The 115343-nt window shown below is 51.9% G+C and carries 101 protein-coding genes and 1 riboswitch (2 of these 102 running past the window's edge); of the genes, 51 read left to right on the forward strand and 50 right to left on the reverse strand.

What is annotated here, in order from left to right:
* On the reverse strand, positions 1 to 102 hold the 5' end (the start) of the coding sequence (locus BM025_RS01070) for a lytic transglycosylase domain-containing protein (RefSeq protein WP_244515377.1). Its footprint begins 753 nt before the window's first position; only the first 102 of its 855 coding nucleotides appear in the window; its start codon is at positions 100 to 102; the stop codon falls past the left edge of the window.
* A 495-nt stretch (positions 103 to 597) separates the two neighbouring features.
* Between BM025_RS01070 and BM025_RS01075 the strand changes: the two genes are divergently transcribed.
* The 11 genes from BM025_RS01075 (at position 598) to BM025_RS01125 (ending at position 11360) form a co-directional block, all read left to right on the forward strand.
* A complete protein-coding gene (locus BM025_RS01075; protein ID WP_085847324.1) occupies positions 598 to 783 on the forward strand; it encodes a hypothetical protein in 186 nt (61 codons plus the stop codon).
* A 269-nt stretch (positions 784 to 1052) separates the two neighbouring features.
* Positions 1053 to 1901, forward strand: coding sequence for a Flp pilus assembly protein CpaB (gene cpaB, locus BM025_RS01080; RefSeq protein ID WP_085847323.1), 849 nt, complete (start codon positions 1053 to 1055; stop codon positions 1899 to 1901).
* 269 nt (positions 1902 to 2170) lie between these two features.
* Positions 2171 to 3580, forward strand: a complete 1410-nt coding sequence (locus tag BM025_RS01085) for a type II and III secretion system protein family protein (RefSeq protein WP_085847322.1) — start codon at positions 2171 to 2173, stop codon at positions 3578 to 3580.
* Positions 3581 to 3584: 4 nt separating this feature from the next.
* On the forward strand, positions 3585 to 4244 hold the full coding sequence (locus BM025_RS01090) for an OmpA family protein (RefSeq protein ID WP_085847321.1): 660 nt from the start codon (positions 3585 to 3587) through the stop codon (positions 4242 to 4244).
* Positions 4245 to 4439: 195 nt separating this feature from the next.
* Positions 4440 to 5687 carry a CpaE/TadZ family protein gene (locus BM025_RS01095; RefSeq protein ID WP_085847320.1) on the forward strand — a complete coding sequence of 416 codons (1248 nt, stop codon included), beginning with the start codon at positions 4440 to 4442 and terminating at the stop codon, positions 5685 to 5687.
* A 32-nt stretch (positions 5688 to 5719) separates the two neighbouring features.
* Positions 5720 to 7183, forward strand: a complete 1464-nt coding sequence (locus BM025_RS01100; protein WP_085847319.1) for a TadA family conjugal transfer-associated ATPase — start codon at positions 5720 to 5722, stop codon at positions 7181 to 7183.
* 15 nt (positions 7184 to 7198) lie between these two features.
* Positions 7199 to 8167, forward strand: coding sequence for a type II secretion system F family protein (locus tag BM025_RS01105; protein ID WP_170842078.1), 969 nt, complete (start codon positions 7199 to 7201; stop codon positions 8165 to 8167).
* A gap of 18 nt (positions 8168 to 8185) precedes the next feature.
* The gene (locus tag BM025_RS01110; RefSeq protein ID WP_085847318.1) at positions 8186 to 9175 is read left to right on the forward strand and encodes a type II secretion system F family protein; all 990 of its coding nucleotides are present in this window, start codon (positions 8186 to 8188) and stop codon (positions 9173 to 9175) included.
* A 55-nt stretch (positions 9176 to 9230) separates the two neighbouring features.
* Complete coding sequence (locus BM025_RS01115; RefSeq protein WP_244515379.1) at positions 9231 to 9887, forward strand: tetratricopeptide repeat protein; 657 nt, start codon at positions 9231 to 9233, stop codon at positions 9885 to 9887.
* Between the two features lie 121 nt (positions 9888 to 10008).
* Complete coding sequence (locus BM025_RS01120) at positions 10009 to 10866, forward strand: tetratricopeptide repeat protein (RefSeq protein ID WP_085847317.1); 858 nt, start codon at positions 10009 to 10011, stop codon at positions 10864 to 10866.
* Between the two features lie 26 nt (positions 10867 to 10892).
* Positions 10893 to 11360 carry an A24 family peptidase gene (locus BM025_RS01125; RefSeq protein WP_085847565.1) on the forward strand — a complete coding sequence of 156 codons (468 nt, stop codon included), beginning with the start codon at positions 10893 to 10895 and terminating at the stop codon, positions 11358 to 11360.
* 17 nt (positions 11361 to 11377) lie between these two features.
* Here BM025_RS01125 and BM025_RS01130 read toward each other — a convergent pair whose 3' ends face one another.
* Positions 11378 to 13003 carry a YfhO family protein gene (locus BM025_RS01130; protein WP_139204522.1) on the reverse strand — a complete coding sequence of 542 codons (1626 nt, stop codon included), beginning with the start codon at positions 13001 to 13003 and terminating at the stop codon, positions 11378 to 11380.
* A gap of 158 nt (positions 13004 to 13161) precedes the next feature.
* On the opposite strand from BM025_RS01130, the gene BM025_RS01135 reads away from it, so the two are divergent.
* Both BM025_RS01135 and BM025_RS01140 read left to right on the forward strand, forming a co-directional pair.
* Positions 13162 to 14475, forward strand: a complete 1314-nt coding sequence (locus tag BM025_RS01135; RefSeq protein ID WP_085847315.1) for an ATP-binding protein — start codon at positions 13162 to 13164, stop codon at positions 14473 to 14475.
* 85 nt (positions 14476 to 14560) lie between these two features.
* A complete protein-coding gene (locus tag BM025_RS01140) occupies positions 14561 to 15364 on the forward strand; it encodes an NAD(P)-dependent oxidoreductase (protein WP_085847314.1) in 804 nt (267 codons plus the stop codon).
* A gap of 147 nt (positions 15365 to 15511) precedes the next feature.
* On the opposite strand, the gene folD is transcribed toward BM025_RS01140, so the two are convergent.
* The 18 genes from folD to BM025_RS01230 all read right to left on the reverse strand — a co-directional run bounded on the left by folD (position 15512) and on the right by BM025_RS01230 (position 32368).
* The gene (gene folD / locus BM025_RS01145; protein ID WP_085847313.1) at positions 15512 to 16414 is read right to left on the reverse strand and encodes a bifunctional methylenetetrahydrofolate dehydrogenase/methenyltetrahydrofolate cyclohydrolase FolD; all 903 of its coding nucleotides are present in this window, start codon (positions 16412 to 16414) and stop codon (positions 15512 to 15514) included.
* The gene (locus BM025_RS01150; protein WP_244515383.1) at positions 16411 to 16725 is read right to left on the reverse strand and encodes a chorismate mutase; all 315 of its coding nucleotides are present in this window, start codon (positions 16723 to 16725) and stop codon (positions 16411 to 16413) included. The genes folD and BM025_RS01150 overlap by 4 nt, the downstream gene beginning before the upstream one ends.
* 147 nt (positions 16726 to 16872) lie before the next feature.
* Complete coding sequence (ftsH, locus tag BM025_RS01155; protein ID WP_085847312.1) at positions 16873 to 18795, reverse strand: ATP-dependent zinc metalloprotease FtsH; 1923 nt, start codon at positions 18793 to 18795, stop codon at positions 16873 to 16875.
* 79 nt (positions 18796 to 18874) lie between these two features.
* Positions 18875 to 20158 (reverse strand): tRNA lysidine(34) synthetase TilS, encoded by a 1284-nt coding sequence (gene tilS, locus BM025_RS01160; protein ID WP_085847311.1) that lies wholly within the window; start codon positions 20156 to 20158, stop codon positions 18875 to 18877.
* Positions 20159 to 20230: 72 nt separating this feature from the next.
* Positions 20231 to 21073 carry a tol-pal system protein YbgF gene (gene ybgF / locus BM025_RS01165; RefSeq protein WP_244515385.1) on the reverse strand — a complete coding sequence of 281 codons (843 nt, stop codon included), beginning with the start codon at positions 21071 to 21073 and terminating at the stop codon, positions 20231 to 20233.
* A gap of 29 nt (positions 21074 to 21102) precedes the next feature.
* Positions 21103 to 21651: a peptidoglycan-associated lipoprotein Pal gene (pal, locus tag BM025_RS01170; RefSeq protein WP_085847309.1), complete on the reverse strand. Its 549-nt coding sequence runs from the start codon at positions 21649 to 21651 to the stop codon at positions 21103 to 21105.
* Between the two features lie 84 nt (positions 21652 to 21735).
* Positions 21736 to 23088 carry a Tol-Pal system beta propeller repeat protein TolB gene (tolB, locus tag BM025_RS01175; protein WP_085847308.1) on the reverse strand — a complete coding sequence of 451 codons (1353 nt, stop codon included), beginning with the start codon at positions 23086 to 23088 and terminating at the stop codon, positions 21736 to 21738.
* Entirely contained in the window at positions 23085 to 24257 is a 1173-nt protein-coding gene (locus tag BM025_RS01180) for a hypothetical protein (RefSeq protein WP_085847307.1), read from the reverse strand. Before BM025_RS01180 ends, tolB begins: the two co-directional genes overlap by 4 nt.
* 10 nt (positions 24258 to 24267) lie before the next feature.
* The gene (tolR, locus tag BM025_RS01185) at positions 24268 to 24753 is read right to left on the reverse strand and encodes a protein TolR (protein ID WP_085847306.1); all 486 of its coding nucleotides are present in this window, start codon (positions 24751 to 24753) and stop codon (positions 24268 to 24270) included.
* A gap of 3 nt (positions 24754 to 24756) precedes the next feature.
* Positions 24757 to 25452: a protein TolQ gene (gene tolQ, locus BM025_RS01190; protein WP_085847305.1), complete on the reverse strand. Its 696-nt coding sequence runs from the start codon at positions 25450 to 25452 to the stop codon at positions 24757 to 24759.
* 149 nt (positions 25453 to 25601) lie between these two features.
* Positions 25602 to 25991 carry a tol-pal system-associated acyl-CoA thioesterase gene (ybgC, locus tag BM025_RS01195; protein ID WP_085847304.1) on the reverse strand — a complete coding sequence of 130 codons (390 nt, stop codon included), beginning with the start codon at positions 25989 to 25991 and terminating at the stop codon, positions 25602 to 25604.
* A 62-nt stretch (positions 25992 to 26053) separates the two neighbouring features.
* A complete protein-coding gene (locus BM025_RS01200) occupies positions 26054 to 26704 on the reverse strand; it encodes a hypothetical protein (protein WP_085847303.1) in 651 nt (216 codons plus the stop codon).
* A gap of 56 nt (positions 26705 to 26760) precedes the next feature.
* On the reverse strand, positions 26761 to 27804 hold the full coding sequence (gene ruvB / locus BM025_RS01205) for a Holliday junction branch migration DNA helicase RuvB (protein ID WP_085847302.1): 1044 nt from the start codon (positions 27802 to 27804) through the stop codon (positions 26761 to 26763).
* Between the two features lie 3 nt (positions 27805 to 27807).
* The gene (ruvA, locus tag BM025_RS01210; RefSeq protein ID WP_085847301.1) at positions 27808 to 28494 is read right to left on the reverse strand and encodes a Holliday junction branch migration protein RuvA; all 687 of its coding nucleotides are present in this window, start codon (positions 28492 to 28494) and stop codon (positions 27808 to 27810) included.
* Positions 28491 to 29060, reverse strand: a complete 570-nt coding sequence (gene ruvC, locus BM025_RS01215; RefSeq protein ID WP_085847300.1) for a crossover junction endodeoxyribonuclease RuvC — start codon at positions 29058 to 29060, stop codon at positions 28491 to 28493. Before ruvC ends, ruvA begins: the two co-directional genes overlap by 4 nt.
* Before the next feature lie 355 nt (positions 29061 to 29415).
* Positions 29416 to 30294 (reverse strand): 50S ribosomal protein L11 methyltransferase, encoded by an 879-nt coding sequence (locus BM025_RS01220; protein ID WP_085847299.1) that lies wholly within the window; start codon positions 30292 to 30294, stop codon positions 29416 to 29418.
* A 76-nt stretch (positions 30295 to 30370) separates the two neighbouring features.
* Positions 30371 to 31030: a peptide-methionine (S)-S-oxide reductase MsrA gene (gene msrA, locus BM025_RS01225; RefSeq protein WP_085847563.1), complete on the reverse strand. Its 660-nt coding sequence runs from the start codon at positions 31028 to 31030 to the stop codon at positions 30371 to 30373.
* Between the two features lie 96 nt (positions 31031 to 31126).
* Positions 31127 to 32368: an MFS transporter gene (locus tag BM025_RS01230; protein WP_085847562.1), complete on the reverse strand. Its 1242-nt coding sequence runs from the start codon at positions 32366 to 32368 to the stop codon at positions 31127 to 31129.
* Positions 32369 to 32573: 205 nt separating this feature from the next.
* On the opposite strand from BM025_RS01230, the gene BM025_RS01235 reads away from it, so the two are divergent.
* On the forward strand, positions 32574 to 33623 hold the full coding sequence (locus BM025_RS01235) for a YeeE/YedE family protein (RefSeq protein ID WP_085847298.1): 1050 nt from the start codon (positions 32574 to 32576) through the stop codon (positions 33621 to 33623).
* A gap of 7 nt (positions 33624 to 33630) precedes the next feature.
* Here BM025_RS01235 and BM025_RS01240 read toward each other — a convergent pair whose 3' ends face one another.
* Complete coding sequence (locus BM025_RS01240) at positions 33631 to 35826, reverse strand: primosomal protein N' (protein ID WP_085847561.1); 2196 nt, start codon at positions 35824 to 35826, stop codon at positions 33631 to 33633.
* Positions 35827 to 35954: 128 nt separating this feature from the next.
* Here BM025_RS01240 and fsa point away from each other — a divergent pair, with 128 nt between their 5' ends.
* The 5 genes from fsa to BM025_RS01265 all read left to right on the forward strand — a co-directional run bounded on the left by fsa (position 35955) and on the right by BM025_RS01265 (position 40081).
* A complete protein-coding gene (gene fsa, locus BM025_RS01245; RefSeq protein ID WP_085847297.1) occupies positions 35955 to 36608 on the forward strand; it encodes a fructose-6-phosphate aldolase in 654 nt (217 codons plus the stop codon).
* 214 nt (positions 36609 to 36822) lie between these two features.
* On the forward strand, positions 36823 to 37560 hold the full coding sequence (locus BM025_RS01250; protein WP_085847296.1) for a DUF484 family protein: 738 nt from the start codon (positions 36823 to 36825) through the stop codon (positions 37558 to 37560).
* A complete protein-coding gene (locus tag BM025_RS01255) occupies positions 37557 to 38504 on the forward strand; it encodes a tyrosine recombinase XerC (protein WP_085847295.1) in 948 nt (315 codons plus the stop codon). The genes BM025_RS01250 and BM025_RS01255 overlap by 4 nt, the downstream gene beginning before the upstream one ends.
* 303 nt (positions 38505 to 38807) lie before the next feature.
* Positions 38808 to 39152, forward strand: coding sequence for a hypothetical protein (locus tag BM025_RS19300; protein ID WP_085847294.1), 345 nt, complete (start codon positions 38808 to 38810; stop codon positions 39150 to 39152).
* Positions 39153 to 39382: 230 nt separating this feature from the next.
* On the forward strand, positions 39383 to 40081 hold the full coding sequence (locus tag BM025_RS01265; RefSeq protein WP_085847293.1) for a CDP-alcohol phosphatidyltransferase family protein: 699 nt from the start codon (positions 39383 to 39385) through the stop codon (positions 40079 to 40081).
* Positions 40082 to 40213: 132 nt separating this feature from the next.
* On the opposite strand, the gene ileS is transcribed toward BM025_RS01265, so the two are convergent.
* Together ileS and BM025_RS01275 are read right to left on the reverse strand one after the other, a co-directional pair.
* Entirely contained in the window at positions 40214 to 43243 is a 3030-nt protein-coding gene (gene ileS / locus BM025_RS01270) for an isoleucine--tRNA ligase (RefSeq protein WP_085847292.1), read from the reverse strand.
* Between the two features lie 251 nt (positions 43244 to 43494).
* A complete protein-coding gene (locus BM025_RS01275; RefSeq protein ID WP_085847291.1) occupies positions 43495 to 43680 on the reverse strand; it encodes a hypothetical protein in 186 nt (61 codons plus the stop codon).
* Between the two features lie 287 nt (positions 43681 to 43967).
* Between BM025_RS01275 and BM025_RS01280 the strand changes: the two genes are divergently transcribed.
* Together BM025_RS01280 and BM025_RS01285 are read left to right on the forward strand one after the other, a co-directional pair.
* On the forward strand, positions 43968 to 44375 hold the full coding sequence (locus tag BM025_RS01280) for a group III truncated hemoglobin (RefSeq protein ID WP_085847290.1): 408 nt from the start codon (positions 43968 to 43970) through the stop codon (positions 44373 to 44375).
* A 48-nt stretch (positions 44376 to 44423) separates the two neighbouring features.
* Positions 44424 to 45620 carry an FAD-dependent oxidoreductase gene (locus BM025_RS01285; protein ID WP_085847289.1) on the forward strand — a complete coding sequence of 399 codons (1197 nt, stop codon included), beginning with the start codon at positions 44424 to 44426 and terminating at the stop codon, positions 45618 to 45620.
* Here the strand turns inward: BM025_RS01285 and BM025_RS01290 are convergent.
* Both BM025_RS01290 and BM025_RS01295 read right to left on the reverse strand, forming a co-directional pair.
* Positions 45617 to 46630 (reverse strand): YcjF family protein, encoded by a 1014-nt coding sequence (locus BM025_RS01290; protein ID WP_085847288.1) that lies wholly within the window; start codon positions 46628 to 46630, stop codon positions 45617 to 45619. The genes BM025_RS01285 and BM025_RS01290 overlap by 4 nt on opposite strands.
* Positions 46627 to 48030, reverse strand: a complete 1404-nt coding sequence (locus BM025_RS01295) for a YcjX family GTP-binding protein (protein WP_085847287.1) — start codon at positions 48028 to 48030, stop codon at positions 46627 to 46629. Before BM025_RS01295 ends, BM025_RS01290 begins: the two co-directional genes overlap by 4 nt.
* Before the next feature lie 124 nt (positions 48031 to 48154).
* Here BM025_RS01295 and truA point away from each other — a divergent pair, with 124 nt between their 5' ends.
* Both truA and BM025_RS01305 read left to right on the forward strand, forming a co-directional pair.
* Positions 48155 to 48925, forward strand: coding sequence for a tRNA pseudouridine(38-40) synthase TruA (gene truA / locus BM025_RS01300; RefSeq protein ID WP_085847560.1), 771 nt, complete (start codon positions 48155 to 48157; stop codon positions 48923 to 48925).
* A gap of 179 nt (positions 48926 to 49104) precedes the next feature.
* Positions 49105 to 50853: a sugar phosphorylase gene (locus BM025_RS01305; protein ID WP_085847286.1), complete on the forward strand. Its 1749-nt coding sequence runs from the start codon at positions 49105 to 49107 to the stop codon at positions 50851 to 50853.
* Positions 50854 to 51024: 171 nt separating this feature from the next.
* Here BM025_RS01305 and BM025_RS01310 read toward each other — a convergent pair whose 3' ends face one another.
* Complete coding sequence (locus BM025_RS01310) at positions 51025 to 51225, reverse strand: hypothetical protein (protein WP_085847285.1); 201 nt, start codon at positions 51223 to 51225, stop codon at positions 51025 to 51027.
* 240 nt (positions 51226 to 51465) lie between these two features.
* On the opposite strand from BM025_RS01310, the gene BM025_RS01315 reads away from it, so the two are divergent.
* Both BM025_RS01315 and BM025_RS01320 read left to right on the forward strand, forming a co-directional pair.
* Positions 51466 to 51810: a hypothetical protein gene (locus tag BM025_RS01315; RefSeq protein WP_085847284.1), complete on the forward strand. Its 345-nt coding sequence runs from the start codon at positions 51466 to 51468 to the stop codon at positions 51808 to 51810.
* 77 nt (positions 51811 to 51887) lie between these two features.
* Positions 51888 to 53600: a sensor histidine kinase gene (locus BM025_RS01320; protein ID WP_085847283.1), complete on the forward strand. Its 1713-nt coding sequence runs from the start codon at positions 51888 to 51890 to the stop codon at positions 53598 to 53600.
* Between the two features lie 92 nt (positions 53601 to 53692).
* Here BM025_RS01320 and BM025_RS01325 read toward each other — a convergent pair whose 3' ends face one another.
* From BM025_RS01325 to BM025_RS01335, 3 genes are all read right to left on the reverse strand, one after another.
* Entirely contained in the window at positions 53693 to 53866 is a 174-nt protein-coding gene (locus BM025_RS01325; protein ID WP_085847282.1) for a DUF1328 domain-containing protein, read from the reverse strand.
* A gap of 94 nt (positions 53867 to 53960) precedes the next feature.
* The gene (locus BM025_RS01330) at positions 53961 to 55544 is read right to left on the reverse strand and encodes a phospholipase D family protein (protein WP_170842079.1); all 1584 of its coding nucleotides are present in this window, start codon (positions 55542 to 55544) and stop codon (positions 53961 to 53963) included.
* Positions 55528 to 56112: an RNA polymerase sigma factor gene (locus tag BM025_RS01335; RefSeq protein ID WP_244515386.1), complete on the reverse strand. Its 585-nt coding sequence runs from the start codon at positions 56110 to 56112 to the stop codon at positions 55528 to 55530. The genes BM025_RS01330 and BM025_RS01335 overlap by 17 nt, the downstream gene beginning before the upstream one ends.
* Positions 56113 to 56365: 253 nt before the next feature.
* Here BM025_RS01335 and BM025_RS01340 point away from each other — a divergent pair, with 253 nt between their 5' ends.
* From BM025_RS01340 to BM025_RS01350, 3 genes are all read left to right on the forward strand, one after another.
* Complete coding sequence (locus BM025_RS01340; RefSeq protein WP_085847280.1) at positions 56366 to 57181, forward strand: response regulator; 816 nt, start codon at positions 56366 to 56368, stop codon at positions 57179 to 57181.
* Between the two features lie 66 nt (positions 57182 to 57247).
* Positions 57248 to 57571: an ElaB/YgaM/YqjD family protein gene (locus tag BM025_RS01345; protein WP_085847279.1), complete on the forward strand. Its 324-nt coding sequence runs from the start codon at positions 57248 to 57250 to the stop codon at positions 57569 to 57571.
* Positions 57571 to 57912: a phage holin family protein gene (locus BM025_RS01350; protein WP_085847278.1), complete on the forward strand. Its 342-nt coding sequence runs from the start codon at positions 57571 to 57573 to the stop codon at positions 57910 to 57912. Before BM025_RS01345 ends, BM025_RS01350 begins: the two co-directional genes overlap by 1 nt.
* A 77-nt stretch (positions 57913 to 57989) precedes the next feature.
* Here the strand turns inward: BM025_RS01350 and BM025_RS01355 are convergent, their stop codons facing one another.
* Both BM025_RS01355 and BM025_RS01360 read right to left on the reverse strand, forming a co-directional pair.
* Positions 57990 to 59210: a DUF2254 domain-containing protein gene (locus BM025_RS01355; protein ID WP_085847277.1), complete on the reverse strand. Its 1221-nt coding sequence runs from the start codon at positions 59208 to 59210 to the stop codon at positions 57990 to 57992.
* 30 nt (positions 59211 to 59240) lie between these two features.
* Positions 59241 to 59738 carry a Dps family protein gene (locus tag BM025_RS01360; protein ID WP_085847276.1) on the reverse strand — a complete coding sequence of 166 codons (498 nt, stop codon included), beginning with the start codon at positions 59736 to 59738 and terminating at the stop codon, positions 59241 to 59243.
* Between the two features lie 144 nt (positions 59739 to 59882).
* On the opposite strand from BM025_RS01360, the gene BM025_RS01365 reads away from it, so the two are divergent.
* The 4 genes from BM025_RS01365 to BM025_RS01380 all read left to right on the forward strand — a co-directional run bounded on the left by BM025_RS01365 (position 59883) and on the right by BM025_RS01380 (position 62138).
* The gene (locus BM025_RS01365; protein ID WP_085847275.1) at positions 59883 to 60083 is read left to right on the forward strand and encodes a CsbD family protein; all 201 of its coding nucleotides are present in this window, start codon (positions 59883 to 59885) and stop codon (positions 60081 to 60083) included.
* 1 nt (position 60084) lies between these two features.
* Positions 60085 to 60627 (forward strand): pyridoxamine 5'-phosphate oxidase family protein, encoded by a 543-nt coding sequence (locus BM025_RS01370; protein WP_170842080.1) that lies wholly within the window; start codon positions 60085 to 60087, stop codon positions 60625 to 60627.
* Positions 60628 to 60695: 68 nt separating this feature from the next.
* The gene (locus BM025_RS01375; RefSeq protein WP_085847273.1) at positions 60696 to 61130 is read left to right on the forward strand and encodes a DUF2383 domain-containing protein; all 435 of its coding nucleotides are present in this window, start codon (positions 60696 to 60698) and stop codon (positions 61128 to 61130) included.
* A 180-nt stretch (positions 61131 to 61310) separates the two neighbouring features.
* Positions 61311 to 62138 carry a PRC-barrel domain-containing protein gene (locus BM025_RS01380; RefSeq protein ID WP_085847272.1) on the forward strand — a complete coding sequence of 276 codons (828 nt, stop codon included), beginning with the start codon at positions 61311 to 61313 and terminating at the stop codon, positions 62136 to 62138.
* Between the two features lie 98 nt (positions 62139 to 62236).
* On the opposite strand, the gene BM025_RS01385 is transcribed toward BM025_RS01380, so the two are convergent.
* The 7 genes from BM025_RS01385 to BM025_RS19595 all read right to left on the reverse strand — a co-directional run bounded on the left by BM025_RS01385 (position 62237) and on the right by BM025_RS19595 (position 68846).
* Positions 62237 to 63142: an AraC family transcriptional regulator gene (locus BM025_RS01385; RefSeq protein WP_085847271.1), complete on the reverse strand. Its 906-nt coding sequence runs from the start codon at positions 63140 to 63142 to the stop codon at positions 62237 to 62239.
* A gap of 22 nt (positions 63143 to 63164) precedes the next feature.
* Positions 63165 to 64241 carry an ABC transporter ATP-binding protein gene (locus tag BM025_RS01390; protein WP_085847270.1) on the reverse strand — a complete coding sequence of 359 codons (1077 nt, stop codon included), beginning with the start codon at positions 64239 to 64241 and terminating at the stop codon, positions 63165 to 63167.
* On the reverse strand, positions 64238 to 65317 hold the full coding sequence (locus BM025_RS01395) for an NAD(P)-dependent alcohol dehydrogenase (RefSeq protein WP_085847269.1): 1080 nt from the start codon (positions 65315 to 65317) through the stop codon (positions 64238 to 64240). Before BM025_RS01395 ends, BM025_RS01390 begins: the two co-directional genes overlap by 4 nt.
* 7 nt (positions 65318 to 65324) lie before the next feature.
* Positions 65325 to 66140, reverse strand: a complete 816-nt coding sequence (locus BM025_RS01400) for a carbohydrate ABC transporter permease (RefSeq protein ID WP_211753538.1) — start codon at positions 66138 to 66140, stop codon at positions 65325 to 65327.
* The gene (locus BM025_RS01405; protein ID WP_085847267.1) at positions 66125 to 67000 is read right to left on the reverse strand and encodes a carbohydrate ABC transporter permease; all 876 of its coding nucleotides are present in this window, start codon (positions 66998 to 67000) and stop codon (positions 66125 to 66127) included. The genes BM025_RS01400 and BM025_RS01405 overlap by 16 nt, the downstream gene beginning before the upstream one ends.
* Positions 67001 to 67121: 121 nt before the next feature.
* Positions 67122 to 68384: an ABC transporter substrate-binding protein gene (locus tag BM025_RS01410; protein ID WP_085847266.1), complete on the reverse strand. Its 1263-nt coding sequence runs from the start codon at positions 68382 to 68384 to the stop codon at positions 67122 to 67124.
* A 330-nt stretch (positions 68385 to 68714) separates the two neighbouring features.
* Complete coding sequence (locus BM025_RS19595) at positions 68715 to 68846, reverse strand: hypothetical protein (RefSeq protein ID WP_280139307.1); 132 nt, start codon at positions 68844 to 68846, stop codon at positions 68715 to 68717.
* 28 nt (positions 68847 to 68874) lie between these two features.
* Between BM025_RS19595 and BM025_RS01415 the strand changes: the two genes are divergently transcribed.
* Positions 68875 to 69237, forward strand: coding sequence for a hypothetical protein (locus BM025_RS01415; RefSeq protein ID WP_139204523.1), 363 nt, complete (start codon positions 68875 to 68877; stop codon positions 69235 to 69237).
* 51 nt (positions 69238 to 69288) lie between these two features.
* On the forward strand, positions 69289 to 69984 hold the full coding sequence (locus tag BM025_RS01420; RefSeq protein ID WP_085847264.1) for a L,D-transpeptidase: 696 nt from the start codon (positions 69289 to 69291) through the stop codon (positions 69982 to 69984).
* A 91-nt stretch (positions 69985 to 70075) separates the two neighbouring features.
* Here the strand turns inward: BM025_RS01420 and BM025_RS01425 are convergent, their stop codons facing one another.
* The gene (locus tag BM025_RS01425; RefSeq protein WP_085847263.1) at positions 70076 to 73183 is read right to left on the reverse strand and encodes an efflux RND transporter permease subunit; all 3108 of its coding nucleotides are present in this window, start codon (positions 73181 to 73183) and stop codon (positions 70076 to 70078) included.
* A 21-nt stretch (positions 73184 to 73204) separates the two neighbouring features.
* The gene (locus tag BM025_RS01430; RefSeq protein ID WP_085847262.1) at positions 73205 to 74359 is read right to left on the reverse strand and encodes an efflux RND transporter periplasmic adaptor subunit; all 1155 of its coding nucleotides are present in this window, start codon (positions 74357 to 74359) and stop codon (positions 73205 to 73207) included.
* A gap of 197 nt (positions 74360 to 74556) precedes the next feature.
* On the opposite strand from BM025_RS01430, the gene BM025_RS01435 reads away from it, so the two are divergent.
* Together BM025_RS01435 and BM025_RS01440 are read left to right on the forward strand one after the other, a co-directional pair.
* Positions 74557 to 75228 (forward strand): TetR/AcrR family transcriptional regulator, encoded by a 672-nt coding sequence (locus BM025_RS01435; protein WP_085847261.1) that lies wholly within the window; start codon positions 74557 to 74559, stop codon positions 75226 to 75228.
* A 71-nt stretch (positions 75229 to 75299) separates the two neighbouring features.
* Positions 75300 to 75445, forward strand: a riboswitch (FMN riboswitch).
* A gap of 80 nt (positions 75446 to 75525) precedes the next feature.
* A complete protein-coding gene (locus BM025_RS01440) occupies positions 75526 to 76413 on the forward strand; it encodes a DMT family transporter (protein ID WP_085847260.1) in 888 nt (295 codons plus the stop codon).
* 84 nt (positions 76414 to 76497) lie between these two features.
* On the opposite strand, the gene BM025_RS01445 is transcribed toward BM025_RS01440, so the two are convergent.
* The 5 genes from BM025_RS01445 to BM025_RS01465 are packed head-to-tail and all read right to left on the reverse strand — an operon-like array spanning position 76498 to position 80532.
* Positions 76498 to 76992 carry a GAF domain-containing protein gene (locus tag BM025_RS01445; protein WP_085847259.1) on the reverse strand — a complete coding sequence of 165 codons (495 nt, stop codon included), beginning with the start codon at positions 76990 to 76992 and terminating at the stop codon, positions 76498 to 76500.
* Positions 76989 to 77744, reverse strand: a complete 756-nt coding sequence (locus BM025_RS01450; protein ID WP_085847258.1) for an ABC transporter ATP-binding protein — start codon at positions 77742 to 77744, stop codon at positions 76989 to 76991. Before BM025_RS01450 ends, BM025_RS01445 begins: the two co-directional genes overlap by 4 nt.
* Positions 77741 to 78580, reverse strand: coding sequence for an ABC transporter ATP-binding protein (locus BM025_RS01455; protein ID WP_211753548.1), 840 nt, complete (start codon positions 78578 to 78580; stop codon positions 77741 to 77743). Before BM025_RS01455 ends, BM025_RS01450 begins: the two co-directional genes overlap by 4 nt.
* Complete coding sequence (locus tag BM025_RS01460; protein ID WP_085847256.1) at positions 78574 to 79479, reverse strand: ABC transporter permease; 906 nt, start codon at positions 79477 to 79479, stop codon at positions 78574 to 78576. Before BM025_RS01460 ends, BM025_RS01455 begins: the two co-directional genes overlap by 7 nt.
* Positions 79480 to 79488: 9 nt before the next feature.
* Positions 79489 to 80532, reverse strand: a complete 1044-nt coding sequence (locus tag BM025_RS01465; RefSeq protein WP_085847255.1) for an ABC transporter permease — start codon at positions 80530 to 80532, stop codon at positions 79489 to 79491.
* 298 nt (positions 80533 to 80830) lie between these two features.
* Here BM025_RS01465 and BM025_RS01470 point away from each other — a divergent pair, with 298 nt between their 5' ends.
* From BM025_RS01470 to BM025_RS01485, 4 genes are all read left to right on the forward strand, one after another.
* Entirely contained in the window at positions 80831 to 81442 is a 612-nt protein-coding gene (locus BM025_RS01470) for a helix-turn-helix domain-containing protein (protein ID WP_085847254.1), read from the forward strand.
* A gap of 52 nt (positions 81443 to 81494) precedes the next feature.
* On the forward strand, positions 81495 to 83084 hold the full coding sequence (locus BM025_RS01475) for an ABC transporter substrate-binding protein (protein ID WP_085847253.1): 1590 nt from the start codon (positions 81495 to 81497) through the stop codon (positions 83082 to 83084).
* A gap of 81 nt (positions 83085 to 83165) precedes the next feature.
* A complete protein-coding gene (locus BM025_RS01480; RefSeq protein ID WP_085847252.1) occupies positions 83166 to 84272 on the forward strand; it encodes a M24 family metallopeptidase in 1107 nt (368 codons plus the stop codon).
* A 327-nt stretch (positions 84273 to 84599) separates the two neighbouring features.
* Positions 84600 to 90479: a DUF11 domain-containing protein gene (locus tag BM025_RS01485; RefSeq protein WP_244515387.1), complete on the forward strand. Its 5880-nt coding sequence runs from the start codon at positions 84600 to 84602 to the stop codon at positions 90477 to 90479.
* 402 nt (positions 90480 to 90881) lie between these two features.
* Here the strand turns inward: BM025_RS01485 and BM025_RS01490 are convergent, their stop codons facing one another.
* Both BM025_RS01490 and BM025_RS01495 read right to left on the reverse strand, forming a co-directional pair.
* On the reverse strand, positions 90882 to 93434 hold the full coding sequence (locus BM025_RS01490; RefSeq protein ID WP_170842081.1) for an ATP-binding protein: 2553 nt from the start codon (positions 93432 to 93434) through the stop codon (positions 90882 to 90884).
* 46 nt (positions 93435 to 93480) lie between these two features.
* The gene (locus BM025_RS01495; RefSeq protein WP_090875124.1) at positions 93481 to 93996 is read right to left on the reverse strand and encodes a putative pterin-binding protein; all 516 of its coding nucleotides are present in this window, start codon (positions 93994 to 93996) and stop codon (positions 93481 to 93483) included.
* A 216-nt stretch (positions 93997 to 94212) separates the two neighbouring features.
* On the opposite strand from BM025_RS01495, the gene BM025_RS01500 reads away from it, so the two are divergent.
* The 9 genes from BM025_RS01500 (at position 94213) to BM025_RS01535 (ending at position 111767) form a co-directional block, all read left to right on the forward strand.
* A complete protein-coding gene (locus BM025_RS01500) occupies positions 94213 to 94833 on the forward strand; it encodes a response regulator (protein ID WP_085847249.1) in 621 nt (206 codons plus the stop codon).
* A 303-nt stretch (positions 94834 to 95136) separates the two neighbouring features.
* Positions 95137 to 95646, forward strand: coding sequence for a hypothetical protein (locus BM025_RS01505; protein WP_085847248.1), 510 nt, complete (start codon positions 95137 to 95139; stop codon positions 95644 to 95646).
* A 51-nt stretch (positions 95647 to 95697) separates the two neighbouring features.
* Positions 95698 to 98307 carry a beta strand repeat-containing protein gene (locus BM025_RS01510; protein WP_244515388.1) on the forward strand — a complete coding sequence of 870 codons (2610 nt, stop codon included), beginning with the start codon at positions 95698 to 95700 and terminating at the stop codon, positions 98305 to 98307.
* A gap of 87 nt (positions 98308 to 98394) precedes the next feature.
* A complete protein-coding gene (locus BM025_RS01515; RefSeq protein ID WP_090875126.1) occupies positions 98395 to 104151 on the forward strand; it encodes a DUF7925 domain-containing protein in 5757 nt (1918 codons plus the stop codon).
* A 241-nt stretch (positions 104152 to 104392) separates the two neighbouring features.
* Positions 104393 to 105133, forward strand: coding sequence for a lysozyme family protein (locus tag BM025_RS01520; RefSeq protein ID WP_085847246.1), 741 nt, complete (start codon positions 104393 to 104395; stop codon positions 105131 to 105133).
* 335 nt (positions 105134 to 105468) lie between these two features.
* The gene (locus BM025_RS19060) at positions 105469 to 105636 is read left to right on the forward strand and encodes a hypothetical protein (protein WP_170842082.1); all 168 of its coding nucleotides are present in this window, start codon (positions 105469 to 105471) and stop codon (positions 105634 to 105636) included.
* A gap of 146 nt (positions 105637 to 105782) precedes the next feature.
* Positions 105783 to 107300, forward strand: coding sequence for a calcium-binding protein (locus BM025_RS01525; protein WP_085847245.1), 1518 nt, complete (start codon positions 105783 to 105785; stop codon positions 107298 to 107300).
* Between the two features lie 276 nt (positions 107301 to 107576).
* Entirely contained in the window at positions 107577 to 110429 is a 2853-nt protein-coding gene (locus BM025_RS01530) for a sensor histidine kinase (protein WP_085847244.1), read from the forward strand.
* Between the two features lie 303 nt (positions 110430 to 110732).
* Complete coding sequence (locus tag BM025_RS01535; protein ID WP_170842083.1) at positions 110733 to 111767, forward strand: sensor histidine kinase; 1035 nt, start codon at positions 110733 to 110735, stop codon at positions 111765 to 111767.
* 106 nt (positions 111768 to 111873) lie between these two features.
* On the opposite strand, the gene BM025_RS01540 is transcribed toward BM025_RS01535, so the two are convergent.
* Positions 111874 to 112230 carry an Hpt domain-containing protein gene (locus BM025_RS01540; RefSeq protein ID WP_085847242.1) on the reverse strand — a complete coding sequence of 119 codons (357 nt, stop codon included), beginning with the start codon at positions 112228 to 112230 and terminating at the stop codon, positions 111874 to 111876.
* A gap of 53 nt (positions 112231 to 112283) precedes the next feature.
* Complete coding sequence (locus tag BM025_RS01545; RefSeq protein WP_085847241.1) at positions 112284 to 113258, reverse strand: response regulator; 975 nt, start codon at positions 113256 to 113258, stop codon at positions 112284 to 112286.
* A gap of 270 nt (positions 113259 to 113528) precedes the next feature.
* Between BM025_RS01545 and BM025_RS01550 the strand changes: the two genes are divergently transcribed.
* Positions 113529 to 113912, forward strand: a complete 384-nt coding sequence (locus tag BM025_RS01550; RefSeq protein ID WP_085847240.1) for a response regulator — start codon at positions 113529 to 113531, stop codon at positions 113910 to 113912.
* A 158-nt stretch (positions 113913 to 114070) separates the two neighbouring features.
* Here BM025_RS01550 and BM025_RS01555 read toward each other — a convergent pair whose 3' ends face one another.
* Positions 114071 to 115015 carry an AraC family transcriptional regulator gene (locus tag BM025_RS01555; RefSeq protein WP_085847239.1) on the reverse strand — a complete coding sequence of 315 codons (945 nt, stop codon included), beginning with the start codon at positions 115013 to 115015 and terminating at the stop codon, positions 114071 to 114073.
* 99 nt (positions 115016 to 115114) lie between these two features.
* On the opposite strand from BM025_RS01555, the gene BM025_RS01560 reads away from it, so the two are divergent.
* Positions 115115 to 115343: the beginning of an SDR family oxidoreductase gene (locus tag BM025_RS01560; RefSeq protein ID WP_085847238.1), read on the forward strand. The gene runs 530 nt beyond the window's last position; the window shows 229 of its 759 coding nt (coding positions 1-229); it begins with the start codon at positions 115115 to 115117; the stop codon falls past the right edge of the window.

Consider the following 115343-nt stretch of genomic DNA (forward strand, 5'->3'; position numbering starts at 1 on the left):
TTTGGGCCAAGGCTTGGGGGTGTTTGTGCTGGATTTGCCAACCGTCGATCCTGTTGGGCTGCCTGTTGAAAGACCCGTAGAAAGGTCCGTTGAGTTACTCACAGACAATCCTTGCGCCATGGCGCGCTCCGGCGCGGTGCTGTTGGCAATGCACAAAACAGTCACACAAAGAGACGTGTTCACAAATTGGCGCACGCATCGCACGAAAGTTTTCCCATAACCATTCATTCAGATGTTCGACCTATAACTGGAATCATCTTTAATATTCGTTCCTGTTTCGCAAAAATACGGGCGTTCGACCAGTGTTTCGCTTGGAATTAGCATCGAATCTGTGCCTCGTGTCACATGGTTTACGGTACCAAGCAAATTAATGAAAAAAGGTTAATTTTAAATATCCTTTGATATCAATGTATTAAAGATTTTAATCGTTCAAATTTTATGAGTGCCAAAATTGTACTATTCTTGCCCAATTCTTGCCCCACTTCTAAGGCCATATAGCCACATCGAAAGCGTCAAGGCACACAACGCGGTACGGGAAACACCGCTAGCTGAACACGCTAAAACGTGGACAATAAATATACCCTGGAGGGTCACACTATGAAATTCTTTAAACTTTACAAAAACTTCAACGAAGACGAAGCTGGCGCAGTGACTGTTGACTGGGTTGTTTTGACCGCAGCAATCGTTGGCCTCGCAGTTGCAGTTCTCGCAACAGTATCAACTGGTACAAAAAACTTGGGAAATCAAATCTCAACAGCTTTGGACGGCCAACTTGACGACTAATCATTAGCCTTGTGTGGTCACAAAGCTTTTAAGAAATATAAAAAACCGCGTCATCTTGGCGCGGTTCTTTATTTGTGTATCTCTAGCTAATGGATGAAACACTCAATTGGCGTGAAAATATGTCATTGTATCACGGTGCGTTTTGCCGCAGGTGTCTATACAATCCCTGATTGTGCCGCCACAACACCACCAAAACGCCACATTTTTCTATCATTTTGTAACAACTGATAGGATGCCCGCGGTAAGACTCGAGTTAAAAGGACGTAAAAATGCGTATAATTTTTGGACTGGTACTTTTGGTCGGAATGGCACTCGCGGGCTTTGCTGTACAAATGACACGCGGATACCTTTCGACATACCAATCAGAATTAAATCATGAAAAATCATTGCGCCAAGATGTCATCAAAACAGAAGACATTTACGTCATGACCCAAAGAGTTTCGTATGGCGATGCGATTGAACCTGACTTTGTCAAACTCACACAGTGGCCCGTAAACAGCATGCCAAAAGGTGTATATCGCACCGAAGAAGAGCTGTTCCCTGACGGTCTAGACCAACCGCGCATCGCGTTACGCACGATAGAAGCGATGGAACCATTGCTCGCGGTCAAAGTCACCGAGCCGGGCGAAGACGCTGGCGTGTCATCACGCCTTGGCAAGGGCATGCGGGCCTTTGCAATTCGCGTTGATGTTTCAACGGGCGTCTCTGGGTTCTTGCGCCCAGGGGACAAAGTCGATGTGTACTGGACGGGCAGCTTGCCGGGTCGGTCTTCGGGCGAAGTGACCAAATTGATCGAAAAGTCTGTGCCTTTGGTCGCTGTCGATCAAATATCCGATGGCGAACGCGCCTCTCCAACGATTGCGCGCACTGTCACCGTAGAAATTTCACCAACGCAGGTGGCCTCTTTGGCGCAAGCGCAATCTTCTGGTCGTTTGTCATTGTCTCTTGTTGGGCGCAATGATGACGCGGTGATTGGCGGCGTCGAAATCGATCAACAGACCTTGCTTGGGATTGCTGACGTCGAACAAGTGATCGCGCCCGCCGCGAGACGCATATGTACAGTGCGCACCCGCAAAGGGGCTGAACTTGTCGAAACACCAATCCCCTGCAGCGACTGAGGGCCAAAAACGACACTCCCCCGGCGTAAAGCCACGATCACACAAAGTTTTAAAGGCGCCTCACAATCAAAGTGGCGCCTTTTGTTATGCCAATCTTATAGTCAAGACACACAACCTAGACGTGAAAAGGTATGAATTTGTGACTTGTCCACATCATCCAGAGCTGCCAACCGATTGATTCTTGCAAAAAAACTGGTTCTGACGCATGGTAGCGCCAAGAGGGTCGCTAGAACCCACATGTCGAGGCGTGATCATCAAAGGCAGGTCACATGAAAATGTTGAATATTATTAAAGCAGCTCTGCTTGGCTGCGCTGTTGTAAATATGGTGCCGAACGCGGCATTTGCGGACAAACTGCGCGTTATGACCGGATCGCCATCAGGCGCGTTGAATGTCCCAATGAACCGCGCGGTCGTTGTTGAAAGTGATGAGCCCTTTGCGGAAATTTCGGTGGCTAACGCCGAAATCGCAGATATCTCTACGCTGTCAGATCGGTCTATCTACGTGCTCGGGCGCTCCCCTGGTCTCACGACCATGACGCTTTTGGCCCCGAACGGATCTTTGATCACCAACGTTCAAATCCAAGTCACGCCAGATATTTCCGAATTCAAAGAACGCTTGCGTCAAATCATGCCCAACGAACCCATTGAGGTGCGTACAGCAAACGACGGCATCGTTCTATCTGGGGTTATTTCTTCGATCACCAACATGGAACGCGCTGTTGAACTGGCCAATCGCTATGCGCCTGACCGCGTGTCCAATCTAATGAACATCGGCGGTACCCAGCAGGTGATGCTAAAAGTGCGCTTTGCAGAAATGTCGCGCGCTGTGTCGAAAAACCTGTCGTCGTCACTGAATATCTCAAGTACGAATTTTGGATCGTCAACTGGCACGTATTTGAGTTCAGACAACAGCGCAGCGGCAATGGCAACCAATGGCGGAGTCACCACTAAGTCAGGCACAAACGGGGCATTCCGATTTGGCGGCTCTTTGGGCGGCACAGAAATCTCAGTCCTGCTTGAAGCCTTGGAAAGCAAAGGCATCGTGCGCACCCTCGCCGAGCCAAACCTGACAGCTTTGTCAGGTCAACAAGCGAAATTCCTTGCGGGCGGTGAATATCCCATTCCTGTGGCCAGCGACACAGGCATCACGATTGAATACAAACCATTTGGCGTTGAATTGGAATTTATTCCACGCGTTGTGAATGGCGACCAAATCAATCTGGAACTGAAAGCCGCTGTATCAGGCGTCGATTCAACCATCAGTTACAATCTTGACGGATTTTCCGTAAACTCCTTTAAGCGTCGTGAAACATCGACAACCGTCGAAATGCGGGATGGCGAAAGCTTTGCGATCGCCGGCCTTTTGCAAGATGATTTCGAAGACCTCGCAGGCCAAGTGCCTTGGCTTGGCGACATTCCTGTTTTGGGTGCCTTGTTCCGCTCTGCCGATTACTCTCGCAAGCAGTCAGAACTGGTCATCATTGTCACCCCGCATCTGGTCACACCAACGAGTGGTCAGGCCTTGGCTTTGCCAACGGATCGCGTGAAAATCCCAACAGAATCTGAATTGTTCCTCTTTGGCAAAACTTATGGTGGCAACGATCGCCCCAAAAGCGGTGCCGCTGCAGAAGTTGCCAAACAAGACTTTTCCGGTTCTTACGGCTACGTGATGGAGTAAAATCATGCGCGCACATATCAAACTCACATTAGCTGTAACCAGTCTTATCGCGATCACCGCCTGTTCAGATTCAAAAGTCTTTTCGTCTTGGACCCAAGAAGCTGGCGGATACATGGATAATGGCACGTTTGGCAACGCGACACTGCACAACACTTTGGTTCAAAATGGTGAAATGTCTTACGCCATCAACCTCAACGAACGATTCGCAGCCGAAGTCGACACCACAGTGAACTTTGAATTCAACTCCGCCATTCTTGACGGACCAGCCCGCGCCACGATCAAAAAACAAGCCGCCTATATGGCGCAATTCCCCGAAGTGCGCTTTCGCGTCTTTGGCCACACCGACCTTGTGGGATCAGAAGGCTATAACAAATCACTCGGCCTGCGCCGCGCTCGTGTTGTCGTAAACGAAATTGTCCGCAACGGTATTTCAAAATCCCGCGTCGAAGCGGTGATTTCAGAAGGCGAAACACAGCCTTTGGTCGCCACACAAGCCCCAGAACGCCGCAATCGTCGCACCGTGACCGAAGTTTCTGGCTTTGTCCAAAGCAACCCGTTGATCATGGATGGCAATTATGCCGACATCATTCACCGCGAATATGTAGCCAGCGCGACCGCGCCTTCAGAGCTTATTAACTTTGGCGCTTCAGAGATTTCAGAGTAGTCACCGTTCTTAAATAGCGAATTGTTATGCTATTTTGGCCCTATTGTTGCCCATATTGCCCGTCACCTTATACCTAATAGGAGCAATTCGTCCGACAGTGAGTCGGGTGACATGCGCCATAGGTCACAGGGCGGGCATTGTGTTAACAGTATTCCCTCTAAATCTTTGGCGCTCCAAGGTAAAAAGGACGCAGCAATGACGAGTGAAACTGCATTGCATACTGAACAAGATCAATTAATCGCGTGTACAATCTCGCGAGATGTTCAGAATTTCGATCTTTTGATCGAAGATATGGAGACCGAACTGGGTGAATCCTGGGGCGATCTTAGCTTTGAAGATGCACGACAATTTTTCCGCCAACCCGAATCTGGGATGCTGAAATTTGTCGCTGTGGCGATTGATCATCAAGATGAAAGCATGCTTGCCGTCATCGCAGACTTGATCAAATCCGCCAAAGCGCAAGATGTTAAGGTCATTCTCATTGCAGATGAAGTCAGCCCAATGGCGCTACATCAATTACTGCAACTTGGGGCCGAAGATTTCATTCCCTACCCTTTGCCTGAAAATGCATTGCAAGATGCCATCGCACGTTTGGATGCGCCACAAAAGGTCGTGGCCTCAGATTTCGTCGACACCGGAACCCCGTCGACACGCGCAGCAAATGGGATTGTCTTACCTGTTTTTGGCATGTCAGGCGGTGCAGGCGCGACCACGCTGGCGGTCAACTTGGCTTGGGAATTGGCAAATGTCGAAAAGTCAGGGCAGCAACCACGTGTTTTGCTGATGGATTTGAACCTACAATTTGGGTCAGTGTCCACCTATTTGGATTTGCCGCGCCGCGAAGCTGTTTACGAACTTTTGTCCGCGACAGAGCATATGGATGATGAAGCGTTCAAACAGGCTTTGACCAATTTCAACGACAAAATGTCGGTCCTCACCGCCCCGGCCGATCTGTTGCCACTCGATTTCATCGAGAACCAAGATTTAGAACGTCTCATGGAAATGGCTCGCCATCACTTTGATTATATTGTCATTGATATGCCCTCCACGCTGGTCAACTGGTCCGAAATCATCTTGAGCCAAGCCGATATCATGTTCTCACCATTTGAGCTTGATATGCGGTCCGCACAGAACATTTTACGTCTTAAATCAGCTTTGAAAGCCGAAGAGCTGCCCTTTGAAAAGTTCCGATTTTTGCTCAATCGTGCCCCAAAAGGCATGGACCTGTCTGCAAAATCCCGGATCAAGCGCATGTCGGAAAGCTTAGATATCGCGGTCGAAGTTCAGCTGCCTGATGGTGGCAAAGCCGTCCTACAATCAAATGATCAAGGCCTGCCTTTGGCGATAGAGGCCCCGAAAAATCTATTGCGTAAAGAAATTCAAAAGCTCGCGGCATCCTTACATGCACGTCAAAGCGAAGATCTGCGCGCAGCGGCACAATAGGCCCGATAAACGGGTGAGGTTAGGGTAACACAATGTTTTCGAGATACAAAAAAACTGATGGAACACAAGAGCGGCCTATCGCAAAGCCGCAACAAACCAGTGCGCCTGCCCCACAAGCCACACCTGCGCCGACCCAAACGCCCACAGCGCCGCAAGCCAAAGTGCACCGCCGCGACATTCCGCGCGCGGCTCAAGCGATGCCCGAAGAAAAAGACCGCAAGCGCAAAGAACGCATCTCGGACATCAAAGTATCGATGCACCAACGCCTGCTTGAAGATCTCAATCTTGCCGCTCTCGACAGCGCGCCAGAAAAAGAGCTGAAACAAGAGATTTCAGACATCACCACCGAATTTTTGGCCGAACAAGGCATGGTGTTGAATCGCGATGAACGCATGATTTTGAACCAAGATTTGTTCGACGAAGTCAAAGGTCTGGGCCCCCTCGAAACCCTGCTCAAAGATGACACTGTGAACGATATTCTCGTGAACGGGCCGAACCAAATCTTTGTTGAGCGTGACGGTAAATTGCAACTGTCCGACGTCGTGTTCAAAAACGAAAAACACCTGCTCAGGATCATTGATAAAATCGTGTCCGCTGTGGGCCGTCGTGTTGATGAATCAAACCCTTACGTGGATGCGCGCCTCGCTGATGGATCGCGGTTTAACGCCATGGTGTCCCCCATCGCGGTGGATGGATCGCTCGTTTCCATTCGTAAGTTCAAAAAAGAAAAGCTTGCGATTGATGATTTGATTAAATTTGGTGCCTTTTCCGAAGAAATGGCCGCCTATTTACAAGCTGCCGTGTCCACACGTCTCAACGTGATCGTGTCCGGCGGGACGGGCTCGGGTAAAACCACAACGCTCAATGCGCTGTCCGGGTTCATTGCCGACGACGAACGCATTCTCACGATCGAAGACACCGCCGAATTGCAATTGCAACAAACCCACGTGGGCCGGATGGAAAGCCGTCCTGCCAACGTCGAGGGCAAAGGTGCAGTCACCCAACGCGATTGTTTGCGCAACGCTTTGCGGATGCGCCCTGACCGGATCATCGTTGGGGAAACCCGCGGCGAAGAAGTGATCGACATGCTGCAAGCCATGAACACGGGTCACGATGGGTCGATGACCACAATCCACGCCAACTCGGCGCGCGATGGTGTGTCGCGGCTTGAAAACATGATCGCCATGGCTGGCATTGAAATGCCGCTCAAGGCAGTTCGATCACAAATCTCATCCGCTGTGAATTTGATCGTACAGGCGTCGCGCTTGCAAGACGGGTCACGCCGCATGGTGTCGATCACGGAAATCACCGGCATGGAAGGCGATGTCATTTCGATGCAAGAAGTGTTCCGCTTTCAGCGCACAGGCCTGACTCCAGATAATAAAATCTTGGGTCACTACACTGCTACAGGTGTGCGCAGCCACTTTTCAGAACGGTTCAAAATGTGGGGCTATGACTTGCCGCCCTCTTTGTTTGAACCCACGAAACCACAGTAGAGTACGAGAACAGCAATGGTTATTTCAGCAGAACCCATCATCTATGGCATCGTTTTCATCGCCGTGCTTTTGCTTGTCGAAGGTATTTATCTTACGGTATTCGGCAAATCCATCTCGCTGAACAGCAAGGTGAACCGCCGCTTTGAGATGCTCGAAAAGGGCGGCAATCGCGAAGAGGTGCTCAACCAACTGCGCAAGGAAATGGGCCAGCATCTTAAATCTCGCCAAATTCCGCTCTATTCAATTCTCGCTGAAAAAGCTCAGAAAGCGAATATCGCCTTCACGCCCGTGCAATTGATCATGATCATGGGGCTTTTAGCGATGCTTTCCTTTATAGGTCTGACAATTGGCACATCCACATCCGTGCCTGTCCGTATTGGCGTGTCTTTGGGCATGGGTATCGCTGCTGTGTTTATCTGGATTTCGAACAAAGCCAAAAAACGGCTTGCTTTGATCGAAGAACAATTGCCAGAAGCCGTTGAATTAATGGTCAGATCTTTGCGTGTGGGACACCCGTTTTCCAGTGCTTTGACCATCGTGGCCAGAGAAGTCCCTGATCCTCTGGGCACCGAAATGGGTGTGATCGCCGACGAAGCTGCTTACGGGCGTGACGTCGGCGAGGCACTCAAAGACATGGCAGAACGGCTTGATATGCAAGACATGCGCTTTTTGGCCGTGGCTGTGTCGATCCAACAGCAATCCGGCGGTAACTTGGCCGAGGTGCTGGACGGCTTGTCCAAGGTGATCCGTTCACGGTTCAAACTGTTTCGCCGCGTCAAAGCGATCACAGCCGAGGCAAAATGGTCCGGCATGTTCCTATCCCTATTTCCCTTGGGGTGTCTTCTCATGATCGCGGTGACCAAACCAGATTACTACGACAGCGTTAAAGAAAGCTCAGTGTTTATTCCTGCCTGCCTTGTGGTTGCTGGTTTTTTGGTCGCCAATATTTTCATCATGCGCTCCCTCGTGGACATCAAAGTCTAACAGAGGAAAGGACACATCATGCTCGATTTTTTCACAGCTATCTTTGGCGAACAGCTTGGTCCTTTTGGTCCGCTTATCTTGATGGGCGTGCTGGGGGTGGTGTTGATTTTATTCGCCGCGCCAGCCTTGCTCAAAAAAAGGGATGATCCACTGGATCGCCTGCGCGCTCAGGTGCGTGGCGAAGCCAAAGCAAACGTCAGTAAAGAGACCAAAACTGCCAATTTGCGCCAAGGCAACAAGACCGACAAACTTGAAAAATACGCAGGATTTCTTGAGCCACAAGACGAAGAAGAATACTCTGCCGTTCATTTGAAATTGATCCAAGCGGGCTATCGATCCAAAAATGCTGTGCGCATGTATCACTTTGCGCAATTCGCCTTGGGCCTTGGGCTTTTGGCATTTGGTGTTTTGCTGGCCGTGCTCAAAAGCGGCAATGCTGACGTCACCACTCAGTCGATGATACTCACCGTTTTGCTGCCCGCTGGCATCGGGTATATGGCGCCAAAATACTGGATCACCCGCCGCGTTGAGACACGCAGAGAAGAGATCACCAACGGCTTCCCCGATGCGCTTGATCTGATGCTGGTCTGTGTCGAAGCAGGGCAATCTTTGGATCAATCGATCATTCGCGTGGCCCGTGAAATTCGGTCGGGATTTCCCGCTTTGGCCGATGAATTTGATATCGTCAGCTTCGAAGTCAAAGCCGGTAAAGACAAAATCAACGTGTTGCGCGATATGGCAGAGCGCGCGGGCGTGCCGGATGTCACGTCTTTTGTGACCGTGCTTATTCAGTCGCAGGCCTTTGGGACATCCATCGCCGATGCTTTGCGGATTTACGCCTCTGAGATGCGTGACAAACGGGTGATGCGTGCGGAAGAAAAGGCCAACACTTTGCCAACAAAAATGACTTTGGCCACGATGATGTTGACCGTTCCACCGCTTTTGATCATTTTGATCGGCCCGTCTATATACGACATTTCCGTCTTGCTCTCGACGTCGACCTTCTGAGCCTTTACAGATTGTGTAGCGCGCACCGCGTGCCCACACGAAAAGGCAAGCGACGATGCACCTGACGACACACCCGACAACATCCCCCATGGCACGCGATCTCTCATTTCATTCTCCAAAACCCGCCCCTTTGTCCGCCCTCTTGCCCGCCCGTGCGATCCTAATAGCGGGGCTGGCTTTGGCTATTTTGGCGGGGTGCGGCGACCAGAACCGATTATCACCTTTGAAAAAGGGCGGGGTCTATGCCCCCACAGGTGTGAAATTTAACGGCCAGTCCGTAGATGGTTTGACAGTCGGGCACAGGCTTATGGCGTCGGGCGAATATGAATTGGCACTGCGGGCCTATTTGCGCGCGGCCGGCACCCGTGGGCTGGATGTCGATGTGATGTCAGCTATTGGCTCTGCCAATCTCAAACTCGGGCGCTTGGGGCAGGCCGAAAAAATCTTGCGCCGTGCAGTCAAACTTGACGAAACCTTTGTTCCTGCGTGGAACAATTTGGGCGTCGTCTTGATGGAACAACGCAATTACGGCGAAGCAGAGCGCGTGTTCCGTATGGCCTTTGCGCTGGATAGTGGCCAATCTGCCGAAATTCGTGACAATTTACGCTTGGCGCTCGCAAAACTGAAAAATCCTGATACAATTCTTCAAAATGAGAGTGATTTTACCTTGGTGCGTCGAGGAACAGGCGACTACCTGATCTTAGCGCGCTGATCGAACCTCGGGATCAACCCGGTGGCGATTGCCCCCCCAATGCGGTTTGCGCAAAGGGATGACAATCGGATACAAAAAGGCCGATATCAGGTAAAACGAGCATAAAAGGGTGGCAGGCACCATGCGCAAAGTGATTATGATTTCGCTGACCCTTACGGGTGCGGTGTTTTTGGCTGGATGTGATAAATCCGCCTTTGGTGACGTCAAACGGTCCCAAACCTCTGTCAACGTCATTGATGAGAGCAATCTCAACGACGTGATGTTGTCAGCCGCGGACCCCAATGAATCCGTATCCTACTTCACGCGCGCGCTTTCAACGAATCCAGATCGCATCGAATTCAAACGCGGCCTTGCCAAATCTTTGGTGCGGGCAGGCAACATTTCTACCGCAGTATCGGCGTGGAAAGATGTTGTCAGCCACCCTGATGCGACCAGCACAGACCACGTTGATTTGGCGGATGCTTTGATCCGCTCAGGTGACTGGAAGGGCGCAGAAGCGCAGCTCAACCAAGTGCCCCCCACCCATGAAACCTACAAACGCTACCGCTTAGAAGCGATGATCGCAGACAGCAATCAAAACTGGCAAAAAGCCGATAGCTTTTACGAGACAGCCGTGGGGCTAACGACAAAACCGTCGTCAGTGCTCAACAACTGGGGTTATTCCAAAATGACCCGCGGTGAATTTACAGCTGCGGAACGCCTGTTCGCAGAAGCGATCACCTATGACCCCAAACTGTTCACCGCCAAAAATAATCTGGTTTTGTCACGCGGTGCACAGGGCAAATACGATTTGCCAGTGGTGACCATGACGCAAACTGAGCGCGCACAATTGTTGTACACGATGGGACTGTCTGCTGTGAAATCCGGCGATGTGACCATCGGTAAAGGTCTGATCAAAGAAGCCATCGACACGCACCCGCAGCATTTCGAAACAGCCGTTCGGTCTTTGCGCGCGCTTGAAGACAACGTCACCAACTGATGTTGGCGCTCGATCAAACTGCGGCGATGTGGATTTTTCTGCTCACCTCACCTCTGTGCCTTTTGGCCGCTTTCAATGACTTATCACGTATGAAATTGCCCAACGCCATCGTGCTTGGGGTGGTCGCGCTTTACGTCGTAATAGGCCCATTTGTGTTTGAGCTACCAACCTACCTTTGGGGCTTTACTCACGGCGTGTGCATGTACCTGTTCGGCATCTTTGCCTATGCGTTTATGGGCGTAGGCGCAGGCGATGGTAAATTTGCCGCCGCGATGGCGATGTTTATTCCTACAGCAGATGCGCGTTTTGTTGTGCCCTTGTTTTGTGCCTATTTGCTGGGGGCTTTTGTCACCCACCGTGCCTTTCGCGCCCTGCCCTTTGTGCGCCGTGCCACACAAGGCTGGGTGTCTTGGGATCATAAAAAATTCCCCATGGGCTTGGCCTTGGCAGGCACCTTTGTAACCTATTTTGGCTTTGCAGCCTTTCAACTTTGAAAAGCGTTTAAATCAGATCATTTCTTGATCTTATAGACCCACATCACCTCATCTCGGATGACCGGTTCCAGTGGCACACCCGTCGCCTCAATAGCAGCCAATGCTGCCGCTTGCGTTTTCGGGTTAAGCGGACATAACGGGATCACAATTGCATCGGCATTTTCCAGACCCGGCGTGCCAGAATAATACCAAGGTGCGCCGCCTTGAAGCGGTGTAAAGCCGCCTGCCATCCAAGTCATCGAAAACATATCAGTCACGAAAAACTGGGCCTCTGGTCCAAAGCCAAACGGCGCTTCCTTAAGTCGGTCCGCCATATAAGCTTGCATCACCGCATCGCCCGCATCAATCTGGCAGCGTGGCAGTTTTTGACCAAAAAATATCACGGGATCGTACAAAGCTTTGCCGTAATCCGCCAGCGCAGGCAGTCGATCCACAACAGGCGTGAGTTCGCGCAAGACCAACACGCGATCAGAGTACACCCAGACATCGCGGACCAAAGGTGTGTTGTCCAATTGCAATTGATACCCCGTCACATCTTCGCTGAAATGGCGCAAAGGGCTTGTGATCATATTCTGAAACGATGGGGCCCCTAGCGCAAAACACACAAGCGCCAAAGCCGTAGTGGCATTGCGGGCTTGCGCATTGAACATCACTCGCACACCACTTTGTGGCCGGTGCGCCATCAGATAAAGACACAAAAATAAAAGCCATTTTGGATCATTGCCATAGTTTTGATATGTCACATACACAAAGCTAGGCACCAACAGCATAAGCACCAAACCGGCCCGTCCCTGCCCGCTTTGGCGCAAGACGACAATGCTCAAAAGCAACGTCGCAGTGGCAGTGAAAAAGCGTGGCCCATTGAGCATTTCAATCAAATCTACACCAGGGGCCGCGCGGGTCGGCGAATGCACGACGGACAACAGATCACGCACGTAACCCACATAAAGATCCACACCAAATATCGCTAAAACCGCCAGCGCCACGATGCCCCCAGACAGCAATGTATAGGCCAAGGTCCGCCACGCGCCACGCATCATCAGCACAACACAAATTACAGGCGCAAAGGCGATGAAAAACGTCGATTTGAGCAACGCCAAAACGGCCACCATCACGCCGATGAAAACCCCATCAAGACGCGGGCGTTCCATCCCTTTATGCGCGGGCATCGCGGCCAGAAACGTCGCGGAAAAGGCAAATGCCCAAGCCCATCGATTATAATACATCGATGCTGATTGCGATGCGACATCAGCACCGTAAACCAGTGCCAGAACCATGGACATACTCACCAACCCAAACAGCCAAGCAGACACACCGCTCAACCGTGACAGGCCAACACGTATCACAATTGGTAGCAAAAATACGGCAACCAAAATCTGCGCACTCGCAAAAGCCATGCCTACGCCAAATCCCAATTTGGTGAACATAACGATCGGATAAAATGCGGCGATACCCAACGGGGTGGATATATCAATATGAGGCACCTGCCCCATATTGATGCGCAAAACAATGTCGATCAAATGGGCCACATCAACCTCATACCGATCAACGTACAGCGCACCTTTGGCCAACACGATACCGCCCAAAACGACAATCACGCCAATCAAAAAAAGCGCGTACTGTTTGCTGGATATTTTGCTCATGGATGCCCCGTTTATTTTTTCCAAAGAATACGGCCAAATTAGATGCTTTGCAAAGAAATGCGTGTACATTCTTGGTCTAAGGCGCGCAAATAGATAGGATATCTGCATGATATGCCTGACATCTGCCAAGGCCTGCGCACACCAATAGGGACGAAAAAATGACCATAGATGCAACCCAAAACGTGATCGCGCCCTCTGTGCCTCGCACCCTTGAAGACACTGGTCTGGACAGTGTGATGATGCGTGATATTTTGCTCAAAACCATGTTTCGCACCAACCAAGAACGGGTGTCTCAGTTGGCGCAAACCCTGTGCCTGTCGGTCTCTGTCACCCAAGAGATCGTGGATATGATCCGCGAACAATCTTTGGTCGAAGCCACAGGCACGATGCATGCAAATTCAGGAACCGAAATGGGGTATCGCCTGTCTGAGGCGGGGAAAGCGCGCGCGCTAGATGCCCTGTCGCAGTCCGAATATTACGGCCCGATGCCCGTCCCGCTTGCCGTCTACGCAGAGCAGGTCAAACGCCAATCCGTGCGCAACATGCGTATCACGCGTCAGGCTCTGGTCGATGCCATGGGACACCTCATTTTGCCACCCAACTTATTGGACCAGCTTGGACCTGCCGTGGGCGCAGGGCGTTCCATTTTAATGTATGGCCCTCCCGGAAACGGGAAATCGTCGATCGCACACGGCATTCGCGATGCCTTGGGTGATCTCATTTATGTGCCACGCGCCATTGAATACAACGGTCAGGTGATCACCGTTTACGACCCCATCATGCATGTGATCCGTGAAGACGCCGAAGACAGCGCCACATCTTTGCGCCGCACCGCCAACCCGTTTGATCGCCGTTATGTGCGCTGTGACCGCCCCTCTGTGATCACCGGTGGCGAGCTGACCTTGGACATGTTGGATCTCGTCTACAACCCCACAGCCCGCACCTATCAAGCGCCTTTGCAATTGAAATCCAATGGCGGAATTTTCATTGTCGATGACCTTGGCCGACAAGAAGACCCACCGCAAAAACTGATCAACCGCTGGATTGTACCGCTTGAAGAGCACAAAGACATCTTGGCGCTGCAATCAGGTGAAAAATTCGAAGTGCCCTTCGACACTTTGGTGGTTTTTTCAACCAACTTTCACCCAAATGAAATTTTCGACACGGCCGCCTTGCGCCGCATTTTCTACAAAATTAAAATCGATGGCCCCGACCAAGAAGGCTTTCTCAAAATCTTCGCCATGATGGCCCGCAAGAAAAATATGCCGCTGGATGAAGCGTCATTGATGCATCTGCTCAAGCAAAAATATCCAACGATTAATAATGCTTACGCCAACTATCAGCCTATATTCTTGATCGACCAAATGATCGCCATCTGCAATTTTGAAGGCCAACCCTATCACATGTCTCCCGATCTTATTGATCGCGCTTGGGGCAATATGTTTGTGACACTCACCGAATTCGATCACTAGCGTAACGCCCACAAGCGGCATCGCATTTTAGGGCTGTTCACATCTGTGCCCACAGGCCATTCTTGCCCGAAAGGGAGGACATAACATGACAAAAATAGGCTTGGCTGGCGTGGGTCGAATGGGCAGCGGGATGCTGACAAATATGCGCAAGGGCGGGATTGACGCCGTCGGATTTGACATCCGCCCCGCAAGTACTTTTCCAAATCTTCCAGTCAGCAATGACGCGGATAATTTTGCACAAGGGCTCACCACGCTGATCACAGTGGTGCGCGACACAGCGCAAACAGATGAGGTTCTATTCGGCGCGCAAGGGTTTGTAACCCGCGCGACACAGCTTGACACTATCATCGTGTCATCCACCCTATCGCCGAAATATGTGCGCGCGTTGCGTGACCGTATTCCCACGCACATCAACCTGATTGATGCCCCCATGTCAGGGGCCCAAGTTGGTGCGATTGAGGGCACGTTGGCTTTTATGATCGGCGGCGATGATGCGCCCATCACGGCGGCTTGGCCGTTGTTTGAAGCTATGGGAACCAGCCTGCACCGCATGGGGGAATTCGGCGATGGTATTCAAGCCAAGGTGCTCAACAATCTGCTGTGCGCGTCACACACTGTGATGACACGGCTGATTTTGGATTGGGCGACTGAGGCCGATTTGGATCACACAAAACTTCTGGCCTTGGTGGGGAAAGCCACGGGTCAAAACTGGTTTGCCTCACGGTTTGAACAGATCGAATTTGCCCGCCAAGGGTATGAGCCCAGCAACACCATCGCGATCTTGGAAAAAGACGTGGCGGCCGCATTGGACGCAGCCCCTAATGGCGCGTACACGGCATTGCCCGAGCTGTTGAAACAGATGCTGCACGACCTAGAACCGATGCGCTAACCCAAGCGTCAGACCCTGAGTTGCCATACTGATAGCAGACAAAAGGCAGACGCAAAGCAGACCAAAAACAGACGGGGCGCAGACAGGGATTTTCCCCCGTTTGCGCCCCGTTTTTATGCAATGATTTTGGCCGCCTAGATGGGGTGCTTACGCTGTCAAACCTTCGGGTTCTGGAAAGCCATTTGCGCGACAACATGCAGTCACTGTGTTGGCCAAAAGGCAAGCGATGGTCATAGGTCCAACACCGCCGGGAACGGGCGTAATCGCCCCCGCGACTTCGGCGGCTGAGGCATAGTCAACATCCCCCACAAGGCGTGTTTTTCCTTCGCCGCGTTCGGGTGCAGGGATGCGGTTGATGCCCACATCAATCACAACAGCGCCCTTTTTAATCCAGTCGCCTTTAACCATTTCGGCACGCCCTACAGCGGCCACAACAATGTCGGCACCGCGCACTACTTCTTCGATATTTGCAGTGCGAGAATGCGCGATGGTGACGGTGCAACTGTCACGCAACAAAAGCTGTGCCACGGGTTTTCCGACCAAGTTTGACCGACCGATAACGACTGCATTTTTACCTGACAAATTTCCAAGCTGATCCCGCAGCAGCATCAAGCATCCCAGCGGTGTGCAGCTGACCATGGCGCGTTGGCCGCTGGCCAAAAGACCCGCGTTGAGCACATGCAACCCATCGACATCTTTCGCCGGATCGATACGCGCCACGATGTCGCGTTCTGATAGGTGATCGGGCACAGGGAACTGACACAAAATGCCATGCACTGCGGGGTCTGCATTGAGCTGATCGATCAGCGCGTATAGGTCTGCCTCAGACGTGTCGGCTGGCAGTTTGTGCTCGTAAGAATTCATGCCCACTTCGACCGTGGATTTATTCTTGTTGCGCACATAAACTTCGGACGCGGGATCTTGCCCCACAAGGATCACCGCAAGGCCGGGTGTCACGTGATGCACTTCTTTCAAACGGGCCACATGGGATGCGATTTTTCCACGCATTGTGGCAGCAAAGGCTTTTCCATCAATCACTTGAGCTGTCATGCTTGTTCTCCTTGGGACATGGCCTGTTCTTCGCGGGCGATCATGCTTTCAATCATCAAATGCCACATATCTGCGGCGGTTTGAGCATCAAATCCTTCGCGCTCAGCAATGCTGCGTACGTTATCTACGACGGCATTTACACGGGTCTCGATGCGGGCGGGCAAGCCCTCAGCAGGCTTTAATTGGGCAGCGCGGTCCACATGGCGTTGACGCACGGCCAGCAGCCGGATCAAGTCATGATCAAGTTGGTCAATTTGGCCACGCAGTTCGGCCATTGAACCGATGTCTTTAGGATGTTTCAGCGTCATCATATATCCTCTTATGGGCGCTTTAGCACGCGCCAGCTTGCGAGGAAAGGGGGACCAAGGGCGCGGGTCAGCGCATGGGCTTGGACAGGGCGATATGCCAATAAAAAACCGCGCCCAAAGGCGCGGTTTAAACAGTGTGATCAAAGTGAATTACTCTGACGTGTCTGGATCATCTGACTTGGGTGTATCCGCTTTGGGCGCATCCAATTTACGCTTGCGCGTTTTGGGCACGGCCATCACGGAAGGCGCTGCATCGGCGACCTCTTCAGCTTCGTCCACTTGGGGCAATTCGCCCTTCATCACGCGCTTGATTTCATCGCCTGTGAGGGTTTCATATTCCAAAAGACCCTGGGCCAGACGTTCAAATTCCACGTTGTTGTCTTCGAGGATTTTGTAAGCCCGCTCGTAGCCAGCTTGAATGAAATCTTTGACCTCTTGCTCGACCATTTCTTTGGTCGATGCAGACATGGACAAGCCGCTGGTGTTGCCTTGGTAGCCTTCGTGAGCTTCCGCGTAATCGATGTTGCCGACCTTGTCTGACATGCCCCAGCGCAAGATCATCGCACGCGCCAAACCGGACGCTTGTTGGATATCGCCAGCAGGACCGTTGGACACTTGATCAGCACCGTATTTAATGATCTCAGCCGCCTTACCCGCCATCGTCATCGCGATGCGCTGATGGCACTCGTCTTTGAACATGTTCAGACGATCCATTTCAGGCAGGCTCATCACCATCCCCAAAGCAGAACCGCGCGGAATGATTGTGGCTTTGTAAACCGGATCACATTTGGGCAGGGTGATACCAACAATCGCGTGGCCTGCTTCGTGATAGGCTGTCATTTCTTTTTGCTCAGGCGTCATCACCATGGAGCGGCGTTCGGCGCCCATCATGACTTTGTCTTTCGCAGCTTCGAAATCGATCATTGTCACCACATTGCGGCCAATACGTGCGGCCATCAAAGCGGCTTCATTCACAAGGTTGGCCAGATCCGCACCGGAAAAACCGGGGGTGCCGCGCGCGATGATGCGCAGATCAACTGCAGGTCCGAGCGGGATTTTACGCGCATGCACGCCCAAAATTTTCTCACGGCCTTTGATGTCAGGATTTGGCACTGTGACTTGGCGATCAAAACGACCGGGACGCAGCAAAGCAGGATCCAACACGTCACGACGGTTGGTGGCCGCGACGATGATCACGCCCTCATTGGCTTCAAAACCATCCATTTCAACCAGCAATTGGTTGAGCGTTTGTTCGCGTTCGTCATTGCCGCCACCGTAACCAGCGCCACGGGCACGGCCCACGGCGTCAATCTCATCGATGAACACAATACAAGGTGCGTTCTTTTTGGCCTGTTCAAACATGTCGCGCACACGGGAAGCACCGACACCGACAAACATTTCAACGAAATCAGAACCAGAAATGGTAAAGAATGGCACACCAGCCTCGCCCGCAATTGCGCGCGCCAGCAATGTTTTACCAGTCCCGGGAGGGCCAACAAGCAAAGCACCTTTTGGAATTTTACCGCCAAGGCGTGAATACTTTTGTGGGTTGCGCAAGAACTCTACGATTTCTTCGAGCTCTTCTTTTGCCTCATCAATACCAGCGACATCGTCAAAGGTCACGCGTCCAGCTTTTTCGGTCAGCAACTTGGCTTTGGATTTGCCAAATCCCATCGCGCCGCCTTTGCCGCCACCTTGCATGCGGTTCATAAAGAATATCCACACACCGATGATTAAAACAAACGGCAAGAAGGTGATCAGCAGCGATTGAAAGCCGCTTTGTTTTTGCGCTTTGCCTTTAAAGCTCACACCTTGATCAACAAGCTTGGTTGGCAAGTCCGCATCACCGGGGTTGATGGCGTATAATTCTGTGCCATCCGCCATCGTGTAGCTGACTTTTTCTCCGTTGATGTAAACGGATGAGACCGCACCGGCCTCAACATTTCTCATGAATTCGGAATAGTCTCTTTCGTCCGAGGCCATAGAGGATTGATTGCCACCGACAACGTTAAACAACGCCACAACGAGCATCAAAAGTACCAGCCAAAAGGCGAGGTTTCGTGCATTACCCAAGAGAGGTCTCCTCGAAAATTCAGACTCAGCGCAGGGGCGCTAAGCGGTTCACCTTAAAATAGGGATCGGTGGGGTAAGTTCAATGCGATAAAAGGGAAGTATACACCTGACCGCGTGGATGAATCAGTTTTGCATCGGCAAAAATAGGCTCTTGGCCCGCTGGCGTGGCCGGATTGGCCAACGGTGCTGCAAGCAACATATCGCCTAAAAACACCGCAGGCGTAGACTTTAAGCTCTCACGTGGCAAACCGCCATCCGCGCGGGGGCCCAATTTCAGCAGCCCATCTTCGCCCAAAGCGCGCACAATAAGATCTTGCGTTTTGTCGCAGTTAACCTGCCAACGCCCGTCCCAAATCGCGTTTGGAACGCTCACTTTATCCGAAACAGCCGAAAATTCACGACACAAGCGAAAAGTTTCGCCTTGTCCAATCATCCGCACACCATGCAATGTCGCGTCTTTTTTGCGCACCATTGCCGACATAAATTCCTGTAATTTCATCCCACGCGGACCGTAATCTGCCGATGCGATCCATTTCAGCGCATGGGCCACCAAACGACGGTTCACTTCAGGGGCCCCCTCAGCAAAGCGTTTGCGATGCACAATTAGGTCGCCCCTGTCTTCTTCGACACAGTCAATGGCATGATCATGCGTGGCGATATCCAGTGCGGATTGCACTTGTGACAAGTGATCCATCACCCGTCCAACCACGTGAGCATCAATGCCCAAATCTGTGAGCGCCGCCATGGCTTTGCGCGATTTCACCCGATCATAGGCTTCATCATCATTGCTTGGATCATCGATCCACGGTTGGCGCAAATCACGCAAATATTGGCGCAGCTCGAACCGTTCTTGCATCAACAAAGGGCGCACCCATGTGATTCCATCCGATTGCCGCCTGCGCTGCATTCCCGTCAAACCATCGATGCCAGAAGCCCGCGCCAGACGCATAAAAAATGTCTCAGCTTGATCATCAGCGGTGTGGCCCAACGCAATTGTGGTGATATCTTGGGTGGCGGCCCACTGCCCCATAAGATGATAGCGCGCACGGCGGGCCGCATCTTGCAGATTTCCGTCACCAGACCAGCCCGTCCACGTCAATGTTGTGTGTTTTATTTTCAGTTTTTCACAGGTTTCCGCCACGAATTGTGCTTCGCTAGCGGCCTCTGGACGCAAGCCATGATTGACGGTGACCGCGGACACACGCACGCCTTGGTCCACGCCCCAATCCGCCATCAACCGCAAAAGTGCCATGGAATCTCCGCCACCAGACACCGCAACACCAACGTGCTTTGGCTTGTCAAATGTGAACGCTGCGGCAAAGAAATGCTTAAGCATGGCGCTGTGAGATGCTGTTTGGCTCATTGATTTGCTCGGGGCAAAACCGCTAACGCGGCCAACCGCACCCTGCCCCGTGTTTGATTTGAACGATGCCCATTATTGGCAGCCAAGCGTTTGACGTTCTGCGTCTGCTTGAGTGGATTCTTGGGACCCTGGGAAACGACTGCCCACTTCGCCAAGCATCACACACCCCTTGTCCATGTGACCAAGGGCAACCATAGATGAACCGAGACGCAAAAGTGCAGTTGGCGCACGCTCGCCCTCGGATGAGGTGTTGAAGCTGTCCAAATAAGAACGCGCAGCTTCAGAGGTTTGCCCCAGTTTGTTTAGGGCTTCGCCGCGCATAAAATGCGCCTCTGCGGTCAAAAAGCCGCCTGTGTAATTTTGTGCAAAAGCTCCAAAGCCAGAGGCCGCAATGTCATAGGATCCCTCAGAATAGGCCGTCATTGCAGCATCAAAATCGGCTTGTTCGGCTTCAGCCAATTGGCCGCCTTCCATATCGGGTTGGCTGCCGGGGCCAACAACGACAATATCGCTTGCACCGCTTGCCGCCTCAGCCCCCCCCAAAGGTTCAAGTGCCGGCAAATTGCCAACATCGCAGGCAGCTTCCAGATCACAAATGCGGAAGTTCATATCATCAAGCTGTCTGGTGCCATCAGACACGATTTGGTCCAGACGAAACTCAAGTTGTTCGATTTTGGATGTCAGTTTGGTGAGGCTCGCCTCAAACAAATCGACCCGCTCCAATGTCGATGTCCCACCAAACGCCGTGTTCGGCGCGCCAGTGGTCGACAGTTCTCGTTTAAGTTTAACGATCTCAACCGATAAAACCGCCGCTTCTTGGCGTAAATCTGCCAAGGTTTGTGCGTCTTGCGCAAAGAGCGGCGATGCAAAGCCCAAGCCGAAAACCATCGCAGTTGTCATCAAAATGCGTTTCATACCGCCACCCTTTTTCATGTCGTTTTGCCTCAGCTAATGCCTGCACCCGCAGCCAAAACGGTGACTGCGCGGCGGTTTTTTGCATAGCAGACTTCGCTTGAACACACTTCGATGGGGCGCTCTTTGCCGTATGTGATTGGTTTCAATCGCGCTGGATTCACGCCCTGCGAGATCAGATAATCTTGCACAGCTGCGGCACGTCGGCTGCCAAGCGCAAGGTTGTAATCACGGGTGCCCTGTTCGTCCGCGTGGCCTTCGATAATCGCAGTGTAGGCTGGGTTTGCCATAAGCCAACCTGCCTGCTGCGCCAAAAGTCCGCGCGACTCGTCAGTCAAAGTGGACTGATCCACCAAGAACAAGACGCGATCCCCGATTGCTTGGTTGAAATACGCAACCGAGGACGGATCATTGGCCGAGCCAGCAATCATGCCTCCGTTTGCGCCCAAAGCGCCGTTGGCGTTTGTTGAACTGCCAAAACGATCAGGGTTTGTACATGCGGTCAAGGCCAGCGCAGACACCAAAACAAGTGCCGTCAGCTTGCGCGATCCACGCGGTTTGAGTGTAAGTGTCTGTGTCATCCGTCTATCCTTTGCGGAATGTCTTATTGCTCGTTTTACCGAAGTATAGCACCCCCAATGTCCCTTGGGGAGTGCGCAGTCTCACTATTTCAAAAGGGGCGACCAAGCGGGGTCTGATGCGCCTGATGTGGTCGGTATACGGCGCAGGTTTCTGCCTGAAATATCGACAGAATACAGCGCAGCTTGGCCTTCTGCACCTTGCGTTTCTCGGGTGAACATAATCACACGGCCATTGGGTGACCATGTGGGGCCTTCGTCCAAGAACGATGCTGTCAGCAAGCGTTCTTCTGATCCATCTGTGCGCATCACCCCAATGTGGAACCGCCCGTTGGCTTGTTTTGTAAAAGCAACCAAATCACCACGCGGGGACCAAATCGGCGTGCCATAGCGCCCTTGACCAAAGGAAATACGTTTGGCATCGCCCCCTGCCGCGTCCATCACATACAATTGCGGAGTGCCCGAACGATCGCTTTCAAACACAATCTTTGATCCGTCAGGTGAAAAAGACGGTGCGGTTTCAATCGCCGGCGTGTTGGTCAAACGGGCTGCCTGCCCCGATGCGATGTCCATACGGTACAAATCAGTGTTCGCGCCTGTGGATACGGAATAGACAACAGAGCGTCCATCTGGTGAAAAGCGAGGTGCAAACGACATGCTTTCCGTCGGCACAGGCAACTTGCTGCGCGACACAGTGCCCACGTCCAGCATCATGATTTGCGGAAAGCCACTTTCATATGATGTATACAGCACGCGGTCGCCAGTCGGTGAAAACCGTGGGGCCAAAACGATTGAGGCGTCATCGGTCAAATACTGCAAGTTCGCGCCATCATAATCCATAACAGCAAGTCGCTTTTGGCGCGCTTGCTTTGATCCGGTTTCTGATACGAACACCACACGACTGTCGAAATATGCGCCTTCGCCCGTGATGCGGCTGTAAACCTCATCCGCCACTTTATGGGCAATACGGCGCCAACTTTGGGACGTGCCAGCAAGCTGCAATCCAGAGCCAAGCTGCCCATTGGAAAATACATCAAACACGCGAAATTTAACAGACAGGTTGCCTGAGCCATCAACACTGACAGCCCCCGTCACCAGACCTTGCACGTTGATTGCTTTCCAATCAGCGTATTGAACAGGGCTCTCAAAAGATGTCACGTTTGAAATATATGCACTGTCCGGCACTTCGCGAAACAGCCCTGTGCCGACAAGATCCGCTGCAATCACATCAGAAATCTGTTTGGCAAATTCCGCAGCTTGCGCGGTTTCAGCGATGAAATCAGGGACGGCCACGGGAAGCGGTTCAATCACACCTTGTGTGAGTTCCAACTTAAGCGGGCCCGGATCTTGCGCAAACGCAGCAGGCGCAGCGATAAAGCTAAGTGCAGCCAAGGCAGCGCAGCCTGCAAAGCGACGGGCAAAAGTGGTTAGGCGTGTCATTTAAACCTCATGTTTTCGGGGTTAAATAGAATCTCGATATCTTTCCAACTGTCAAATTTTTCAGCTGGAAGCGAATAGCCGTCACGGCCACAACGAATGATCGCGCGGCGCGCTGTTTGAAAGGCTTGCTCGGCAGAGGCAGCGTCGCCCCCCGTCGATCCAAGCAATCTTATGGACCCAGTGATAGGCGTGCCATCTTGGTTCATCGATAGTCCAACAGTCACTTTCGTGCGCTGCGCTTCTGTCGACATAGAGCCCGTGTTCCAACACTGCGATACAGCCACACGCAAAGCGTCTTTTTCGCCTGCACTCATCGGTGGTCCAGCGGGGCGACTTGGAGCGGCGGGTGTATCTGCCGCGGCTTCAGCTGCCAACGCAGCGACTGCATCAGCGGCAGCATCTGCCACGGCGTCTGCAGCTGCATTCGCGGCGGCATCGGCTTTCGCATCCGCAGTGGTATTTGCTGTGGTCTCTGACTTTGCTTTGTCTTCTGCCTGCTGTGCAGCTTGGCGCACAACAGATTGTGGGCGTGCTTTGGGGCGCGGTGAAGATGTCATGCCAGATGGTGTGTCCGCTTCGGTCACGGTCTCAGTCACGGCCTCTTGCGGCGCGGCCGCCGGCACATCAGGCACGACCTCGGCAGTGGCTTCGGCGTCTGGCGACACCTCTGGCGTGGCTTGATCCGCGATATCTGGCGTTTGATCTGGGTTCACCACAGCTTCGGGCGCGATGCGCGGCACAGGGCGCGGCGTCGGTTCTTGGTTAGCGACGTCAGGCAAGCTTGCGCCAGAATCCTCGACAGAAAATTCAGGAGCTGGCGGAACCGGTGCTGTTGGTGCAACAGGCAAAGGCGGGGCTTGATCTGCAGGACTTGGATCAGGCGGCGTTTCGGGTCTGGCCTTTGGTGGCGGCATCCGCTCAGGGGCCGCAAGCGCTGCACTCTCAGTCGAGCTGTCAATTGTGGGTGCAGAAATTTTCGGGGCTTCATTCGCAACATCAGGCGCAGTTTCGACACGGCTGAGCGCTGCGAAATCAGATTCTGAAATCAGCGACACTTCTTGTGATTGCACAGTCTCGGTATCGCGCGGGCTTAGAAAAAAGCCCCCAAACAACACGTATGCCACAAGCCCGAAATGTGCCCCAGCCGAGATATATTGACCCGTATTCACGTGGACCGCCTCAGTTTTCTGTGCTCACAGAAGAGCCATCCAAACGCGGACCGCCCTGCTCTGTCACCAAACCGATATTGCGAAATCCGCCCGCGTTGAGCGCGCCCATGACTTGGACAACCTTTTCATAAGGGATAGATCCGTCAGCGCGCAAAAACACTTTATCGTCCGTGCGCTCAGCTGCGATTGCGCGCAGCTTTGTGACCAACTCGTCTTGGGGTTCTTCGTTGTTCATCAACAACACGCGCCCATCAGCCGTAAGCGTGATCGACAAAGGGTCTTCGCTTTCTTGCGGCAAAGCTGTAGCGGCTGTTTCTGGTAATTCGACAGGCACACCGACGGTCATCATCGGCGCGGCCACCATAAAGATGATCAACAACACCAACATCACGTCAACAAACGGCGTGACGTTGATTTCGCTCATAGCGGCAGATTGCCCACGACGTCGGCCTCTGCGTCCGCCCCCACCTTGGCGTTTTACAACTCCCGCGCCCATGGTTCAGGAATCCAATTCGCGAGACAAGATGGTTGAAAACTCATCAGCAAAGGCCTCATACCCGCCCAACACTCTGTCGCTGTCCGCAGACAATTTATTGTAAAACACAACGGCAGGGATCGCAGCCAAAAGGCCCAAAGCCGTGGCCAAAAGCGCTTCGGCAATACCAGGTGCCACAACAGCTAGGTTTGTGGATTGTGCCAAGGCGATGTCTTCAAAAGCGGTTTTGATACCCCAGACAGTCCCGAACAAACCAATGAACGGACCAGTTGAACCCACGGTGGCCAAAAAAGACAATTGCCCGTTCATCTTTTCCGCTTCTTTGGAAATAGCCACATCCATTGACCGATCAATGCGCGACCCAGCGCCTGCAATCAATCCGCCATCAGCGCGGTGCGAACGACGCCATTCGGTCATGCCCGCAACGAAAACCCGTTCGGGCGCAGTCGCTGGCGCTCCCGCGATTTTGTCAAACAAATCATCAAGTGGCTCACCCGACCAAAAAGCTTGATCAAAGGCTGCAGCCGCGGATTTGGCTTTGCGAAAAGCGATGTGTTTTTGGATGATGATAGACCACGACCAAAAGGACGCGGTGATCAACATCAACATCACCAATTTCACTGTAAAAGTTGCGCGCATAAACAACGCCAACAAGGAGAAATCAATCTCCTGCGCCATTGCGAGGGTTTGTGGTTCCATGATCTGCTCTTTTCCGCCTGTGCCGCTGTTTGCGCGACTTGTTGTTATCCTATGATTTACCCGATGAGCAGGGGTTGCGCCAACACTTAGATGTGAACGATGTGTAATCTACGGGGAAAACGCCCCAAAACCCTGCAGGTTTCGGCCATTTAATGCAGATTTCGGCGAATAGTTGCCGGAAGCCGCGCGGGCTGCCCCGTTTCGTTCAAAGCAACCAATGTCACCTGTGATGTAAACAGCAGTTCTTGGCCGCGCCTGACCACCTGATTGAGCACGATACGCACGCCAGTCATGGAATCGACGACTGTTTCAACGATCAAATCTTCGTCGAATTTGGCAGGCATAAGATAATCGGCTTCGACACGGCGCACGGCGAAAACGATACCCTCGTTCGCTTTCAACGCGACCTGATCAACACCTGTCGCGCGCACCCATTCCGTACGGGCACGCTCGATGAACTTAAAATAGTTGGCGTAATAGACAATGCCCGCGAGGTCCGTGTCCTCGTAGTAGACGTGAACGGGGAACGTGTGAGGCATGGTGTTTCCTTAAGCGCTATTTTCACCAAGGCTATGCGCCGTATGTGACAAGTGCAAGACGCCTAGCCCGCAATAAGACGCGCATAAAGACGCAAAGCATGTGACGCATCGCGCGCAGCAGCGGGCAAAATCGGGTCATATGAAGCACGTAAAACATTCGCCACATCGGGGCGAATGACCGCACCAGCCTCGGTCAGGGCCAGCGGGCTTTCTTGGGTGAACACCTTGTCTGACCACAGCAACAACGCCTGCGCCGCTTGAGACAATGCAATCACATCGGCAGGCACATCATCCATCGCGCCGCCCATGCGCACGAAAGTGAAACAGGCTTTGATCGCGCCGTCGTCATCGAAACGGAATGCGCGGTATTGATGCGCATTGCGGTCGATCAACGTGGCCACACGCGCCTCAAGATCAGGGATCATGTCGCCCATATTGGGCACGTCCAACAATTCGTTCCAGTCCGAGAAAAAGAACATCATCAAATTAGACCCAAGCTCAGGATCGGTTTCGGCAATCTCGGCCCCGGCTATGACAACCGCTGCCTCAATCGCCCCCTTAATGACCGCGAGCGAGTCCTCTTTGACACCAAAGACAACCGGCGCGACAGGGCGCCCCCAACGTGCAAACACATAGTCACCACTGGTGCGGGTAAAGTAGGCTTCAACAGCTTCGGGCGTAAACTGTGGGGTCTCAGTCGATGCGTCAATCATGGGGGTCTCCTTTGCGCCTTTAGATGCGCAATTCGGATGCGATACGCAAGCGTGATCTATTTGCCAAACATATCCGTTTGATCCGGTTTTTGCGGCGGCTGCATGCCCAGATGGTGCCAAGATTTTTGCGTCAACATGCGCCCACGCGGCGTGCGCTGGATCAGGCCTTGTTGCAACAAATACGGCTCAATCACGTCTTCGATCGCATCGCGACTTTCCGACAGTGCTGCCGCAAGAGTTTCAACCCCGACAGGCCCCCCTTGGTAATTTTGCGCGATCAACAAAAGATAGCGCCTATCAGCCCCATCAAGACCAAGATGATCGACACCAAGCCGCGTCAGAGCATTGTCGGCAATGGCATGGGTGATATGCCCGTCCCCTTCCACCACCGCAAAATCCAAAACACGGCGCAAAAGACGCCCCGCGATCCGCGGTGTGCCACGGGCGCGTTTGGCAATTTCATGCGCGCCAGCATCGTCAGCAGGCACACCAAGCATGCGCGCCCCACGGGTGACGATTTCATGCAATTCGTCTGTGGTATAGAATTGCAAACGCGTTGGAATGCCGAAACGATCGCGCAACGGCGTACTGAGCAATCCCATCCGCGTGGTCGCGCCCACAAGCGTAAAGGGCTGCAATTCGATGCGCACAGTCCGCGCGGCAGGCCCCTCGCCGATCACCAAATCCAGTTCAAAATCTTCCATCGCGGGATACAAGATTTCTTCAACCACAGGATTCATGCGGTGGATTTCATCGATGAACAGCACGTCGCGTGCCTCAAGATTGGTGAGGATCGCAGCCAAATCACCCGCACGGGCCAAAACAGGCCCAGATGTCATTTTGAAATTCACCCCAAGCTCGCGTGCCATGATTTGGGCCAGAGTTGTTTTACCCAAACCGGGCGGGCCGTAGAACAGCACGTGATCCATGGTTTCTTCGCGTTTTCGCGCGGATTCGATGAAAATACGCAGGTTTGCGCGCGCTTCTTGTTGCCCGATAAATTCGTCCAGCGTTTGCGGCCGCAATGCGCGGTCTGCATCTTGTGGCTGACGCTCTGGACGCAGGGTCTCGTCGGGTTCAATCGGGTCAAACTCATCCATGGATTAGTCCTTTGGCGCGAGCAATTTAAGGGCAGAACGGATGAGCGTTGATGTCGTCGCATCGGTGTCATCCATCGCAGCATGCGCCACGGCACCTGCTGCATCTGACGGACTATACCCAAGGTTTTGCAAAGCTGACAGGGCTTCAGATTCCGCTGCGACATTGGCTTGGGCTGCTGGCTTTTTCGCCGTTGGTTTGCGCGCAGCTTGCGGTGCTGAGGCTTCAATAATCTCAGCCGCGTCGCTTGCATCCAATGTTTCGGGCAGACTGCCACCCATGGCCATGACTTTGGGGGCCTTGTCTTTCAGTTCCATAATCACACGTTGCGCAGTTTTCGGGCCAACACCCGGTGCCGCTTTGATCGCGTTCCAATCGCCAAGCGCAATGGCGCGCCCTGTGGCTTCTGGTCCGAGTGTGCCCAAAATCGCCATAGCGGCTTTGGCACCGATGCCTTGAACGGACACAAGTAAACGATACCATTCTTTTTCAAACAAGGACGTAAAGCCAAACAATTGCAGGATGTCTTCGCGCACAAGCATATCCGTGTACAGCGCCACAGGTTCGCCCTGACGCGGCATAGACATGCGGGTGCGTTCAGATACGAACACGATATAGCCCACGCCACGCACGTCGATCATCGCGTGATCTGTGCCGATGTAATCCACGATGCCGGTGAGTTTGCCAATCATGCGCTTGCTTTCTTGATAGTGGTTTTTCTATAGGTGGGCGCCTTGGTTGGGATCCGTTTGCTGGCTGCCTTTTGTATGGCGTCGCTCAACCGTGCGCCAGATTGCGCGTGATGAGAATGGCAGATCGCAATAGCGAGCGCATCAACAGCATCGGCCCCCGACAATTTAGCACCAGGCAATTGCAGTTTGATCATATGTTCAACCTGTTGCTTGGCCGCGTGACCGACGCCGACGACGGCTTTTTTCACCGCGTTCGGGGCGTATTCGCCAATGGGCAAGCCAAATTGGGCAGGCACCAACAAGGCCACGGCACGCGCTTGACCAAGTTTAAGCGTGGCAACAGCATCTTTGTTGACAAAGGTTTGCTCGACAGCGGCGCAATCTGGTTGATGCGTATGCACAACATCAGCCAGTTGATCGAAAAGAGACAACAACCGTATTGCCAAATCATCCGAAGCCAAAGAATGGCAAACGCCATTGGCCACATGCGTGATACGCGACCCGCTGACATCAATGACGCCCCAGCCCATATTGCGCAAACCTGGGTCGATCCCGAGTACTCGCATGGTCACCTCTGCTCTTATTATTGCTTTTGTTTAGGACTAGCACGAAACAAGAACATTGCAAACGCCAATGCTACATCAGACCCCAAGACGTGAAAAAACCCGCACTGGAGGATGCGGGTTTCTGCGTGGAAAGATCAGGTCGGCAGTTGGGAAACGCGCCGGAGCCAGATCTGAATGTCTGTGTCTTAGGACAAGACAAATTCTATATGTGCCGCCATTCAAAATGTGCGGGGTCTTTTGTCACCATCAAAGATGAAACAAAACCGATGTAAAACATCAGCAGACCGACAGTGACTTTATTACGGCCAAATATGGCAGAAATGGGGCAAAAGAGGCAAAACCAAGAGGTTTGCCCTTAGTTTGCTGCAATCTTCTCGAGCGTTAGCGTCGACCAGTCAACAATCTGCTCGTGATGCATAAGATTGAACCCATTTCGTGTATAAACCTCAATCACCTCAGCGGCTTGCGGGTTGAGAATACCAGACAGAATCACAGCACCGCCTTCACGTGTGCGCGCGGCAATATCGGGGGCCAGCGCCACAAGCGGACCTTTTAAGATGTTCGCGAACACCAGATCATAGGGCGCATTGGCCTCTAGCTGTTCGTGGTTAAAACCTGCCGCCTCAAGACAGATCACACGGCTTGTCAAATCGTTGGCATCAACATTGCTTTGCGCCACAGCCACCGCAACCTCATCAATGTCGGACGCGTAAGCAGGCGTGTCATTTACCTTTGCAGCAGCCATGGCCAAAACAGCCGTACCGCAGCCAATATCAGCAACATCGGCATAGCTCGCGCCAGAGGTGAGCAAGCGATCAAAGGCGCGCAGACATCCAAGCGTGGTGCCGTGGTGCCCCGTGCCAAAGGCCATCGCGGCCTCAATCAACAATCCGATTTTGTCGTCAGGCAATTTATCGGCATCATGCGAACCATAGACAAAGAACCGCCCCGCTTCGACGGGCGCAAGATCGCGACGCACTTTGGCAACCCAATCGGTGTCTGGCAGCTCAGAGATGATGAAATCCTTGGCGCCATTGGCCGCAGCAATCAACGCAAGCCCGACAACATCAGGCGCCTCAGTAAAATATGCGCCCACTTCCCACAGGCCAGACCCGTCTTCAATTTCAAAAACACCCACGCCAATCGGTTCTGGGATCAAGTTTTCCAAAACGTCGCTGATGGCTTCTGCGGGCAAGCGCCCAGTGGTTTTGGTGAAAGCTGTAAATGTGGGCATGGCGTGGCTCCTAAAACTGTTGCCACGCCATATCCCGATCCTTGTGATGGAGCAAGGATTAGCACGATGCGCGTCGTTATGCGCCTGTCTTTGAACCAAGCCCGATGGGGCAACTCACGCCTGTCCCACCGATCCCGCAGTACCCTTGGGGGTTCTTGGCGAGGTATTGTTGGTGGTAATCTTCTGCGTAGAAAAATTCTGGTGCAGGCAAGATTTCAGTGGTGATCGTGCCATGACCAGCCGACTTTAAACTTTTTTCATAGGCGGTCTGACTGTCTTGAGCGGCCTGCATTTGGGCGCTGGTGGTGGTGTAAATACCTGAGCGATACTGGGTGCCACGATCATTGCCTTGGCGCATACCTTGGGTGGGATCGTGCCCTTCCCAAAAGGTTTTGAGCAGCGCCTCAAAACTTATTTTTGCCGGATCATAAACCACCCGAACCACTTCATTGTGACCGGTTTGACCAGAGCACACTTCTTCGTAGGTTGGGTTTGGTGTGATCCCTGCAGCATATCCGACGCTTGTATTCACAACGTCGTCGAGGGACCAAAAAATCCGTTCAACACCCCAAAAACACCCCATGCCAAACAAGGCAACCTCGTGCCCCTCAGTCACAGGGGCTTTCAACGCACCGCCGTAAACAAAGTGATCTTGCGCTGTTGGGATTGCGGTAGCGCGCCCCTCCAAGGCCGTCTCGGATGTGGGCGGTGTGGTTTTGCTGAAGATCGATAACATTTGCAGATCCTTTTGCTGTGCTTGCATGTGATATAAGGGCGCAATCATTTGGGTCCAAGACCGCCGCCCGCATGTTCACGCAGTTGTGCTCTGGGATCACAGCCTTGACTTGATTGTCCTACGCACGCGCCCCGTTAAAATGGTTTCATAGCCTTTTTCAGGATGACGCGGAATGAGCAACCCCAGCCCGAATGACACACAAGCCATCGCAGCGGCCAAAATGAAAACACCTGAGGGCGATACGATCCACAAATACCCCAAAGCGGCAGGTAAAAACACCGCAGCAATGTGATTGATGGTAAAGGCCACGGCCGCCGTTGGGGCGATATCTTGTGGGTCGGCTATTTTTTGAAAATAGGTTTTCAACGCAAACGCCAAGCCGAACAACATGTGATCTACGACATACAAAACAGAAGCAACAACAACGCCCCAGCCAAGCCAGTACAGACCGCCATAAGCTAAAAATACGATGATCAAACCTGCATATTCCAACAGCAACACGAACCGCTCGCCACGTGCGCTTACAAGACGGCCCATCAGCGGCGCGACAATCATGTTGATGACAAAGTTGATCATGAACAAAGACGTCACTTGGTGCACATCAAAGCCAAACTTTTCGACCATCATAAAGGCTGCAAACACGACGAAAATCTGCCGCCGCGCGCCCGCCATAAATTGCAGCGCGTAATACAACCAATAGCGACGCCGTAAGATGAATTTCTTCAGTTGCGGATTTGGGGATTCGAATTGGGGAAAGGCAATGAGCGCGTAAATTGCAATCACCGCCGTCACCCCGCCCCCAACCATATAGACAAGTGTATAGGACAGATCGAAAGCTTTCCACGTCAACACCAGCACGCCATATGCCAACAAAGACGCCGCCGATCCGGCAGCCATCAGCCAGCCGATCACCTGCGGCGCACGGGCTTTGTCGATCCATTGCAGCTGTAGCGATTGGTTGACTGTCTCATAATAATGAAAGCCGATCGACGACAACATCGTCAAAGTCAAAATTCCGCCAAAAGATGGGAAATACGCGGTCAGCGCCGTCGCCACGCCAAGCAGCAGCAACGCCACCAAACCCAAAATCTGTTCACGCATCAGCATCATCAAAGCGATCACACCCACTGCCAGAAACCCTGGGATTTCACGTACTGTGTGCAGCCAGCCAATTTCGACGCCAGTGAACCCCGCAACTTCAATCACGAAATTATTGAGCAAAGCGCTCCATGTGTTGAATGCAATTGGCATGGCAAACGCCATGAGAAAAAGCAAAAATACGGGGCGACGCCACAGAGCAAACTCAGCGGCTTGGGCAATTGGAATAGGCTGTTTCATGCACAAAGCTTTAGGGGGTCGATCATCAAGTGAAAAGACCAAACCGCCCATTTCCCCTAAGCCACTGAACGGTTTTATTGACCATGCGTCATCTTTGGCTGATGCGCCCTGATATATTCACCCCACAGAATGTATCTGATCCAGATCAAGGCCAAGCACGCCCTGAACCGTCATGTTGTTCAAAACCTGCCACAAGGATCCCTTTATGGATACGCTCGCTCTTGTTGAACGCATCGGAGAAAGCCCCACAGCTGCCCTTTTTGGGCTGATCACGGGGATCATCTTCGGCATATCGGCGCAACGCTCACGCTTTTGCTTGCGTGCGGCGACTGTCGAATTTGCGCGCGGTAAAATGGGGCCGCGGGTGGCCGTGTGGCTTTTGACCTTTTCAACCGCTTTGGTCTGGGTCCAAGGCGCACAAATGTTGGGGCTGTTTCGTGGATCAGACGCACGGATTATGGCCGTCACAGGGTCTTGGTCAGGCGCAATCATCGGCGGGTTGATGTTTGGCACAGGCATGGTTCTGGCGCGAGGCTGCTCTGGTCGATTGTTGGTTTTGGCCTCAACGGGGAACCTTCGCTCTGTGGTGTCTGGGCTCATTTTTGCCGTTGTCGCGCAAATGAGCTTGCACGGTATATTGGCCCCTTGGCGTGACAAGTTAGCGATGCTTTGGATCACCCCAAATGGCGAAAATATCAACCTTTTAACGGCGCTACATCTGCCGCAACAGACAGGCGTGGCGTTAGGGGTTGGTATCGCGGCGCTTGCGCTTTATCTGGCCGCGCGTCACAAAATCGGACCGAAAACATGGATTTTCGCCTCTGGTGTTGGGTTTTCCGTGGCTGTCGGCTGGATGCTGACGTGGTCATTGGCGCAGGTTGCCTTTGATCCCGCGCCCATCACTTCGGCCACGTTTTCGGGACCATCCGCCAACACGTTGATGTTTTTTCTAGACCGCAATGCTGTGTTGGAATTTGACATCGGCTTGGTGCCGGGCGTGGTCTTGGGGGCATTTTTATCGTCGCTTATTGTAGGTGAATTTCGCTGGCAAGCCTTTGACAGCGTGCCCGTGATGCGCAGTGCGATGATCGGCGCGGTGTTGATGGGCTTTGGCGCGATGCTGGCAGGGGGCTGTGCGATCGGGGCCGGCGTCACGGGCGGATCGGTATTTGCCGCGACCGCTTGGCTGGCATTGTTTTGTATGTGGATCGGCGCGATTGCGACCACGCACCTGTTCAATTTACGGCTCAGCTAGCGCAGCCTTACCAAAAGCTTTGCGGATCAATATCAATCTGTAACCGCACGTTTTTGGGCAATCTGACACCCGCAGCCCAACGACTAAGCGCATTTTGTAACGGAGCATTCTTTTCGGCTTTGACCAACAACCGCACACGGTGCTTGCCGCGCACGCGTGCAATCGGGGCTGGCGCGGGTCCAAACACCATCGCCCCAATTTTCTGCAAAGGCATTGTATTGCGCGCAAGATCCCCTGCCGCACGCGTGACATCACCCAAATCCGGCCCAGACAAAATGATGCCCGCCATGCGCCCATAAGGTGGCACGCCCGCCATTTTACGCTCTTCGGCTTCGGTTTTCCAAAAGCCTTCTTCATCACCCGCTAAAATAGCACGAATGACAGGGTGTTCCGGCTGATAGGTTTGCATCAAAGCGGTGCCGCGCTTTTCTGCGCGCCCTGCCCGTCCGGCCACTTGGCGCATCAATTGAAACGTGCGTTCCGCCGCGCGCAAATCTGACCCTTGCAGGCCAAGATCAGCATCAATGACCCCGACCAAAGTGAGGTTAGGAAAGTTGTGCCCTTTCGCAACCAACTGCGTGCCGATCACAATATCCGTGTCGCCATTTGCGATCAGTTTGATTTGCTCTTTTAAAGCCCGCGCAGAGCCAAACAGATCGGATGACAGCACTGCGACTTTCGCATCGGGAAATTTCTCGATCACCTCTTCGGCCAGCCGCTCAACCCCAGGGCCAACGGGGGCCAAGCGCCCTTCGGCTTTGCACGACGGACAGGTTGTGGGCATCTCTTTGGTTTCACCGCATTGGTGACACATCAAGCGTTTCAAAAAGCGGTGTTCAACCATACGCGCATCGCAGTGATCGCACGCAATTTGAAACCCACAAGCCCGACAGATGGTGACCGGCGCATAGCCGCGACGATTGATAAACAGCAAAGACTGCTCGCCGCGCTCAACCCGTTCATTTACCGCAGCCACCAATTGATCCGAAATAAACCGCGTTGCGGGCAGCTTTTCGGTGCGCATGTCCAGCGCTTTCATTTCGGGCATCACGGCGGGGCCATAGCGGCTTTGCAAATCAAGACGTTTGTATTTGCCCGCTTCGACATTGGCCCACGTTTCCAAGCTGGGCGTGGCCGAAGCCAAGACAACCGTGGCCGAACATAACGACGCGCGCAGCACCGACATGTCGCGGGCGTTGTACAGCACACCTTCTTCTTGTTTGTACGACGTGTCGTGTTCTTCATCGACGACGATCAAGCCCAGATTGCGGTAGGGCAAAAACAACGCAGAGCGCGCACCGATCACCATCTGCGCGCCGCCTGATCCGACCATTTTCCACACACGCCGGCGTTCGGTCATGGTCACCCCAGAATGCCATTCTGCGGGTTTCGCGCCAAAGCGTTCTTCGACGCGGTCCAAGAATTCAGAGGTCAAAGCGATCTCAGGTAACAGCACCAAAGCCTGACGCCCTTTGGCCAAACATTCTGCCACGGCCTCAAGATACACTTCGGTTTTGCCCGATCCTGTAACGCCTTTGAGCAAGGTCGTGGAATAGGTTTCAGATGCCACGGCAGCACGCAAAGCAGTGGAAGCCGCAGCCTGATCATCGCTCAAGGTCTTGCCACTGGCATGGGGATCAAGGTGCGGAAATTCCAAATCGCGCGGGCTGTCTTGTTCCAACACAGCACCTGAGGGCACCATGCCTTTAATCACAGCCGTGCCCACGCCCACATGTTCTGCCAATTCTTTCAGCGTGAACGCTAGGTTCGGCGTGTCTTTAAGCGCTGCAATCACGCGTCGTCTGGCATCTGTTTCGCGTGGCATTTCGCCTGTGCCCAGCGTGTAGACTTTGCGCATCGATGGCGGATCGACCAAGCCCGGCGCACGGGTGGCAAGGCGCAGCATCGCAGGCATCGGCGTTAAAGTGTAAGCGCCCACGCGGGCTAAAAATGACATCATGTCGGGCGTCATCGGGGCGACATCTAAGATGTTTGAGATTGCGCGGGCTTTGCTTAAATCAAAACCGCCACGCCCTTTGCCCCAAACACAGCCCAAAACCTTGCGCGGACCAAGCGGCACCTGCACGAAATCGCCAATTTGACAGCCCCCCTCGGGCGCTTTGTAATCCAGCGGACGATCCAGTGGTTCTGTGGTGAGCACTGCAACCAGCGTGCCTTTAGTGAAATGGTGGTCTTGCGTCATAGCCAATTTTAATACGGGGTTTGCGCGCCCCATACCAGAGCCGCTTTTGCACGAAAGCCCCTTTCTCACCCTTTGCGTTTGCGCTATCAAGGCGGCGAACTCTTAGGTGTACAAAAGGACTCTCCGATATGAAATTTTTCGTCGATACAGCCGATGTAGATGCAATCCGCGAGCTTAACGATCTTGGATTTTGCGATGGCGTCACAACAAACCCATCTTTGATTGCGAAATCCGGTCGTGACATTTTGGAAGTCACCAAAGAGATTTGTGACTTGGTTGATGGTCCTGTGTCCGCAGAAGTCGTGGCACTTGATTCCGACACGATGATCGCAGAAGGCCGCAAATTGGCCAAGATCGCAGACAACGTTGTGATCAAATTGCCTTTGACTTTGGACGGCTTGAAAGCCTGTAAAGTTCTGTCTGGCGAAGGTCACAAGATCAACGTCACATTGTGTTTCTCTGCCAACCAAGCGCTTTTGGCCGCAAAAGCTGGCGCGACATACATTTCGCCCTTCATCGGTCGTTTGGATGACATCAACATCGATGGCTTGGACCTGATCGAAGACATCCGCACCATTTACGACAACTACGGGTACGAGACTGAAATCTTGGCGGCATCCATTCGCACCGTAAACCACATTTCAGATTGTGCGAAAATCGGCGCTGACGTTATTACGGCCCCTGCCAACGTCATCAAAGCCATGGCGAACCACGTTTTGACAGACAAAGGCCTTGCTGGCTTTGTAAAAGACATCAAAGCAGCTGGCATCAAAATTCTCTAAAAAATAACCCTCGCAATGAGGATTATGTGCTAAAAAAACGCCCTGCAGCCTTTGTATCTGTGGGGCGTTTGCTGTTTCAGGGCATGTGGCACACGGGTCTCAAATGTGCGTGACCTGATGAAAACTGCCATTTTTCTTGCACAAAACGCCCCAAAGCGTCACATTACAAACCAAGAGACTGGAAAAATCCAGCTTACGATTGAGGCAAAATCACATGAGCACCCAAATTCCCACGGCCCCCCATTCCAAAACAATGGCACCGTTGGCCGAAGAATTACGCGAAAAGATCATCTCAGAACCAGACATGATTCTGGATGACATCGATGTGATGAAAGCCCTGATCGCCGCCAATGAAAAATCGAGCGGTAGCAACATTGTTGATCTGCGCGGCATTGCGATGGATCGGCTGGAAAATCGACTGGACCGTTTAGAAGACACTCACCGCGGCGTGATTGCTGCCGCCTATGAAAACCTTGCGGGCACCAATCAAATTCACCGCGCGATTTTGCGCATGATGGACCCGCTTGATTTCGAAACCTTCTTGCGAGATTTGGGTGGCGAAGTGTCTGATATCTTGCGTGTGGACAGTGTCAAACTTTTGCTCGAAACCAAGGTCGAGGATGACGATCCTGTCGTGCGCAAACTTGGTGATGTTTTGGTCACGGCAGAGCCCGGCTTTGTCGACACCTATCTGACGCTCGGGCGCAACATCCCTGCGCGAGCGATCACACTGCGCCAAGTCGCGCCTGACACTGACATTATATATGGCGATGAAACGGGGTTTATCCACTCAGAAGCCTGCCTAAAACTTGATTTCGGCCCAGGGCGTTTGCCCGGACTTTTGATCCTCGGGGCAGAAGACCCACATATGTTCAAACCAGCGCAAGGCACTGATCTTTTGTCATTCTTTGCAGGCGTGTTTGAGAAAACCATGCGCCGCTGGTTGGCATGACCGCAAGCCCCGCATCAGGTGGGCTGACGGATGGCCTGCGTATGGCGATTGCGGATTGGCTTGATCTAGAACGCGCACTTAAAGCAGTCTCTGAGAACACAATCACCGCCTATCGCAGCGATGTCACAGGCTGGTTGTCGTTCTTGATGCACCATCACGGTGATGGCTTTGGCACGGGCAAAATCGCAGACCTCACCATCACAGATATGCGGTCGTGGATGGCATCAGAGCGCGCACGTGGTCTAGGCGCGCGGTCCTTGGCACGATCTTTGTCTGCGGTCAAAACATTCACCCGCTGGATCGCCGAACGTGACGGCTTTGATGCCACAGGCGTCTTGTCTGCACGCTCGCCCAAGTTTGGCAAAAAACTGCCTCGCCCGTTAACTGCGGATGCTGCCCAAGACATGATTTCCACCGTCGAACTGCAATCAACCGAACCATGGATCAACACCCGCGATGCCGCTGTTTTAACACTGTTGTACGGGTGCGGATTGCGGATATCCGAGGCTCTGTCGCTCACCGGCAAAGATGTGCCACTGGGCGAGATCATCCACATCGTCGGCAAAGGCAACAAAGAACGGATTGTGCCCGTACTGCCCGTCGCTCGCCGTGCTGTGGCCGATTATGTGCGCGAGTGCCCGTATAACTTGGAAGCCAACCAAGCCTTGTTTCGCGGCAAACGCGGTGGTGCATTGAACCCGCGTTTGATTTCCAAAGTGACCGAACGGGCCCGCATGCAGCTTGGCTTGCCATCCACCGTAACACCCCATGCGATGCGCCACTCTTTTGCGACGCATTTGCTAAATGCAGGCGGAGATTTGCGCGCGATCCAAGAACTATTAGGCCACGCTTCACTGTCCACAACCCAAGCTTACACAGCCGTTGACACCGCTCGGTTGCTCGAGGTCTATGAGGCAGCACATCCGCGCGCAAAAAACGCATAATCGCTTAGACGTTCCACCTTTTGTTCATGCCTTCTCCGCTACCATAAACGTAGCGCGACGGAGGCCTCATGACGCAATCTCACGGTCCAATCAAACCAAGCAGCGGTCATCGCCCCTGCGCAGCAGTCAGAACAGGCTAACGCTCACTATTGATTAAAAAGTGTTTCAAATTGAAAAGCTTTTCCTATCGATCGTTAAAGTTTGATTTTTAATCTCAAGCAGATATTCAATTAAACTGTTCACTTTGGGTTTCATGCGCCAACCGCACCACGTGCCGCGCGTCAATGACCAAAGGACTTAAATATGACCCTGTCCATCAATTCCGCCTCAATGGGTATGATGACCAGCCTTCAAAATCAGGCATCAACAACGGCTTCCAAACAAACAAGCGAAACAGAGCAAAGTAAACCTGCAGGCCCTCCCCCCGGTGGCCCGCTACCCAACGGTGCTCCTCCCAGTGGCTCACCGCCAAGTGGCCCTCCCCCAGGCGGTAAAAAAGAGACTTCCAATGCCGACCTGGCGTCCGTGTTCGAAATTTTGGTCTCAAACGAAACTGACGAGGACAGCGACGATGACACTTCCTCACAATCTGCTGAGAACGCGGCAGAGGCTGGATATTCAACGGCCTTGAACCTTTTATCAGCCTAGCAGAAATGCGACCGCCTTTGCGACATGATCTAAGTGTGCGACACTGACCTCGCGCGTTTGCGTGGGGGTCGGTTTGATGTCTGCATAGCTCGAATGAAACAAGGCAAAACCCGAAATGGAACCACATCATACAAAAATGCACCGCAAAAATCACCTTCAATAGCACTCAAAACCAAAACTCCAGTCAACATCCTCTTGCAAGATAGCGTCGCGACAGGCATCAAAGCCTTATGAACGCACGCCACATTTTAGCCAACTCCATCCATGTCCTCACGGCAATCGGTGCAGCCCTTGCTTTGCTCGCGCTGTTTTCTGCTGCCCAAGGCGCATGGAACCATATGTTTTTATGGCTGCTCGCCGCCCTTGTGGTCGATGGCATTGATGGACCTTTAGCTCGAAAAGTTGACACCAAAACCAACGCACCTCGCATAGACGGTGTGTTGCTGGATTTGGTCGTCGATTTTCTCACCTATGTGTTTGTGCCCATTTTTGCATTGGTGCAATCAGGTATGGTGCCCGGATGGACAGGCTGGGTCTGTGCGCTCAGCATCACAACTGTTTCTGCACTTTATTTTGCCGATACCCGCATGAAGACCGAAGACGCCAGTTTTGAGGGTTTTCCCGGCTGTTGGAACATGGTTGCATTGGTGTTTTTCGCCCTTGAGCCGCCTGTTTGGGCCATGGTCACGGTTATGGTCATCTTAACGCCTGCGATGTTCCTGCCGATCCGTTTTGTCCACCCAGTAAGGACGGTCAGATGGCGATATATAACCCTGCCCGTGACCCTTGCATGGATCGTGTTTTCGACGCTTTTGATGGCTGGCACCTATACGCACACGGTCGCAACGGGGCTTATCATCGCCAGTTTGTACTTGCTGGGCGTGGGTGCTGTGCAGCAAATCGTCCCGCCACGCCGCACCAAAACGTAGCGTTGATCAGGCGTCGCAAAGCACGCCTTGACCATCATTATCAGTCAAGAATATCTATAAAACCAAAAGCAAAAAGAGGGCCGAAGCCCTCTTTTCCTATTTTAGCAATCAGCGTTCAAACAAGACAGTCAATTAGCTGAGCGCCTCATCACAACGACCACACACGCCTGCGTGACTGTGCTTGCCAACGTCTGGCAAAATCTTCCAGCAACGCTGACATTTTTCACCCGTAGCTTTTTCAAACACCACACCAACGCCGACCACATCCGTCAAACGGAACGCTTCTGCGGGGGCGGGATCAGTCGTGACCGCGATGCCTGAGGTGATGCAAAGATCGTCGAAAGGCACTGTTTTCAAAGCCTCGACAATGGCGGCATCTTCGATATGCACCACAGGCGCGGCTTCAAGTGACGCCCCGATGACTTTATCCGTGCGCTGAATTTCCAACGCTGCGGTAACAACACGGCGCACTTGACGGATGCCCGCCCATTTCGCCGCCAAAGCGTCGTCTTTCCACGCTGTTGGTGTCTCGGTAAAATCGGTCAAGTGGATTGAACTTGCGTCCCCAGGGAAACGCTCAAGCCAGACTTCTTCCATCGTAAACACCAAGATCGGCGCAAGCCATTTGGTGATGCGGTGGTACAAAATATCCAACACAGTGCGTGCCGCGCGGCGGTTCAACGTGTCGCCGTCACAGTACAACGCATCTTTGCGCACATCGAAATAGAACGCTGACAAATCAACCGTCGCAAAGGTGAACACAGCTTGCCACACGCCCGAGAAATCAAACGAACGATAACCCTTTTGCACGGCTTCATCGACTTCAGCCAAACGATGCAAAACCCAACGCTCAAGCTCTGGCATGTCCGCTGGTTCAACGCGATCCGAGTCTGAAAAATCGGCCAAAGAACCAAGCATATAGCGCATGGTATTACGCAAACGACGATAGCTGTCTGCGGTGCCTTTTAGAATTTCAGGCCCGATGCGCTGATCGTTTGTGTAGTCAGCTTGCGCCACCCACAGACGCAAAATATCTGCGCCATATTGTTTGATGATGGTTTCAGGCACAATGGTATTGCCGATGGATTTGGACATTTTCATGCCCTTTTGATCCAGCGTAAACCCATGCGTTACAACGTTTTTATACGGCGCACGGCCTTTGGTGGCAGACGCCTGCAACAACGATGAATGGAACCAACCACGGTGTTGATCGGTGCCTTCCATGTAGACATCTGCGATGCCGTCCTCGGTCCCATCCTCGCGGTCGCGCAAAACGAATGCGTGCGTACACCCCGAGTCGAACCACACATCCAACACGTCAAACACTTGGTCGTAGTCAGCAGGATTGGCGATGCCGTCCAAGGTGCGCTCTTTAAAGCCATCTGTGTACCAAACATCTGCGCCGTTCTCTTCGAATTCGGCCTTGATACGTGCGTTTAAGTCATCGTTGCGCAGCAAGAATTCAGGGTCGGTGGGCAACAAGCCTTTTTTGGTGAAACACGTGAGCGGAACACCCCACGCCCGTTGACGCGACAGCACCCAATCAGGGCGGCTTTCGATCATGGAATGCAGGCGGTTGCGGCCAGTCTTTGGTGTCCAAGTGACCAATTCATCAATTGAGCGCAGCGCGCGTTCGCGGATGCTATCGCCATATTGACCCATGCCATCGTCGAGTTTTTTATCGACAGAGGCAAACCACTGTGGTGTGTTGCGGAAAATGATTGGCGCTTTGGAACGCCATGAATGTGGGTAGCTGTGCTTGACTTGGCCGCGCGCGATGATGCCGCCAGCCTCAACAAGTTTCGCGATCACTGTAGTGTTGGCCTTGCCCTCTTTACCTTTACGGTCAAAGACTTGAAGACCTGCAAAAAACGGCACGTGTGGCAAGAATTCGGATTCTTCGCCGACATTGTGTGTCATCCGGTCGATCCAGTTGCGCGCGACGAAACATTCATAGTCGTCCGCACCGTGGCTTGGCGCGGTGTGAACAAACCCTGTACCGGCATCAGCCGTGACATGGTCGCCGTCGATCATTGGAACATCGTAATCCCAGAAACCGACTTCGTCGGCCAATGCCCCGTCAGCCATATTGGGGTTAAGCTCGGCAAAGATAGCTTTGTCGATCTCAGAGCCATCCAGACCAGCAAATGGGTGAGCCATGTTGCTAATATTGTGAGGGTCCACGTCTCTAACGCGCTCAAAACATGTTGCCCGTGCCTTAGTCAAACACTCTGTTGCTAGATCATCCGCAAAAACATAGTGATCTCCGACGGCTGTCCAGCTTTCCTCTTCAGTCTCGGTCACTTTGTAGAGGCCGTAGTTGATTTTTGGATTATAAGCGACGGCCCTGTTGGACGGGATCGTCCAAGGAGTCGTTGTCCAGATCACAACACGAGCGTCACAATCTAGCAGATAAGTTCCATCTTCAATTTCATTGCCGCGAACATGCTTAATCTTAAACGGCACCCAGATCGTGTGCGATTTGTGATCATGGTATTCAATTTCCGCCTCGGCCAGCGCTGTTTTTTCAACAGGCGACCACATCACGGGTTTTGAGCCTTGGTACAACGTGCCGTTCATCAAGAACTTCATGAATTCGTCGGCGATCACAGCCTCGGCGTGGTAATCCATCGTCAAATAGGGGTTATCCCAATTGCCTTCGATGCCCAAACGCTTGAATTCTTCGCGCTGAATATCCACCCAGCTGTCGGCAAATTTGCGACATTCTTGACGGAAATCGATGACAGGCACGTCATCTTTATTTTTACCTTTGGCGCGGTATTGTTCTTCGATCTTCCACTCAATCGGCAGCCCGTGACAATCCCAACCCGGCACATAACGTGCATCATGGCCCATCATTTGGTGCGAGCGCACGATGATATCTTTGATGGTTTTGTTCAGCGCGTGACCGATGTGCAGATGCCCGTTCGCATAGGGAGGGCCATCATGCAAAACAAAAGGCGTGCGCCCGTCAGCTTTGCCTTTGGCGCGCAATTGATCGTAAACGCCAATCTGCGCCCAACGTTCCAACCAACCTGGTTCGCGCTTGGGCAGGCCTGCGCGCATCGGAAAATCCGTTTTCGGCAAGTTCAAAGTGGGTTTGTAATCGAGTTTTTCAGCGGAAGTCTCGGTTGAAGTCTCAAGAGGGGTATCAGCGCACATCGCGGCATATCCTGTCAGAAAAGTCTGTCAAAGGGGGTGATCGGCGCGGGTGTCCATACGCCTTGTCCCGGCGGCTCAAGTTCAGAGCGCCGGGCTGGTAATTCGAATAATGATCGATACCATGAAATTCATAGCCCGCTTATATGGCGCGCTCTCGCTGGGGTAAAGCCGTCTGTGCGTGCGACATATAAAAAGGGGCTGCAAATGCGCCCCTTTTCAATCTTTAATACTGTATCGCGGTCAAGTCGCGCCTAGTGGGATGCGGATGAGCTAGAGTGGCTACCACACCAATCATCGGTTTTCACCACGGGCCATACGCCGCGCATTTCATCTTCGGTCAAAAAGACAGGTGGGTTCAAACGGCAGAGACCAGCCTCGCTTGCAGCTGCGGCTTTGGTTTCGAAGAAAGAGCATGATTTACAGGCTGTAGCGGACATAATTGAACTCCATACTAATTTTATGCGGTCATAAGTCTAGCTGGCTGGCAACATGCTGGCTTGCTGGATATGAGTCTTGTTTAGAACAGTTAAAAACAGATGTCAATAATTTATTCAATAAAAACAAATAGTTGACTATTTTACTAAGCCACAAAAACAGTCGGATTTATCGCAGCATTCCTTATAAAAATGATAGGATACGGTTAAATACTCTGCGACACAGTGCACAGTGGTCGCGGCGCCTCCCTTTGATCTACCGTGCGATGACCCTTCAGGAGCCACCGACAATGTCCGTAATGCTGCCAAAGTTCCCCATTTCACCTGAGCACATCGAATTGGTGGTGACCCGTTTTTACGCAAAGGTGCGCAATCACAGCGAACTTGGTCCTATTTTCGCCAATCACGTCCACGACTGGCCCCCGCACGAGGCCAAGATCACCCGCTTTTGGCGCAACGCAATCGGGATCGAACGCAACTATGATGGCAACCCGCAAAGGGCCCATATGGCAGCACCAGACATTCAAGGGCACCATTTTGCACTGTGGTTAGGTCTGTTTGACGAAACGCTACAGGACAGTCTTGCGCCTGAAACAGCGGCGGCATGGTCGGCTTTAGCCCATAGGATTGGGCGGGCGCTAAAAATGAGCATAGATCAACGTGACGCCCCAAAAGATGCACCGCCACGACTGTTTTAAACACTGAGATATGTGATACAGCGTCATGCGGACGTCAGAAGGCCTACCATGAAAAAACGTCTTAAAATCGGTATCGCTGGTGCGGGCATTGGCGGATTGGCAGCTGCGGCACTGCTTGCAGATCAATCCCATGATGTGACCGTGTTCGATCAATTCGACACGCCAAAGCCCGTGGGATCAGGTCTAGTGATCCAACCTGTCGGGCGCAGGGTTTTGGATGCCATTGGCGCGGGGCATTCGGCACGGGCGATGGGGCGAAACATTCATCGGATGCTAGGGCGCGAGATGCGCAGCGGACGACGGGTTTTGGATGTCAGTTATGGGTCGAGCTATGGGCTGGCTATTCACCGCGCCGCCCTGTTTCAATGCCTGATGGATGCCGTTATCGCGCGTCCCGTCCGGTTGGCAACAAATCACAGCGTGACTAGACGCGATGCAGCTTATCTTGAATTTGAACAACAAGACCGCGCAGGCCCGTTTGATTTGATCATTGATGCCAGCGGAGCACAATCACAGTTGAGCCCGCTCACCGCACGCGCCCTTCCCTACGGTGCGATTTGGACCACGGTAGATTGGCCCAAAACTGACCTATCCCTCACCGAATTATCGCAACGCTATCGCCGCGCTAATCGCATGATCGGCGTGATGCCCATCGGGGTCATGCCCGGTCAAACCACACAAAAAGCCGCGCTGTTTTGGTCGCTGCCACGCGAGAGTTATGACGATTGGCGCGCTGGTGGATTGGCTGCATGGAAAGCTGAGGCCCATGATCTGTGGCCCGCGCTGGCCCCGTTTTTGGACCAAATCACATCCCAAGATCAGATGGTTATGGCGCGCTATTCTCATGGTACGCTGCGCAGACCGTTTGGGAATGGGATTGCCCACATCGGGGACGCTGCGCACCGCGCCTCGCCGCAACTTGGTCAAGGGGCAAATATGGCACTCTTGGATGCTTGGGCCCTCAGCGAAGCCTTGCGGTATTTTCCACTTGAAAACGCTCTGCCCGCCTATGCGCGCGCACGGCGTGGGCATGTCATGGCCTATCAAAGCATGTCAGCGACCTTCACGCCGCAGTATCAATCTGACAGCCGTATCTTGCCCTTTGTGCGGGATCGTATTTTATTTCCCCTATCGGTTTTACCGCCTGCCAAACAGATTTTGACAGCGCTCGTCAGAGGTAACATTTTGCCGCCCTTGGGATACCTGACACCCCAAGATCAACCTGCTCTTTTAAACGAAATTTAGCTCTGTCCAAACAGGCCCGTCAACGCACGCTTTACCGTGCCTGAAACGGACGGCTTGCTTGTCGCAGCAAAAGGCAACGGGCGGCACACTTCGATCGCGGCCACCCCGACACGCGCTGTCAATGCGCCGTTGACCACACCCTCACCAAAGCGTCGCGACACTTTCGCCAACACTCCGCCACCGGCAAGAGAGCCGATCAAATCGTCACCGACAGCAACTGCGCCAGTGGCGACCAAATGCGTCAAAACCGAGCGCGTCACGCGCCAAGACCCTAGTGTACCAGAGCGCCCACCATAAATTTCAGCAATGCGGCGGATCATCCGTAAGTTGGCGGTCAAAGCCGTAAACACATCAGCCAAAGCGATGGGAACAAGCGCCGTGACCATCGCAACCTGACGTGCGGCGGCTTCGACTTCGCGGCGGGCAGCCGCATCAAGCGGTACCAAAAATTCCGTTTCGGCAAGCTGTAAAAGCCCATCGGCATCAAAGACTTCGCCTTTGCGTTCATTGAAACGCTCATTGCCCCAAGACACATCATCGCGGGCTTTGTAGACCACCTGCAATTTATCAGTGACAGCGCGAGCCGCGGTCAAATCACCATCGGCCGCAGCCATCACCGCAGCTTTGTGCAGCGTATCGATGCGCTTGAGACGGGCGAAAGCTGCCAGTTCTTTGACTGCGATCGCGATGAGAATAAAAACAAACGCCCCTGTCAAAGCCAAAGCCCCATAGCCCAAAGCAGGGTTGCGTGCGATCAGGCCTGCGACGAAATCATAACTGGTCAAAGTGACGACAAAAACAAACAGCGCCAGCAGTAAACGCCAAAACCAGCGTGCCAAAACAGATGGTTTGCGCGCGGCGAACACCGCAGCGCGTTCCATTGCAGACGGCGCACGCAAAGGGGCCAATTCCGGCACGGGGTCCGCTGTCGATGGCGTCACGGTTGGGGCATCATCCAGTTCGATCAAAACAGGGCCACGATTGGATTTGGGCGTACCAGCATCAGTCATAGCTTGTCTCCGATCAAAAAATCAGCCGCGCGATCAAGTCGAATATGGGGTGGACCTTCACCTGGTTTGAGCGTCAAGCGCGCGGGTTCAAACCGCATGATTTCATAATCTCCATCCAGCCATTTTTCAGCGCCTTTGCGAGCGGGCGTCAAAATATGAGATGGATCCTCGGGCAATTCACCGGGATAAAATGCGGCTTGTTTGCCACTTGCAGTTCGACCGCGCACACAGTCCAACATCTGACCATCATGATCAATCGTCTCTTCAACCGTGGCGCGCAAAGCCGCGATGGACATGGCATTTGTACGCGCCCCTGAGAAATCCGCACGATCTTTGGCGTCGCGCACCAGTGCTTCCATAATGGCCGTCAGGCGCGGGTGTTGCGAGTGATGGATATGATCCGCTTTTGAGGCTGCAAACAGCACGCGGTCCACGCGGCGCTGCCCCAACAAAGCAAGCAAACGCCCGACACGACCCGGGCGAAAGGCGCTGAGAATATCAGACAATGTGCGGCGCAAGTCTTCGACCGCTTTGGGGCCGGCATGAATCGCACCAAGCGCATCGACCAGCACCACTTGGCGGTCAATTTTGGCGAAATGGTCGCGAAAGAACGGCTTTACGACTTCGCGTTTATAAGCTTCAAACCGGCGCTCAAACTCACGGGCCAGACTGCCCCGCTTGGCCGCACTTGGCGGCAAAGGCGCAAAGGTCAAAACGGGCGACCCATCCAGTTCCCCCGGCAATAAAAAACGCCCCGGCGAGCAATCCGAATAGCCCGCCTCGCGTGCCGATTTCAAATAGGTTGTAAAGCTGTTGGCCAGCGCTTTGGCACTTGGTTCATCGTGTTTTTGATCAGACGCAACAGCATCCAGCGCGGTCAGAAAATCAACGCTTTGAGCACGTGATTTGGCAGCGGCAATAGAGGCTTCGGACCATTCCGCATAGGATTTTTCCATCAAGCCAAGGTCCAAAAGCCATTCGCCGGGGTAGTCTAAAATGTCCAAATGCACGGTGCGCGGGCCGGATATAGCCCCCAAAATACCCGTAGGCTGAACCTTAAACGATAAACGCAATTCAGACACAGCGCGGGTGCTGTCGGGCCAATGGGGGTCAGGTGCAGTCAGCGCGGACAAATGAGTTTCATAATCGAACCGCGGCACAGTGTCGTCTGGCTGGGGCTGCAAATAAGCGGCTGTGATGGCAGAGGATGCGCCAAGCTGCGGCATGCGACCGCGATCCAACAAATTAGCTACCAAAGATGTGATGAACACCGTTTTACCAGACCGCGACAGGCCTGTGATTCCCACGCGAATGACAGGTTCGAACAAAGCCTCGGTCACACCGTTTTGTACTGTTTCCACACCGCGCACGATGCGATCAGCAATATCACCTATGATCAAACCCCTGCCCCTTCACAGTTTTTCTTAGCTCAACATAAGCAGGCATCAGATCATTTGAAAGGTGTAGCGCACATGAGGCAGCGAAAGACTGGACGCGGGCGCTGCGGCGCGATACATGGCGGGCATGCCCAGATTTGCACTTTTAATAGAATACAACGGCGCGCCATTTTCAGGCTGGCAACGACAGAAGGATCAGCCCTCTGTTCAGCAAGCTGTGGAAGAAGCGTTGCGTAAAATTGACCCTGACTGCCCAGCAATTGGCGCGGCGGGACGTACGGACGCTGGCGTGCATGCTAAAGGTCAAGTGGCCCACTGCGACCTAGTGCGCGACTGGGAACCATTTCGATTGATGGAGGCGGTGAATTTTCACCTCAAACCCCAGCCTGTTGCCATTTTGGATGCTGTGCGCGTTGCCGATGATTGGCACGCACGCTATGCGGCCTATGAACGGCGCTATACGTTTCGCGTGATCGCGCGGCGTGCGCCTGTGGCCCATGGGGCTGGTTTGGTGTGGCAAGTGCGCGGACCGCTTGATTTGGCCGCCATGCAAGACGGGGCGAAACGCCTGTTAGGCACCCATGACTTCACCACCTTTCGTTCAACCATGTGTCAGGCTGACAGCCCTGTGAAGACCATGGATGAGATCACAATCGAAGAGCTAGACTATTCATATGGCAAGGAATTTCAGTTCCATTTGCGGGCGCGATCCTTTTTGCACAACCAAGTGCGTTCCATCGTTGGATCACTTGAGCGTGTCGGCGGCGGGCATTGGCCAGCCGAGCGGATCACTGAGATTCTTGAGGCCCAAGATCGAACAGCCTGCGGCCCTGTCAGCCCACCAGATGGTCTGTATATGACAGGCGTTGGATACAAAACGAAACCCTTTGGGTTCTAAGGCACAGGCGAGCGACAAGGCACAAATCGCTTTAAGTTGATTAATTCATGTGCAAACGTCTAAAATATACACATAAAATCCCGTGATCGCCCTAAAACTGCACACAGATTTGCGCGGTTTATATTGCTCGCACTGCGGCTCTTTGCTCTACAAGACCAAAGAGCAACGAAAGTGGGCCCATGGCAAAACCATCGTCAAAACTGCGCAACACTCTAGCGACCTTGTTGGCTCAAATTTATCCAGATCAAACCTCAAGCGCTCTTGTGGATCAGGTGATCGATGCGTTTTGGCCGGACGAGCGGCAAGTGCGCGGTCGCGGGCGGGCGCTTGGCAATACTTTGTGGAATGAAACCGACACTTTGGTGATCACCTATGGCAATACGCTTGTAGATGGGCAGCACAAACCCCTGGATTTGTTGCGTGATTTTTTAGATCGCTATGTCAAAGGCGTGATTTCCGGCGTGCATATTTTGCCGTTTTTTCCATTCACATCAGACGATGGGTTCGCCGTCACCGATTACCGCACCGTGAACAGCCAACTTGGTGACTGGGCTGATATTGAACGCATCGCAGATGAGTTTAGGTTGATGTCGGATTTGGTGCTAAATCATGTTTCCTCAAATTCAACTTGGTTTTCAGATTATCTTCAAGGGCATGAACCCTATGATAAATTTTTCAAAGAAGCACTGCCCAGCGATGATCTAAGCAGTGTTGTACGTCCACGCACCTCGCCCCTTTTGCGCGAGGTCGAAACAGCAAACGGCACCAAACATGTGTGGTGCACGTTCAGCCACGATCAAATCGATCTCGATTTTGAAAACCCCGAAGTATTGTTGGAATTTTTGCGCGTCACGCGGCTGCATATAGATCACGGCATTCGGATTGTACGGCTCGATGCTGTTGCGTTTTTGTGGAAAAAAATTGGCACGTCTTGCATTCATTTGCCTGAAACACACGCCATTGTTCGGCTTATGCGGGTCTTGTGTGACTATACCGAAGAGCCCGTGGTTTTGCTGACTGAAACCAATGTACCCAACGCGGAAAACCTCAGCTATTTTGGCAACCGCAATGAAGCCCATATGATTTACAACTTTTCGCTGCCGCCGCTTTTGCTGCATGCGTTGCTCAGCGGGACCAGCGTGCATTTGAACCAGTGGTTGATGCGGATGCCGCCCGCGCAATTGGGCTGTGCCTATTTGAATTTTGCAGCGTCACATGATGGCATTGGCGTGCGTGGGGCCGAAGGATTGCTGACAGGTGAGGAACTTGGCGGCGTGATTGGCGCGGTGCGCGACTTTGGCGGCAAGGTGTCAATGCGCGCCCTGCCCGATGGATCGCAAAAACCATATGAGTTGAACATCACGTTTTTTGACGCCCTCAAAGGGACGATTGAAGGTGGCGAAGATGCACATCAAATCGCTCGTTTTCTATGTTCGCAAACGATTGTCATGGCGCTTGAAGGCGTCCCTGCCTTCTACATTCACTCGCTACTGGCGACCCCCAACGATGTGGAGGCTGCGGACAAAAGCGGCATGAATCGCGCGATCAATCGCCACCGTTGGGATTATGCAGAACTGCGGGCCAAATTGGATGACCCAAGCTCTGTGCACGCACAGGTTTTGACAGCCTTAAAACAACGTATTTCTGTGCGCACGGCCCAAAAAGCATTTCACCCGAACGCAACGCAGTTCACCTTGCAATTGGGGGACAAAATTTTTGGTCTTTGGCGTCAATCGCTCAACCGCGACCAATCAATTTTTGCACTGCACAACGTGTCAGATACCCCGCAAGACGTGCCGTTGTTGTCGATCAATCTGATTGATGGCGAAGATTGGTATGACCTTTTGAGCAATGAAAAATTGGACCTATCCAGCGGCGAGGTGCATTTTGCCCCGTATCAAGCGCGTTGGATTTCAAACGTCAAATAGCCCAAGCACCCTGCCGGTTTTATGGCCCACGTCCTTAAAAATGGCCCACGTCCCTAAAGTTTCATCGATCGCACAAAAAAAACCCGATGCCTTAGCACCGGGTTCAAGTTCGGATGTCAACAGGGACAAACAGGACGGGAGGACACTGTTATATCAACATCCGCGAGGGATTCATGTGTGAGAGTAAAGGGGTGTCGGCGCAGACAGCCGACGCGCTTGGTGGACGACAATCGTACGAACAATGTCTTCATCCAAAGTAATCGGCCCAGGCACCGTGACGGGATACCGAAATGTTTTGCCATCGCGTTCAACGTCAACACGTGCTTGAAATACACCAGCGGTGGCGTCGTACCTGATGTTCTTGATCTCCATGTCAGCACCTTTTCCCTTTGTTTCAATAAGGTAACTCACGCGGATACAATTGGTTCCAACATCAATTTCGCTAACCCTAAATTTATTTTAATGGGTGCCCTAACGTCTTGCTTGTTCACAGCACATCGTTCACGCCATGCACCTTGGAAAATCGGGCGCAATCACCCGTCTGTAAATTATTAAAGACAGACGGCTTAGACTGTGTCATCTAAGAACTTAGCTTCATTCAAGGATACGCAAATGACTGCTGCTGACTGCCGATTGATGGTGATGGGGCTCACAGGAATTGTCCTGCACGACCTTATTGGGGTGATGGAAGAAAGCATTGCAAACTTGCACGTTTCTACCGCCAAAACAGAAGCCGATGCCATAGCCCAACTGGCAGAGGCACAAAGCTGGACATATGCTTTTTTGAACCTTGGGCCAAATGCCTTTAAGGAAAGCGCGCTGTCGAAAATTTTGAGTGACCTTGGAGCCAAAGTGATTTTGCTGGGGAACACCGCCGAAGATGCAGCAGAGACCAGCCCTTATCCTGTTTTGGTCCGCCCCTTCATTGCTGATGACATATTACGCCTTTTGGGGTAAAAATCTGATCGTTTTTGTGTCCTTGTGGCAATCAAAGGCTATATAAATCAGATGTCAAAATCGAAAGACCTAAGAGAATGAAAAACATCCTGTCTCGTGTGTGGTCAGGCGTCGACCGTTTGGGCGTGCGTCTTGCTATTGTGCTAGCGGTGGCTTTGCTACCGTTGATGATTATTTCCATCGTGCGTTCACAAAGCGTGGTGAGCGAAGCCGTCGCCCGCTCGCAGGGGGCCTTGGTTGGTGAAACCCTACGCGCCGTGCAAGAAGAGGTGATCATCATCGAACGCGCCAAAGCGCTGGCACAAGCACTCAGTCGCTCTGTGCCGATTATGTTGGACGATCCCGAGCTGTGTACACGCTTGATGCACGACAAACTCAATGACACCGCATTTTCATTTGCTGGATTTTACGACACCACAAGTTACGTTCCCTGTTCCACTGCGGATGAACCATTTAGCTTTGGTATGACCGTTGATCTGGCAGAGCAACTTGCAGATCCCAAACCTATTGTTTTGATCAATGAACAAGCCCCAATATCAGGGGAATCAGTCATCTATGCGTCTCATCCTGTGTTCGACACGGATGGCAGTTTGATGGGCTTTACCGCCATTTCTGTGCCACACAAAAGGCTGCGCACGTGGGTGTGGGACGAACCTGACGCCGTCTTTTTGACTCTGAACTCCCAAGGCAAGGTATTGACCTCACCGGGATCACTGGAAGACGCCGAACTGATTTTACCACAGCTGGAGCCTGGCCAAGACATCACCAAGCAACCTGTGAGCTTTAGCACCGTGGGTCGCGATGGGATTGAGCGGCTTTATGCATTGGTTCCCGTGGTGAAAGGCGAGCTTTACGCGCTGTCGTCGTGGCCAATGGACCGCGAGGTGCAAGGCGATTTCTATCTTAAAAACCCCGCCCTTTTCCCTGCTTTGATGTGGTTGGCCAGCCTTGTCGTTGCTTGGTTTGCGGCCTCGTTGTTTGTCACACGGCATGTGATTAAATTGAAACGCTCGATGCAAGGGTTTGCAGAAACACGCACGGTAACGACACACAACCAATTTGCGGCCGCTCCAAAAGAGTTGCGCGAAGTGGCCGATGCGTTCATCGGTATGACTGACACAATCATGCATGATGAAGCCCAGATTGAAGATACCCTACGCCAAAAAGACGTTTTACTGCGTGAGGTGCATCACCGTGTGAAGAACAATCTACAGCTGATCGCATCCATCATGAGTATGCAGATGCGCCAATCGCGATCCAAAGAAGTACGTCAATTGATGCAAAGCCTGCATGATCGCGTCAACAGTCTAGCCACGATCCACCGCAATCTGTATCAAACCTCTGGGCAAGCCGACATCAGCATGGATGAACATCTTGATGCCATCGTACATCAAGTGGTCAGAATGGCCGCTTCACGCGACAAGTCCATAGATTTGAAAACGGACTTTGCCTCGATACGTTTGAATCCAGATCAGGCCGTGCCTTTGTCTTTGTTCGTGACCGAAGCCATGACCAATGCTTTGAAATATATTGGTAGTGTGAAAGGCAGTTCGCCCAGTTTGTCCGTCAGCCTTGTCAGCTTGCCAGATGACTATGCACAAGTGACCGTGACCAATTCGGTAACCCCGAATGCTGCGGCACCCGATGCAGAAAAATCATCGGGCTTGGGGTCGGAATTGATGGAAGCCTTTTCCGAGCAACTAGAAGGCGAATTTGAGGTGAACTTGGATAACAATCAATTCACAGTTCATCTGACCTTTCCCGTCGAAGCCTTAACAGCCAAATCATAAGCTTTTAGGGCATCCCCCTAAAGCGTAAACAAAATTAAAAGGCCCCGCAGATTGCGAGGCCTTTCACTTGATCATAATCGTAACATTTATACTTATAACGGTGGTTTACCGCGCACAGCGCGTGCCAACATGGCAACCACAAACAAGATCAAGAAAATCACAAACAGAATTTGTGCGATCCCTGCCGATGCCCCAGCGATGCCGCCAAAGCCCAGCGCACCTGCAATCAGTGCAACAACCAGAAATGTTAAAGCCCAACCTAGCATTGTTCGTCTCCTTATTTTGGTGTCGGTATGTGTTGTTCTGCTAAATCAACTGCTCAGGGCCCATTTGGTTCCATCGTTTTTTACCGATTGCGTATTACACCATCTCTTCAGGCATTCCTGGCACGGGTATACTGGCTTGGGCAGCAGGCTTCCTATCATAGGGCACGATAAACCCCCTGCGCTGCTCGGCAGGCAAATCGGCATTGCGCAACGCGCGATCCAACCAAACATCAAATGCAGCATCAGGCGCATGATCGGTTTCGCCCCCCAACCAATGATCGAAAATCTTTTTGGTCAGCATTTGAACCTGTTCAGGTGCAGACAACAAAAGCCCCGCTTCTGCGTCCCATTTCATGCTGCGGCCATTCAAGTTGGCGGACGACACAATCGCTGCCCTATCATCAAAAATGGACACCTTAGAATGCACATAGACAATCGGCGCATTTTCCAACGTTGCGCGTTTTGAAGATGTATCGCGCGCGTCAGGTTCACGCGGCTGCACAGGGCTGACCGCCAAGAACCGTGTCCCAAATGTTCGGTGTAACCGACGAAACGCGCGCGCTTGCAAATGTTCGCCGAACCGCCCCGCCAACCCTGGCGCATCACTAAACGCTGCAACTTCAGGCGCGGCAGGCAGCAACAATAGCAGACGTAAATCGGGGTTGTGTTTGCCTGCTTCGACCAAAGCAGACACAATGCGACGATCTCGAAAATACTGCGATTCCAGATAGATAAATCGTTTGGCACGCTTAATCTGTGCAATATGTTCTTTGAAAATCGTATCGCTGATGGTCTTGGGGGCCAGATGCCACGCGTTGCGGGACCGCTTGCGCGACAAAGTTGTCAAGAAAGGCGATGAGACCCGTTTTATGGGCTTTTTTCCCGCAATCACATCTGGCAAGTTTTGCAGATGAACCGTGGCGTCGGTCGCAACATCTGGGCTGTGAACAACCAATTGCAGGTCATGCCAAGTGTCTTGTGCGGGTTGATTGTGCTCTGCATCGTCAATGCGACGCTCGTTTAAATCAAGCCCGCCAATATACGTTGTTTTGCCGTCAAAAATTGCCATTTTATGGTGCAACGTCACAGGGTATTGCTGTGGCAACGCTCCGCTGCGCACACAGACCTGCCCGTCTTTAAAGGACAAAAGATCGCCTAAACCGGGCAAGTATTTAAGGCGCTCTTCCGCCTCGGATCCCTCATTGAAATCACGGGCAATGCTGCGCAGCTCTCGGCGTGTTTTGGCAGCAAACATAAGGCGCGATACAATGCCCGCTTTGGCAGGGTGAAGCACGCAGCGTACAGTCATCTGTGCTGCATTTGGGGCTGATATTTCATTCAGATCCGTCAAAATTGCCATGAAAGTCCATGCCTGTTCATGCATATCTGGCGCCATGACAGGATCAAAATCAGACAGAGTTAGATCGATAGGAACGCCCCTGTTGAGCGTGTGCAAGAAAAGATCCGCCCATGTATCCCCCACACCACGCGCAGCCTCTGAAAGCAATTTTGTGCGCGGATCGAACAGGCGAAACCCCATCACAATGCTGGTCTGAGCCGACAGAAACAATGATTCCAATCTAGGAAATGCTTCTTGGGCAGTGACCAAGACCTCGATGTCGGCCCCGCCCTTAAGGATGCGATTATCGCTTTCTAATGAGTTAGTCGCGTCGGACACTTTGACCTGCATTCACAACTGCCATGGTGCCACTGTCCGTCAATTCCAGTGAATCATCTGGCGATAAATCTAAAAGTTCAACCAAACGCTGACGTGCGCGGTTCACTCGGCTTTTCATCGTGCCTGTCGCAACGCCACACATTTCTGCCGCTTCGTGATAGGCAAAACCTGAGGCTCCCACCAAGGTCAGCGCTTCGCGTTGATCGGCTGGCAGTTGCACAAATGCTTTTTGAAAATCCGAATAGGCGAGACGCCCGTCATGTTCGGGTTTCACCGCCAACTTACCACTGAGAATACCGTCTACATCCGCCACTTCACGGCGTCCTTTGGTATAAGTCGTGTAATAAGTGTTGCGCAGAATCGTGAACAGCCAAGCGCGCATGTTTGTGCCCACTTGGAACTTATCAATCGATTTCCATGCCTTCATGACGGTTTCTTGCACCAAATCATCGGCCAAGGTTGGATTACGGCACAAGCTCAATGCAAACGCACGCAATACGCCAAGATGTGTGACCAATTCGTCTCGTGGATCAATATCCGCGACGATTTCATTTTCCATTTTGGTCATCTTGCTCCCTCAATTTGCCAATCAGTGACATCAGGTCAGAGGGCAGCTCCTCAGCGGCTTTGTCTTGAAAGGAACGACGCAAGTGATCCTTTATCAAATCAGTGCGCCGTTTCTCGGGTTGGTTGTCAATATTCATGCCCGTGTCGTCTCCATATCGCTCGATATCCTCGCCAGACGAGGAAATAAATCTAACTCTCATGGAACCAAACTGCGAACTGCCAGTTTGGTTCCAAAGAAAACAAAGGGACTTCCTATGACACAAACTGTTTCGGACCAGCCACTCTCACGCGTTGTCGCAGATCTTTTGCCATTTTTGCGTCGTTACGCGCGGGCCTTGACTGGATCGCAGCAAACGGGCGACCGGTATGCGGCGACAACACTCGAAGCGCTTTTGACGGATAAATCCATTTTTGAGACGTCCTCAAGCCATAAAGTCGCACTTTTCGGTGCATTTCACAAGATTTGGTCCAGCTTAGGCGCACCCATTCAAGACGGCGAAACCGGACTTGGCGCGCAGGCCCAAGTTCATTTGGCGCGTCTGACCGAAAACACACGCGAAGCACTTTTACTGAACACAATCGAAGAATTCACGCTCGCAGAAGTTGCAGAAATTATGCAAATCGATGAAAGCGAAGCCACAGATTTGTTGCGCATCGCCGAACAAGAGCTCGAAAAATCCGTGTCTGGCAATATTATGGTGATCGAAGACGAAGCCATCATCGCCTTGCACATCAAAAAAATTGTCACCGAACTTGGCCACAACGTTACAGGTGTCGCACGCAAACACAAAGACGCGGTCAAACTGGCGGCCAAGCAACGCCCTGATTTGATCCTGTCCGATATTCAATTGGCTGACGGTTCGTCAGGTGTTGAGGCTGTGAACGAAATTCTGGCCGAAGCTGGCGACATTCCGGTTATTTTCATCACCGCATTCCCAGAACGCTTGCTGACCGGTGACCGCCCTGAGCCTGCATTTTTGATCACAAAACCATACACCGAAGATCAAGTGCGTTCCGCAGTCAGTCAGGCGATGTTCTTTGCGTCGTCTGAAATAATCGAAGCGCATTAAGCGAAACATCGGAACCATTGGCCGTGTCACGAGTTGATCTATTGAACATACAAAAGGAGTTTTAAAATGGCACAAGCCTCAAAAAACAACGTATCCGAATTGAACACCGACGTGACACAGCAAATGGCGATCTTGCGTGAAGACATCGCGAATTTGACTGCAACAGTGGCTGAATATGGCAAGGCGCAAGGCGCCGCTTTGAAATCAACTGCGGCTCATAAAGCGGTAGATTTGGCTGAAACAGGTGCTGCCACAGCTGAGGCGCTTAAAGCGCAAGCTGGGAAAACCTACTCTGGGGCAGAAGACGCAGTACGCGCCAACCCTGCCACAGCCGTTGGTATCGCAGCGGGCGTTGGTTTCTTGGTCGGCATGCTCACGGCGCGTCGGTAATGTTCGGTATTGAGCAAAAAGTAGAAAAGGCTGCGCGTAAAGGCGCAGCCTTTTCTGCGGCGACTGTGCTGGCACTGGTTGGCATGGCGTTTTTAACCACTGCGGGCTGGATCATTTTGTCAGAGCTTCACTCTGCGCTGTTCGCGGCAACTGTTATTGGTTTTATTTATGTTGGTGCCGCCGCGATCACTTTGGCCATTGGTCTAAAAAAGCCCCAACACCCACATGCGCAACCAACAGGTCACGTGTCTGCGGATTCTGATTTAACGCCGTTACAACTTGTGGTGTTATCATTTTTGCAAGGGTTTGAAAAAGGGCGTCAAAACGATCAGCCCTCATAACAATTGTGGCAACGGAGTTGTGTGTGAGCTCGCAGTCCGGCACCCAACCCTGCCACACGAGCCAAATTCTAAACTTGTCAGGCCGCTGATGTGACCTTGTCCCTCAGCGACTTGAGAGTAGTGCGGTTTGCGGGCGTCGCGTGATCTGCCAAGCGGTCCAACACGTCGAGCATAGTCTGACGGGTCAAAGGGTCATCCGCAACGTAAGGCCGACAGTCGCCCAGCGAGCGCGCCAGCAAGTGTTCAAAGCTAATCGGTTGCGCCACTATATTTTGTGCTGAAAATATCGTCAGACCATTGTCATGCTGCGCAACCAAAGACAGCCCCGCTTCGAACCAGTGCAAACAACTGGTTGCCGTAAAGGGGTCATTCACGCCCGGCGACATGGCCCGTGCGACAATTTCAACCAGCTGCTCAGCAACAAATATCAAGTTTTGATTTTCGGTCTTAGACCGCCCTAACGCTACGGCTTCGCGCAGACGCGTGTCCATATCCTCATCCAAAGAATCTGACGTACCCCAAATCCGCAAAATGGCGCGATGCGGGTACATGAATTCCCCAGGCATTTCCAAAATTTCAATGGTCCACTCATTCTCACAGGCGATCTCGCTGAGCTGATTTTGAGCGATGTTGTGAATATAGCCAGAGGTGCGCAGAAAAACGTCCAAAGATGTGCCAGACTGTGATGCAGTATCAGTCGCGTCAGGATTAAGATCCTGATCCAAAAGGGTTTCAATGTCTCGCCCAAAGCGCTGTCCCAACCCTGCGATGATGTTCGATACGCTGATCGTTTCAGGGACATGGTGGACATGGAAGATCATCACAAAGACGGAAACAAGCGCCAAAATCAGTGAAATATAGATTGAGATATGTGGTACAAAAGCTGTATCTGGGCCTTGCGCATTTTGGATGGCGGGCAGAACCAACAGTGCAAACGTAAAGGTCGAAATCAAAATGCCCAGTGTCCACTGGTTGCCGCGATCGCGCATGAAATTGCCAATCAAACGCGGCCCATATTGCCCCGAGGCAAAGGACACTGCCAGCATCGTGATCGAAAACATGACCCCCGCGACGCCAATCATCGATTGCGCGATCACAGAGACAACGGCACGTGCGCCCTCGACACTGATCAGATCATTCATCCAATCAGGTCGAAAGGCGGACATTTTGGGATGGCTATCCACGAACAACGACACAAAGGTCAAAATGATCGTGAACAGCACCAGTACCGTCGGAATGAACCAGTAACTGGCCCTGACGTCATCAAGATGCTTTTTAATCCGCGCACTGAATGACATAGGGCTCAATCACTTTCATATAGGTGACGCTTAGGTGGTCGCCAAAGCGCGCAACATCCACGCTGCTTTTTCGTGAACCGCAGCGCGGGCTGTGGCCAGATCTTCGGTCACAGGGTCGCCAGCTTTACCTGCTTTTTCGATCACGTCATGCAGGCGTTTGGCAACTTTACTGTGGTCTTCGGCCAGACTGTTGCACAGGGTGATGGCATCTGCAACGTCACCAATATCGGTCACGACAGAACCTTTGAGCAGCTCTTTGGGGGACATCGCCGTCAGGTGCCCCAAAGCGCGAATACGCTCGGCAATCACATCGGCAGCAGCAAACAATTCGCCGTACTGGCCTTCTGTCAAATTGTGCACAGCGTAGAACATCGGACCTTCGACATTCCAATGAACCGCGTGAGTTTTGATCGTCAAATTATATGTATCGGCCAAGACCTTAGACAGTTCTTTTGCGACAGCTTTGGCGTCAGTCACGCCTGTCTTAATGTCGACAACTTCGGGTGTAGGTTTCAATGCTTGTGTCATGAGACATCTCCTTTGGTGTGAACGACTTATCGGTGGCCCAACTGGTAAATGTGGCATTGGTTCCAAGAATAAATTTTGGAACGGTTTGCTGTCGCTATGGTTCTCTACCCAGACGCTGAAAGGCAAAACCGAAAGGAGACCAACATGAATTGGGATCAAATAAAAGGTGAATGGAAGACCGTAAAAGGCAAAGCCCGCAGCAAATGGGGTGAGCTGACAGATGACGAGTTGGACCAAGTCGCAGGCGACCGTGAACAACTCGAGGGCTTGATTCAAAAGCGTTACGGCAAGACCAAAGAAGCCGCGAAAAAAGACGTAGATGCGTGGCTTAAGGAGGTATCTTAACATGGCAGACGTTGATCAACTCAACTCAAATCCCGAAAGCGCACTGTACGACGCGCTGAACGACACTCGCACTGGTATGCTGGGTCTCAAAGGATCCGAGCAGCACATGCAGCCGATGACGCATTTCGCCGATCAAGACGCGGGTAAAATCCGCTTTGTCACCGCGCGTGACACTGATCTTGCACAGGCTTTGACTGTGAATTTGACGGTGAAACAGGCAGCACGATTTACTGTTGTTTCAAAGGGGCAAGATTTCCACGCCTGCATTGATGGCACGCTTGAACAAGTTGTGGACCCTCAAACGTTGAAAGACCTTTGGTCACCCGTTTTGGGCGCATGGTTTGACGGCGGACCAGAAGACCCCGATGTGGTGCTTTTGGAATTCACCCCCACCGAAGCCGCGATGTGGGCCTCAACCGGAAACCCACTACGGTTCGGTTATGAGATTGCCAAAGCAAATATGAATGACGACGCAAAGCCAGATCTTGGCAGCCATGTTGTTCATACTTTTGCACCTGCAAAACTGGCCCACTCCGCCGCTTAAGGCGACACGTGAAACCTGCACCACTTGGCACAATCGCCGCTGGTGCGCAGATCAATAGGAGACTGAAAATGACAGCGACAATCCTGAATGAGACCGATCTTGATGCGGTCAAATCGCTCCTTGATACGACAGTTGATGCGAAAGAGGGCTTCGAAGTGATGGCGAACAAAGCCGAGCCAGAATTTCGCCCCGTCGCGCGCAAGTTTGAAGCGCTTCACAGTATCCATGCACAGCGCTTGTCCCAAACCCTCAGCATAAATGGTCGTGATCCATCAGGTTCGGGCACTTTGATGGGATCAGTCAATGAAGCCGCTATTTCGATCCGCGCCCTGTTCGATGAGATCGACGCCGATGTTATGGACAGCGTGCGCCGTGGCGAAAAGAATGTGTTCAAAGCATTTGATAAAGCGCTTGAGGGCGACATGACAAACTATCGTCATGACCTAGCTGGAATGCGGTTTGAATTGCAAACGCTTGTGAATGAGACCGCTCACTTGGACTGACGCCTCCACTAGATCATCTTTAAAAAACAACACTTCTGGCCGTTTGAAAAATGGCCGGAAGCTTTTGGCATGTCAAAATAAGCATCAGAAATAAAACAATAATTTTTGATATTTTCTTGGAACCGAATGCCGAAACAACAGTTCGTTTAACATCAACAACAACCTCTGAGGAGAGACATTATGAAACGCTTTATGACAACGACAGCTATTGCCCTTTTGATCGGTACATCTGCTATGGCTGATGATCATACCGCGCCATTCTCTGATACCCCTTTTAATGTCGCAGTTGATCTGAATGCCTCAGAAATGATCGGCGCACGTGTTTATGCAACCGAAAACGACACAAGCGCTATGACATCTGTGTCAGTAGATCAAACCACAGAATGGGATGACATCGGCGAAATTAACGACATCATCTTGACACGCGACGGCGCGGCGCAATCCGTTATCGTTGGCGTTGGCGGCTTTCTTGGCATGGGTGAAAAAGACGTCTCGATCAACATGAGCGACTTGCGCTTTATCTCTGACGGTGAAAGCCCCGATGACTACTTTATTGTCATCAATTCTAACGTTGCAGGCGTCACCGATGCACCAGCATACGACCGCACCGCAATGGAAGAGCGTGCCGAAGATATGGCCGACGTAGCGCATGACGAGATGAAAGAGGCAGGTCGTGACCTAAGTCTTATGACACCCCCTCTGATTGAACGTGACGGCTATCAAGCGACCATGGTCGAAGATCTGACAGCCGAAGATTTGACCGGCGCACGGGTCTATGGACCAAGCGATGAAGACATCGGCGAGATCGATGAAATTCTGCTGACAGATTCAGGCGAACTTGATCGTGCTGTGCTTGACGTTGGTGGCTTCCTTGGCCTAGGCGAACGCTCTGTCGCCGTAAGCTTTGAAGAGTTGACCATCATCCGTACAGATGAAGGGGACGATGTGCGCATCTACATCGACAGCTCACAAGAAGCTCTGGAAGCAAAACCAGCTTACGAAAACTAAGGGTCTCAGCTTTTTTAAGCTAAAATGATAATGGGTGGCAGCCAGAGATGGTTGCCACCTTTATCTTTACGCGAGGGACCATTTTGCACACCGCGATTTCAAGACATATGGATACGTTTGGTCGCCGCCTGCCTATAGGTTTTGGGTGTCATTTTCATCTCATGAAGAAAATACCGATTGAAATTAGACAGATTTCTAAAGCCGCAATCCGATGCGATCGTTGATATCTTTTGATCGGTTTCAGACAAAAGATTGCAGGCACGGCCAATCCGCAATTTTCTGAGATATTCTGTAAATGTCAGCCCAATGACGCGCTTGAAAAGCTTCGAAAACGCGGATTCACTCATATTCACATGATGCGCCACATCCGACATTTTAAGATCTGTATCAAGCTCTCCAATGGTTTTCTCAATGACATTTTGCACCCACAACGTCGATTGCTGATCAAGTATTGGCGCATAAGTTGGGGACACAAGGGGGATTTTTTCAGTGTTGTGCGACAGATGCAGCAGCAATTCATAGATAAGTGTCAGTGCGGACAATCCCTTGCGCTCGCCAATTTCGGTCAACATCTTTGCAGCAGATCGAACGCCGTCCCCCGAAAAAATCAACCCCATTCGAGCCTGCTCAAGCAAAGGGGACAGCTCGCCAATTTCACGCGGCGCCCCTGTCAAACCTACCCCAAGCGTTTCGGGGTCAAACTGCAAAACAACATCACGCCCAACGATTTTTTCATCTTTATCAGAGGCAATATCGCTGACCCACTGATGCGGAATATTGGGCCCCAAAAGAACCAAATTCCCTGGTTTAAATTCTGAAATATAATCCCCAACGAACATCGTACCATGCGATGCAACGATGTAGTGAAGTTCATATTCAGGATGATAATTCCATCGGGCCAAGGCATCGGGATAATCGTGACGATGCCACCGAAACGAATGCCCCGGACGCGGAAAAATGACCTCTAAATCGGGTGATTTTGGAAAACTTTCGATGGGGGCCATTTTAACGCATCCAGCCTTTATCCTAATCGTTGTTCAAACGTAGTCCACTTTCACTATCAAAGACATGCAAGAATTCTTGTGCAAGATAAAGTGTGGTCTCGATACCTTCGGCCACGGCGTTTGGGGCGTCAACAACTATGCTAATTTCCGTGCCAGCACAGTCAACGACCATCATTACTTCGTTGCCCAGATACTCTGTGAACACAACCGTGCCATTCAAAACCAAGTCACTGTCATTTTGGCGTACAAGGCTGATGTTTTGCGGACGAATGCCTAAAGTGGCGCTGCCAGATGTCGACGGTGTGAAATCCATGGCGTCTAAAGTAAGAATGCCGACCGACGTTTTGGCTGCAGGTCCTTCCATTGTGCTAGGCAGAAAATTCATTGATGGCGAGCCGATGAAATCCGCTACAAACAATGTTCGCGGCTTTGTGTAAATCTCTTGCGGCGTGCCGATTTGTTCTGCGTTGCCTGCATTCATCAACACGATGCGATCCGCCAAAGTCATGGCTTCCAATTGATCATGCGTCACAAACACGGTGGTCGTTTTGAGTTTTTTGTGCAGCTTGGCAATTTCAACCCGCAACTGTTGGCGCAACTTGGCATCAAGATTGGACAGGGGTTCGTCAAACAAAAACACCTCTGGCGTTTTAACAATCGCACGCGCAATGGCGACGCGTTGCTGTTGTCCACCGGACATTTGCGCAGGCTTGCGATCCAGATACGGGGCAAGTGCCAACATTTGCACGACATCATTGACTTTCGTATCAATTTCTTCGGCCGACAAACCAGACCGACGCAATCCAAAGGCGATGTTTTTGCGTACAGTCATATGCGGATACAAAGCATAGTTTTGGAACACCATGGCCACACCGCGCTCACCAGGCTCCGCAGTTGTAACATCGCGACCGCCAATTTCCAGCGTGCCCGTTGTGATGTCTTCCAAGCCCGCCAACATTCTAAGAATGGTAGATTTACCGCAGCCTGATGGCCCCAAAAAAACGATAAACTCTTCGTCTTTCACTTCTAAATCAAAGCCATGAACGACCTGTAAATCGGCATATTTTTTGGTTAGTTTTTTACATGTGATGTTGCTCATTGGTCTGATCCAGAGAATTTAATTTGGATTTTAACGTCTGTCGGGCGTGCTTCTACTGCTCTGTCAAACGCATCGATGCTATCTTCAAAGGCAAAGGTTTCTGAAACAAGCGGCTTAAGGTCGACTTTGCCTGATGCAATAAGATTGATCGCGCGATCATAAATGTTTGCGTATCGAAACACCGTTTCCATCCGAACTTCTTTGGCTTGCATAGACACCAAATCGACAGGCACGGGATCGACGGGCATCCCCACAAAGACGATACACCCGCCGGGGCGCACGGATTGGGTGATGGTTTTAAAAACAGCGGGTGCGCCCGTGCATTCAAACACGATATCAGCGCCCCAGTTTTCTGTTTTCGCATTGATGACATCTGTGACAGACACCTTGGATGAATCAATCGTCGTGATCCCATCGTATTGCTCTGCAACGCCCAGCTTGTCGGCCACAATATCGCAGACAAATACCTCTGCACAGCCCCCAGCCAAAGCGGCCAAAGCGGTCATGACGCCAATAGGACCAGCGCCCATAACCAGTGCAATATCACCCGGCTGGATTTTTGCCTTGGTCGCGGATTGCATCCCAATCGCAAAGGGTTCCACCATCGCGCCTTCGGCAAATGTGACGTTGTCAGGCAATTTGTAAGTAAAAGCTGCAGGGTGAATAACATTTGGCGTCAAACAGCCATGCACTGGCGGCGTGGCCCAAAAGACGACTGCGGGATCTACATTGTAGAGCCCAAGTTTCGAGGCGCGTGATGACATATCTGGAATGCCTGGCTCCATGCACACACGGTCGCCAAGTTTCAGGTGTGTGACGCCTTCGCCCACTGCAGTCACAGTGCCTGCCGCTTCATGCCCAAGCACCATAGGCTCATTCACCACAAAAGGCCCAATGCGCCCGTGGGTGTAATAGTGAACGTCAGATCCACAAACACCGACCGTATCAACGGCAATCTTGACTTCGCCCGCTGCGGGCTGTGTTGGCATGTCGATATCGCGTATTGCCAAAACATTTTGTTTTTCTAAGACCAAAGCGATCGAAGGTTGAGACTGGTGTATTTTATCGAGTTTCATTGTGTCTCTACTTTTTAAACATGCGGTTAAGGAAGCCACTCAAAACGCCAAGAAAAATCAGCGGTGGAATGGACAGAACGATCACGGATGCATTCAAAATGCCCCAAGGGACATTGCGTCCCAAAAGTGTGAATTCAGAGGCCACGATCGGCAGTGTTTTTGCCTCGGATGTTGTCAGCATCAAAGCGATCAAGAACTCGTTCCAAACAAGGATAAAGCTAAAGATGATGGCCCCGAACAACGATGGCCCAGCCACGGGCAAAGCGACCAAAAAGAAGATAGCATAGGGACCATACCCATCCAGCCGCGCGGCTTCTTCGATGTTTTGCGGCACGCGTTCAAATGCAGGAATAGACAGCCAAATGATCGTCGAAAGCGTCAGCAAAACATACGTCATGGTCAGCGACAAACGGGTATCGTAAAGGCCGAGGTCCAGATAAATACTCATCAACGGGATCGCGACAGCTACAGGTGGCAAAAACCGCAAAGACAGAACGAAAAATTTGATCTCATCACCCACACGGGATTTCATATGAGCCAACGCATAGGCGGCCGGAATGCCGAACAATGCGCCAAGCGCGACTGCCGAGAAAACGATGATGCCTGAATTTGACAACCCCAAACGCACAGAGGGGCGTTCAAAAACGTAGCGGAAATTTTCCAAGGTCGGCGTAAAGAAAAGCTTTGGGGTTGGCGTGACAATATCGACCACTTCTTTGAACGAATTCAACAAAGTCCAGACGACGGGGAAGACTGCGAAGATCACAACGCAGGCCAGCACAACACGTGCAGAAATTGATCCGAAAGTTATGCGGTTTGCCATTTGCGCACCCATTTAAAAAGAACAGTAAAGGTGATGATCGTTGTCAAAAGCATGAGAACGGCCATAGCGGATGCATAAGAAATGCGCCCAGATTCAACAAATCCTTGATTAAAGGCATACATATCAAGCGTTTCTGTCACGATGCCGGGGCCACCACGTGTCATGACGTAAATCAGATCAAACGACCGCAGGGACTCGACCATCTTAACAAAGGTCAGACTGATCAGCGGCGCGGCCAGCATTGGGATCGCCACATAGGCATAGATTTCCCACGTGCGCGCTTTGTCAATTCGAGCGGCTTCGAATGGCTCTTTGGGAAGTGTTTCAAGCAGCTTCAAAAGAATGACAGCAAAGAAAAGCCCCCATTGCCAAATGTCGACAACAGCAACAGAAATCAACGCCGTTTGAATGTTGGATAGAAACTCTATCGGCGCCCCTGTGAGTTCTTTGATGGGATAATTGATCACCCCCAACAATGGGTTGAACATGAACTTCCACACGAAAGCCGCTGTCACTCGTGGCAGTAAGACAGGAACGATCAACAAGGTCGAAATAATCGCCCGCGTGCGCCCGCGCGTCGTTTCAAACAGCAAGATCGCAACCAAAATGGCGACAATCATGGTACCTATCACGGTGATGGCTTCCCATTGCAGGGATACTTTCATCGCGTTTGAAAAACGTCGATCCGAGAACAGATTGATATAGTTTTCAAATCCAACAAAGCTGGTGCCGCGACGACCAAGTTCTTTGTTTTGAAACGAAATGATGATGGCTGCAATTGTCGGCACAAGGGCAAGTACGGCCAAGACAAAAAGTGGTGGGCCCAAAAATACCTTATTGATATGGCTTTTGGCTTTCATGAAATTCTCCAAAGGGGCAACAGAGTGATGCTATGGGCGCGCATGGCCGTAAAGCACTGTCAAAATTGGACCGACCGCCTCAAGGGAGCAAAGCGGTCGATCCAAGGACCTCACTTAACGCTTAGCGGCGCGCGATAAGATCGTTTGCGTAGTCTTCCAGCTCATTCAAAGCTTCTGGTATGTCTGACCGCGACCCGACAATCAGCTCTTCCAAGATGATGCCCCAACGGTCGCCAAGATCAGGCCAATCCGCATTTGGCCAAAAGTTGACAGTCGTGAATTCTGCGGTTTCTTCCAGTGCTGTGGCGATGTTACCGCTATATTTTGCAGCGAATTCATCGGACGCGAACACGCTTTGACGGTTCAAATCACCAAAGATGCCTTGTTCCAAGCGCTGCATTTCTTGGTCTTGTGATGTGGCCCAGCCAATGAACAAACCTGCACAATCAAGCGCAGCTTCGTCACGATTGGCTTTGGCCCCGATGGCAAGTCCGTGACCATATCCACCACCGGTGAGAGGACGCGGCGGAACTGTGTAGCCAACTTTGCCAGCAACTGCAGACGACGATGCATCTTCTGTCAACCCAGCCAACGGGCTTGATTCAACGATGAGTGCAACTTGGCCAGAGTTGAAGGCTTCGGTCACTTCTGTCCATGACCCTGTTGAGGTGCCGGGGGGGGAGTATTGGAACAACTCAAGATAGGTTTCAGTCGCTTTTATGGCCGCTTCTGAGTTGAATGTGGGCGTGTCGCCATCAAACCATTCGCCGCCAAAACCACGGAAATATGTCATCCAGCGCCACACGTTGGCACCCGATCCACGACCACCGCGCAGGGCAAAGCCGTAGACATTGTTTTCAGGGTCATGCAGCGCTTTGATCGCGACTTTCAGCTCGTCCAATGTGGTCGGAGGCGTGATACCCGCAGCGTCCAGCAAGTCTTTGCGGTAGTACAAAAAGTCACCACCGCCCTGGATTGGCGCAAAGTATAGATCACCCTCATATGACCCAACTGTCAGGCGGCTAGGGTCGAAATCGTCCAGATGGAATTCACTTGGAAAATGCTTTTCAAGCGGCACGATCCATTCGTTTTCCGCGAACAACGCGACATTCGCTTCGTCGATGTAGTAAACGTTGTAGCGCCCTGTTGTCGAAGCTTCGGCGCGTGACTTTGCACGGCGATCATTTTCATTCAAGAAATCGATTGTAAAAGAGACACCCGAGAGCGCTTCAAATTCGGCCGCACGCTCTTCGAGCAGCGTTAAACTGCCGCGCGGCTGGGCCAGAATTTTGAGATCATCGGTACACACAGCAGCAACAGCCGCAGTGGAAAGTGACGTTGCTATAAGCAGACCGCCAACGGTTGAAATGCTAGTTTTAAGCATTGGTTCTCCTCCCAGAGTTATTATTTTAGCCTAATACGTTCGGAGGAGTATCTGGATTTAGCTGATTTAAAATAGATCGACTGTTGCGCGTTTATAATACTAATTTTCCACAATATGGATTTTAAAACCTAAATACCTCAAAATACGGGATAATTAGTATGACTGCATAAGTGGATAATAGAGAACAAACCCCATATCTTCTCATTTTGCGTCAAACAAAACCGTCAATTCATTCAAAGTAATCATGTTCAAACCACTATTTTGTCAGCGCTAAAGGCTTTGAAACATCTGAAAAGTCCGCCACAACAAACACGGTGATCATGGTATTTTTTACTCTGACACGTCGTACAAACGCGCGATGTCATCATACATCATTTTGGCCGCTAAAGTACTGCCAGCCATGTTCCAAATTGTGTCGATCACTTCGATGTCATGATCTGTCAAAACGAATGACATAGACATCCCGCGCATCAATCCCTAAATGTTGCCTATGCGTATAAACCGTTACCTTATATCGCTTTTGATGAGCGTGTTGATGATGCCTTGGGGGGCCTATGCTGGCCACATACAGGCCCGCACGATCCCGCTCGATCTCTACGCAACGATGCAAATTGAGGGCGATATTGTCAGCGCGGTTGTGCAAAATAAGACCCCCATTGAAGTCACCATCAAGAAAAAGTGCCGCACAGCGACATTACCGGGATCACCCTGCGCCCCTGATCGTGCGCTTGTGACCGATACCTTAACTGTTGTCGTGAAGGTTCCTGCGCCCACGGCCCACAGATCAATCGTGAATTGGTCCATGCAGGAACGCAGCACTGCCCCACCTAAACAACCACCCCGTTTATTCTGAACTCAGGCACGGTGCGCAGCACCCCCCATTCAGACTGAAAAGGATAATCACATGTTAACTCGACGCAGCTTTGTCGCCTTGGGGGCGATGGCTGGGCTTGTCGCCTGCGCTGCCCCTCAGATCGATACGCCAGATGTTCAGGTGGCCGCGCCTATATACCCGCCGCTTCCCGATTTTTACGACGCAATCACCACCGAACCCTTTCCTGTTCCTGCCATTCAAGAAGGCTCTCTTGCGCCAGAGTTTTGGCGACAAGATGTAGTGAACCCTTGGCCTAAATATGCCAAAGGTACGATCGTCATCGATCCCGATGCAGGTTTTCTTCACTTTATAAAGTCGCCTGACGTGGCGATCCGTTATGGGGTGAGCGTGGGGGCTGCGGGGTTTTCTTGGCAGGGCACAGCACGGCTGCAGTTTCGCCGTGAATGGCCCCGATGGAAGGTGCCCGCCACGATGATTGAACGCCAGCCTGACTTGGAACCCTATTCTGTCGCCAATGGCGGGATGGACCCAGGGCCAGGCAATCCTTTGGGTGCACGGGCGCTGTATCTCTTTCAAAACGGCGTGGATACGCTGTACCGCGTGCACGGGGATGCTTCACCTTGGGAACTAGGCATGGCCGTATCATCGGGGTGTATCCGAATGCTCAACCAAGACGTGATTGACCTGTATGACCGCGCTATTCACGGCGCTTCGGTCATCGTATTGCCCTCACTCAAGCCGCAAGGCCTAGAGGCCGTATACTGATTATCTTGTTGAGTAGAATGCATTAAGGGCGCAGACATAATGCTGCGCCCTTAAAAAAATTATCTACAGATGCGATATATACCGCTCTTGATCAGGCGCTCTTTGGCTTTTTACGACCAAGCGTTTTATTCACCAAGATAAAGAAGAGCGGCACAAAGATGATGCCCAGAACGGTCCCTGTGATCGTCCCACCAAGTACAGCGGCCCCGATTGAGCGACGTCCACCGGACCCCGCACCTGAGGACAGTACCAGTGGCACAACCCCCAAAGAAAAGGCCAAAGAGGTCATGATGATCGGACGGAACCGCAACCGCGCCGCCGTCAAAACAGCATCATACATATCCTTGCCGCTCTCGACCTGTTCACGGGCAAATTCGACAATAAGAATTGCGTTTTTGCCGGTCAGCCCGATAACGGTCAAAAGGCCCACTTGGAAAAAGACCCCGTTCTGGAACCCAAAGTGCCACGCGGTAAACAGCGTACCCAAAATCCCAACAGGCATGGCCAGCATGACAGAAAACGGGATCGCCCAGCTTTCGTAAAGCGCTGCAAGACAAAAGAAAATCGCGGCAAGTGACAATGCGTAAAGCATTGGCGCCTGTGACCCAGATTCACGTTCTTCCAGTGACAGCCCCGTCCATGCGACAGAGAACCCTGGCATTTGTTCGACAAAACTTTCGATTTCCAGCATGGCTTCGCCTGTGGTGACGTCCGGTGCGGGCGACCCTTGGATTTGCATCGCTGGTGAACCGTTGTAGCGGTTTAGGCCTTGGGCACCGTAAACCCAACGTTCACTGGAAAAGTTGGAAAATGGCACCAATTGGCCCGCAGAGTTGCGTACCCGCCACTTTTGCAAATCAGATGGAGTTGCCCGTGAACTGGCTTCGCCTTGCACAAAGACCCGTTTTGTGCGGCCATTGTCGTTGAAGTCGTTGACATAGGTCCCAGCCATAGCAATCGCCAAAGTGTTGCCCACGGTTGTCGGCGATACGCCCATTGCGCCAGCAGCACGCCAATCAATATCGAGCTTGAACTGCGTCGCATCCTCAAGTCCTGATGGACGTGCAGAGGCGATGAGCGGGCTTTGTGCAGCCATCCCCAAAACCATATTGCGCGCTTCAAGAAGTTGTTCATGCGACTGACCACCCTGTGCTTGCAGGTAAAAATCAAAACCAGACACGTTGCCAAGTTCCGTCACAGCAGGTGGAACGATGGGAAAGGCCATGGCCTCTTGAATACCCATCATCACCGGAAAAGCACGCCCAGCGATGGCTTGAACCGATTGTCCGGGGTTCGTACGCTCTTCCCAATCTTTCAACCGAACAAACGCAAGACCGTTGTTTTGCCCTGCACCCGCAAATGAGAACCCTGCAACACTGAACATGGAATCTACATTGTCACTTTCGGCATTGAGGAAGTGATCTTGAATCTGCTGCGTTGCTTTCAGCGTATTTTCAGCCGTGGTGCCTGCAGGTCCTTGAACCAACGCAAGCATGATGCCCTGATCTTCATCCGGCAAAAAGCCTGTCGGAGTTTGCAAAAAGAGCCAAACAATGCCCGCACTCATGGCGAGATAAACCAAGAACATCCGCAAAGGACGGCGGATGACAAAGTTCACGGTCCAACCATATCCGCCAGCAAGTTTTTCAAAGCCGCGGTTGAACAGGCCAAATGGGCCGCGCGCCGTGTGATGGGCACTCTTGCTTTTCAACAAAGTGGCACACAAGGCCGGTGTCAAAGTCAGCGCCACCAAAACAGACAACATCATCGCAGACACAATGGTCACCGAAAATTGTCGGTAAATCACACCAGTAGAGCCACCGAAAAAGGCCATCGGAATGAACACGGCAGAAATCACAAGAGCAATCCCCACCAGCGCGCCGGTGATTTGATCCATTGATTTACGGGTCGCTTCACGGGGCGACAGCCCCTCTTCTTCCATGATCCGTTCGACGTTTTCCACCACAACAATGGCGTCATCAACAAGCAGGCCAATGGCCAGAACCAAAGCGAGCATGGTCAAAACGTTGATCGTATATCCAAAGACTGCAAGGATCGCGAATGTCCCAAGAATAACAACAGGCACCGCAAGGGTCGGGATAAGCGTGGCACGTAGGTTTTGCAAAAACAGCAGCATCACGAAAAATACGAGCACGATCGCCTCGATCAGCGTTTTTTGCACTTCATGGATCGAAATTTCGACGAAAGGCGTGGTGTCATACGGAATGACATAGGTAACGCCTTCAGGGAAAAATTCTGCGTAATCCTCAATCATCGCACGGACGAGTCTTGATGTATCTAGCGCGTTGGCCCCTGGCGCCAACTGAACCGCCATCCCAGATGCGGGGCTGCCGTTGTATTTGGCGATGGTCATGTAGTTTTCCGCGCCGATTTCGACACGGGCCACATCTTCGAGCAACACAAGTCCACCGTCACCTTCTGATCGCAAGATGATGTTGCGGAAATCTTCTGGTGTTTCCAAAAGCGATTGCGCTGTGATGGTCGCTGTAAAGGCTTGGCCGTCAACCGAGGGAAGTGAGCCAAAAGACCCAGCTGAAATTTGAGCATTCTGAGCAGAAACAGATGACACCACATCAGAAGGTGTCATATCGAAAGCGGCAAGTTTGGAAGGATCAAGCCAAATCCGCATCGCATATCTTGCACCAAACACCTGAGTGCCACCAACACCTTCGATCCGACTGAAAGCATCCACAAGATTGGAATTGAGATAGTCTGACAAATCCGCTTGATCCATGCTGCCGTCTTCGGAAATCAACCCGATAACCATAAGGAAACCAGCCGAAGATTTTTGCACCGTCACACCTTGACGCTGCACAGCCTCGGGCAACAATGCCGTGGCTTGCGACAGTTTGTTTTGCACCTGAACCTGCGCAATATCAGGGTCAGTGCCCGTCTCAAACGTCAGTGAAATCGATGCAGACCCCGATGATGTTGACGAGGATGAAACGTAGCGCATCCCATCAAGACCGGTCATCTGTTGTTCGATGATTTGCGTGACTGTGTTCGCGACAGTGTCCGCTGACGCACCAGGGTAGGTCGCATTAATCGTCACCGAAGGCGGCGCAATCTGGGGATACTGCGCCACTGGAAGCGTGTAGATAGACAAGAGTCCGAGCCCCATAATGAGGATCGAAATCACCCATGCGAAAATTGGGCGGTCAATGAAAAAACGGGCCATGGGATACTCTCAAATCTGAGCTTAATTGTTTTCAACGAGAGGCGCAGCGGCCTCTTGTTCTTGTGGAGACACTGTCGCGCCGGCTGCCGTTTTTTGCAGTCCTGCGACAATGACACGATCACCAGAGACAAGGCCATCTGTCACGACCCAATCCGTACCGTGATCACGCAAAACGGTCAAAGCGCGTTGTTCGACAACATTGTCGGCATTGACGACCAGCGCCATAGGTTCACCACGCCGATCACGTGTAACTGCTTCTTGTGGAACCAAAATTGCGTCTTTCACCACACCTTGAGGCATCTCAACCTGCACGTACATACCGGGCAATAGAAAACCTTCGGGATTGGCAAAGGACAATCTGAGCACAATGGTGCCCGTGCCTTCGCTCACATGAGGTTCAGCAGCAGAAAGTTCACCTTGGTGTTCATAAATAGACCCATCAGCCAGCTCAAGCGTGACAGTTTTGCCAAGCTCTTCAGCGAAATTTGCACCGCCCCCCGCACGACGCCAGCGCAAGATGTCTGCGGCCGCTTGGGTCACATCCACATGAACAGGATCGATCGTACGAATGATGGTCAAAGGTGTGGCCTGACCAGAAGTCACAAGCGCGCCCTGGCTGACATCGCTCAACCCTGCAAGCCCAGCAATGGGGGCGCGAATATCTGTGCGCTCCAGATCAATTTCGGTTGTCAGAACTTGAGCTTCGGCAACTTTGACGCTGGCCTTAGCAAGCTCAAGCGCAGAAATCGCGTTGTCGAAATTCTGTTGAGATACAACATTCCGCGATTTCAATTCTTGCTGACGGTCAAATTCCCGCTGCGCCGACTTCAACGACGCGTTGGCCTGTGCCAACAGCGCTTCTGCGGATGCTTTTTGCGCCTCATAGGACGCAGCATCAATGCGGTACAGCAAATCGCCTTTGGCCACAGGCCGGCCTTCGACATACAAACGCTCGCGGATGATACCATTCACCTGCGGGCGAACTTCGGCTTCTGATGACGCAGCAACACGACCAGGAAGAGAGGCCGTTAAAGTCACATCATGGGCTTCCAGCGTCACGACAGTCACTGCGGTCGGGGGACGGCCTTCTTGAGCAAACGCGCTCAGGGGCAAAGTAACGGCAAAGATGAGCGCGGCTGGCAATTTACCCAACCGAGCAATATGTGAACGAGGCATTGAGGATGGCTCCAATGGATTGGGCGATCATGGGATCGGTCTTGAAACAGGGAAGGCCCGCGATATTCTATGAGCCGCGTGAACGATGAGCTAAAAATACTCTTGCATAAGGAATAAGGAAACCCGATAGTTTTGTAAAGTGTAATTGGTATGGATAATGTGAGGCCACGTCCAAAAGTGGCGGTAGGAACAGCGCTATGACGACACAAGACGAATTTTCTGCCGACCCAACGTGTTGCGCCAAAATGAGGCGTGGCCGCCCGCCACAAATGCCGAACTCTGCCCGAGAGGCTGTGATTTTGCGTGTCGCAGCTCAAATGCTCTTAGACATACCGTTTGACGATGTAACGATGGCCGCAATCGCACGTGCCGCAGGGATGTCAAAACGCACTGTCTATGAACACTTCAAAAACCGCGAAGATTTGCTGGTTAAGGCCATTATTTACGTCTCACGTACCATTTTCTTACCGCTCAGCGCCGAAGATGCACAGCGCCCCCTGCATGAAAGATTATCGATCTTACTACAGATCAACGCCCCACCAGGGTGCGAAGCCAACAAGCTGGAGTTTCTAAGATCCATCATCGCTAAAGCACAAACCTATCCGGTTTTGGCACAAAAGTTATATGCAAATGGACATGGCGCCCTGATCGGCTTTATTCGTGCTGAAATTTTACGCGCTGTTGAAAGTGGTGACATTGTTCTGACCGATATCAATGCAGATATGGCGGCTGAGATGCTTTTAGATATGGCATTTAAGAACACCCTCACGCGCCTGCTACATCCGGGCGAGGCAAGCCTTGAAGACGCCGAAGTGGCGCGTCGCCGTGAACTGGCGATAGCGTTGTTCTTGCGTGGGTGCGCCCCTTAGCCCCCCTACCAAACAATATTGTTCCTGAATAATAAGTGTACTAAGTGTCATCTTGTAGCCACTGGTGGCTGCATCGTTCTCAGGGCGGGGTGCAATTCCCCACCGGCGGTGAGCAGGATTCCTGTAAGCCCGCGAGCGCTTCGTTTTTTGACGAAGGTCAGCAGATTTGGTGTGATTCCAAAGCCGACGGTCATAGTCCGGATGAAAGAGAGCGGGAAATAAGGCACACGGGGGGGAACCCTCTGCGCCTTGGTCCTGTTTGCCTTGAGTTATGAGCGTAAACGAAAGGACCGCGCCATGACTCGTTTCTATTCTACTGTTTCGCCCGCATACGTGGGGGCATCATTTATGCTGATCGCCGGAATTTTATTCGCCGTCATCAACACACTCGTTCAATACAGCACGATGATTTTGGGCCTACCGCCAGCGACAGTCGCTTTCTGGCAATATCTCATCGCGCTTGGGTTTTCTGTGCCTTGGCTTTTGACAAAAGGCATCAGAGCGATGAAAACATCCAATCCCTTCATTCACGTCGCGCGCGTCATTATGGCCGCCGCGGGTGTTCAGCTTTGGGTGATGAGCCTTGCGCATGTGCCAATCTGGCAAGCCATTGCTTTGATTATGCTCTCGCCTTTTTTTGTCACCTTTGGGGCTGGCGTATTTCTGCGTGAAACGATCAGCTTTGCACGCTGGTGTGCCGTCATTGTCGGCTTTATAGGTGGCATGATCATCCTAGCCCCATGGTCGGAAGACTTCAGTGTTTATGCTTTGGTGGCCATCGCCGCAGCTGTGATGTGGGCACTTGCGTCATTGATGACGAAATACCTGACCAGAACGGAAACACCTGAATCTCTAACGACCTATCTGCTGCTACTTTTGACCCCCATCAACGCAGGCCTTGCCCTAAGCGATGGCGTATCGCCAAGCTTGGGCAGCGCATGGGTGCTTTTGATCGCTGCAGGATTGATGACAGCTTTGGCCCAATATGCACTCACAAAGGCGTATAGCTCTGCCGATGCGGCCTATTTGCAGCCATTTGATCACTTGAAGCTGCCACTGAATGTCGGCTTCGGTATCGTCGTGTTCGGGTTTATTCCGCCGGGATCAATGTGGATTGGATCGGCATTAATCGTTGCAGCATCGTTCTATTTGCTGCGCCGCGAAACGCAGACCGCCACAAACTAACACGCGCCAAAATTTGCTCTCAGGCATCCATGCAGCACCTCTATCAAGAGCGCCTCATGGATGCCAAAACCTATAGATGATCCGTTATACCGCGCGAATGAACGCCATCACAGCCATTGCAGGCAAAGTGAGAATGTCTTGCGCCAACGCGACACGTTCAGGTGTGTAGTATTCTTCCTCGTGCAAGATATTCACCGTTGCAACCATGTCCCCTTTTAGGATGACCGGTAGGTTAATCACGGAGCCACAGCCGAGCTTTCCAATCAATTCTGAATCTGGAAATACGGTGTCGATATCCGCAAGCGTATTTGCGACGAAACACTCATGTTGCCCATGCACCGTCTCAAACCAGCGATCTATTTCAATCGGCTTGGTCCCAGACGTCGGGTAGTTTTTTGCATCATCGGTATAGGCACGGCGCGCCAACATCGCGTCCATATCAGCGGTCATCACCGTGAACAATTTTGCGCCCACAGTCGCCTTGGTCAACGCACATAACGCGTCATAAGCAGCAGTATCAGTCGTGGCCTCAGAGAGCGATTTTTCAAAGGCTTTAAGGGCTTTGGTCATGTTGGTCATGCGATGTCCTTGCGGTCTGGATTGCCACCTGAGGCAGCGTAGAGAGATTGGGAATACGGGTCGGAAAAGTTGCCGTCATAAAGCGCAGACGCAGGGGCGATTTCAACAATGCGCCCTTTGTTCATCACAGCCATGCGATCACACATAAAACTCACGACGGGCAAATTATGGGTCACCATCAAATAGGTCAGCCCTTGTTCGCGGCGCAGTCTTTTAAGTAAATTTAGAATTTCGGCTTGCACGGATACATCCAACGCCGACGTCGGTTCATCCAGCAACATCACTTTTGGTTCCAACATCAAAGCGCGCGCAATCGCGACCCTTTGGCGTTGCCCACCGGAAAGCTGATGCGGAAACCGAAACCGAAACCGTTGATCCAGCCCGACAGCGGCAAGCATGTCAATCACACGTTGATTGCGATTGCCAAGCCCGTGGATCATCAGGGGCTCAGACAGCACAGTGTCCACAGATTTGCGCGGATGCAGCGATCCATAGGGGTCTTGAAACACCATCTGACACCGCGTCGCAAACCCACGATCCACAGTATGACTGCGTGCCTCACCCAGCACAGAAATCTCACCCGTCCACTCAGGCGCCAAACCTGCTATAGCTTTAAGAACAGTGGACTTTCCCGATCCGCTTTCGCCAACCAAAGCAAAGCTTTCGCCCTCGGCCACATCGAAATTCACCCCCTGCACAACTTTGGTGGGACCATAGGAAATGTCGAGGTTTTTCAGTGAAATCGCGGTCATGTACCACTCCATTCGCTGCGGTCGAGCACCGGAAGTTCATCACGTGTCTCTTCCATTTTCGGAACCGCGGCCAAAAGACCACGGGTGTAGGGATGCGTCGCTTGATACAGATCAGCGGCGGCACAGCTTTCGACCACCTGCCCCGCGTGCATCACCAAAATACGGTCACAATAACGCGCCACAAGATTGAGATCATGAGAGATCAAGATAAGCCCCATGCCTTTTTCGCGCACCAATTCGTCGATCAAATCCAAAACCTGCGCCTGTACGGACACATCCAACGCAGAAGTCGGTTCATCCGCGATCAATAAATCAGGTTGCGGGATCAGCATCATCGCAATCATGATCCGCTGTCCCATACCGCCAGAAACTTCGTGGGGGTAAAGGCCAATCACCCGCTCGGGGTCATTGATGCGCACAGAATGCAACATCTCAAGAACCCGCGCGCCCACATCTTTGCGGGCAAGACTTTCGTGGGTTTTTAAAGCTTCAGCGATCTGATCCCCGACCGTCATCACAGGATTAAGTGAGAATTTCGGATCCTGCATGATCATCGAAATCCGCGCCCCACGCAGCTTGCGCATACCGCGTTCTGATTGCGCCTGAAGGTCGATCCCATCAAACACCAAACGATCGGCGCTTTGACGCCCCGGACTGCGGATCAGGCGCAAAATAGCACGCCCTGTCATCGATTTTCCAGACCCGCTTTCGCCGACAATACCAAGCCGCTCACGGCCCAACGTGAAAGACAGGCCTTTGACCACATCCACACGTCCCGCAGGCGTTGGGAAACTGACACGCAGATTTTCAACTTCAAGTAACGGCGCGCTCATGATTTGCCTCCTTGTTTGGGGTCCAAAACATCACGCAGGCCATCGCCCAGAAAACAAAACCCGAGCGACACAAGAATGATCGCAAATCCGGGCATGGTCGCAACCCACCATTGATCCAAAATAAAGGTCCGCCCGCGTGAAATCATAGCACCCCATTCAGGCAACGGTGGCTGTGCACCAAGCCCCAAAAAGCCCAGACCCGCGGCGGTCAAAATGATCCCAGCCATATCAAGCGTCACACGCACAATCATCGACGACGTACACAACGGCAACACATGACGCACAATGATACGCGTGTGCGACCCGCCCAAAAGGCGCGTGGCTGAAATGAATTCAGAGTTGCGAAAGGTCATCGTTTCGGCCCGCGCGATACGCGCATAAGCAGGCCAAGATGTGATCGCGATAGCAATAATCGCGTTCTCAATTCCGGGTCCTAATGCGGCCACAAAAGCCAAAGCAAGGATCAGCTTAGGCATAGACAAAAAGACATCCGTGATACCCATCAGAATTTTGTCGATCCACCCGCCAAAATATCCCGCGACAGCACCGATCAAAAGCCCCAAAGGGGCAGAAATGATGGCAACCAGCGCCACGATCATCAAAGTGATCCGCGCACCGTAAACAACGCGACTGAAAATATCGCGGCCAAGTTCGTCAGTTCCCATCCAATGGGCCGCAGATGGCGGCAAAAGGCGTGCGCCCAAATCTTGGCCGAGTGGCGTTTGCGGTGCGATCCATGGCGCGAAAATCGCAGCCAACACCAACGTCAAAATAATCACGCCGCCAACCACCGCCAATGGATTGCGCATCAATGCGCGGAACATGCGGTAACTGTTGCCAAGGTTGGCTTGGATTTTGGAATTGGGAGAATCGTCGAGAAGCCAGTTTTGAACCGTGGTCATGTCGCTCTCCTATCGGCTACGCGGATCAAGAATGCGGTACAACACATCCGAGAGTTTGTTGATGAGAATGAAAACCGCCCCAATCACAAGGGTCGATCCAAGCACAGCGTTCATATCCGCGTTGAGCAGCGCCACGGTCAGATAGTTGCCAATACCAGGCCAACTGAACACGGTTTCGATCATCACAGAGCCCTCTAACAAAGCCGCATAGGACAAGCCTATGACGGTGATCAACGGCACGCGGATCGGGCGAAACCCATGCACCCAAATCACCCGCCATTCAGAGACGCCTTTGACACGGGCCGTGGTGATATATTCTTGGCCCAATTGGTCCAGCATAAAACTGCGGGTCATCCGCGCGATGTAAGCCAATGAAAAGAAACCAAGGATCGCTGCGGGCAAAATCAAATGATCGAGCGCATTCCAGAACACTTGCCAGTCGCCAGCCAAGGCGGCGTCGACCAGCATCAAACCTGTGCGAGGTTCCACAAGCCCCTCGTAAAAGATATCCACGCGACCGGGTCCCGCGACCCAATCAAGCGTGGCGTAAAACACAACCAGCCCGACCAGACCAAGCCAAAAGGCTGGCACAGAATAGCCTAACAATGCAAAGACGCGGATGATTTGATCGATCCATGTGCCTTTACGCGCGGCAGCCCAAACGCCCAAAGGCACGCCAAGACCAACCCCGATGGCAATGCCAAGGGTCGCCATTTCAAGCGTGGCGGGAAAGACCCGCGCAAGGTCGCTGGCCACAGAACGATTGGTGGACACAGACCGCCCCAGATCGCCTTGGAACACGTCGCCAACATATGCGATGAATTGCACCATCAGCGAGCGATCTAGCCCCATTGCTATCTTTGCAGCGTCATATTGTTCTTGCGTGGCACGGTCGCCAACGACGGACAAAACCGGATCAATGGGAATCACACGACCAATGAAAAATGTAATGGCCATCAGCCCTACAAACGTCAGCAACGTCACGATGACAAAACCGCCAATCGCGCTCAATATCGCCTTAACGCGGTGCGTTTTTGATGTGTTTGTACTCATGGGCAAGGGCCCCTTTCCTATATCCGCACATCTACGTTTACATGACCTTTCAAACGGTCAAAAATCCAGACTTTGCGTGCAGAAGTCTGCCTAAACGCGCATCGTTTCTATTCGAAGCATAAAACAATTTATTTAAATTACAAAATTTTTTTTGCCATACAATAATTTTTTTTGTAACGTCTACAGGAAGCCGCTGAAAATATAACCGCGGCCACGATCCACATTGAGCGCAGTCACAGACCAAAGCGCGGCACAAAAAAAATTGGGCGCAATGCTCATAGAGAAAGGTTGGAGACACATGGCTGTAGAAAAACCCGAACCTCAACTCGGATCTGCGATCCGCAAACGGCGCAAGCAAATGAACCTGACGCTTCAGGCGCTGTGCAACGCGTCTGGTGTGTCTGTCGGGTATCTCAGCCAAGTCGAACGTGACAATGCGACCCCGTCTTTGGGGACTTTGGCGCAAATCGCCGATGCGCTGGATGTCGGATTGGAATACTTTATTGCCACCCCAAAGCCGTCTGACGGATTGACCCGCGCTGACCAGCGCCCGCGTTTCTCGTTGGCGCATTCCTCACTCACTTATGAGGCGCTTGCGGCCAATTTTCCCGGCTCTGAACTGTCAAGTTATCTGCTCAATATCCCCGCAGGCTACGTGTCCGAGACAGTCAGCCATGAAGGCGAAGAGATTATTTATGTCCTTGAGGGCAAAATAGAACAAACGCTTGATGGGCAAACATTTTCCATGACAGCTGGCGACTGTCTTCATTATAGCGGCCAAACTCCGCACGCGTGGCGCAATCCAACGGATGCCCCTGCCCGCCTGCTTTGGACTGGCACGTTGACCGTTTTGACCCGCACTGGCGCCATTGAGTTGCCAGAGTTGTCCCACAAACAAGAGGCGATCTAAGCGCCCATACCTGTCCCTGTATTTTTTAAATGACCCAACGAAGGAGCCTTTTATGAAACACTTAAAGTCTACACTTTTGGCCAGCGTTTTAATGCTGCCCCTTGCGGCCCCCGCCGCATTTGCCGAAACCCCAGATGGGGTATTGGTTGTCGCGCAAAACATCGATGACATTGTCGCCATCGATCCAGCGCAAGCTTATGAGTTCACCTCTGGCGAGCTGGTCACAAACCTCTATGACCGCCTTGTGCAATATGACGCCGTAGACACCACCACTTTGGCGGCGGGTCTTGCCACATCTTGGGATGCCGATGCAGACGCGAAAACCATCACCTTTACTCTGCGCGATGGTGCAACGTTTTCTTCTGGCAACCCGCTAACAGCCGAAGATGTCGTGTTTTCTTTCGGTCGTGTGATCAAACTGAACCTGACGCCAGCGTTTATTTTGACTCAGCTTGGTTGGACCGCTGATAACTTTGACGACATGGTCACAGGGACAGGCAACACTGTTACCGTGAAATACGAAGGCGATTTTTCCCCTGCTTTCGTGCTCAATGTTCTCGCGTCTCGTCCTGCCTCAATCGTTGACAGCGTTCTTGTGAACGAACATGCGGTTGATGGCGATATGGGCAACGCTTGGCTCAATGAAAATGCTGCTGGTTCTGGGCCTTTTGTTCTGGATCGTTACGCCCCAGCTCAAATGATCCGCATGACGGCCAATGAAACCTATTTCAACGGCGCACCAGAAATTGACAGCGTGATCATTCGTCACGTGGCAGAAGCCGCGACACAACAACTGTTGTTGGAAAAAGGTGACATCGATCTGGCACGCAACTTGACGCCTGATCAAATTGCGTCGCTCGACAATGATGACATCAAAGTTGAAACCTTTCCGCAGGCTGCTGTGCATTTCTTGTCTTTCAACCAAAAGACCGAAAGCCTGACTGATCCAGCCGTTTGGGAAGCGGCGCGTTACCTTGTGAACTACAAAGGTATGACAGACACGATCATCAAAGGTCAGATGGAAACGCACCAAGCGTTCTGGCCAAAAGGCTTTCCTGGTTCATACGACGAAACTCCGTTTACATATGATCCTGAAAAAGCCAAAGCGATCTTGGAAGAGGCTGGTATTGAAACCCCAATCACCGTCTCTTTGGATGTGATCAACGCGCCGCCCTTTACCGATATGGCGCAGTCATTGCAGGCAAGCTTTGCCGATGCTGGGATCAACTTTGAAATTCTGCCCGGAACCGGCGCGCAAGTGATCACCAAATACCGTGAACGCACGCACCAAGCTATGTTGTTGTACTGGGGCCCTGATTTCATGGACCCACATTCAAACGCCAAAGCCTTTGCGTATAATTCAGACAATTCAGACGACACCTATGCAGCGACCACAACATGGCGCAACGCATGGGCTGTGCCGGATGACATGAACAAAGAAACGATGGCCGCTTTGTCGGAAACAGACGCAGAAACACGTCTCGACATGTACCGTGACTTGCAAAAGAAAGTGCAAGAAACATCGCCAATCGTCATCATGTTCCAAGCCGCATACCAAGTGGCCATGGACGAAGATGTCACAGGTTATGTGAATGGTGCGACGTCTGACTACGTCTACTACCGCCTTGTTGAAAAAGACTAAATCAACACTTCAGGTCGCCGTGACATGCGGCGGCCTGACCCAATTCCCATATCCTTGATCCTGACCATTTCGGAGGTCCGCATGACACTCACTCGCACCCAATCCCGCCTGTCCCACCTGCGGACGCGTATGGCGCAGACGGGCACTGATCTCGTGGCGCTTGGCCCCTCAAGCCATATGGCTTGGCTTTCAGATGTGCACCCACACGGTGATGAACGCCCTGTGATGCTGCTGGTCAGCCAAAGCTATGCAGGGTTTCTCATGCCCTCGCTCAACAGTGCTGCCGCACGGCAATCCACGGATTTGCCATTCCATATGTGGCGTGATGACGAAGGCCCCGAAAGTGCATTGAACGCGCTTTTGCACGATTGTGGCGCGACGGGCCCCGATTTGATGGTGGTGCTGGATGAAACCATGCGCACAGATTTTGCGCTACGGCTTTTGGATGCAATGGATGCCCCACGACGTCGCTTTACCGACGACACCGTTGGCTTGTTGCGTGCGTCAAAAGACGCTGATGAATTCGATGCCATCAAAGCCGCACATTTGCTCAATGACACCGCGGTTAAAGCCGCGTTTGATGCGCTTGCACAGGGTGTAACCGAGCGTGAAATCGAGGCCGTGATCCACGCGCAATACAAAGCCAACGGGGCCACGTTAGAATTTTGCTCAGTGTGCTTTGGGGCCTCTGGTGCATTCCCGCATCATTACTCTGGCGATACAAAACTCACAGCCGACACAGCGATCTTGATCGACACAGGCTGTCGCCTGAATGGCTACCCGTCCGACATGACACGTTGCGGATTTTTCGGCACGCCAACACCCGCCTACCAAGAGGTATTTGACGTTGTGGAACGCGCGGTACAAGCCGCGCTTGCCGCCGCAAAACCCGGTGTACGCGCCTGTGATATCGACAAAGCGGCACGTGATGTGATCACCGATGCAGGGTACGGCGACAAGTTTTTGCACCGCACGGGGCATGGGCTTGGCATCGATATTCACGAGCCGCCCTATATTGCTGCGAATTCCGATGTGGTGCTGGCGCAAGGCAACGTGTTCTCAATCGAACCGGGGGTTTATCTCAGTGGAGACTTTGGTGTCCGCTTGGAAGAAATCGTCATCTTGCGCGAAACAGGCGCAGAGATTTTCTCTGAAATGCCACGTGATATGGTGGTTAAAGCAAACTAAAGCCCCCTCTGTCTGACACCACGCCAGCCGGTGCAATCAAACCATCGGCTGGCGTAAATATTCAAAACGACGACACACCAACAATACGAACGTATAGCCCTATCCCCCAATAGCTATCCCAACTGAGCCTGTGAACCTTGGCATCCTCAAGACGCATCGTGCGACATTCATCGCAATGTGGTGCGCATTCAAAGCTGTCAGTCCTGTCGCTCGGAAACAAGGCTTGCCTGTGTACCTGTCCTGTCCCTTTTCCAATTTGAAAGGGACCATGAATGAGAGGTTAAGGTCTTGGGTGCGCAAAGAGTTCTTCCGGCAGTCGTAAAAAGAGTGTCCAAATTTTCGTTAGCTGTGATGTGTGCTGGCGCGCTTATTGCAACCATGGGAACATCTGCGTCTGATGCAGGTGATTATTCAATCGATTGGAGTGCATTTGATTGGCCTGACGGCGAGACGGGTCCTTTGGTGCGGACTCTGCGAGATCAATACGGCTTTGAAGTGGACGCCACGGTTGAACACTCTGGCGACTTCATTTCCTACAGAAACAGCTCGGGTGTCATCACACCAACACCTGATGACACTACTATCTTTGGTGGCAATATTGAATCGCTTATCCTTGTGTCTGATGCACCCCCAAACCAAGGTGCAATTGGCGACGCACGCATCATCTCAAGCGTGTCGGCAAGTTCAGGTGGCGTTGCTATTCGCGTCGACAATCTAACAATCGATGTGCTTGACATTGATGCAAACGACAACAATTCCACTGCAGATAGATGTGATTTCATCACTGCGTTTGGCGACAACGGAAACCCAACACTTTCTCCAGTGAGCGCCACGCCAACGTTGGTCACAGGGCCCGGAACGGGATCTGGCCTCACTGGCGCTCTGACCGCCAACCAAGCACAGTGTATTTACAATGATGGGCCAGCTGGTTCACCAACGTCACCAAATGACGATACGGGGACAGTTCGCGCAAGTTTCCCAGATGCCACATCGTCAGTGACATTTTGGTATGATGAAAGTATCCAAAATGTAAGAAATTACAACGTTTTCACAAACTATGACCCCGGTGCACGGGGCATCGGCATGTTCGGGAATGCCAATTTCACCGTTGATCAAAGCATCTCTTTGGACAGAAGCGCTACGCCAACAAGCGCCCTTGCTGGGGATAACGTCACCTACACTTACACGGTGACCAACAATGGCGCCCTGCCGTTTAATCCCAATCAAGATGTAATCATCGAAGACAGCCTTTTGGGAACAGTGACGTGTCCCGCGATCGCTGCCCCGATTGCACCGGGGGGCACTGTCGTGTGTAGCGCATCTTACACGCTGACACCCGCAGATTTGATTACCGGATCGGTTGACAGCACCGCCACGGCGGGCATCGGGGCCATCGGCCAAGCCTTTCCTGTGCGCCTGCAATCCAATCCTCAGTCACTCTCAGTGGCAAGTGCCGTAAATGGCCCCATATCTGGCCCACAAAGCTGTTCGCCTGTGTCCATATTTGACTCACCGCGCACACAATTGGCCGGAAGCGGTAGCGCCGGTGCCCTGACTCTTTCAGATGTCTTCCTTTTTGACGATGTGACCACAGATGTGAATGGAAACCCGATTGATGTGGTGTTCCAGATTGATCAGATCAGTGATGCAACTGCGGTAAACGTTTCCACAGGACTAGAGGCACGCATGACACCAGCGGACGATGCGTTTGTCTCATTCCACCTGCGCCTTGTTCAGGACGGAACCGCAACCACAGCCAACCCCCAAGGCACTGCGATTGATCAAAGCCGGATCAACGGTATTTTGGTGCAGCAAACGGATGTGGACAGTCGCGGCACTTCTGATGATTCCTCTGACGTGGTTGGAACACTTGATCCTGTCACCAACATTTATCATTTCAACACAGCGCCTTTGGCCTCGTTCCCAGTGGGTAATCCAGCCATAGCAATGGACCCTGCCAAAACGGGTGATCCGACAAACTGGCTTGATGAACCCAACGAAACCAATTTCGACAACTATGTGACGATGGAATTCGACACGTTTGTCGAAGCGCGCTTTATCCACGGATACACGGGCACCTCAACCAATGATGCGACCCGCGGCACGACCATTCTTTTGTGCGCGATTTCCAACACGTCCCCAGATGTGATTGCCGAAGACGACGACTATACCGCGTCACCAATCAACGCACTTGCAGGCGGCACAGCTGGCGAAGTCATGGCCAATGACACGATTAATGGCCTGCCTGCTGCCTTTCCCACGGCAACGCTTGAGGTGTTGGTCGAAGCAACGCCGCAAAACACAGGCGATCCCGTTCCAACACTGGAAGTTTCTGGTGCGGCAGCGGGCAGCGTTTTGGTACCAGCGGGTGTGCCTGCTGGCGTCTACACCATCGAATATCAACTCTGCGACGCTGTTGACCCGACAGATTGTGATCGCGCCAAAGTGACTGTCGCGGTGTTTGACGGCAACGGGTTAGATTTCGGCGATGCCCCCGTCAGCTATTTGACCGCGTCTCACGGCATATCCCTAACCCCGACGATCTATTTGGGCGATACGCCACCAGACAGTGAAATTGTACCCCAATCCGATGCGACGGCCACCGCAGATGATCTATTGGAAACCGATGACGAAGACGCGGTGATCTTTCCCATTTTAACCCAAGGCGTGAATGTCACGCTTGATATTGATGTCACTGGACTTGGCTATCTTCAGGCTTGGATCGATTTCAACGGCGACGGCGTGTTCGAGGACGCTTTGAGCGAACGGATAGCCACTGACCTGCGTGACAATGGCACTGGCGCAGATGTTGTGGCGGGGGACGGCGTGATCCAAGTGAACGTGACCGTACCGACGGATGCCACCACATCCACCACCTTTGCACGCTTTCGCTATGGCAGCGAAAATGGTCTGTCCATGGTGTCATTCGCGGTGGATGGAGAGGTCGAAGATTATTCTTTGCTGATTGCTGCGGCTGATTTGGTCGACCGTGGTGATGCGCCTGCAAGTTACGGCGACCCACGCCATGCGGTCGTGCCGTCAATTTATCTTGGGGCAGGCCTGCCTGACACAGAAGTCACGCCGCAAAACAGTCCCTTGGCCGATGCCGATGACCTTGCGGGCGATGACGACGAAGATTCTATTGCGGGTTTCCCATTGCTCGTGGCTGGCAGCACAGTGCCTTTAACGGTGCAGACGAATGAAACTTTGAGCATTCAGCTAGCACTTGGCATCCCTGTGTCCGAAGGGATCACCAATCTGCAACTATGGATCGACTTTGACCAAAGCGGCACGTTTGAGCCAACAGAACAGATCGCTGTCGATTACCGCGATGGTGGTTTTGGCGACACAGATGGCACGTTTAACAACCAGATCAGCCTCAACATTGCGGTGCCCAGCGATATTGGCAATGGCACGTCCTTTGCCCGACTGCGCTGGTCCACGTCCAGTGCTGTGGCCGCTGATCCATTCGACGGGTTCAATGCAGATGGCGAGGTCGAAGACTACCTCGTCACGCTGTCCAATCCAAACGGGCCTTTGGTCTGCGACACTGGGTTCTTCATGGTTTATGCCAGCAATGGCAAACCCATTCTTGAAAAGCTTCAGATCACCGGTAGCCCCGGCAGCTACACCAGCCAGCGCACCACGTACCCGCCTGATTTTGCAGGAAACTACGGGATAACAGGCTGGGGGTGGAGTGAAGTGGATAATTATATCTATGGCATTCTGCGCAACACGTTCCAACTCCACAGGGTGACCTATTCTGGTGCAGTTCAACCGGTGATCGACATGGCCGGCCTTGGTCTCGGCACAGTGGGCAGTACGCTTGAAATTCTTCCAAACGGAATCATGATCTACAACATCCTTGGACAATCTGGGCGCTATCAACTGCTTGATATTTCTGATCCATTGAGCCCTGTTAATCTGGGTGTTTTGGATGCAGGGGGTGGTGCGCCCAATGGCTTAGACATGAGCTATAACATCCGTGACGGGCTGATTTATATGATCTCTAATGGCAACAGCATCTATGCCATGGACCCAAAAGGCGGCACATCTGGCGCGACGACCACCACGCTTGTCGCCGCTAATGTCCCTTTGCCTGCGGGCTTTGGGTCATCGCAACTCGATTCTGTTTGGATGGATGAAAACGGTTTTTTGTACGCCTATGACAACAATTCGCGTCAAGTGTTTGGTCTTGAGGTTGGCGCTGCAGGTGCCCGCCCAGCCAGTTATCAGTTCTTTGCCATTGATGGCACAGGCAGTGCACCGATTGGCAATGATGGCGCGTCGTGCCGCAAAGGCAGCCTGTATGCGACTTCCGTCTTTGCCGAGGGTACGATTTCCGGTACACTTTTTGAGGACACCGACAATTCTGGCACCCTGAATGGGGGTGAAACGGGATTGTCCGCACTCATTACAGTCGCGCTTTATAATGACAACGGCACGCCAACCGACATCGCGGATGATGTGCTGGTCCAAACTGGCGAGACGCTCAATGACGGCACTTATAGCTTTGCCGCCGTCGATGCGACGCTTACCTATAGGATTGAAGTGGATGAGACCGACCCCGATATTCCCGCGGCGCTCAGCTTGAGCACGACAAATCCGCTCACGGGTGTGACTGTCACGACAGGTGCAGACACATCTGGGCAAGACTTCGGCTTTGCCACAGTTGCCGCCGCTGCCGATCTGTCGCTCAGCAAATTGGCGCAGGACACAAGTGGTGTACCTTTGACCCAAGCCGATGCAGGCACAGCGTTTGATTTTGTTCTCACCGTCACCAATGATGGCCCAGGTGCGGCCAGCGATGTGACCGTGATCGACCGCCTGCCCGATGGGTATTCTTATGTCTCTGATGATGCGGCCGCCACTGGAGGCAGCTATGATGAGGGCACCGGTCTTTGGACTCTTGGCAACATCGCAAATGGGGCAACTGCATCTTTGACGATCCGCGTGACAATGAACGCCACGGGCGAGCATACGAATGTGGCGGAAATCACTGGGTCAAGCTTACCTGATCCAGACAGTGATCCTGCAGTTGGTCCGCTGACCGATGATCTGTCAGACGAGATCGCCGATGATGATGAAGCGCAAGCCACTGTGACGCTCACAGGCGCAGGTGCCGTGATTTCTGGTACGGTCTTTATCGACAATGGCAACGGCGGCGGCACGTCATTTGACGGGGCACAAAACGGCACTGAAATTGGCAGTCCTGCCGCGACAGTATCGGTATTTGACAGCACGAACACGCTGATCGATACCCCTGAAGTGGCAGCTGACGGCGCATGGTCTTTGGTCTTGCCAGCAGGCTACAGCGATGTTGTGACTGTGGTGGTGACGCCAGATGCGGCGCATTTGGTGATTTCTGAAACACCAACAGCATTTCCATCGCAAACCAATACAGACACCCGTGATGGTCGGTTAAGCTTTACGGCTGCAGCCAACACCGATTACGCAGGACTTGATGTTGGGTTGCTCCAAAGTGCCAAACTGAATGAATCGCAAGATGCAGCGATTGCTGCGGGTCAAGTTGCGCTGTTGCGCCACGAATACTACGCCGATGCAGATGGCACTGTGATCTTTGACACCACTGTGGTTTCTCAAGCCCCTGCGGGCGCATTCACCGTGGCCTTGTTTGAAGACAACGGTTGTGACGGAACCGCAGATGTGGTGATTTCAGGTCCTTTGACCATCGCGCCAGACACGCTTATTTGTGTCATTGCACGGGTGTCTGCCTCTTCTGCTGTGGGGCCAAATTCAAGCTATATTTTTGATCTTACGGCAGATACTACCTATGGCACGACTGGCATCACTGAGCAGGATCGCAACACCGATCGCCTGACAGCGGATGCACAACAGGGGTCACTCAAGCTGAGTAAAACGGTCCGCAATGTCACGCAAAATTCGGTGGAAGCCGTCGCCAACGGCGGAACTTTGGGAGATGTTTTGGAATATAAAATCTACCTTGAAAACCCAACGTCTTTGCCTGCGACGGATGTCACGATCTATGATAAAACCCCACCTTATACCGTGCTCGATGGTCCGATCCCAAGCCCGATCACAGTGGGCGGCAGCCTAACGTGCACGGTGGGGTTGCCTGTGGCAAACGTGGCTGGATATGCTGGAAACCTACGCTGGGATTGCACAGGAACCTATCTGCCTGGGTCGCAAGGTGCGGTAAGCTTTGAGGTAAAAATCTCGCCATAAAACTGCATCTGTTTTCAGGTTTTACCAATGATCAAACGCCCCCAGTTCACCTTGGGGGCGTTTGTTGTTTATTGCGACAATGATGCCCCCTCGGCAAGACAGATCCAATGCAGACAGCAACGCACAACAAAAAAAGCCGCTCTTCCAGGGGGAGGGAAGAGCGGCATAATTCAGGCAATGCCGATTATGAGCTGTGCGATACAAACTGAGTGCATATGAGGAAACACACATTCAGTTTATATCGCTATGGTATTGCCTGTGGAGGGTCTTTCAAATTGGAGGGTTCAGTAATCTTATCAATCGTCTTGATGTATTCATCTTAGCCAAGCCATTGCCTAAAAGCGCGCATTCCTTAGGATAATGATGCTATGCTTTTGCATAGAACCGCACACCACCACTCAGTTAATTTAGGACTTTAACATCTTGATCCATGACAAGATGTTGCAATTCAAGGCGCGTTTGCGACCATGTTTGTGACATAAGACCAAGCAAATCACAGACCCGATCACTTGCGCCAGCATCACACGCATCTTGGATGTCTCGCCCAATGTGATGCATCTGACGCGCCCCCATCACAGCGCAAGCGCCAGCAAAAGCGTGGACGTGTTCGCGAATATCACACAACCGCTCACGTGTGTTGATAAAGGCGAGATCTTGTTCGCTTTGAATGAGAAATTTCTGAAGTTGAGTGTTGAATTTTTCTACGCCAATCACTTCGATAACTTCAGATATCTGATCCATATCGAGCAAATCAGTGTCTTGATCCACAGCGTCATTATCGGCATCTTTGATGTCATTTTTAAGCCCAGCGCAACTTTCATAGAGCACTTGGATCAAGGTGTTGCGTCGCAGTGGTTTTTCGATGAATCCACTCAACCCTGCTGCGCGGAATTCTGCGCGTTGTTGTGGCAAAGCATGAGCCGTCACGGCGATAAAAGGCGCTGTGCGACTTGGGCCGGTTCCCGATATAATCGCCTGTGTGGCCTCAATCCCACTCATACCAGGCATGGAAATATCCATAAGGATCACATCAAAAGCTGACTTTTGCGCCAATTCGATGGCTTCAGGCCCACTTTTAGCAACAACCGCATGATGCCCCAACTGTTCGAGCATCGCTTGCAATAATTCACGGTTTACAGTGTTGTCATCGACAACAAGGCAAGATTGCGCAGGCAAGCTATGCGCGCGCCCAAGTGCCTTGTCGGAAACGGATTCTGTCGTGGAATTCACATGCAGACCAGTCACATCTTGCGCAGGCAATTCGACACGAAAGACAGTGCCATGGCCGAGCTCAGACGTACATGTGATTGTCCCATCCAAACGCCGCACTTGCCGTTTTACAATGCCCAAGCCCAAGCCTGTGCCACCTGTTCTGCGTTGATAACTGCTGTCGAGCGAGACAAAATCATCAAAGATAAGTTGAACATCCTCCTGTGAAATTCCGATCCCAGTGTCTTTCACTTCAAAGACCATGACCCCTTGCGCATCGACGAAACGAGAGGCCAATGTCACGTCACCATCCGGTGAGAATTTGATCGCATTGCTCAGTAAATTGACCAAAATCTGTTGCAGCGCACGTGGATCAGTCATCACCAACCGATCATCCAACCCCGCCTGATCAAGATGAAACCGGACCCCCGACACATCGGCAAAAGGTGTCATTGCGCCAAAAATCGTGGCCGTCAATGTCGCGATATCGACGGGCGAGGGCTCGGCACCTTCATCTGTCTCAATCCGCTCGATGGCCAAAACATCATTAATATGACCCAACAGAATATCGCCAGAGGTTTCCGCCGCTGCCAAATATTTGCGTTGTGTGTCGTCCAAGTTGCCATCATCAAGCAATTGCAAAGCTGAAATCACCCCATTGAGCGGCGTGCGCATCTCATGGCTCATCATCGCAAAAAAGCGTGATTTTTCTTTATACGCCGCAAGCGCCTCGTCCCGTCTTTGCAGAATTTCGGCTTCTTTTTCCTTGGCATCCGTGATGTCACGCACATAAGTGACAAACATGTTTTTTTCATCAGACCGCACGCGCGTGGCGACAACTTCTGCTGAGAATTCTCGACCCGCTTTATCAATCATCTTCCACTCAACGCGACCTTGGTCGGCAATCAGGGTTTCGCCCGTACTGCGGTAGTTTTCAAAGTAAGAATTCAGACGACCACGATACCGCTCGGGCACAAGTAAATCGATCAAAGAACCACCCAGCATTTCATCGTGATCGTATTTGAAGACAGCTTTCGCGGACCCATTGGTTTCCAGAATTGTTCCAAATTCATCAACCACGATCACCGCATCCAATGAGGCGCGCAGCATTGAATTTAGCCGTTCCCCCGTGAACTCTGCGTCTTGCGTGGCAAGGCGCAAAGATTTGGACCGCCGAAACAGAATGAAAATAGCCCCAATCAAAAAGGCCGTCACAAAAATGATCGCCGACACAAGCGTTTCAATCAGAAAGATGATTTGTTCACGTTCGCTTTGCGATGCTTCAGCGTCCATCGCAATAGACGCCAATGCAATTTCACGGGCGACATGGCGTCGGGTTTCCAATGCGTCGCCGAATGTGCCAATTTGCGCGCGCAAAGCATCGTCGGGGCCATCAATAAGTGGAATAAATGCATCAAGATCTGCTCTGAGAACGCCAATGCCATTTATCGGCCCAGATATGGTTTTACTCACAGTCTCAGCAATTTTAACGCGACTGTAGAACACGTCAAATCGTTTGCGCAGATCATCCAGATCGTCATTTTCATCAAACTCAACATGGTGAACTGCTTCAACCAGCTTAAGATACTCGACCTCAAGCTGGGAAAACAGCCACTCTCGTTGATCTTGCTGCGCGGTGTCGAGCGCGCCAAGACGGCTCCACACTGAAAAGGCGAGCACACCTGACAACGTCAGCCCCAAGACCAGAGCGATCAACCAAGCCGCATTAAACCAAGTTTGCTTCATATCTGCTCCGGCTTTTTCGTGCATGGCCCCTCATCATTCGACTGGTTTACTGCGAATCCAGCCGATTCAACTGCCAGATAGAACGACTATAGATAGTCTCGGTTTGATAGGAAGACTTGCTATCATATGGGTAAACCACCCAAAGCGGGCCTTTATCGCGACGCTGCATTTCTTCGCCATTCATCGTGTAGGCAACGATGGGACCATCTTCTGTGGCATCAGTAACAGGAACAGTCACTTTATAATCATTGATCGCAATGGCAGAGACGTCGCCCTCAGTGATTTCATACGCGGCAAACAGGTCATAAAGCGAAACACCGACAAAGGTCACTTCACCTTCGGTCCAGATTGTCGAGGTAGTGAATGTGGTCTGGGGCATCTGCATCAACGCTTCAAGCGTCAATTCGGCTTTGATACTGGGCGTCGCAACGGTCAATACCGTGTCACCATGATCTGCTGCGGCTTGCGCGATAGTCATCAAAGACGCAAAAGCAGCAACTGCAAACATCGGTACATGGGCAGTTGCAGACGTTATGGGACGGGTGCGAAATATCGTGTTCATTGGTCTCTCCTGTGGCTCTTAAGAAAGACTACCCCTATTCGTGCGCATTTTTTATGCTGCATAGGTCGAGTTGGACTATCCTTTCGTATAGGAAAATGCCCAAATAGCACCAATGATGCCGAATTTGCAGAGCTTATCTATACGAACTGTCCCCTTGATGAGACGTCTGTGGTCCGTGCTAGACATATTTGAACTTGTATTTTTAAGGAGTAGCCGATGACCCTGCGTATTTTAATTGCAGATGACCACGATATGGTCCGCGAAACCATTGCAATGTTTCTGGATGCGGATGGGGGGTCACAAACCTTTGCTGCCAAAAACCTACATGAAGCGCTTGAGATGATTGAAAGCGAACGGGCTTTTGATCTTGTTCTACTAGATTTCACCATGCCCGGGATGAAAGGGCTTGAAGGTTTGCAAAAAGCACTCGTTGCCAATGACGGTCGCCCAGTGGCATTGATTTCCGGCACGGCCACTCGGTTGATTGCGGAACAAGCGATGGAAATGGGTGCTGCAGGATTTTTACCCAAAACCCTGCCCGCCAAATCTTTGGTCAACGCAGTGCGGTTCATGGCAGCCGGCGAAGTCTATGCGCCCGTAAGCTTTATGTCTGGCAAAGATGATCCTGAGGAAACCGACTTTGAACGCGATTTGTCAAATCGTGAAAAACAAGTATTGCGCGGATTGATATCAGCCAAATCGAACAAAGAGATCGCGCGGGATTTGGATCTGCAAGAGGTGACGATCAAATTGCATGTCAAAACACTGTGCCGCAAACTTGATGCAAAAAACCGCACCGATGCGGCCATGATTGCCCGCGACGCCGGATTCGTTTGATCCCTCAGATTCGCTAAACGCCCCAAACACTGCCGAAAAATAGCAAAACGCATCTGCCCCCGCAGGTGCGTTTTTTGATGCTGGGATAGCGCCGTACTCCAAAAGCAGCAAACCTCCTATCCGACCCGCATATCCACACCTATCCGAACGGATAGCGCCCTAGCTCTCAGGCGATTGCATTCCCTCCTTCGCACCAATGCGCGGTCGTTAAGTTTCAGAAATGATGGCGTTATCGCGGTTGTCTTTCCTTGACGACCAGATGCGCAACTGCCGGTTTCATCCGGCTCATCAGGGAAGTCGCTTATGACTTATTCATTTTTAAAAAAGCTGTCGCCGCTTGTCCTCGGCGTGGTGGTTTGCACAGGCGCTCCGGCGTTTGCAGATGGTTTGGGCAGTACATTTTCATTTCTCGTCGTCGATACAGACGCGGAAGGTAAAGAGGCGCTGGTCGAACGTGCTTCTGTCAAACCGGGCGAGGTCATTCACTATGTCCTCTCACATGAAAATACGACTCAAGACGATATGCAGGGGCTGATCATTGCCGCTCCTGTACCTGAGGGTGTGACCCTCACCTCCGGTGGTCAGAGTTCTTCTGTCCCATCGGTTTTCGAAGTTCAGGCTGAACTCGATCCCGAACTGGAAGGGTTGGAATGGTCCACTCTGCCAGCGATGCGCAAAGTCGTCAGTTCAGATGGCACCCTACGCGAAGAGGCGCTGCCCGAAGACGAAATTTCAGCTGTGCGCTGGACTTTGTCTGAAGCGCTTGTAGCGGGCGAAACCGCCCAAAACACCTATCGCGTTCGCGTCAACTGATCCGGCTTTTCGGGTCTTTTCAATCCCTTTTAAACTTAGAGGTAACTCATCGTGTCCTATCATTCTATTTTCATGCGCACAGCAAGCGCGTTGGCCGTAACTTCGGTCGTCGGTGTCGCCGCATATGCCGCAGCACCTGAAGCAGGCGCCGTCATCGGCAACCAAGCTGTCGCGACGTATCAAAACGCAGCCGGTGACACCATCACCGTAACATCGAATACAGTTGAAACGGTTGTGCAACAGGTGGCTGGTGTCACATTGACTGCAGACAACACAGAAACCATTGCGCCCGGCGGCAAAGCATTCTTGCCACACATCATCACCAACGACGGTAACGGCCCAGATGCCTTTAGCCTCACAGCTGTTGAACAGGGCACAGGCGCGCTTGATACAAGTGCACTCGTCTTCTACCCAGATGCCGACATGGATGGTGTTGCCGATAGCGCCACACCGATCACACAAACACCAACTCTTGGCGCTGGCGAACAGTTTGGCGTTGTGATTGAAGCAACGGTTGCCTCGACTGCAACTGATACAGACACAATCTTGATCACAGCCGCATCAGTTTTGACGGCTGCAGTGGCATCAACCAACACAGATACACTGACGATTTCCAATGACGCGATTGTCGAGTTGGTGAAATCCATGGTTGCTGATCCCGGCGTCAACGGCATCGTAGATGCAGGCGACACAGTGACCATCACCTTGACCTATTCCTCTACAGGTCTGGCCGCAGCCAACAACTATACGGTGCAAGATATTCTTGATGCCAACCTCGTTTACGTTCCCGGTTCTGCACAGTGGTCCGATAGTAGTGGTGCGCTGGACGACGACAACGGGTCCACCGTGGTCGATGCAACCAACGGCAGCGGCGAGAGCATGTCATGGGATTATGACGACGGCCAAACTGTCAACTTCTCGATCTCTTCTGTGGGTTCAGGCCGTTCAGGCAGCGTGACATTCCAAACCACAATCTCTGATGCAGCAAATGCAGGGATCATCACAAACAAAGCGACACAAAACGTTGATGGCACTGCGTTCCCTCCTTCAAACACTGCGTCTGTGACGGTCGACAATCAGTATCAAGTCGCCATCGCTGACACGGCCTATAACATTGACGGATCTATCAACCCTGCCATTGCATCAGCCACTGACGACGATGCGGCCCGCGATGACGTGGTGACAGAAAGCACTGATGTTTATCAAGGCGGCGTGATCAAGCAAGAGTTCGTGTTGACCAACCTGTCAAATTCCCCCGACAGCTTGACAGTAGACGTTTCAAACGTCGACTTCCCAGATGGCACCACCTTCCGCTTTGTTGGTTCTGACGGTGTGACACCTGTTGTTGGCCCCCTTGGTCCGCTTGCCATTGGTGAAAGCACCAAAGTAACTTTGATTGCACAATTGCCAAGCGATTTGGCTCCAACAGCCACGACAAACTACACAGCGGCTTTGACCACAACATCCGAAGGTTCAGGTGTCACAGACACGTCCACAGCCGAATTTGATGGTGCGATCCTTGCTGCAGCTGTTGATCTTGAAAACAACGTGGCAGGTGTCGAAGGTGATGGTGCAGCGCCCTATAATGGCGGCACTGTTCCATGGATCACCAACGCGACCGATCCCGGTGTTCCAGTCACTTTCGAAATGCTTGTTGAAAACAACGGCCCAGTGTCTGACAGCTACAACCTATCCCTTGATCAAGCGTTGCCAGATGGCTGGTCCGTGGAATTCCAACTGGCGGATGGCACGATTGTGTCGAACACAGGCACCATTCCAGCCGGTCAGTCCCAGACGATCAACGTGATCGTAACACCGTCTGATCTTGCACCTCCAGGTGACACTCCGGTGGACATTAAGGTTGAATCCTCTGTCTCTGGTCAAGGGGATCGCATCGTCAACCAAGTGACTGTCAACGAAGTCTACGACGTTGCAATCATCGACGACCAAAGCGTGCAGGCCTCTCCGGGTGGCATTGTGGACATGCTCCACACGGTTACCAACAACGGGAACGTCACAATCACGCAAGGTGCTATCCAAGATACAGGTCTGACCGATTTCGCTGGTGCGGTTTTCTATGACGCCAACAACGATGGTGTTTTGGATGCAAGCGACCCAGTGGTCGACAACTTTAACGACATCGCAGGTGGTCTTGCACCGGGTGCGTCACTGAGCCTGATCTACCGCGTACAGACCCCATCCACAGCCACAACAGGCGTGTCAGAAATCGGAACTATCACTCTTGATGGCACGCTCAACGGCACTCAAACGGATCGGGACACGGCGGATAACGCGATCTCAGACACGATTGTAATCGTCTCTGGCGACATGACGCTGACCAAATACCAGTACATCGATGCCGATTGTAATGGCACCGTAGGAACGTTCAGCAAACTGCGCCAAGACGTGAACCCAGGTCAGTGTATCCGCTACAAAATCGAAGCTGAAAACACAGGTGCGGCCACGGCCGACAGTGTGATCATCTCTGATGCTGCACCGGGCTACACATCTGTCACCAACTGTGGCGGAACCTGTTCTGAGACAGTTTTGCCAGCTGGAAGCACGGCCACGATCACGTCGTCCAACGTGACAAGCGATCATGGTTCGATCCTACCCGGTGGGTTTGCCTCTATCGAGTTCACTGTCCAAGTGGACCAGTAAGGCACCCCGAATGCGCCCCCGCCCCTCTCCTCATCCTTGGCGTGGGGGCGCATTTTTTCAACCTTTTCCATTCAGCGGAGTGACCAGATGCGCGGTTTACCTCAGATGTTGAATGTGTGCGCCGTTCGCCCCACTCATGTTGTCGCATGCGTTCTTTCCATATCCTTCGGCTCAACAGCCCTTACGTCGGTCTTAACGACAGCGGCCCATGCCGCCGCACTTCCAGGCACAGTGATCCGTAACATTGCCCAGACCAGCTATTTCAATCCAAATCTTGGTATCACAGAAACCGTCTATTCCAATCCGGTGGAGGCCATCGTCGCAGAAGTGCCTGCCGTGGAAATGACAGGGTATTCCGATTTGGTTTTGTCGCGTGGTGCGATGGGGCAATATTACTTTGCAGTTTCGAATACTGGGAACATGCCGCTAGAGATTTCAACCGGCATCGAAGACCTTGAAAATGCAAGTTACGTTCGCGGCGGTCAGCTTGCCTTTGATGTGAATCGCAATGGCTTAATCGACAACGGTGACCAAATTCTGACCGGTTCAGAGAACCTGTCTTTGTCTCCCGACGAAAGCCTTCAACTTATCTATGAATTCCGTGTCTCTGAGATGGCAGAACCAGCTATGGTCATGACATCAGCGCTACGTCTGTCAGCCGCCACCACGCAAGGTGCGCCGATTGAGGCCACTGGCCCTGCGATGGGGATTTCGACCCTTGCTGCGGGTACACTTGAGCTTGAAAAAACACAATCCATTGCCACGCAAGACGATGCGGATGTGATCACTTACACCCTACGCCTGCGCAACAATTCTGACGCAGATGTCGCCGCCTATGACATGATTGATAACACAGACCTGCATCTTGATGGCACACAGGTGTCAGGCATTTTGGTCAGCGATGACATTCCCCTCAACACCGTGTTTGCAGACATCGTCGACACAGGTGGTATGCAGGCCGTATACCACCTGCGCGATACACCTGCGCGCGATTATCTAAGCACGGCACCCGCCGATCCTTATGACATTGACGCTGTCGCGTTTTTTCATGCGGGTGACTATCCTGCAGGTCGGTCCTCTGATCCGACCTTTGCAGTTATGTCCCCATTGGTATTGGGCCCGGTGGATATCGACAACACAGGTCTTGTGACCCTTTCAAATACCAATTCCGTTCCATCCAATACGGTCACCTATGCTCGCACTGGCGATCTTTTGGCCGCCTTGCAGTTCGTTGATCCTGTAACTGGCGCTGACACGGCATATGGTGAACCTGACAGCGACATGGCCCTCAGCCTGATCGCTGGTGCTTGTAATGTCAGCTCAGATATCGATCAAATCGATATCACTTTGCGCTCTGTGCGCACAGATGACATCGAAACTGTGACCGCCTATGAGACAGGCGCGAACACAGGGGCTTTCACCACCGCTGGCGTACCGTTGGCTGTGATGGATATCGCTGTATCTGGTGACGGCGTTATGGCGACATCGAATGGCGATAAAATTTTGGCGACATCTGATTGTGGCACAGGTTTGTTGGAAGATATGCTTTGGATCAATCCAGGAAACTTCCTGTTCAACTCTGTCACCAACGCCCCTATTTCAGACGCGACCATCGTGTTGATCGATGCGACCACAGGGGCCGAAATGGACACGGTCGAAACCGATGCCCAAGGGTTCTTTGCCTTTGATACAATCGCATCAGGCACATACAGCTATGCCATTGAAAATGCCCCCGCTTGGGTCTTTCCCTCGGTGCGTCTGGATTTCCCAGGCTATGGCCGGATCGTAACCGATGCGGGCTATGCGAATACTTTTGCCCATGACGGCGGCATTCCAGCAATTTCTGACATTCCGGTTGATCCCTACTATGGCGTGCCTTTGTCTTTGCAGAAATCCGTAGATCGCGACACAGTCGGGTTTGGCGAATTCGTCAGCTACACACTCGATATCACCAACAACATGTACCAAGCTTTGATGTACGCACAGGTGCTGGATCGCCCATCGCGTGGGGCAAACTTGATCGACGGCTCTGTCACTTTGGATGGGCAGCCCTTGGCTGATCCGACCCGTGACGCACAAGGCGATCTGGTGTTTGAACTCGGCACGCTTTTGCCACTCACCTCGTATGAACTCAGCTACGTGGTGCAATTCACCGCCGCCACACAAGAGGGGCGCAATGAAAATTCAGCGATCTTGTCTGGCAGCCAAGTTGGCACCGGCACTTACCGTGAATCTGCTGTGGCGCGCGCGGTTGTGGATATCAACAATTCTGGTGGCGTTTTCGCCCGTGAAGGCACCGTGATCGGGTCTGTGTTTATGGACTGTAACGCCGATGGCATTCGCAATGCCGCAAATGAACCGGGCATTCCGGGCGTGCGTATCGTCACACAACAAGGCTTGTCTGTGGTCACTGACCGCGACGGAAAATATTCCCTCAATGGATTGCGCCCTGTGACACATGCGTTTTTGGTGCAACCTGAAACCTTGCCACGCGGCACATCGGTTTCCGTCACACGCACAAATGATTTGATGCGTGGAGGATCACGCTTGGTCCCGCTGAAACGTGGAGAAATGCGTGCAGAGCATTTCGCAGTGCAAGCCTGTTCCCCCAGCGCACTCGATGAAGTGCAATCACGCCAAACGTGGTTTGATGAAAACCGCCAACCCGAAGCATTAACCGCGTCTGATCTGCCGATCCAAGGCGCGCGTGCGGCAACCCGTTCTTCCCGTACTGAGGCTGGTGTGGCCACAACCACGCAGCTGACGGCAGATATGTTGGACAAAGCGGCTGAAGCGTCCCAAACCAAATCCTTGCGCGCAAAGGCGGCACAGGTGCAAACGATGCGGCCTCTGCCCTCACTCATGGCTGGGTTGGACAACACCGCCGGTTTTATCGGTCTGGATGATGGTCAAGACATGGCCCGCAGCACCACAAAAGTGCGCCTGAAAGCCAAGATGGATTTGGCGCTCACATTGCTGTTGAACGGCAACGAAGTGTCCGCATCGCAACTTGGCGAACGCAGCACATTAGAGAAAAAGAACCTTCAGGCATTGGAATATGTCGCGGTTAAACTGCGCGCAGGCCCAAACACGCTGACGTTGATCGGCAAAGACCCCTTTGGCATCGAACGTGAGCGGGTCGAAATCACAGTGACAGCGGCGGGTGACCCTGCGCGACTTGATGTGATTGTGCCCCAAACTGCCAGCGCTGATCCGACGGCTATTGTTCCCGTGGTTGTGCGTATGCTTGATGTGCGCGGACGTCCCGTTCCCGCCAGTGCTGTCATCACTTTGAACGCGAAACGTGGCCTGTGGGACGTCAAAGACATCCGCCCCGCCACCCCTGGCATTCAGGCCTATATCGACAATGGCGAAGCCACGTTTGATCTCATCCCGCCACAGGTTTCTGGTCCAGATGTGATCACTGTTACCTCTGGGTTTGATCGGGCCGAAGCGCGTGTCACGTTTACGCCCAACTTGAATGAACGTATCTTGATTGGTGTGATCGAAGGCGCGATTTCTCTTGGCGGCGGTGACACTGGTCCAGTTTTGCCCAAGGGTCAGTTTTCAAATTTTGAAGACACAACAACAGGTCTGAACGGCGAGATTTACCTCAAGGGTGCAATCCATGGTGACGCTTTGTTGACCTTGCGTTACAGTGGTGATCGCGACACCGAAGACCGCCTGTTCCGCGATATTCGCGGCGACGAATACTACCCAGTGTATGGCGATAACTCTGAGCGTGGCTATGATGCGCAATCGTCCTCAAACCTATACGTCAAAGTTGAAAAAGGCCGTTCATACGTCTTGTACGGTGATATCGCTGTGGAACCAGAAGCCAGTGCTTTTGAACTGGGCGGCTTGCGCCGTGTGGCGACAGGGGCCAAAGCCCATTGGGAAGATGATCGCACGTCCGTGACCGTTTTCGCAGCGCACACAACAGCAGAACAAGCTGTTGTTGAAATTGCGGGGCGGGGTGTTTCTGGTCCCTATGACATCGATTTATCTGACTACATTGATGGGTCTGAACGGGTTGATATTTTGATACGCGACGAAGACGGAGGGGACATTTTGTCTACCAAACCGATGCGTCGTGGCACAGATTACATCCTCGATTTCTTCCGCGATACAATCACCTTTGATGCCCCCGTGCGTCAGTTCGATGCGGACGGCAATCCTGTGTCTATTCGCGTGACGTATGAAGTCGAGGAAGCGGGCGCAGATCGCTACTGGCTTTACGGCACTGAGATCAATCATCAGCTGACAGATCGCACCATGATTGGCGCACGTCTGGTCAATGCGGATGCAGCCAAAGGCACTGAAGCGCGCGAGCGTCTTGTTTCAGCTTATGTCACACACAGCGCGCCAAATGGCGGCGACTGGGCAGCGGAAGTGGCACAGTCCGAAGATTCATATGGCGCAAAAGATACCGCTGCACGCCTGTCTTACACCTACCAAGACGACACACATCGGTTTGAAGCTGAAGCTATCTACACAGGCGATGACTTTGTTTCGGGCGGTGGTTTGGCGCAAGCGGGTACAACGCAAATACGCCTGACATATGGTCGTAAACTTGATCGCAAAGCGGCGTTGGCGTTGAGTGCTGAATACAGTGCAGACCGCAATGCTGGCACGGAACGCGCCACACTTGAAGCGCTTTACAGCCGTCAGTTTTCACCAACCTTGCGCGGTGAAATGGGTATTGAAGTGACCCATCGCAAAACGCAAGACACAAGCGAAACGGGCACAGCTTTGCGCTTTGGTGCACAGTGGCGACCAAAGGACCGCGTAAACACATCAGTGAAGGTGGATCTACGTGTGCCTGTCAGTGGACAAAGCAAATCCGAGCTGACGCTTGGCCTGCAGTCCGAACCTGAAAAGGGGTGGAACGTTTACCACGAAACTGCGCTGAGCTTTGGCAATGGTGCCACCATGACCCGCTTTAATCTTGGGTTCGATTACCAAATGAACGATTGGTTAGAAGGGCACTTGGAACTTAGCCGTGGCGCCAATGACGCAAGCACTTTGTTGAACCAGGGCATCACAGCCACGTGGCAAAAGGACGAGAACACGGTCTACACCTTTGACCTTGAACATGCGCGTGCTTTGGAGGCTGGCGAGCATCGTTTGACCAGTGTTGCTGTAGGCGCAAAATGGCAAACACCCGACGAAAGCCGTGTTGCAGATGTCGATTTTGAAGTGACGTTTGAGCCAACAGGTAAAACTGTCTATGCCAATGCGGGTCTCGCGGAACAAGTGACCGAAGATCTGGCAGTTTTGGGCCGCATCCGTGCCGCCTATGACAACCGCAACGACGCAGACATTCAACGTTTGCGCACACGGATCGGCATGTCATACCGCCCTATCAATGAACCGCGTGTGGAAGTTCTGGCCTGGTATGAACATCGGCTTGAGCAAAAGAGTGGCCGCTCTGTGACGCATCTTTGGTCCGTTGATGCGGCCTATGAGGCTGATGAAGACCTGCGTTTCAATGGCAAATATGCAGGCCAGCACCAGTCTTACCGCTCAGCATTGAACACAGGCGGAAGTGGCCTCACCCAGTTAATCCAAGGTGGCGCACATTATGAATTTGGGGATGATCGGTTCCAAATCGGCGCAAATGCCGCTTACCTTTGGGATGATGCTGGCAACAGCACCCGTGGGGTTGGTGCCGAAATCGGTTTTGTTCCCACCAAAGGCACCCAAATCGCCCTTGGATATAATCACAGCACGGGCCAGGTCAAAGGCCAATCCGCGCTGTATCAAGATGGGTTTTACCTGCGGCTGAATCTGTTGTTGGACAACAGCCTATGGGACGAACTCGACAGATTTCTTGGCAATTGAGCGACACATTTGCCAAGAATAGGCTGCACCGCAAGCGCATCTGCGGTGCAGCCACCTTTTTACAAACTATTGCCAATAGGTGTGCCAAAAGACGTGTCCGACCCCCTTTTGGTCCGCCACGCGTCTCTACGGTTTAGCGCCACTATACTTTCGCGCTTTCAATTGCCTGTTCGCACCCAAGCACGGTCTCCAGCGATTTGTCACAACAAGGCACCTCTTTTGTCGCATTAGGAGATATCAAATGTTTACGAAAACCGCGGCTCTTGCCGTATCCACAATTCTGGCCTTTAACACACTGCAAGCACAAGCTGATCAACCCGCTTTTCAACTGGACTATGATGCGCTGATCTATGTGTCCAACACCGCTTTTAGCGTGTCAGGCAATGACGGGCGGTATCAAATAGCATCGTTCGTGACCGGCGAATACACTGCCACCACGCGTACAATCGCGCCCCTGTTTGGTGACACCGCCACCCAGAAACTCAAAAGCTTGATTGCGCGCGCAGAAGCCCCGCACCTAGGGTACGATGCTGTGGTGAAAAGCGCATGGCGCAAACCAAACGACGCCCCCAGCCAGATGCGTATTAGCGAAATCTATGATTGGATTGGTGCCACACCAAATCAAAACCACGCCATTGGGCGATATCAATTTATTCCCACCACGCTCAAGCGGTTGGTCGCCAAAGCCGGGCTGCATCATGACGTGCCCTTTAATGCCGATACGCAAGATATGTTGGCTGATCTTTTGTTGGAAGAAGCGGGATATACCAAGTTCCTGTCAGGCCAGATGCCTCGTCACCGTTTCATGAACCGGTTGGCACGGATTTGGGCAGGTCTACCAACTTCAAACGGGCGCTCATATTACCATGGTCATGCGGGCAATCGCGCCACAATTTCTTGGGCACATTACGACGATGCCATGCAAATGATTTTTGTTGCCTCTGGCTCTCGCACTCCTGCCGCAACCCCTCTGCCCTTTTAACGCGCACTCATATCAGGTTTGCAAATAAAGTCACTTTTTCTGGGCAATGTTATGCCTCGAAATCGTGCGTCTTAGCTCACGCTTTTCTTTGCGATTTTTGACCGCGTTTGACACAGACAGTTCTCAGTTCATCACGTATGAAACAATGATCGCCCTGATATATCACGGCGATCATTATCCTTTTGTTTTAAATAAAAAATAATCAAACTAAACGCATACATTTGCTCTCTTTTTATGCCAAAGCATAGGTCAGATATGCCTCAGATGTCAGGACTAAATCTCGCCCATCGTGCACTGTGATTTAACAGTATTTTCACGCCATAGGGAGGCCTATCATGACCATTCAAAACACCGATCTTCAAACCGCAAAAAACCACGGAAAAGTCAAAACAGTGAAAGTTGGCAAGTTCAGCTACTGCCAAGGCACAGTTGTATGGGAACGCGATGGTTTAGCATGCGTCAGAGCATTCTCTAGCGAACACATCGGCGTCCCCATCTCATAGTAACGCCGTGATTTGGCTCGGCACGCTCTGGGCCAAAATCGTGGCACGTACGCCCCTAATTCCCCTTTTCCCACCCTAAATCAACGGTCCCGTGTCGCGCGATCGACCGTTTTTTGCACCTAAATTTTGCAAACGGAGATGCGCCCATGGATCACTCACCTTCAAGCACAGACCGCGAAACCTACACAGGCACACCCAACAATGATGTCATTCACGGCGATGGCGGCAGTGATTGGATTTTGGGCTGGGGCGGTGATGATCTGCTCACGGCCTATCACGCATCTGGCCAAGCAGGTCTTTGGGGCAATGGTGGTAATGATACGTTAATCGGCGCAGTGCCAGGACATGGGCAAATTCATATGTCTGGGGCCGAGGGCGACGACCATATCGTGATGGATGTGACCAATGAAATGGGGTTGCAAGGTCACCACGCTTACGGCGGCAAAGGCGCGGATAAATTTGAATTCACCAATATAGATGCCGCTGCCGTGCCTATTCTTGGGCGGATTGATGATTTTGATGCATCGCAAGACAGCCTATGGATCGATGGAAATGAAATCGACCTGCTTGATCTTCCGCAAGGTGTCGATGTCGTCGAATATCAAGAACAGTTTTGGCTTAAGATTGGGGACACTATTTTGTATGCGCTTGAAGGCGCGCGTGATGGTGGATCAGAACGGCATTTTTCGTTGTGGCCAGAAGATATTGACGCGCTCAAAGTCGTCACCTTTGTCGATCACGTAAACCATGTGCCTTTTGAGTTATTCAAAGACGAAGTCGCAGACCTAAATGCACTTTATGCAAAGTCGGGCCTCACTCAGGGCACCTCTGGCGATGATTGGATTTACGACAAAAATCTCAACCGATTTGATGAAAATGACACCCTCACCGTTTCAGCCAGCTCCATTTTAAAGGGCGGCGATGGAAATGATGTCATCGAAGCCGGAAAAGGCGATGATCGCGTGGGCGGTGGCAACGGTGATGATTTGATTGCTGGAGGGCAAGACAATGACCGCCTGTATGGCGACGCTGGCGATGATCAGATCTGGGGCGGGAGTGAAAACGACATTCTGTCTGGTGGACAAGGCCAAGACATCCTGCATGGCGGCAGTGGCAATGACATTCTGCGTGGCGGGTCAGAAACCGATATGCTGTTTGGCGACACTGGCGATGATACGCTTTCAGGCCACCGTGGTGACGATCACCTTTGGGGTGGTGCAGGCCAAGACAAATTGTATGGCAACAGCGGCAATGATCACCTTGATGCCGGCGCAGGCGATGATATTTTGCGCGGCAGCACAGGCAGTGATGTACTACGCGGCGGCGCGGGACAAGACATGCTTCATGGCGGTGAAGACAATGATGTTTTTGACATTCAGGACGGCGACTTGATGAATTGGTCCGACATGTCAGGGTCTTGGCAAAATCGTGTGGGCAATTTGGATGTCATTCAGGATTTCACCCTAGGAGAAGACACATTGTCGTTTGAAAATCAGTCCAATGTCGATGACATTTCAGACTTGAAAGCTTGGAAAGTCGAGCTAGATGCAAATGTCATGTTCATGATGCAAATCCCTTCGACGAACGAACGATTATTGATTGATGTCGAAGATAACACAGACTGGTCTGACCTGATGGATGAAGGTAATTTTGACTTCATCTGAAATCGGAATTTTACACCCACAAGGCGAGGTAACTTTTAAATAACACGTCGTATAAAAAACGACTTCATGCTCTTTTTAACTGGAACTCGTCGTATATTTATGACGTTAGTACAAATTAAATGAAGAATGCCTGCTAAACGGTCAATAATTAAAACACACGCTTTAGGCGAGTTCCGGTCTTATTATTAGTCCGCTCACTGGGAATAAATTTAGTGTCCAATTTTGCGACCACACAAGACAGAATTCTTGGAATAGCCGCGAGCAGGAAGGTTGGGCATGCCCGATACAAATAGCGTCAAATCAATAAACATATTGATCGAAGGCGCAACATATGCCGCCATTATTATTGTCTGCTTGGTAATGGATCTGACGTTGGAGCACTCAGCCCAAATTCAGGCCGCTGAAGAGCAGACAAATGCTTTGTACCGAACGCAATCCACGATTGCGACACGGATACAGCAATCCATGAACAACAAACTTTTGCTAGCGCGCGGTCTTTCTGGCGCGATTTCCCTATCACCAGACATCACAAGTGATGAATTTGAAACCCTCTGCGCCCTGATCAAGGTTGAAGACACGTCGGTCGTGAACATGGCGTTGATCCAAGAAAACGTCATCACCCATGTCTACCCCTTTACTTCAAATGCCAACATCCTCGGAAGTGACCTTGGCCAAGACCCTGATAAATTAGCAATTTTTCAAGAAATTGAGAAAAGCCGAAAAACAGTGATCGAAGGCCCGTCGATGCTACTACAGGGCTACACAGGCTTTATCATTCGGGAACCGATCCGCGAAGTTGGCCTAGATCAAGGACAAGGCGATCTTTTAGGAGTGGCTTCGATTGTTTTCTCGGCTGCCGCCTTTTTCGAAGAAATCCACTTGAATGAATTTACAGATCAGTTTGACATCGCAGTCAAATCGCACAACGTTCTTGATCAAACGGAAATAGCCTATGGTGAAGCATCCGTATTCGACCGCACCGAAGACACCTATTCTATGATGCTGCCGTCTGCCACATGGACACTTGCTGTGGCACCTAACACCCCATCTCGTGTTGCCTCTGATAAAATGGCACTCATCAGATTTTCCACGTTTTTTGCCGCGCTCGGCGCACTGTTGATTGCACGTTACCTGCACATGCTTCGGAACCGAAGCTGGCGAACAGCGATGCAACTACGGTCTGCGATGAATACCGCGCCTTCAGCCTTTGTTCTTTTCGACGCAGAAGATCGCCTTGAATTGTGCAACCGACGCTACATCACCCTTCATGGTGACGCAGGTGACGCGATTGTCAAAGGCGCTACCTTGGAAAGCATTCTGCGAGCGGGGCTTGCACAGGGGCTATATCTGGATGCAATCGGTAATGAAGAGGCTTGGCTTGAACATCATCTCAAACGAGATACGACAATCAACTCCAATGGCACAACGATGGCACTGAGCGACGGAAGCTGGGTGCAACTGCTAGAGCAAAAAAACTATGATGGCGGCCGAATTGCGATCATGAATGATATCACCGCCCCTCTTCTCAGCCGCAAACGCGCAGAGGTCGCCGAACAGCGATTAAACGACGCGATTGATGCCCTGCCTGTCGCATTCTGGCTCTTTGACAAAAACGATGCTCTGGTCATGTTCAATACCGCCGCAGGTGAAATGCTCAACGGCATGCAGCGTAAGCTAACCATTGGCCGTTCGTTAAAAAGCCTCGTAGGCCGCCGTTTGAAAATCGCCGACGAAGTGCGCCTGAGTGGTAAAGTCGAGACGGACTTTGATCGTCTTGCAGACGCACTACACGCAGGAACGTCCGATCTTGAAGTTTGTTATGAGAAAAACCGCTGGTTCAAATACTACACCCGTCGCACGTCTGAAGATGGGTTGGTCATGTTCCGCGTGGAAATCACCGATCTACGACACAACCAGCTGCGTTTAGAGGCGTCAAACGAAGAGCTGCGTGCCGCGATGCGAAAACGCGATGCCGCCGAGAGTCGTTTGCAGAATGTGGCAGATCTCAGCTCAGAATGGTTTTGGGAACAAGACGCTGAGATGCGGATTACTTACATATCCGAAGGCTTCCAACGCACGATGGGGCTTGATCCATCAAAATATATAGGACGGTTTCGTAAAGAACTCATTACGTATGACGATGACGCCCCATCCGACAATCAAAGCAAATTGTTCAAAAAGATGCTGCGCCACGAGCCGTTTAGGGACTTTATCTACAGTTTCCGGTTCACACCCGATAAAGAAAGCTGGATTCGGATCAGTGGCAAACCTCTTTTCGATGAAAGCTGTAACTTTACGGGCTATATTGGCACCGCAGAAGATGTGACCCGATTTTATGCTGCTTTGCGAGAGGCGGAACAGGCGGATGACGCAAAGACACAGTTTCTTAATGTGATCAGTCATGAACTTCGCACACCGCTTTCAGCGGTGCTTGGGTTCAATAGTTTTGTCGAAAACTTTCAAAAACTGCCAAGCTATACCCGCTTGAAAACGGCGCTTGATGCTGGGGACGCGGAAGAGACGAAAGTTGCGTTCGAAGCCTTCGGCAAAGACATTCGCCAGTTTTCCGGCCGTATTCAGGCTGCAGGTATCCAGCTTAAATCGCTGATTGACGATATGCTTGATCTCGCCAGAATCGAGGCCAATACAACCCGCGTCACTCTAGATCGCGTGGACAGTAAATCTGTCGTCCAATCCGTGGTGGAGCAAATGCATACGCTGGCGGATGAAAAAAGTCTTACGATCACGCAAGACCTCGTCGATGTACCGGTGATGGCAGATGAAACCCGTTTCCGTCAGATTTTAACAAATATTTTAGGCAACGCCTTTAAATTCACCGATGCGGGGACCGTGGCCATCAGCAGTTATATCGCGAACCGAATGGTCGTTTTCGAAGTCCAAGATTCTGGAATTGGGATTTCTGAAGAGCGTGTTGGAATCGTGTTCGATCGATTTGCTCAAGCGGCAATGGGAACTGGGATCAACAGAAAAAACCCAGGTGTCGGGCTAGGGCTGGCGATTTGTAAAGACTTGGCTGCGCTTCAAAATGGCTGGATCAAAGTGGAAAGTGAATTGAACAAAGGGACCAAGATGATCTTTGCCCTGCCCTGCTGGTCCGAAGAAAGCTAACAACGAGATATCAAAAATCCACATTAAGCTTGCTTAAATTTATAGGCAAAAAAATGTCATACTTTGACCACAAAACCCTTTTAGCTAAATAGCACATTAAAAAGGGAGTGACCTAAGGTAAGTTAAAGTCTTGTCTGATAATGATTTTGAATATTACGTGTAAAATCAAACGACGAGACACTTTATTTCAAGGTAATGAGGTATGTAATGTTGAAAATAAATTTCAAGAAAAACACTTTTTACTATTCTGAATCCTATGCTAACGATAACGGAATAGCTTCGTCCTTATCGAGTACTTCTATTATGTTTACATTGTGGGATTCTATGTCTGATGGCACGCTCATTATCGAGCCACAGACGGGCAATATCATTTACATGAACACCGCAGCCGCCCAAATGCTGGGTGCGACTGGCAAAAGTATAAAGTCGCCCACTCTGACCAACACGCGTCTGTGTGAGACAGAAGAAGCAGCAGAGATGCTGTTGAAGCATGTTCAAAAAACAGGAAGCGCTGACTTTCAATCAAACGCTCTTTTTGACGGGCACCGGCTTATAGGCCGTATGTCGCATACAGTGGGCCCAAATCAAAACCAGCAGCACAGTGAGCTTATTATTCTCTCTTTGCATGTTGAAACGGGCAAAGAAAAAATTGAGCACATGCGCAAACATGTGAACTCGGTTATCACCCACGAACTGCGCACCCCTTTGACCAGTATCAAAGGCGCACTCGAACTGTTGCAATCTGGGGCGGTGGGGAAAATGTCCGAACAGGGGCAATCCCTTTTGAATATCGCGAGCAACAACAGTGAACGTATGCTTGATCTCATTCGTGACATTTTAGACTTGAATGAAATTGCACAAACCGATGCCGCATTGCAAAATGAACTCATCACGCTTGCACCGCTATTTGAACGCGTTGTGTCGTCTCACCAAGGATATGGTTCCTATCATGGGGTAGTGATCAAAAGCCTGCCGACTGAGCCCGATCTGAACGTCTACGCCCCTTCTAAGCGTGTGACGCAGATACTTTCCAACCTGCTCTCAAATGCAGTCAAAGCCTCTGATAAAGGGAGCCAAGTCGAACTATGGGCCCGCAAGGAAGGTAACGAGGCGGCGATCTTTGTAAAAGATTACGGTGCAGGCATCGCAGACAGTATCCGCGATACATTGTTCGACAACTTCACAAAATCCAACTGGAAAAATGCCGCCAATATTGGCAGCTCTGGACTTGGTCTCAATATCGTAAAATTATTGGTAGAGCAGCTGCAAGGCACGATCTCTTTCGATACAGAAAACGACAAAGGGACGATTTTCCGAGTGGCCCTGCCCTTGGCGTAACGCCTCGCCCCCATTGTAAGCAAAAGTGACTCCTCCTATGAAAACAAGGTGGAGCCTTTTTTTATTTGGGGCTTAGTTTAAAGGGACTTAGTTTAATTGGGCGTGGCTAGCCATCTATGATGGCATCTTCGATGTGATCAAGAAGATCATCGATCCTAGCAGACAACAGCGACAGATCGCTAGGCGATTTATCCTGTGCCATAATCTCAGCTTCCACTGCCGAGGCGCAGTCTCCAAGGTCGCGAAAACCGACCGTTGCCGCGACACCGCTTAACCGATGCGCAATAAAAGAAAGAGCGCGCAAGGCGTCTCCCCGCCCTGCGACTTTTGTCAGTTCTGATTGAAGAGTCTCGATCTCATGAAGCTTTACACAGATATCAGCGATGAATTTTTCTCGCATACCTTCAATCATGCGTGCCAACTCAGGTGGCATTGCATCGTTTACAAATCCACTCTTATTCATACTCAAAACCACACATTTAACAAACTTCAGTCACTCGACATTACTAAAAATACTTACGCAATCATAGAAAAACTTGTTAACTTATTTCGCGAGCGTTTTCGTGCATCGGTCTTTTCAAGAGCTTTTTCGAATAGCTTTTGCGGTGTTGTGTCGAACATCGACATTTTCACAACTTCTCCGACACTCAACGACACGCCCATCGGCACAGTTTCAGTCTCAACAAGACCAAACTCATGCAACGTCAAAGCCAAATTGGTCTCAAGCTCATTTCTGTCGATTTGAAGCGCACGTGGCAAGATCGCAATAAATTCACCATTCCCCAAATACGAAATCATCGCATCATGTACACGAATGTTCTCAAAAAGAGCCTCTGCGACATCTGTAAGCATGCAGTGAAATTCAATCGGGCTACTTAGGGCATACAAAGTTTCCACTTTGCGGATTTTAAAGCCAAGTGCCCCAAACATGAACCGCTTCACGCGACTTAAACGGTGAAGGTAGTTTTCCATTTCAAGGCTGCCGATAACACGCGGCACATCGTAAATGTTGACAGGATCTGACAAGCGAAAGTGAGCGCTCTCATGGCTCGCTTCGTTCATACCTAGGCGCAAACTTTCTTCGCGCCGGACCGCTTCTTCTGAACGCTGCTGTTCCTCGTGCAGCAATTGAGCGACGCGAAGGCGTGCGCCCAATTCCGTGACATCAACCGGCTTTGTCAGATAATCCGTGGCACCTTTCATAAAAGATGCATCAATATGCGCTTTGTCTTTCATCGACGTCAGCATTATGATTGGCGTGCGGCGGTGCTCCGGCAATTTGCGAATACTGGCGCACAGATCAATCCCGGACATGCCCGGCATCTGAATGTCCAGAAACATGGTTGAGAAATCGTACTGTCCCTTCTGGATAATTCCGAGGGCTTCGCGACCGTTAGAGGCAAAAATTACGTCTTCATGCCCTAAAGAACTCAAAATGCCGTCCATGAGGTCCAAAATATGTTCATCGTCATCGACAACAAGAAGTGTCATTTGAGTCTCCTGATTTAACTCAATTAGGCAATAAGGCCTGCTTTGATGCTTAGTTCGAAACACGAGCGTTCACATCTTCAACTATAAGGAGAGAATCCTTTCTAAATTGGGTCAAATTAAGGCGAAACAAGGGTATTGATCAGCAGCGAGCACCAATGCAATATTTACGACAGCTTCTTCAGCGCAACTAAACTACTTGCTCAGGACAACTATGTTACAGATGGCCATAAATTCAGTTGCGTCCCGCCGAAAGAAGAGTAAATTTGCGTCATGAGAGAATTAAAAAAAATTATGCACGTCGAAGACGACCCGGATATCCGAGAAATTTCTCGCATGTCTTTGGAACTCGTGGGCGGCTTCGAAGTGACCCAGTTCGTATGCGGAAAAGATGCTGTCGATAATGCGCCCGAAGAGGCGCCCGACATGATCCTTCTTGACGTCATGATGCCGATCATGGACGGGATAGAAACGTTTCATCACCTGCGAAAACGTGAAAACTACGCCAATGTGCCAATCATATTTGTAACGGCAAAAGCGTCGCTTGCGGACTTTAGCCAACTGCGGTCCATGGGTGCGACAGAGGTAATTCTAAAGCCTTTCGAGCCGATGGAATTGCCCAACCAGCTGCAAGAAATCTGGAAAAGCTGCAACTGAGCAAAAGCACTGCACATGGGATAAGTCTAAGTCTTTCCAGTTGGATACAGATGTGAGACACATATCCCAACTTGGTTGATAAGACTGAAATGTGTACGCTCACTTCAGCGCCGTGTTCGGCCCTGCCCGCCCATGCGTTATGCCCCTCACAACGCCACTCAGGCGTCAAACTCTGCGGCTTTGTTGCGCGCAAATGCCCCCGGTGAAAGACCTACGTGTCTGGTGAACGCCAATCCAAAGGCGCTGGCCGAACCATACCCGATCTGCTGAGCAATCTCAGCATTCGTCAGGCCACCTTTGCAGAGCATATTTTTAGCAAGCGCCATCCGCCATGCTGCAACATATTCCATTGGGGCCATTCCAACGTCTTGACGGAATCGATCAAAAAAAGCCGAGCGCGACATAGCTGCAGCTTTCGCCAATTCCGCGACAGACAGAGAACCAGACACCTTTGCGTGGACTTCCCGTAAAGCCGCAGAGAGTCGCGGATCAGACAGTCCGCGCAGCAGCCCAGGTGGTAAAGTGACGCGCGAAGTCGTCCGCAAGGCCTCGATCATCAGCACCTCAAGCAAGCGCGTCAACACCATATCGCCCGCGAATCGATGATCGCGAATGTCCTCATGAATCATCCGCACCAAAGCCGTCAAACGCCCCTCGTCGCGAATGTGAAGCACGTCAGGCAGCAACGACAACAACAGATCACTCTCTGCCACGCCAAAGCTGCAATGGCCGACCAACGCACGCACATCGACAGGCGCGTCCGCAGCGCCAAGACGAAACGTACCGGGGCTGATTTCAATCGGCGAACTAGGCAAATTGAGCGAATTGGGCGGCGGGGCGTTGATACTGGACAGAGTGAAAGCATAGACATTCGGCACCAGAACAAAATCACCCGCGGTCAAACGCAAAGGATCGTGCCCCTCTATCGTCAAAAAACAGCTTCCTTCAACCAACGCACAGTAAAACGGGCTGTGCATATCACGACGCTCAACCAACCACTGCCCGCCCGCCTCGACAAGTTTTGAAATCGACGGAGCAGGTTTTAACAGGGCGACGACCTCGGCCATAGGGTCTGAACGCGGGTCGGAAAAAGAGTCAAACATTGCAACTGGACTTTTGATACATTAATACGGATATCTAACTATATATCATCCAGATCGGCATGACTATCTTTCTCTCACTCAACGACAGGAGATCACGTTATGCCCCGCATCCTTATCACTGGCTGCTCTTCCGGCTTTGGCCTAGCCATCACTCATCACTTCTTGGACCAAGGTTGGGATGTCATCGCCACAGCACGCCACCCCGCCGCAGCAGATTTGCCAGCTCATGACCACCTCACGTTTTTGGCGCTTGATGTAACAGACCCAAACAGCATCGCAGCCGCCATCGCACAAGCAGGGCCAATCGACGCGTTGGTCAACAATGCAG

This window comes from Pacificibacter marinus, assembly GCF_900109555.1.
GTDB lineage: Bacteria > Pseudomonadota > Alphaproteobacteria > Rhodobacterales > Rhodobacteraceae > Celeribacter > Celeribacter marinus_C.

Excerpts from the sequence above, each read along its gene's own strand:
- ruvB (WP_085847302.1), bottom strand. The coding sequence starts at position 27,804 with ATGGATGAGTTTGACCCGATTGAACCCGACGAGACCCTGCGTCCAGAG.
- BM025_RS01540 (WP_085847242.1), bottom strand. The coding sequence starts at position 112,230 with ATGAATAAGAGTGGATTTGTAAACGATGCAATGCCACCTGAGTTGGCA.
- BM025_RS19300 (WP_085847294.1), top strand. The coding sequence starts at position 38,808 with ATGACCCTGTCCATCAATTCCGCCTCAATGGGTATGATGACCAGCCTT.
- BM025_RS01235 (WP_085847298.1), top strand. The coding sequence starts at position 32,574 with ATGGATACGCTCGCTCTTGTTGAACGCATCGGAGAAAGCCCCACAGCT.
- BM025_RS01365 (WP_085847275.1), top strand. The coding sequence starts at position 59,883 with ATGAATTGGGATCAAATAAAAGGTGAATGGAAGACCGTAAAAGGCAAA.
- BM025_RS01220 (WP_085847299.1), bottom strand. The coding sequence starts at position 30,294 with ATGCCCACATTTACAGCTTTCACCAAAACCACTGGGCGCTTGCCCGCA.
- BM025_RS01535 (WP_170842083.1), top strand. The coding sequence starts at position 110,733 with ATGTTTACATTGTGGGATTCTATGTCTGATGGCACGCTCATTATCGAG.
- BM025_RS01390 (WP_085847270.1), bottom strand. The coding sequence starts at position 64,241 with ATGAGCAACATCACATGTAAAAAACTAACCAAAAAATATGCCGATTTA.
- tilS (WP_085847311.1), bottom strand. The coding sequence starts at position 20,158 with ATGAGCCAAACAGCATCTCACAGCGCCATGCTTAAGCATTTCTTTGCC.
- BM025_RS01460 (WP_085847256.1), bottom strand. The coding sequence starts at position 79,479 with ATGACCACGGTTCAAAACTGGCTTCTCGACGATTCTCCCAATTCCAAA.
- BM025_RS01480 (WP_085847252.1), top strand. The coding sequence starts at position 83,166 with ATGACACTCACTCGCACCCAATCCCGCCTGTCCCACCTGCGGACGCGT.
- BM025_RS01405 (WP_085847267.1), bottom strand. The coding sequence starts at position 67,000 with ATGAAAGCCAAAAGCCATATCAATAAGGTATTTTTGGGCCCACCACTT.
- BM025_RS01500 (WP_085847249.1), top strand. The coding sequence starts at position 94,213 with ATGACCCTGCGTATTTTAATTGCAGATGACCACGATATGGTCCGCGAA.
- BM025_RS19595 (WP_280139307.1), bottom strand. The coding sequence starts at position 68,846 with ATGTCTATGTCATTCGTTTTGACAGATCATGACATCGAAGTGATCGAC.
- BM025_RS01100 (WP_085847319.1), top strand. The coding sequence starts at position 5,720 with ATGTTTTCGAGATACAAAAAAACTGATGGAACACAAGAGCGGCCTATC.
- BM025_RS01320 (WP_085847283.1), top strand. The coding sequence starts at position 51,888 with ATGAAAAACATCCTGTCTCGTGTGTGGTCAGGCGTCGACCGTTTGGGC.
- BM025_RS01240 (WP_085847561.1), bottom strand. The coding sequence starts at position 35,826 with ATGACGCAAGACCACCATTTCACTAAAGGCACGCTGGTTGCAGTGCTC.
- BM025_RS01375 (WP_085847273.1), top strand. The coding sequence starts at position 60,696 with ATGACAGCGACAATCCTGAATGAGACCGATCTTGATGCGGTCAAATCG.
- msrA (WP_085847563.1), bottom strand. The coding sequence starts at position 31,030 with ATGTTATCGATCTTCAGCAAAACCACACCGCCCACATCCGAGACGGCC.
- BM025_RS01465 (WP_085847255.1), bottom strand. The coding sequence starts at position 80,532 with ATGAGTACAAACACATCAAAAACGCACCGCGTTAAGGCGATATTGAGC.
- BM025_RS01395 (WP_085847269.1), bottom strand. The coding sequence starts at position 65,317 with ATGAAACTCGATAAAATACACCAGTCTCAACCTTCGATCGCTTTGGTC.
- folD (WP_085847313.1), bottom strand. The coding sequence starts at position 16,414 with ATGACAGCTCAAGTGATTGATGGAAAAGCCTTTGCTGCCACAATGCGT.
- BM025_RS01150 (WP_244515383.1), bottom strand. The coding sequence starts at position 16,725 with ATGATGACGCTGAAACATCCTAAAGACATCGGTTCAATGGCCGAACTG.
- BM025_RS01095 (WP_085847320.1), top strand. The coding sequence starts at position 4,440 with ATGACGAGTGAAACTGCATTGCATACTGAACAAGATCAATTAATCGCG.
- BM025_RS01230 (WP_085847562.1), bottom strand. The coding sequence starts at position 32,368 with ATGAAACAGCCTATTCCAATTGCCCAAGCCGCTGAGTTTGCTCTGTGG.
- BM025_RS01440 (WP_085847260.1), top strand. The coding sequence starts at position 75,526 with ATGACTCGTTTCTATTCTACTGTTTCGCCCGCATACGTGGGGGCATCA.
- BM025_RS01255 (WP_085847295.1), top strand. The coding sequence starts at position 37,557 with ATGACCGCAAGCCCCGCATCAGGTGGGCTGACGGATGGCCTGCGTATG.
- BM025_RS01520 (WP_085847246.1), top strand. The coding sequence starts at position 104,393 with ATGTTTACGAAAACCGCGGCTCTTGCCGTATCCACAATTCTGGCCTTT.
- BM025_RS01265 (WP_085847293.1), top strand. The coding sequence starts at position 39,383 with ATGAACGCACGCCACATTTTAGCCAACTCCATCCATGTCCTCACGGCA.
- BM025_RS01350 (WP_085847278.1), top strand. The coding sequence starts at position 57,571 with ATGTTCGGTATTGAGCAAAAAGTAGAAAAGGCTGCGCGTAAAGGCGCA.
- BM025_RS01135 (WP_085847315.1), top strand. The coding sequence starts at position 13,162 with ATGACCATAGATGCAACCCAAAACGTGATCGCGCCCTCTGTGCCTCGC.
- BM025_RS01305 (WP_085847286.1), top strand. The coding sequence starts at position 49,105 with ATGGCAAAACCATCGTCAAAACTGCGCAACACTCTAGCGACCTTGTTG.
- BM025_RS01495 (WP_090875124.1), bottom strand. The coding sequence starts at position 93,996 with ATGAACACGATATTTCGCACCCGTCCCATAACGTCTGCAACTGCCCAT.
- BM025_RS01475 (WP_085847253.1), top strand. The coding sequence starts at position 81,495 with ATGAAACACTTAAAGTCTACACTTTTGGCCAGCGTTTTAATGCTGCCC.
- tolR (WP_085847306.1), bottom strand. The coding sequence starts at position 24,753 with ATGGGCGCGGGAGTTGTAAAACGCCAAGGTGGGGGCGGACGCAGAGGC.
- BM025_RS01545 (WP_085847241.1), bottom strand. The coding sequence starts at position 113,258 with ATGACACTTCTTGTTGTCGATGACGATGAACATATTTTGGACCTCATG.
- BM025_RS01105 (WP_170842078.1), top strand. The coding sequence starts at position 7,199 with ATGGTTATTTCAGCAGAACCCATCATCTATGGCATCGTTTTCATCGCC.
- ileS (WP_085847292.1), bottom strand. The coding sequence starts at position 43,243 with ATGTGCGCTGATACCCCTCTTGAGACTTCAACCGAGACTTCCGCTGAA.
- BM025_RS19060 (WP_170842082.1), top strand. The coding sequence starts at position 105,469 with ATGACCATTCAAAACACCGATCTTCAAACCGCAAAAAACCACGGAAAA.
- BM025_RS01275 (WP_085847291.1), bottom strand. The coding sequence starts at position 43,680 with ATGTCCGCTACAGCCTGTAAATCATGCTCTTTCTTCGAAACCAAAGCC.
- BM025_RS01515 (WP_090875126.1), top strand. The coding sequence starts at position 98,395 with ATGCGCGGTTTACCTCAGATGTTGAATGTGTGCGCCGTTCGCCCCACT.
- BM025_RS01450 (WP_085847258.1), bottom strand. The coding sequence starts at position 77,744 with ATGACCGCGATTTCACTGAAAAACCTCGACATTTCCTATGGTCCCACC.
- BM025_RS01280 (WP_085847290.1), top strand. The coding sequence starts at position 43,968 with ATGTCCGTAATGCTGCCAAAGTTCCCCATTTCACCTGAGCACATCGAA.
- BM025_RS01285 (WP_085847289.1), top strand. The coding sequence starts at position 44,424 with ATGAAAAAACGTCTTAAAATCGGTATCGCTGGTGCGGGCATTGGCGGA.
- BM025_RS01120 (WP_085847317.1), top strand. The coding sequence starts at position 10,009 with ATGCGCAAAGTGATTATGATTTCGCTGACCCTTACGGGTGCGGTGTTT.
- truA (WP_085847560.1), top strand. The coding sequence starts at position 48,155 with ATGCCCAGATTTGCACTTTTAATAGAATACAACGGCGCGCCATTTTCA.
- BM025_RS01400 (WP_211753538.1), bottom strand. The coding sequence starts at position 66,140 with ATGGCAAACCGCATAACTTTCGGATCAATTTCTGCACGTGTTGTGCTG.
- BM025_RS01410 (WP_085847266.1), bottom strand. The coding sequence starts at position 68,384 with ATGCTTAAAACTAGCATTTCAACCGTTGGCGGTCTGCTTATAGCAACG.
- BM025_RS01110 (WP_085847318.1), top strand. The coding sequence starts at position 8,186 with ATGCTCGATTTTTTCACAGCTATCTTTGGCGAACAGCTTGGTCCTTTT.
- BM025_RS01360 (WP_085847276.1), bottom strand. The coding sequence starts at position 59,738 with ATGACACAAGCATTGAAACCTACACCCGAAGTTGTCGACATTAAGACA.
- BM025_RS01550 (WP_085847240.1), top strand. The coding sequence starts at position 113,529 with ATGAGAGAATTAAAAAAAATTATGCACGTCGAAGACGACCCGGATATC.
- BM025_RS01345 (WP_085847279.1), top strand. The coding sequence starts at position 57,248 with ATGGCACAAGCCTCAAAAAACAACGTATCCGAATTGAACACCGACGTG.
- BM025_RS01385 (WP_085847271.1), bottom strand. The coding sequence starts at position 63,142 with ATGGCCCCCATCGAAAGTTTTCCAAAATCACCCGATTTAGAGGTCATT.
- BM025_RS01085 (WP_085847322.1), top strand. The coding sequence starts at position 2,171 with ATGAAAATGTTGAATATTATTAAAGCAGCTCTGCTTGGCTGCGCTGTT.
- BM025_RS01490 (WP_170842081.1), bottom strand. The coding sequence starts at position 93,434 with ATGAAGCAAACTTGGTTTAATGCGGCTTGGTTGATCGCTCTGGTCTTG.
- BM025_RS01420 (WP_085847264.1), top strand. The coding sequence starts at position 69,289 with ATGTTAACTCGACGCAGCTTTGTCGCCTTGGGGGCGATGGCTGGGCTT.
- tolB (WP_085847308.1), bottom strand. The coding sequence starts at position 23,088 with ATGACACGCCTAACCACTTTTGCCCGTCGCTTTGCAGGCTGCGCTGCC.
- BM025_RS01505 (WP_085847248.1), top strand. The coding sequence starts at position 95,137 with ATGACTTATTCATTTTTAAAAAAGCTGTCGCCGCTTGTCCTCGGCGTG.
- ybgC (WP_085847304.1), bottom strand. The coding sequence starts at position 25,991 with ATGCCTCACACGTTCCCCGTTCACGTCTACTACGAGGACACGGACCTC.
- BM025_RS01340 (WP_085847280.1), top strand. The coding sequence starts at position 56,366 with ATGACACAAACTGTTTCGGACCAGCCACTCTCACGCGTTGTCGCAGAT.
- BM025_RS01200 (WP_085847303.1), bottom strand. The coding sequence starts at position 26,704 with ATGATTGACGCATCGACTGAGACCCCACAGTTTACGCCCGAAGCTGTT.
- fsa (WP_085847297.1), top strand. The coding sequence starts at position 35,955 with ATGAAATTTTTCGTCGATACAGCCGATGTAGATGCAATCCGCGAGCTT.
- tolQ (WP_085847305.1), bottom strand. The coding sequence starts at position 25,452 with ATGGAACCACAAACCCTCGCAATGGCGCAGGAGATTGATTTCTCCTTG.
- BM025_RS01325 (WP_085847282.1), bottom strand. The coding sequence starts at position 53,866 with ATGCTAGGTTGGGCTTTAACATTTCTGGTTGTTGCACTGATTGCAGGT.
- BM025_RS01445 (WP_085847259.1), bottom strand. The coding sequence starts at position 76,992 with ATGACCAACATGACCAAAGCCCTTAAAGCCTTTGAAAAATCGCTCTCT.
- ruvA (WP_085847301.1), bottom strand. The coding sequence starts at position 28,494 with ATGATTGGCAAACTCACCGGCATCGTGGATTACATCGGCACAGATCAC.
- ruvC (WP_085847300.1), bottom strand. The coding sequence starts at position 29,060 with ATGCGAGTACTCGGGATCGACCCAGGTTTGCGCAATATGGGCTGGGGC.
- BM025_RS01130 (WP_139204522.1), bottom strand. The coding sequence starts at position 13,003 with ATGAGCAAAATATCCAGCAAACAGTACGCGCTTTTTTTGATTGGCGTG.
- ybgF (WP_244515385.1), bottom strand. The coding sequence starts at position 21,073 with ATGAAACGCATTTTGATGACAACTGCGATGGTTTTCGGCTTGGGCTTT.
- BM025_RS01075 (WP_085847324.1), top strand. The coding sequence starts at position 598 with ATGAAATTCTTTAAACTTTACAAAAACTTCAACGAAGACGAAGCTGGC.
- BM025_RS01525 (WP_085847245.1), top strand. The coding sequence starts at position 105,783 with ATGGATCACTCACCTTCAAGCACAGACCGCGAAACCTACACAGGCACA.
- BM025_RS01435 (WP_085847261.1), top strand. The coding sequence starts at position 74,557 with ATGACGACACAAGACGAATTTTCTGCCGACCCAACGTGTTGCGCCAAA.
- BM025_RS01250 (WP_085847296.1), top strand. The coding sequence starts at position 36,823 with ATGAGCACCCAAATTCCCACGGCCCCCCATTCCAAAACAATGGCACCG.
- BM025_RS01315 (WP_085847284.1), top strand. The coding sequence starts at position 51,466 with ATGACTGCTGCTGACTGCCGATTGATGGTGATGGGGCTCACAGGAATT.
- cpaB (WP_085847323.1), top strand. The coding sequence starts at position 1,053 with ATGCGTATAATTTTTGGACTGGTACTTTTGGTCGGAATGGCACTCGCG.
- BM025_RS01140 (WP_085847314.1), top strand. The coding sequence starts at position 14,561 with ATGACAAAAATAGGCTTGGCTGGCGTGGGTCGAATGGGCAGCGGGATG.
- BM025_RS01555 (WP_085847239.1), bottom strand. The coding sequence starts at position 115,015 with ATGTTTGACTCTTTTTCCGACCCGCGTTCAGACCCTATGGCCGAGGTC.
- BM025_RS01370 (WP_170842080.1), top strand. The coding sequence starts at position 60,085 with ATGGCAGACGTTGATCAACTCAACTCAAATCCCGAAAGCGCACTGTAC.
- BM025_RS01335 (WP_244515386.1), bottom strand. The coding sequence starts at position 56,112 with ATGACCAAAATGGAAAATGAAATCGTCGCGGATATTGATCCACGAGAC.
- BM025_RS01430 (WP_085847262.1), bottom strand. The coding sequence starts at position 74,359 with ATGCCTCGTTCACATATTGCTCGGTTGGGTAAATTGCCAGCCGCGCTC.
- BM025_RS01530 (WP_085847244.1), top strand. The coding sequence starts at position 107,577 with ATGCCCGATACAAATAGCGTCAAATCAATAAACATATTGATCGAAGGC.
- pal (WP_085847309.1), bottom strand. The coding sequence starts at position 21,651 with ATGACACAGACACTTACACTCAAACCGCGTGGATCGCGCAAGCTGACG.
- BM025_RS01115 (WP_244515379.1), top strand. The coding sequence starts at position 9,231 with ATGCACCTGACGACACACCCGACAACATCCCCCATGGCACGCGATCTC.
- BM025_RS01355 (WP_085847277.1), bottom strand. The coding sequence starts at position 59,210 with ATGTCATTCAGTGCGCGGATTAAAAAGCATCTTGATGACGTCAGGGCC.
- BM025_RS01125 (WP_085847565.1), top strand. The coding sequence starts at position 10,893 with ATGTGGATTTTTCTGCTCACCTCACCTCTGTGCCTTTTGGCCGCTTTC.
- BM025_RS01380 (WP_085847272.1), top strand. The coding sequence starts at position 61,311 with ATGAAACGCTTTATGACAACGACAGCTATTGCCCTTTTGATCGGTACA.
- BM025_RS01470 (WP_085847254.1), top strand. The coding sequence starts at position 80,831 with ATGGCTGTAGAAAAACCCGAACCTCAACTCGGATCTGCGATCCGCAAA.
- BM025_RS01415 (WP_139204523.1), top strand. The coding sequence starts at position 68,875 with ATGCGTATAAACCGTTACCTTATATCGCTTTTGATGAGCGTGTTGATG.
- BM025_RS01290 (WP_085847288.1), bottom strand. The coding sequence starts at position 46,630 with ATGACTGATGCTGGTACGCCCAAATCCAATCGTGGCCCTGTTTTGATC.
- BM025_RS01310 (WP_085847285.1), bottom strand. The coding sequence starts at position 51,225 with ATGGAGATCAAGAACATCAGGTACGACGCCACCGCTGGTGTATTTCAA.
- BM025_RS01425 (WP_085847263.1), bottom strand. The coding sequence starts at position 73,183 with ATGGCCCGTTTTTTCATTGACCGCCCAATTTTCGCATGGGTGATTTCG.
- BM025_RS01090 (WP_085847321.1), top strand. The coding sequence starts at position 3,585 with ATGCGCGCACATATCAAACTCACATTAGCTGTAACCAGTCTTATCGCG.